An 86,481-nucleotide genomic window follows, 5' to 3' on the forward strand; every position below is an offset into this window, starting at 1 on the left:
ATGGGGTGATAAAAAGGCGAAGTCAGGTTCCTTTATGAACAATTTGCAGCCCAAAAGATGAATTTTAAACATGCTCTCAGGAGAAAAAGACCGACGTTTGTTCTGAACAAGCTATATTTTTTCGCAAATGTTTTCGATTCATTCTTTGCGCCGCCAAAGTGCGCTTCCAAAACGAATAATTAAACAAGCCCTGCTGCGGCGTATACCTGCTTTCGCTGGGGCTACCTTTCTGTTTTTCACTTCATGCCTCACAAACATGCCTGCCACCTTACCTGCCTTCGATACCCAGGGCCATCGCGGGGCCCGCGGGCTGATGCCTGAAAACACTATTCCGGCAATGCTGACCGCGTTAGACCTCGGCGTTACCACGCTTGAAATGGACGCGCACATCAGCAAAGACGGTCAGGTCTTGCTCTCCCACGACCCTCTTCTGAATCCAGAGCACGAGCTGCTGCCCGACGGCGGCGAGATTCCGGCCGCTGAGGCCCGGGAGCATGTGCTGTATGCCATGGATTACACGGAAATCAAGGGGTATGATGTGGGCTCAAAACGGTATAGCCGCTTCCCGCAACAGCAACTGCTGCCCGCCTACAAACCGCTGCTCTCGGAGGTGATGGATACGGTACAGTCCTATATAAAACAGCACCAAGCGCCACAGGTGTTCTACAACATCGAAACAAAGTCCTCGCCCGAGACAGACAATGTATTCCATCCCACGCCAGAGATTTTCGTGCAACGCCTGATGGAGGTAGTGGAACGCAAAGCGCTGATCCCCTGGGTCATTATCCAGTCGTTTGACGTGCGTACGTTGCAGGTAGTGCACCGGCTGTACCCACAGGTGAAAACGGCCCTGCTCGTTGAAAACGCTGACAGCTTTGCGCAGAACCTGCAACGGCTGGGCTTTACCCCAACGATCTACAGCCCTGCGCATACCCTGGTTACCTCAGACATGGTTGCGGAGGCCCACAAACGTAACATCAAAGTTATACCCTGGACGGTAAATGAGCTGGCAGAAATGCGCCGTCTCAGGCAACTTGGCGTCGATGGCATCATCTCGGACTATCCGAATTTATTCCGAAAACTATGATTTAAAATATATATTTTTGATATTTATTCCGGTTAGGCGGTATAAGCGCGCTTTCTAAGTCCCCTGAAATCGCCCCAGCGCTGAAAGATTCTGTATCGAAAGGCATTTTAAATGAGCTACTAACCGTGACTATCAGGAATATAAAGATAAAGCCACTACCTATCATGACACAACAAGAAGCAGATATCGAAAAGACATACCATACATTTGTTGCACGCATCGTGGAGACCAATGCTGTGTGGGGACTGACAAAAGACGAAACATGGGCCACCTCCAGCTCCGCCGCTTTCGAAGACACCGAAGTTATCCTCTTCTGGTCGCAACGGGAGGGTGCCGCCGCCTGCGCCGCCGATGAGTGGGAATCATATCTGCCCGAGAGCATTACGCTGGTGGAGTTTCTGGAAAACTGGTGTGTGGGCATGTATGGCGACGCCCTCTTGCTTGGGGCCGACTGGGACACCGACCTAAGCGGCAAAGAAGCAGAGCCACTGGCTGTGGCCCTGGATGTGCTGAATGCGCTGAAAGCCAAAGGCACCACGCTTGATTTTACCCAATACGACAGCCAGGAGGAGTTTGAAGAGCAAGTGATAGAAGCCCTGGGAGGTGACGAGAACGCGGCGCAAGCCTGATTTCAGGATAGCCAAAAACCTGGTTCTTAGTACTCGACCAATTTAATTACCAGATGTAGCGTTTGTTTTTATAGGATTAGAAACGGCTTTTATGCCTCATTTCTAATACTTAATTTCTAATTTTTAATTTGGCGAAGAACTAACATTATATATCACTGAAGGGCGGCAGCGCTCTGCTTTTTTATACCTATATACCACGTGACACAAAAATCAATTTTACTGATTGCCACCGCTTTTGGGGCTTTAACGGTTGCCATCGGTGCATTCGGGGCGCATGCCCTCGGCCCCATGCTTCGGGAAACAAACCGGGTCGATACGTTTGAGACGGCCGTGAAATACCAGATGTACCACACGCTTGCTTTGCTGGCTGTGGGCCTGCTGCTGTTCCGTGTGGAGCAGCCCGCGCTTCAGGTGGCCGCCTGGTGCTTTTTCATTGGCATCCTTATATTCTCAGGCTCGCTCTACACGCTTTGCCTGACCGGTATCACCTGGCTTGGAGCCATCACGCCGCTTGGTGGAGCCGCTTTTATCGTGGGTTGGGGGGCGCTGTTTTACGCGGTCCTCAAAGCACTGTAACTTCCAGCGCTGCCGGTTACAGTATATCTTCTGGCGATTGTAAAGATTCTCGATATATACTTGCTCATACGCAATGCTCTCTTTTGTTCCTCTTTTTAGTTTGTCCCCCTTGAGGGTAGGGGCCCTCGAAGAAGAAGGGGGTTAGGGGGATGACACACCCTGCGGACAATCATCTGTGAGTTATTTTAGAAGCTGTATCTTATCAAGTAAGAGCTGGATAGATTCTTCCGGCCGCCTCTCATCCCCCAACTCTCAAGGGAAACTTTTACGAACGGCGTTGCGCTTTTGCGTTACGTCATATATAAAAGAAAAGGCCCGCTCTGCAGAGCGGGCCTTTTCTTTTATATATCGAGTGCGCCTTATTTACTACTGCTTGGCGGCACTAGCCGTAGACTTCTCTTTAATGTTCGTCAGGATGTATACATACTTCGCGCCATCGGCGGCGTTAGAATGGATCGTGATGGCTTTCTTTTGCTGGCCCATCTTACCGGCGCTGTTAAACTTCGCGGTTACAAAACCGGTTTTACCGGGCATTACCGGCTCTTTCGTCCAGTTCGGGGTAGTACAGCCGCAGGTAACGTCTACACGCTCAATCACGAGCGGCTGGGTACCTGTGTTGGTAAACTTGAAGGTGTGCTCCACCACATCCCCTTGCGTGATATCCCCGAAGCTGTGCTCAGTTTCTTCCAAAGTGAGGGCCGGGCCGTTTTTTGCCTGCTCCTGCGGAGCTGTCGCCTTTGCCTTGGGTTGTTCCTGCGCCATGGCGCCGCCAGCTACTAAAGCCGCAAAAGCGAAAGAGAGAAGTACTTTTTTCATCTTTATTGAGAGTTAAGGTTAATGCGAAAGCTTAGTGACTGACTTTCACCTAAAACGATGCAAAATAATATTTTATTTTGTTAGTTAACTAATAACTGCTGGTTAAAGTTCAGCAGAAAAAGTTCTTCGGAAGACCGGGTTAGGGCCGTATAGAGCCAGCGGGCAAACTCCTCGTTCACCATGTCCTCTTTCAGAAAACCCTGGTCCACGAACACCGCCTTCCACTGGCCACCCTGTGCCTTGTGGCATGTAAGCGCGTAGGCGAACTTCACCTGCAGGGCATTGAGGTATGGGTTCTTCTTCAGCTCTTTGGTGCGTTCGCGCTTGGTCTTGATGTCCATGTAATCCCCCAGCACGCTTTCATACAGCTTGCGGTTCTGGTCGGCGGGCAGGGCCGGTGTGTCGGTGTAGAGAGTGTCGAGCATGATCTTCACCTCTTCCTCCTGCGCATCCGGATAGTCCACGAAGCGGATGCGCACATCGGCAAAGCGGAAGCCATACATATCGTCGTAACGGATAATCTTGGTTACCTCCACAAAATCGCCGTTGGCCATGAAGCCGATCTCGGACTCTTTGGGAAGCCAGAAGTAGTTGTTGCGCACCACCATCAGGTAATCGCCCACGCCCAGCTCGTCTTCAGCAAAGAAGAGGCGCCGCCGCACGTGCTGGTTATACAGGTTGGCCGACTTGTTGGAGCGGCAGATGATGATGGTGTTCTCCACCCCGAACTTGTCGTAGGCGTAGCGCAGGCCGTCCTCCAGTTTCTCGCCCGTCATCCGGAAGATGTCGCGCCATCCCTTGGTCACGAGCTTAATGTCGAGGGGCACCTGCTTCATCTGGTCCCGGAGCCGCGTGGCGTTCATCAGGATGCCCGAAGCCTCCGCCTGGCGCATCACCTGGCGCAGTTCCATCTCCTGCACGTTGCACCAGAAGTTCTGCTTCAGGTAGTCTGCGTTCAGCGAGGGGCTGAGCGCCTGCCCTACCGGCGGCAGCTGCGCAGTGTCCCCGATCAGCAACAGCTTGTTGTTTTTCTTATCAAACACAAAACTCAGCAGATCCTCCAGCAGCCCCTTGTCGCCAAAGCCGCTCTCGTCAGAGATCATCGAGGACTCATCAATGATGTACAGGGTGTTGTCGGCTTTGTTTGGCTGGCGCGTGAAAGACAAGCCTTCGGAAAAGGGATTGGCCGTGGGGCGGTATATCTTTTTATGGATGGTATGCGCCGGCTTGCCGCTGTAACTGGCCATCACCTTGGCCGCCCGTCCGGTGGGCGCGAGCTGCACATACTTGTAGCCAAACGTGTTCAGGATCTTGACGAGGGAGGACACCACGGTGGTTTTGCCCGTTCCGGCATAGCCTTTCAACAAAAACACCTGCCGCTCCTCCTTCTTATCCAGTATAAACTCCTCGAGCTTGGTGAAAAGCTTGGCCTGGTCGTCGGTAGGTTCAAAAGGAAAGTTGTTTCGGAGGGCTTCTAAGGGACGCATAATCGTTTAACCTGAAATAATCGCGCGGCCCGGACAGGGGCCTGTCGCCATACCACCCGCTACACCGGTATAAGGCGGTTCTGGGCTTCCGGCAACCTGCGCATAAGGCCGCTTGGGCATTAGGTAAAGGTACTGCGGCAAAAACTGACGCGCAAAAAAAAGCCTTACACTTTGGTAAGGCTTTTCGCTTTTTTAACAACTGTATATGGTATAAGAACTAAGCTCTTTTAACATTAACAGCGTTTAGTCCTTTTCTTCCTTCCTGAAGTTCGTACGTAACTTCGTCGTTTTCTCTGATCTCGTCAACAAGACCGCTCACGTGTACGAAATACTCTTGTCCTGAATTTTCATCTTTAATGAAACCAAATCCCTTCGTCTCATTAAAGAACTTTACTACTCCTTTGTTCATGATTAATTTTTATTTTCCCTAAAAGTACACAAAAACATAATACGTTGCTCAACAATTTTAAATTATATATCAAATTAGCCAAAATAAATCAGATTTAACCGATAAAAGCTTCAAGATGCATAATTTATTATTGGTTTTATACACTACGCTGAATATCCATTGGGGTTATGGTAGCCATCGTAGTTGAGGCTTTGGCAATCAGCAAAGGTGGGTTATCGCCCTTCAGGGCGTATATTTCGGCTTCACAAAAATTTAATTTCCGGCCGGGCTTGATCACGTAGCCTTTCGCAAGCAGCTTCTCCCCCACCCCCGGGTGAAAGTAAGACACCTTGAGCTCCGCCGTCACGACATGGTGGTCTTTGGGCACCAGGCTCACGGCGGCAAAGCCCGCCACGATGTCGGCCAGCGTCGCGATGACGCCGCCATGGGTGAAGCCCTTGTGCTGTAGGTGCAGCGCACCCAAGTTTAATTCGCCTTCTATCCTGCCAACTTCTATCTTTGTTATCTCAAAGCCGATGAGTTTCATAAACCCCTGGTGCTCCAGCTTCTCGCGTATGTCCTGCTCAAAGTCAGGATTTAAAGTTTTGATCATGCGGTAAATGTACCGCCTTAAACACATTTCGCAAAATATGCCACATGTAAACCCTAATGCCGCTGCCTATTCCAATCAAATGCGTGTCCGCGTGTGCGGCATCTGTGTGCAAAACGACAAACTGCTGCTGGTGCGCCACGGTCAGACAGTGGGCAATACAGCGTTTTGGGCACCACCCGGCGGCGGGCTGCACTACGGCGAAACCCTGCAGGAGTGCCTGAAGCGGGAGATGCTGGAAGAGACCGGGCTAGAAGTGCAGGTGGAGCGCTTCCTGTTCGTCAATGAGTTTCTGGAGCCGCCGTTCCACGCGGTGGAGTTCTTCTTTGAGGTGCGCGCAACCGGCGGCACCCTGCAAACCGGCACCGACCCCGAGGCTACTGCCGACGGGCAGCTACTGGAGCATGTTAAGTGGATGACGGTAAAGGAACTGCAGGCCGTCCCCAACAACGACAAGCACCGTTGCCTGCAGTTGCTGCTGTCTTTCGACGACCTGCTGGGCCTGAAGCATTATTTTATAGGGTAGCAGCTGCTTTGCGGCCATCTGGCATATTTTTTTTATACTTGCATGGCTGCGCCTACGGCTAATAGCGGCATTCCTTAAAACGTACATCAGCTTGAACACCATCAACACGCATTACCGGCTTTCCTATAAAATAGAGGACGAGGCTTTCGCCCTGTCGCAGGCGTCTTACTGTAACCTATACATCTCGCTCACGCAGCGGTCTATTCGGTTCGCAGTGGCCGACACCGTTCGGAACAAGTTTGTCGTGCTGGAGGATTACGAGCTGATCACGGTCTTCACGCCCCTCCAGATGGCAGAACAGCTCCGGCTGATCGCGGCGGAGAACCCGCTGCTGCAGGAGCAGCAGTGGAACGTGGTTCGGGTGGCGTTCAGCAACCAGCACTTTACCCTGGTGCCCTCCACCCTATATGACCCCGCGCACCAGCAAGACTACCTGCGCCTGCACAGCGAGCTGCATGAGCTAAAGGACGTGGTGCGCTCCTACCGCCACAGCGAGTTGGAGGCCGTTAATATTTTTGCCGTGGATGCGCACGCATACCAGGCCCTGGAGGATATCTTTGGGCGGCGACAGCTGCAGGTGGTGCACCAGACAAGTGCCCTCATCAGCAGCATCCTGCACCACACCGACCGCGGCCCCGCCCGGCAGATGAGTATTTTTGTGGAGCGCAGCTATGTTACGATACTGGTGGTGAACCAGAGCGGGCTGGAGTTCTGCAACGTTTTCCAGTACCAGAGCCCGGAGGATTTCATATACTTCGTGATATTTGTGATGCAGGAGCAGAAGCTGAACCCGGAACAGGAAACGCTGTCGGTATGGGGCGACATCACGCACGATTCTTCCCTGTTCCATATCCTGAAAAAGTATGTGCGGCACATCAAGCTGGGCAAAAAACCCGCAGACGTGGAGTACAGCTACAAGTTTCACGACCTGTTTGAGCATCGCTACTTCGAACTCTACAGCCTGCACCTGTGTGCGTAATTTTAATTTTGATTGAATGAATAATTGAATCGCTGAATAATTTAACCTTCTATACTTATTATGGCCTTAAACACGCAGTCATTCAAATTCTAACTTCACGCACTCTGTTATTCAAAATCTAGTTATTCAAAAATAAATATGAAAAAAATCGCCTTGTTTCCCGGCTCCTTCGACCCTTTCACAAACGGACACTATGATGTCGTTTTGCGCGGAGCCAAGCTCTTCGACGAGGTGATTATCGGAATCGGGAACAACAGCAGCAAGCAGCGCTACATCCCCATTGATCGGATGTTTGAAGTCATGACGCGCCTGTTTGAAAACGAGCCCACCATACATGTTCAGACGTTTAAGGGGCTTACGGCGGAGTTTGCCCGTCAGGTTGGGGCACAGTACCTCCTGCGCGGACTGCGCAACACCACTGACTTTGAGTACGAGAACACGATCGCACAGGCCAACCGGCAGGTGAACAACGACCTGGAAAGCGTTTTCCTGATCACCTCACCGCAGCTGGCTGCCATCAGCTCCTCCATCATTCGCGAGATTCACCGCTTTGGGGGCAACGTGGACCAGTTTATACCTTTCCAGTTTTCAGAGATTGCAGATAGTGCCGGACAATAAAGGAGATGGAGGTATAGGCCTTGGGCAGCACCCCGCTCACCTCTTCGGGCGTCATCCAGCGCACCTCCTCGATAAACTCCTCGGCCTGCGGCTTGATCAGGCTGTCGTCGGTGCAGTTCATCACATACCAACTCGTCTTTTTCAGGATCTTCTTGCCTTTGTAGGCATAGGAGTGCCAGGTCTTGGGTAGCTTCTCCACCACCTCCACCTGAATATTGCACTCCTCCTCTACCTCGCGCAGGGCTCCCTGCTGGGTTTTCTCTTTTCTGTTCAGCTTGCCTTTGGGCAGGTCCCACACGCCAAGCCGGTAGATCATCAGGATTTTTCCGTCCTTCAGCACAAGCCCGCCGGCGGCCTTCACAATTTTAAACTGGTCTTTGAGGTGCGCGATCAGCTTTTTCTTTTTGTTGGTCACCAGCGTAAGCGAGCGGAGCTTTTTCAGCTTCTTCACCTCCATCAGCCGGACGATCCGGTCGATGAGCAGGGCGTCTGCGTCCTTGATCAGCACGTCGCCCACCAGGTCTTTGGAAGTGAAGTGATCAGAGGCCTTCAGGATGAGATCGTGCTCATGCTTGTACACCTTTTCTGAGGCTTTTTTCAGAATAAGGGGAATATCGTTGATAAAAACATTCATGCGCTTAGGGGCTCCTGATAAAACAGAAATTTTACAAATCAATAAATAAATCGCCTGAAACAAAATAAGCTGCCTGAAAAAGGAAGAATATTTATGTAAATTCGGCCATGGATTCAACAAACATTGCACACCAGGTAGCCTCTTTCCTACTGGAAACGGAGGCCGTGAAACTAAGGCCAAAACAGCCCTTTAAATGGAGCAGCGGCTGGAATTCGCCCATTTACTGCGACAACCGCGTGACGCTGTCATTCCCATACATACGCAGTTATATCAAACAACAGTTGGCCGAAATGATAAAGCGCCAGTACCCGGACGCGGACGCCATTGCGGGAGTAGCCACGGCGGGCATCGCGCAGGGCGCCCTGGTGGCCGACCTGCTGGAGATGCCCTTCCTGTATGTGCGCCCCGAGCCAAAGAAGCACGGCATGGGAAACCAGATTGAAGGCAGGCTGCTGGAGGGCCAGAAAGTGGTGCTCGTGGAAGACCTTGTCTCGACGGGGGGCAGCTCGCTGAAGGCAGCCGAGGCGGTGAAAGCCGCGGGCGCCGAGGTGATCGGAATGGCCGCCATCTTTACCTATGGCTTCGCCGTGGCCGACCAAAACTTCGCCGATGCCGGTATCGCCCTGCATTGCCTTAGCGACTACAGTGCCTTGCTGGATGCCGCACTTGCCAATGGGTATATATCCGCCGAAGCGGTGGAAGCGCTTGCCCAATGGCGGGAGTCGCCGGCAACGTGGGGGGTATAAATTAAATTATTCCGATATAAATTATTTATCTTTTACTGAAGTGGTGGCTTCATAAAATTATATTTGGCGAAGGTGCGGCCAATTGAAAACAATGTGTAGCTTTGTTCTGTATCACACAGGCACTTGCAATGGATTTAAGTTCTTCTACCCTCTTCTGGACAGCTTATTCAACTTGTAACATTTTGGCTATGGTAGGGCTTATCGCCTGCCTCGAGAAGCCATTGTTTGCACGATTATTATACTCCCTGTGTTTTGGCGCAGGCTGTATGCTGCAAGTGTACGTGGCTTTCTTCAGACCGGAAATCTACCAGAACTTCGCTGAATATTCGCTAATCCCGATTTACAAAACGTTTATACTTGAGTGGATGCCCCGGCATACCCCTGAATTTATACTTGCAGTAGCCACACTGCAGTTGTGGGTGGGCCTGAGCATTTGGGGAAAGGGCTGGTTTTTCAAGGGTGGCGTGCTGGCGGGCATCGTGCTGCTGGTGCTGCTGCTGCCCCTGGGGCTGGGTGGTGCGTTCCCGGCCACGCTCAACATGGCCCTCGGCTTGCGGATACTGATGAAACGGGAGGCAGGCAGTTACCTCTGGCCCGTTATCTCGAAAGAGTATAGCAAAACAAAAAGCTACGCAATGCGGTAAAACAGCTGAAGCATCCTGAAGATGCCTTTTCTTTGAATTTAATAAACCACTACACCTGCCACAGGCCATGCATACGTATGGCCTGTGGCTTTTCCATACCTATATATAGCCAGCCATGAAGATAGGCCTTCTCTCCGACACCCACGCATACCTCGACGATCAGATCCTGCGCCTGCTTTCGGACAGGGACGAGATATGGCATGCCGGCGATTTCGGCACCGCCGCAGTATCGGAGCGGCTGCAAGAGGTGGCGCCGCTGCGGGGCGTGTACGGCAACATCGACGGGCAGGACGTGCGGCAGCTGCACCCCAAGGTGCTCCGCTTCGACGCGAACGGACTGGACGTGCTGATGACGCACATCGGCGGCTACCCCGGCAAGTACCACCCCGACGTGCGCGACATTATCAAGGCCAACCCGCCGCGCCTCTTCATCACGGGCCACTCGCATATACTCAAGGTGATGACAGACAAAAAGCTCCATAACCTGCTGCACATCAACCCAGGGGCGGCGGGCAAGCACGGCTTTCATAAAGTGCGGACAATGGTGCGCTTTGCCGTGGAGGAGGGTCGGGTGCGCGACCTTCAGGTGATCGAGCTTGGCAAGCGGGCATAAAAAAAGTGTGCCTGCCGCAGCAAACACACTTTGAAGTCTTTTCAGTAAGCCGCCGCCATTTGCTGGAATAGCAGCGGCAGGCAGATGGGCTTACATACCCCTAAAAAGAACTACTCGGCAGAAGCCTCCTCTGGCTGGGCAGCAGTTTCAGCTGGCTTGTTTTTCGGTGCTTCGCCAAACTGAGCTCTCAACTCATCCATGTCAACGTTCTTAATAACAGGCGTTAACAGCAGTTGCTTAATACGCGCTACTCTGTTATTTGCTCTTGCCTTATTCTTACGGTCTTTTCTTTTTAATCTAGTAACTCCCATCGTTGCAATATTTAATTTGAACGGCAAAAGTAAGTTTTTAATTTTACAAAGTAAAGTATTTCGGAAATCTAATTGATATGCAACTAACAGACCTGCGCTCTGACACCGTTACCAAACCAACCCCGGCCATGCGCCAGGCCATGTTCAGTGCCGAAGTGGGCGACGACGTGTATGGCGAAGACGCCAGCGTAAACGCCCTGGAGGCAAAAACCGCCGCCATGTTCGGGATGGAGGCGGGCCTCTTCTGCCCGTCCGGCACCATGACCAACCAGATCGCCATCAAGGTGCACACGCAGCCCCTCACCGAGGTCATCTGCGACATCACGGCGCATATCTACCAGTATGAGGGCGGCGGCATCCCGTTCAACTCGGGGGCCTCGATGGCGCTGGTGTATGGTGAGCGCGGCAAGATGACGCCGCAGCAGGTAGAGGCTCACATCCGCCCGCTCGACAACGTGCACTTCCCGGAGACGAGCCTGGTGGCCCTGGAGAACACCTGCAACAAGGGAGGCGGCACCTATTATACCATAGCCGAGATTGCGGCCATCGCGGAGGTGTGCCAGCGGCACGGCCTAGTGCTGCACCTCGACGGGGCCCGCGTGTTTAATGCCCTGGCCGCCTCCGGCGACAGTGCCCTGGACTACGGCTCATATTTCGACAGTATCTCCGTGTGTCTCTCCAAAGGCCTGGGGGCTCCCGTGGGCTCGGTGCTGCTGGGTAGTGCTGCCTTTATTAAAAGAGCGCGGCGGGTGCGCAAAGTGCTCGGCGGGGGCATGCGGCAGGCGGGCTATCTCGCGGCGGCCTGCAGCTACGCCCTCGACCATCATGTGGCCCGATTGCCGGAGGACCACCGCAAGGCGAAGGCCATCGAAGCCAGTCTGCTGCAACGCGATTATATAGCAAGTGTGTTGCCCGTTGAGACGAATATCGTCATCTTCAAGCTCAACGACAGGTATACCGACAAAGCCTTTGTGGACGCACTGGCTGGCAAAGGGATACTCGCCTCGAGCTTTGGCCCGCAAATGATTCGTTTTGTAACGCACCTGGATATAACGGATACCATGCTGGATCATCTCCTGCAAACCCTGCAGGCCCTGGACCATACGCCGGTCCTTTCGGCCTAAATAACAAATAAGTTCAAGTTCTGGCGCGGGCGCTCCACCCGCGCTATTTTTTTGCCCCTCCCTTTTTCATACCCCATTCCCGATCATTTTTACTCTATTTTATCTTACCACCCCCTTCATTTTAATACCCATCCAATAAAATTCTAAAAATATTTTTTAGGATAGACATATTTTTTTCAACGCAGCCATATCCACTAAATCTGCAGCTGCTCTGCAGCATAATAATAAAAGAGCGGTATAAAATCAGCGTCTGGCAGAGAAGCTTCCGCTATACCTCCTCTATCCATAAAAGGGCCTTCCCTGCTATTTTTCGGCGATTGACAGGCTTTTCCGTCTGTATAGCCTTCTCAGATCTTCAAAAATCCCAATGAATAATCATTTGGCAACAAAAACTATTTTAAGCAGCCATACTCACAATACTAGAGGCTATACTTTGATAATATTATAAAATTTAAGTTATACCCCCTTGACACGAAGGGGTATATTCCATACTTTAGATAAAAATTAGCAAACACCCCTAGTAAAAACATACCCTAACCTAACTATTAATTGTATGAAGAAAATTGAAGCCATCATCAGAACATCCAAATTTGAGGATGTGTATGAAGCCCTCACCGAGATCGGGATTGCTTTTATGACCACCTACGATGTGAAAGGGTTCGGTTTAGAGCATAGCTCCTCGCAAGTATACCGGGGCGCCACCTATAATGTCGGGTTTATACCCCGGACAAAAATTGAGATGACCGTGACCGAAGACCATGTGGATGCCGTGGTTGAAACCATCCTGAAAGTAGCCAACACGGGCAAAGTGGGAGACGGCAAAATATTCATCATGGATGTAGAGTCCGTTATCCGCATCCGCACCGGGGACGTTGGCGAACTCGCCCTGTAGCACCCCGACCACATTTACTCAGTCAAATCAAAAAACACAAACAATTTCAACCTTAACATTAAAGCCATGTCACAAGAATTATTTGTCACGAACAACGTCTGGATGATGGTCTCCATCTTCCTGGTTTTCGTCATGCACCTCGGGTTTGCCACTCTCGAGTCAGGTCTGGCCAGATCCAAGAACACGGTAAACGTGCTTTTCAAGAACAGTATGATCCCGGCCATCGGCCTGATCACCTACGCGCTCTGGGGGTTCTCGATGATGTACCCGGGCGAGAGCTTTGCCGGCGGATTTTTCGGCTTCTCCAACTTTGGCATTCCCTTGCCAGAGGGCGGCGAGACCTCCGCTTACAACGAGGGCTATACCTTCTGGACCGATTTCCTGTTCCAGGGCATGTTTGCCGCCACTGCCGCCACCATCGTGTCGGGTGCCGTGGCCGAGCGCATCAAGCTGTCGTCGTTCATTATCTTCTCCATCCTGTTTGTAGGTATCTGCTACCCTATCGTGGGCATGTGGAAATGGGGGGGTGGCTTCCTGAACACGCTTTCAGTACCGTTCTATGACTTTGCGGGCTCTACCATTGTACACTCTGTGGGCGGCTGGGGAGCGCTGGCGGGCATCATGCTGCTGGGGCCACGAATCGGCAAGTACATGGACGGCAAGATCAAGCCAATCCCGGGGCACAGCATTCCGCTGGCTACGATAGGGGTGTTTATTCTATGGTTAGGCTGGTTCGGCTTTAATGGCGGCTCCGTGCTGTCAGCCGATCCGGGAGCTGTGTCACGGGTATTGGTCATGACGAGCCTTGCAGCCGCTGCGGGTGCCATCGGCGGATGCCTCTTGTCGCTGGTTATGTTTAAGGCAAGCGATATCACGATGGTGCTGAACGGTATACTGGCGGGCCTGGTGGGTATAACTGCCGGTGCTGACCAGATGGGCGTGACGGATTCGATCATCATCGGGTTTATCGCCGGCGCGCTGGTGGTGATGGCTGTCGCCTTCTTCGACCGTATTCGCCTCGACGACCCGGTGGGTGCACTGTCGGTACACCTGGTGTGCGGCCTTTGGGGCACGCTGGCCGTGGGCCTCTTCGGGAGCCTGGCCGGTTTAGACCAGCTCGTGAGCCAGCTGATCGGCATTGTGGCCATCGGCGTGTTCAGCTTCTCCTTCGCCTTTGTGGTATGGTATGTCCTGAAGCTTACGACGGGAATCCGGGTGAGTGCCAGAGAGGAAATCGAAGGCCTTGACATCCACGAACACAAGATGCACGCCTACCCAGACTTTAACGGAACAGGCTTTGAGATGAGCCTGGATGAGAAAGAAATGATACTGGCTGCCCATGCGCGCAGCCAGAAAGGGGCCGCAAAACCAGTGGCGGCGGAATAACAATCCATCCCTTAACCTTGATGACATGGCTGTGAAACAGGTGGTAATGCGGTCAGGCATTACCACCGTTTTACAAGCGCAAAGCAAGCCGGCGGCGAACTGTCTCTCTGCTTCTGTGTCCTTCGTCAAAACCCCACCTAACCCTATATAATCAGCCACCGCTTCGCAAACGGCAATTTGAGAAGCAGCTTGGTGGCGGGTATGGGTGGATACACTACTTCTTCAAAATAGTATCAACGAAAAAAACCACAATCATGAAAAGACTTTTATCACTCGCCGCAGCAATGCTCTTCGCAGGAGCAAATATAGCCAATGCCCAGGAAATGGCAACCGTGGAAGAGACCAAAGGCTCGCTGTCCATCAGCGGCTACGTGGATGCCTATTACCAGTATAACCTGAACAAGCCAGAGTCGGGCCTGAACCAGGGGCGCATCTTCGACACCAAGCACAACAACTTCTCGCTTGGCCTGGTGCAAACCATGTTCACCTATACCAAGGGCCGCGCCACAGTGGTGGCCGACCTGACCTTCGGCCCGAACGCCGAGTTGGGCAACTTCGGAAACGAGGGAACGGCACGTGTGATCAAGCAGGCATTTCTGTCATACGCGCTCACCCCGAAGCTGAACTTCACCATCGGGCAGTACGGCACGCACATCGGGTATGAGTTGATCGACGCCCCCCTGAACTACAACTACAGCCTGTCGTACCTCTTCGGCAACGGCCCCTTTTACCACACCGGTGCCAAGCTGGATTACGCGGTGAACGACAAGCTGGGCCTGATGCTGGGCGTGGTGAACGGCTGGGACGGCCTCAGCGACTTCAACGACAAGAAGTCTGTAACGGCGCAGGCGCACTTAGCCCCAGTGCCCGGCTTTGACCTGTTCCTGAACTGGATTGGCGGCGATGAGTACAACACCCTGTCTAATTTCGGAGACAACAAGGGCTCTTATACCAGCCTGTACGACCTGACGACCTCCTACGCGTTGAACGATGCCCTGAAAGTGGGTATAAACGCCGCTTACGGAGCCTTTTACACCGGGTATGCTGAAACGGACGCTTCCAACCCCTGGTCTGATGACGCGAAATGGGGCGGTGCGGCTCTCTATCTGAACTACGCCGTTACCCCAACGGTTGGCCTGGGGATGCGCACCGAGTACTTCTCAGACCCGGAGGGCGTGCGTTACTTCGGCCCACTGCAAGTTGCCTCGCTCACGCTTACCGGCGACGTGAAAATGGCCAGCGGCAACCTGAACGTTAAACCTGAGATCCGCTTCGACAAATCGCAGGACGGGTTCTTCGAGAACTCCAGCGGTTCTTTCTCCAAAAAGAGCCAGACAACCATTGGGGCTGCCTTTATCTACTCTTTCAGCACAGAGTAATCCAGCATATATAACTACTTCCTCCTTTCTTTCTGTGCATACAAGCAGCCCCTTTAGTGAGCAGCCAGTCGCCCGGTTTACCGGGTACTGTGCTGCTCACTTCCTTTTTATACCCTCCCCACGCGCAGCCATGGGCCCGGAATGATGCGGCAAACCGGCTTCCCGCTTTCATTCCGTCGCAAACCCTGTTGCCTTCTTCCAAAAAAATCAGCTATTTGGCCTAAACTAACGCAAGGCCATGTTTCCTGATTTCATTTCTCCAGAAGTAGCCGCCGTACTGGGCAAAGACCCTATCCTGACGAGCATCATCCGGCAGGGCCAGCCCCTTCCCTCCTCCAAATCCGAAGACCTGTATTATAAGCTGCTGAGCGCGATCGTGTCGCAGCAGCTGAGCACCAAGGTAGCGGCCGTAATCTTTGCCCGTTTCAAGGCCCTGTTCCCCGATGAGTACCCGCACCCGCACCTGGTGCTGGAAACGCCTGACGAGGTGCTGCGCAGCGCGGGGCTGTCGTTTCAGAAGATAGGCTATGTGCGGAACGTGGCGGCTTTTGCCACGGAGGGCCAGATGTTGCACGCCACGATCGACGCCATGGAAAGCGAGGCCCTGATCCTGCACCTGACGCAAATCAAGGGCGTTGGCCGCTGGACCGTGGAGATGCTGCTGATGTTTGCACTGGAGCGGCCCGATGTGTTTCCGGTGGATGACCTGGGGATACAAAACGCCATGAAGCGCCACTATGGCTTAGAAACCGCCGGCAAGGCCCTGAAACTGCAGATGCAGGATATAGCCGAGAGCTGGCGTCCCTTCCGCACCATCGCCAGCAAGTACCTCTGGCAATCGCTGAATAATGTGCCAACGTGATGCTGCCGTATCAAGATTTATACTATATTTTGTTTTTAACACGCTTTCTAACGACTCCAGTAAATTGCCACACGCTTATACCCTGAATAATTACTTGTGTGTGTTTTGCAACCCATACAAGGTAATGACAAAGTATTGAAATGAAATTTGTAGTCCAAAACAATAAGGTAAGCTAAACTATAAATCAGTCACTTTCGGGCATCTGATTTTCTCATAAAGTGAATTATACCAAATACTGTAAATGCCAATATCTACCTGATATATGAAAACTGAGAAAGAAAAAATGCTCGCCGGGGAGTTGTACAACCCGCTCGACACACAGCTTGTAGACGAAAGGCTGCAAACACGGCTCCTGACCAAGCAACTGAACGACACCAGCGAGGACCAGGTAGAAGAAATTGCCCGCATTTTGCAAAAGCTAATCCCGAACGCAGGAGCCGGTTTATGGCTGCAGCCTCCTTTTTACTGCGACTATGGCACGAACATGCATGTGGGCGAGAAGGTGTTTTTCAACTTTAACTGCGTGGTGCTGGATGTGGCCCCGGTCACTATTGGCAGCCGAACGATGTTTGGGCCCAACGTGCAGGTTTATACCGCCACGCATCCGCTGAATCATATAGAGCGGAGCTCGGGGGTGGAGTACGCAAAACCGATCGCCATCGGCAAGGATGTATGGGTGGGCGGCAGCGTGGTGGTTTGCCCCGGCGTAACCATTGGCGACCGCAGTGTGATCGGCGCGGGCAGCGTCGTGACGAAAGACATTCCGGCCGACGTGTTTGCCGCCGGAAACCCCTGTAAAGTCATTCGGAGCTTGAAACAGGAAGAGTCAGCGTAAACCGGTATAGGTATGACCGCAGGCTTCGGCACGTTCCATACCCTGATTATACCTTACCGCACTTTGCCACGCTTCACCAGGTAGGCGTACAGCACTTTATCGAAGGGCTCATGGATATCCACGGGCACGAAGTCTATTTTATACTGGCCGCATTTCAGTTCCAGCTCGCGTTTATACCCCTCCACGGCGGCGCGATAATGTTCACGCACTTGCGAGGGTTGCAGCTTCAGCTCCTGCCCTGTCTCCACGTCCACGAACACGTATGGCCGCTCCGCAAAATCAAACTCCTCCTCTGTCTTGCGGTCCATCACATGAAAAAGCAGCACCTCGTGGTTCTGGTGCTTTAGGTGTTGCAGCGACGCAAAAACGCTTTCCAGGTCATCCTGCCTGCTCAGCATATCGCTGAAGATGATAACGAGCGAGCGCTTGGGTATCTGCTGGGCAATCTGGTGTATCACGCCCGCCACGTTCGTGTCCTGGGCAGTGGGCTTTTGCTCCAGTTGCTTTTGCAGCAGCAGCAGCAGGGTATGGAGGTGCGAGGCCGTGGAGCGAACCGGGGTCTGCAGTTCTATCTTATCGGAGAAGGTGACGAGCCCCACCGCGTCGCGCTGCTTGCGGAGCAGGGTAGCCAGGGCAGCCGCGCAAAGCGCCGAAAAAACCAGCTTCCCGTTTGTCTCGGTGGGGTAATACATTGAGGGCGACACGTCGAGCAGCATGTGGCAGCGCAGGTTCGTCTCCTCCTCATACCGCTTCACAAAAAGCTTGTCGGTGCGGGCAAACACTTTCCAGTCGATGTGGCGGGTGCTCTCGCCGCTGTTGTAGAGCCGGTGCTCCGAAAACTCCACCGAAAACCCGTGGTATGGCGACTGGTGCAACCCCGTGATGAACCCCTCTACGAGCTGCTTTGCCAGAAACTCCATGTTCTCAAACTTCTGGACGTCGGCGAGGGAAAGGGGCGTTTTCATGGGGCGGAGGGCTATTTGCGGGGAACCTTTGCTTCTGAAACGGCGGCAGGCTGCGCTTGTTGCCCCGTCTGCTCGTTTTTCACCTCCTTTAGCCGCACTGCCGCGCTCCCGCTCCGGATCATGCCGATCTCCTGGGCAGCTGCCCGCGACAGGTCGATGACGTTGTGGCGGTGGCGAGCCTTGCGGTCGTTGATGCGCACCACCACGCTCTTGCCGTTGTTGAGGTTGGTTACCAGCACTTTCGTGTCGAAAGGCAGGGTGGCGTGTGCTGCCGTATACAGCTTTTTGTCGTAGCGCTCGCCGCTGGCGGTGGCGTGCCCCTGCATGCGGTCTGCGTAAAAAGAGGCTCTCCCCTGGGCCGTGTAGGTGGCGCTGTTATGAAATAACGACAGGAGAAACAAGAGTACTATCGAACATATATTCACAGTGTTCAATTTGGTCCAACTGCAAATATAACGGGAAAAAATTTACTTAAATTTTAAATTCAGGGATTTTTATATATCAGATATATATGTTACTTTTAGATTCAGTAAGTTGAATTTAACGTTTATTACGGTGGAAGAGAACAACGAAAAAGCAGAAATTTATTCCCAGCGAGTAAGAGCCGGGAAAAGAACGTATTTCTTTGATGTGAAATCGACTCGCTCAAACGACTTTTACGTGACCATTACGGAAAGCAAGAGAAAGTTTAACGAGGATAATTTTTCTTACGAGAAACACAAGATTTTCCTGTACAAAGAAGACTTCGCGAAATTCATGGATGCGCTTCAGGGAACGATTGACCACGTTAAATCCGAGCTTTTGACAGAAGAGGCGCTGGCCTCGCTGGATACGCCTTACGAGGCCCCCGTTGCCGCCGAAACGGTTGAGGCAGCCCCAACTTACGACAACGAGCTGAAGTGGGAATAACACTCCCCTTCGCTTCCTGCAGTATACCCCAACCCATGGCCGCGCCATGGGTTTCTTCATTTTAGCCCTTCCCCCTCTCGCAGGGTCTGCACGGCAGCCAAATAATTCGTATATTTGCGCCCTGATTTAAAACACTATTCAACATGGGACTCAGATGCGGAATTGTCGGACTGCCGAATGTAGGCAAGTCTACGTTATTCAACGCTATTTCTAATGCCAAGGCAGAATCTGCCAACTATCCATTCTGTACGATTGAGCCAAACGTGGGCGTGATCACGGTGCCGGACGAGCGCCTGCAGATACTGGAGGAACTGGTGCACCCCGAGCGCGTGCTGCCCACCGTTATCGAGTTTGTGGACATTGCCGGGCTGGTGAAAGGGGCCAGCAAGGGCGAAGGGCTGGGCAACAAGTTCCTGGCCAACATCCGCGAGGTAGACGCCATCATCCATGTGGTGCGCTGTTTCGAGGACCCCAACATCGTGCACGTGGACGGCAAGGTGGACCCTGTAGCCGACAAAGAGATCATCGACACCGAGCTGCAGCTGAAAGACCTGGAGTCTGTGGACAAGAAAATCCAGAAGGTGATGCGCTCGGCTAAGTCCGGCGACGCGAAGGCCAAGAAAGAACTGGCGAGCCTGGAGAAGTACAAGGCCCATTTTGAGGCTGGCCTCAGCGCCCGCTCCCTGGACGCCACCGAAGAGGACAAAGAGGCCGTAGAGGACCTGAAGCTGCTCACAGACAAACCCGTGATTTATGCCGCCAACGTGGATGAGAACTCCATGAATGACGGCAACCAGTTTTCGGAGGCCCTCCGCGAGAACGTCAAGAACGAGAACGCCCAGGTGGTGCTCATCTCCGCTTCCATCGAGGCCCAGATTGCAGAGCTGACCGACCCCGAAGAGAAAGAGATGTTCCTGTCGGAGTACGGCCTGACCGAGTCTGGCCTGAACAAGCTGATTAAAGCCTCCTACAGCCTCCTGGACCTGATCACCTACTTCACCGCTGGCGTGAAAGAAGTGCGCGCCTGGACGATCGGGAAAGGCTGGAAAGCCCCTGCCGCCGCCGGTGTCATCCACTCTGACTTCGAGAAGGGTTTTATCCGCGCCGAGGTCATCAAACTGCCCGACTATCAGGAGTATAAGTCAGAGGCGAAGATAAAAGAAGCCGGCAAGATGTCGGTGGAAGGGAAAGACTACGTGGTGAAGGACGGCGACATCATGCACTTCCGTTTTAACGTGTAATCGCGACAGATTCTAGTGCTTCGCCAAATTAAGAATTAGAAATCAAGAATTAGAAATGAGGTATAAAAGCCGTTGCTATAGATATAAATACAAACGCTGCTTCTGGTAATTAAATTGGTAGAGGACTAAGTAATCATACCTCGCACAACATAAAAAAAGAGGCCGGTTTATACCGGCCTCTTTTTGTTAAGAGCATGTTTAAATTTAACTTCCAAAAGATGGCTATTAAACATGCTTAAAGGGGCAATTTGCCCGCTGCATACCAATGCCTTTTATTTCAGTGAGTAGATTACGGCCTGGTATGGGCTGAGTGAAAAACGGGTGCTTTTGTGCTCTGCCGTGCTCAGGTTGTTGATGACCACGTCATCGACCTTAACAGCGGCAGGAAGTTCTATGTCTGCTTTTTCTGAGGAGAAGTTCAGGAGCACCAGCATCTTCTGATCGCCGAGCGTGCGGGTATAGGCATATACCTGCTTGTGGTCGGGCAGCAGCAGTTTGTAGTCGCCGTATACCAAAACAGGGTTTTCCTGACGCACCTGGGTCATTTTCCGGAAGTGGTTCAGCACTGAGTTCGGGTCTTTGTCCTTAGCGGCCACGTTCACCTGCTTGTAGTTCTGGTTTACCGGCAGCCACGGGTTTCCGTTGGTGAAGCCGGCATGCTGCGACGCGTCCCATTGCATCGGGGTTCTGCCGTTGTCGCGTGATGCGAACTTTAAGTCTTTCAGATACGCGTTCACGTCTCCGCCCTCGTGCAGCACTTTCTTGTACCCGTTGATTGCCGCGATGTCCTGATACTGAGAAATGGAGTCAAAGCCGATGTTCGTCATCCCGAGTTCATCGCCATAATACACATAGGGCGTGCCGCGCATACTCAGGATAAAGGTGTTGAGCATTTTGGTGGACGGAGCCCTGAACTCAGGGGCATCGTTCCCATACCTGTTCACCAGGCGCGCCTGATCGTGGTTCGACAGGAAGATAGACAGCCAGCCATTTTCGGCAAAAGCGCTGTCCCACTTCGAGAAGACGGTTTTAAAGTGCGTGAGGCTATACCCCTCCCGTTTGGCAATATCCACGCCGTCGAAGGCATAGGCCATGTTCAGTTCGTTGCGGTCTTCGTCCACCAGTTTGTGGGCATCCTCAAAGTTGCGCCCCGCGCCTTCGGCCACGCTCATCACATCGTATTTGCTGAACACCTCCTCGTTCATCTCCTGGAGGTACTGGTGCAAATTGCCCTGCATGGCGTAATACTGGACAAAGTTTTTCTCGAAGCCCTTCGGGAAGGCGGGGAAAGTAGTGTCTTTGGCGGCAAACTGAAACGCGTCCAGCCTGAAGCCATCCACCCCTTTCTCGGCCCAGAACTTCATGATATCATACACTTCCTGCCGCACTTTGGGGTTTTCCCAGTTCAGGTCCGGCTGTTTCTGCGAAAAATAGTGCAGGTAGTAGGCATTGGTGAGGGAGTCATACTTCCAGGCATCGCCCTTCTCGTCGAAGAGGCTGTAGCGGTAGTTTGGCTTGCCTTTTTCGGCGGGCCACCAATGGTAATAGTCGCGGTATGGGCTCGTTCTTGAGCTTCTGGACTGCTTAAACCACGCGTGCTCGTCGCTGCTGTGGTTCACCACCATGTCCATCACCAGCTTAATATCGCGCTTGTGCATCTCCTCCAGCATCCTGTCGAAGTCCTGCATGGTGCCGAACTCCGGCATGATCGCCCGGTAATCGCTGATGTCGTAGCCGTTGTCGTCGTTTGGGGAAGCGTAAATTGGGTTGAGCCACACGGCAGTCACCCCCAGGCTTTTGATATAATCCAGCCGGGATATGATGCCTTCCAGGTCGCCGACGCCGTTTCCGTCGCTGTCCTGGAAGCTGCGCGGGTAAATCTGGTAAACAATAGCCTCCTTCCACCACTTCTTATCCGGCTGACCGGTCATATCGCTAATGGTTTCGGGCTGCTTTACGCTACAGCTTATGGCAAGCCACAGCAACACCAAAATTGGCAGTCTCTTCATACACGGGTCCAATGGTTCGCAAACAATTTTACGCCTTACAGGGCTCCTGCAAGTTAAACCACCGAGGCAGTGTATAAAAAACCATCCGGCAAAAAGTAAACGGTTTTTGTGGCAAACATCCCTCCAGCGCAAATTTAAAGGGCCTGGAGGCCTTGCTGTAGTAAACCGCTTTTACTGCTTTAGCTTAACTGTTTTGCCTGTTCTGGCGCTTTCTTTAGCCGCCTCCAGTATTTCCATCACCACCATGTTGTTCTCCAGGGCGGAGAGATCGTGTGGGGCCAGGGTAATCTTGTGCCTGACAACGGCTGCCAGCAACGCGAACGGATCGTCGTAGGGGGCGGGGCGCTCCGCCAGTTTCTCATGCTGCTCACTTTGCTTCTCGCTCAGCCGATAGCGGAGGTCGGTGCGGTTGTCGCTATAGACATAGCCCGTCCTGCCGTATACCTCCATGTCTTTTCTCGCGAAGGGCCAGTTCCAGGAGGCCTGAATGATGCCCTGCATTTTGGGATATTGCAACAGGATGGTGGCCTCGTCATCCACCTTCGGGTATAGCTCCGGCTTGTTGGTCTGCGTCACGGCCGTGACCGCAGTTGGCCGCTCCCCCTTTTTTAGCCACGTGATCAGGTTGGCACCGTAGCACCCAAAGTCCGTGAGGGCACCCGCGCCGTTTGCCACCGGGTCGGTCAGCCACGACAGGAACTCCTGATTCACGCCAATCTCAGCGGGGCCCTGGTGGCCATCATGCACCACGATTTTGCGCAGGTCGCCGATGGCTCCCTCCTGCACCATGGCATATGCCTTGTGGTTGGTGGCGTACCAGGTGGTTTCGTAATTGGTGAGCAGGAAGATGTTGTGCTTTTTCGCAAGCGCCTGCATCTTCCGGGCATGCTCGAGGCTCACGGCCAGCGGCTTTTCCACCATCACGTGGATGCCGCGCGGCGCACAAACCTGCACCACCTTCAGATGCTCGTAAATGGTGCCAAAGGCGGTCACCGCTTCCGGCTTGGCGGCAGCTATCATCTCCTCCATCGTGTCATATACCAGCGCCATCGAAAAGCCGTGCTGTGTGGCGTAGCGCTGAGCCAGTTCGCGGTTCGGCTCCACAATCCCCACAATTTTTATATCGCCTCTGTCGGGCCTGCCCAGTATCCAGTGCACGTGCGTGTGCGTGAGGCCCACCACGCCAACGCGAAGCGGCGCGTCCTGTGCGTAACTGTGCGCAGCCGGCATGAGCAGGAGGAGAAATGAAAGGAGGAGAAGGCTGAGGTATCTGGTCATGCGCTAATTGTTTTTGCTGCTATACACTAAATTGCGGGAAACCGCCGCTGCTATTTTCTGTTAAAGTACAGTTGCTCATACCCGATCAGGAGGTCGGCGCGGGTGCCGGGCGGGCGATAATACACCAGGATGTCATATATGTTGTCGGTTTCAAAGTGGCTGCCTTCAAAATAACTGGCATCCGGCGCGGCCGAAGTGCCAGTTATCAGGGCATAATAGTAGTTGTAGTAGCCTTGCTTCAGGAGCAGCCTGCCGGTATAGGCGCCCAGCTCCGGGTTATATGCCATGCGCGCGTTGGCGGGTTCCGACCAACCGGTCAGCTCGCCCTGCAGGTATACCTCCCCCGGCACTTTAACGTCGGCCTTCAGCTGAAAGTCTACCCAGGTATAATCCCCGTTCACGGCGCTGTTTCCATACTGTTTGTTGCCAAAAATGCGCATGCCGTTGATGTCCGGGGTTTGGGTATAGGCCTCTCCCTGACGGCTTTTGTCTGGGGCCAGGATCACCTCCACCGGGTTTGGCTGCAGGTTGATGCTTTGCACCCCGATGCCACGGTAGTTGAGGCTGCGGGTATCAAACGCCCGGAACTCGCTCAGGCCCTTGAACTGGTCCTTTGGCTCAAAAAACACATACTCCAGGCGGCGCTGCGCATCATGCACGTAGGTGGGCTTGCCGATGACCTTGGCATTGTCCCAGCGGTAGTTCTGCCGGATGATGGTTTTCACCTCCATGGCCGGGTTGATGATTTCGTAGTCGGGGTGCATGATGTTGAACTCGATGGGCTGGCGGGTCTCGCGTCCACCGGGTCCAAGCGGGGCTCCCAGTTTTGCAGCCACCACCACGGCGTCCTGGTATACCATCAGGCGGCGCGTGAGCAGGGTGTTCCCGCCTTCCTCCTGCACTTCCAGCAGGTAGTTGCCGCTGATGCGCACGCGGGGCACAGCAAAGCGGTAATGCACGTACGGGATGCGGGTGTTCACTGATATCTGCCCGTCTGTGACAATGAACTCGTTGAAATCATACAGGAACTGCGTGTCGTTCAGTGTAGAGGGAGTCCAGTTGGCGTTGCAGTGGCGGAGTTTTACCAGCAGGCGCTGTTGCCGGGCATTCAGGCGGTCGAATTCCAGCACGATGGGCCGCTCCTGGCTGAGAGGCGACACCGCGGGGTTCAGCACCTCATCCTCCAGGCTCGTAGCCAGGTAGGCCTGCACCGAGCGGATGCTCTCGTCATACACATAATCTTCGAAGCGCAGTTGCGGCGCTGCGGCCCCGGCGGTGCTCTGCCCCTGCTGTTCCAGTGGCACACACGCATATAGCCCAAAGGCAAGCAAGGCGATAATAAGGTAAGTAAGGGTGCGTTTATTCGTCATGCGAAAGATGGGGTTTGGCCGCAGCAGGCACTGCAGCACACTTTTTAGAAAGCGAAGATAGGAATTTTAAGACACTACCCGCTAGAGCCCCCCCGGAAATCTTGCCCTTCCGCTCTGTGCCGCAAACGGCAAGAGAAACAGCATCATTCGGGGGCTTATATACGTGTAGCAAGCCCGGGATTTAAAGTCCCTAAATGCTGGGTATTGGGTATGGTATACCTGATTAACGTAAACTCGGGATTATAACGGTTATTTCAAAGCTTGAAAATCCTTGTTGTCATAGCCTGCTTTGCGCTCCACGCCTGGGGTAGGGGCCCTTCTTAAGCTGGGGCGCGTTTTCCCGCTCGGCACTGTGTACATTTCCTGCCTAACGGCTGCCACTGACGTGGCACCGGAAATCTACAAATAGAGGGCCCCTACCCCCGGTACCTCTCGGAAAAACTGGGAATCATTTTGCCTTGTTCTGACAGCAGAATATCCTCAATGGCTAGAAACCTCATTTTGAAGTTATTTAAACTATAGTAATTCTTGAGTTCACGTTGATCAGTCTTCCAGCAGTTCTGTCTCAATCGCGATGCCCCCTGCCAGGGTTTTCTGCACCGGGCATTTGGCCGAAATCAGCTTCAACCGGGCTCGCTGCTCGACCGAGAGATCGCCCGTCAGCCGAAGGCGCTTGGTTACCTGACTTATCCTGGCCACATCGTCCTCGCAGCTTTCGCAGTCTTTGGCGTGCACGCGGCCATGTTGCAGGGTCACTTCAGCCCGCTCGAGGGGCCAGCCTTTGCGACGCGCATACATGTGCAGCGTGATGACGGTGCAGGCCCCAAGCGCGCTCATAATATAATCGTAGGGGTCGGGGCCCGCTTTGATGCCTGTCTCGATACTGGACTCATCCAGGACCATTGCCTTTCCGCCCGCCTGGATGTTGGCGATCATGGGGGCGCTGCTGTCTGCGCTCACGGTTACCGTTGCTGCCTGCTCGTTGCTGTTCATAAATGTGTCTGTTGATGGTGTAGTCCTTATAAGGGTGAAGGGGTATAAAAGTTCTGCCGAGAGGTATACATGGCAGCCAACGACTGAAACGATCGAAGGCCCCCTCCCTAATTGTGCCGCAGGGAGGGCTGCCAGGGCGGGGTGCTTGCCGATAAAAGGCATTTAACCCGCTCTGGCTTCTGAAATCTGGAATAAAACCCTATCTTGTATCGCTGTTTACACTGATTCTTACACCAGCGCTTTCCATACCCCATGCACACACAGCCTGAACAGCCAGAGCCTATTACCTGGCAGCACTTCGAGCAGACCGATATCCGCGTAGGCACAATCGTAGAGGCAAAGGATTTTCCGGAGGCGCGCCGCCCTGCTTATCAGCTTTTGGTGGACCTTGGCCCGATGGGAATGAAAAAGTCGAGCGCGCAGATCACGGAGCGGTATACCCCCGAGGAGCTGGTAGGCCTGCAGGTGCTCTGCGTAACCAACCTGGGGAAGAAGCAAATCGGCAGGTTCATGTCGGAGGTGCTGGTTACCGGGTTTGAAGACGAGAACGGTGCAATTGTGCTGGCGCAGCCCACTGCCCCGGTGCCCAACGGGGCCAAACTGAAGTAAACGCCCCTACCTTCGGGGGGAGAGACATAAACCGACCGCTCCACTTGTTGTTGCGTACACCCTAACACGGCGCAGAAAGATTTTTGCGCCAGTTTTGAGCCATTGTGCGCTCAAATTTCTAATTTTGAATCCATATAAAAGAAATAATGGAAGCTAGTACCACTTTTAAACAAGACCTGTTGCTGCGTGAGTACGGCCGCAACGTGCAGGACCTGGTCAACTACATCACAAGTGTGGAAGACCGCAGCGAGCGCACCCGCCTCTCCCAGTTACTCATTAACCTGATGGCCAAGCTGAACCCGCAGCTGCGCGACACCCAGGATTACCAGCAAAAGCTCTGGAACCACCTGTTTGTGATGTCGGGCTCTACGCTGGATGTGGACTCACCCTACCCGCTGAGCGCCATGGAGTACCTCAACGACAAGCCGCAGAAAATAGAGTATCCGCTGTCGACTCCCCGCTACAAGCACTATGGCAAAAATGTGGAGTTGCTGATTGAGCGCGCCACTGAGTTGCAGGACCCTACAGAGCGCGACGCCGCCATAGTATCGCTAGGCAAGCTGATGAAAACCCTGTACCGCTCTTATAACAAAGACAGTATTACCGATATCGTGATTCTGGACGATATCCGGCAGTTGTCCAAAGGCCAGCTCGACATGGACCTGGGGTATATCGAGCGCAACAACCTGTTTGAGTCGAACGTGAAGCCCCAGCAGGAAAATATGCAGAACCCGCGCAGCAACCAACCGCAGAACCGCGACCGCAGCAACGACAACAGGAACCGCAAGAACACGCGTCCTTCTACTAACCAGAGAAATAAATAACAATACATGGCTTCATTCGAAGTAATTGGCGGTAACAAGCTTAAAGGAGACATTCAACCGCAAGGCGCCAAAAACGAGGCGCTGCAGATACTGTGCGCGGTGTTGCTTACCGCTGAGCCCGTTACCGTGTCTAATGTGCCCGATATCCGGGACGTAAACAAACTTATTGAGCTGCTGCATGACATGGGCGTGTCGGTGGAGCGCACTGCCCCGGACACGTATGTTTTCCGGGCAGACGCCATTAACCTCGGCTACCTCGAAACAGAGAAATTTGTGGAGCAGGGCCGCGCTATACGGGGCTCTGTGATGATCGTGGGCCCGATGCTTGCCCGCTTCGGCCAGGCGAAGATGCCCAAGCCGGGTGGCGACAAGATTGGCCGCCGCCGCCTCGACACGCACTTTATCGCGTTTGAGAAGTTGGGCGCGCGCTTTGAGTACGACTCGCAAGAGAGCTTTTTTAACGTGACCACAGATGGCCTGAAAGGCGTCTACATGCTACTGGACGAAGCCTCCGTGACCGGCACCGCCAACATCCTGATGGCGGCTGTACTGGCCGAGGGACTCACCACCATCTACAACGCAGCCTGTGAGCCATACATCCAGCAGCTTTGCCGCATGCTCAACCGCATGGGGGCCAAAATCAGTGGTGTGGGTTCTAACCTGCTCACGATTGAAGGTGTGGACGAACTGCACGGCACCGAGCACCGCATGCTGCCCGACATGATCGAGATTGGCTCTTTCATCGGACTTGCCGGTATGACCGGCTCCGAGATCACGATCAAGAACTGCATGATCCCGGAGCTGGGCCTGATTCCGGAGACGTTCCAGCGGCTGGGCATCAAGATGGAGTTCCGTGGCGACGACATTTACATTCCGGAGCAGGACCATTACGAGATCGACACCTACATCGACGGCAGTATCCTGAACATCTCAGACCATACCTGGCCGGGCCTGACCCCAGACCTGTTGAGCGTGGCGCTGGTTACGGCTACCCAGGCCAAAGGCACTGTGCTGATCCATCAGAAAATGTTTGAGAGCCGCCTGTTCTTCGTCGACAAGCTGATTGACATGGGGGCCCAGATCATACTCTGCGATCCGCACCGCGCCACCATTATTGGCCAGAACAACCAGATTCCGTTGCGCGGCATCCGCATGACCTCCCCCGACATCCGGGCAGGCGTGGCACTGCTTATCGCCGCCATGTCGGCAGAGGGCCGCAGCATCATTGACAACGTGGAGCAGATAGACCGCGGCTACCAGAACATCGACGGCCGCCTCAACGCTATCGGCGCTCAGATCAGAAGGATATAAATCTATTCCCATAAAATGTAAAAAGGAGCACCCGCTAGTGGTGCTCCTTTTTTTTGCCGCAGGTATAAACACGTAGCGCACTCCCACAGAAGTGCGCTACTTGTTTATATCTGCTTTTCCTGTTGGGTTATTCCTCCCCCTCGCTCCTTCTGGAACCCTGGTATAACTCGTACTTCAGCAGGCGGCAGTCTATTGGTCCGTTAAATAGCGGGGTGCGGCGCGAGGTTTTCAGGCCCACGTTTTTGGCCGCCTCCAGATTTCCGGTGAGCACGAAGGCATCATACCCCTGGTAGCTGTTCTTGAGGGTGTCACCGATGTTTTTGTAAAGCAGGTTGATGTCGTCGGAGAGAATGCGCTCGTTGTAGGGCGGGTTCATCACCACAACACCCGGCTCGGGCAGCGCCTCCGTCTTGAAGAAATCGGCTTCCTCCACCCGGATCACATTCTCCAGCCCGGCATTTTCGATATTGGTGCGAGCCGCCTCCGCGTAATCAGGGTCAATGTCATACCCCTGGATGATGGCCTTCGGTTCAAAAGACGCTTTCGCCTCGGCAGTTTTCCAGATCATCTCAAAAAGCTTGGCATCATAGTCTTTCCACTTCTCGAAACCGTATGGGTCGCGGCGGTACAAGCCAGGCGCGATGTTCTGCGCCATCATGGCGGCCTCAATCAGCAGCGTGCCTGACCCGCACATCGGGTCGATGAAAGGTGATTTCCGGTCCCAGTTGGTCAGGCTGATGATGCCTGCGGCGAGCACTTCGTTCAGCGGGGCCACGTTGGTCTGGAGGCGATAACCGCGCCGGTGCAGGGAGTCGCCGGAAGAGTCGAGCGAGAGGGTAACCAGGTTTTCGTGCATGTGCAGGTTAAAGCGGATGTCGGCGTGCACCAGATCCACGGAAGGCCGGCGTCCCGTGTTTTTCCGGAACTGGTCCACGATGGCGTCTTTGGTGAGCTGCGCCACATACAGCGAATGCTCGAAGGTGGAGTGGCTGATGGCGGCGCTGATGGCAAAAGTCTGGTCCAGGTCCAGGTACTCCGACCAGTCTATTTTCTGCACCTGCTCATACAGATTTTTCTCGTCGCGCGCCTTAAAGGTTCGGAAAGGCTTAAGGATCCGGATGGCGGTGCGGCACCACAGGTTCGCCTCGTAAAGCTGGCGCAGGTTGCCCGAGCAGGTCACGGCGCGGTTGCCCACTTTGATGTACTCCATGTCCAGGGCACGGAGTTCTTCGGCCAGCGCCTCCTCCAGCCCTGCCAGCGTAGTGACGGTGATGTTAAAATTATCGGTATGTTTCGGTTTCTTCGCCATGGCTTTTCCTTCTTTCAGGCTGCAAAGATAGCCTTAAACCGCAGGAGTTCCGAACAGACCGCTTTTGATTGTGCCGCAGTGGTCAGGCAATTTTATTTATTTAACATAATTGTTCTACTAATGGCAATTGAAAGGGGTAGAATAAATCACCCCCTGGTAGGTATGGGTTACGGCATCCGCCATATTTGCTTAAATTGCGCTAAATTTATACCCATGACACTGCAGACCGATTTCCAACTCAAACAGTACAACACCTTTGGCATCGAGGCGAAAGCCAGATACTTCGCGCGCTTCGAAAGTGTGGGCGAACTGCAGCAGCTTTTGCAACTGCCCGAGGTGCAGCCGTTGGAAAAGCTCGTGTTGGGTGGTGGCAGCAACCTGCTTTTCACTAAAGACTTTGATGGCTTCGTGCTGCAAAACGGCATCAAAGGGATTGAAGTGCTGCGGGAAAATGAGGAAGAGGTATATATAAAAGCGGGCGGCGGCGAGACATGGCACGACTTTGTGCTGTATGCGCTGCAGCATAACTATGGCGGCGTCGAGAACCTGTCGCTGATCCCCGGCACGGTGGGCGCGGCCCCGCTCCAGAATATCGGGGCTTACGGCGTGGAGTTGAAGGACGTTTTTGAGGAGCTGGAGGCCGTGCATTTGCAGACCGGCCAGGTACATTCCTTCGACAATGCCACGTGCAAGTTCGGGTACCGTGAGAGCATCTTCAAAAACGACCTGAAAGGCCAGTACGTGGTGACTTCCGTTATCTTCCGCCTGTCCAAAACCCATACCCTGAACACCTCCTATGGCGCCATCAAAACAACGCTGGAGGAGATGCAGGTGCAGCACCCCAGCATCCAGGACGTGAGTGCCGCCGTGTGCCATATCCGGCAGAGCAAGCTCCCCGACCCGAAGCAGATAGGCAACGCCGGCAGTTTCTTCAAAAACCCGGAAATACCGCTGCAACTGTTCGAGCAACTGCGGCAACAGTTCCCGGGCATCCCCTCCTACCCCGTTTCTGAAACTACCGTGAAGGTGCCCGCAGGCTGGCTGATCGAACAGTGCGGCTGGAAAGGAAAGGTGATCGGCAATTACGGCGTGCACAAGAACCAGGCGCTGGTGCTGGTCAACTACGGCGGGGCAAAGGGCGAGCACGTGCGGCAACTGGCCTTCGACATCATTGCGTCCATCGAGGAGAAATTCGGCATCCGGCTGCACCCCGAGGTAAACATCCTTTAAAGCAGTGCGGCGGCATTTTGCCTGCGCTCACTTTTTGGCTGATAGGAATGCTGTGAAAGGGGTATGATTTTATTCTTGAAACCCATACCTGCACTTTCTCAATAACCGTATCAGAACTTTATTCCTACACCATAACTATTTTCAACTTAACATCTGATGATGAAAAACAGACTTTTCTCCTTGCTGTTCGCCCTGCTCTGCCTGACTGCCTTTGTTGGCTGCGATAAAAAAGACAGCGATAGCGTTTCGCCAAACGTGAGCCTGCTCACGAAGGGACAGTGGACGGGCAGCGCCATCTATATAGAAGGCGAAGACAAAACGGCTGAGATAAAAGAGCAGGCGTCCTTCGACTTCACCAAATATGCCACTTCTTTTGACAGAGAAGGCAACTACGAAGACTTTTATGAGGGCGACAGCGTTATGAAAGGTACCTGGGAATATGCAAACGACGAGCGGGTAATTGAGTTTGACAAGGCAACGGCTGATACATACACGGTCGTGATCTCCAAACTTGATGAAGACGAGTTTACTTACGTGCAGAACGGCGTAGAGTACCGGTTTAAGCGATAGCGATTCGCATTTTGGGTGCCTGGGGTTCAGGTGAACATTTTATAACCTTCTTCGCCCGCTTACGCTATATATGTCGTCTTACAACTTGACTGCTTATGAAACTAATATCTATTAAACCCCTGCTCATCGCCCTGTGCCTTCTCGTAACCCTGGCTTCCTGTGACAAGGAAAAGGATGAGGAGGTCGAGCCATCCCGCACGGAACTGCTGACGGCTAACAACTGGAAGGGCGACAGGATTCTGGTGGCGGGCACCGATGCCGCTAATTACCCGAATGCAGGCGACTTTGTTCCTGATCCAAAATCCCTTTCCATCACGTTCAAGACAGATGGCACCTATGCCGCTTCTTACGTGCAGAATGGGCAAACCATACCTGCCTCAGGCAACTGGGAATTTAGCAGCGACGAGCAGAGCATTACAGGCAACCTGTTTGGCATCTCTTCAGACGCTAAGATTGAAACCCTGACGGACACCAACCTGACCCTTTCCACTACTGTCGATGTGCCGGACTTTCCGCTGCCAGTGCCCGTGGAAATACGCCTGGTTCGCTAGATTAACCTTAATTTCCCAAACAGCAAAGGCTCCGATTATCGGGGCCTTTGCTGTTTCTAACGCTTTTTATACCCTATTTACGGGAATCCGCGCATTTAAAAGTGTGTGAGGTAGTGCAAAACAACTCTCACGTATCTCCTTCCTATAGCCCCATACCCCCGGCGACTGCAGCTAAACCACGCTGCGTGGGAAATCGCACCCAGCACCAGAAGAGTCCTTACCCCAAACGTTGCACGGAAAGCACATTACAGAGTTCAGGTTTGGAATGCCCCATCCGCCCACTTTATACCATTACATGTCAGGTATGCGCCAGCTGTCAGCAGGTATGATTTGCCTCCTAAACTGACGCTATACCTGCCATTCCCACCAAAAACCCAGCGTGCAATTTTGGATCACTTGTATAGCAATTATACATCCTCTTGAAATTTTAGCGTAAGTATTTTAGCATGAATAAAATATAGATTTCAAATATTGTGTATATTAACCTAATCTTCGGGTACGGTTACCCAATCTTATACCTTTCAACAAAATATTTCCATGAAAAGACTCTTACAATTTATCTTGGTATTAACTGTCGCCCTGAGCCTGGGCGCATGTAAAGGTGATGATGGTGCAGATGGTCCTCCGGGACCAACGGGAGCGCAAGGTCCGCAGGGCCCGCAGGGGCCAAAAGGGGATCCGGGCGAGACTGCAAAAGCGCGGGTGCTGGATTTCATTGTAGACTTCGAGCCTGACGATGATAATAACTATTCCTCAGGCATTGACTTTGGCGAGTATGAAGAGTTTGACCTGACTGTCTCCGACACGGACGTAGTGATGGCCTATGCCCTGGCAGGCGTTATGGACGACCCGGAGGACGCAAACAACAGTATTGCGCTGTGGAGCCCCATGCCCCAGACATTTACTGTACAGGGCGCAGGTACCGCTACGTATAACTATGCGTACTCCAGGCTGTTTCTGCTCTTATTTATCCAGACGCAGCTGAATCTGGCGGAATACCCGGGATTAACCGACGACCAGATTTTCAGGTTGGTGATCATTCCGGGGGAGGCCGTGAACGGAAGAACGTCCAAACCACCTGTTGCGCTTACCGATTACAAACAGGTAATCTCCTACTATAACCTGGATGACCGTAACGTTCAGAAGATCCAAGCGAAATAATGCAGATGCGTGAGCTGCCCTCGGTGGGCAGCTCACGCACTTCTTCTGCCTCGACTATAGTTCAGATGGCCTTGCGCAGCGGGTAGCAGCGTTACTTTATGCCAATTGTTTAGTCCCGCTTACACGGCCTGTATGGCTTGAAAGCTGCAGCGCCTGTGCGATTCGGTTTGCTTTGGCCTCTTCGGGCTTATTCTATACTTCTCCGCTGAAAGCAAATTTTACATGCTTTCAGGTATATCGGCAAGTATAAACATGTTATTCATTTTCTAATGAGCACAGCTACATCATTATGAATAATACATCATACCACAAAAGAGCCTGGTTCCCGACGTTGCTGTTGCTGATGGCCTTAGGCCCACCCCTATCTCTCCAACCTATTCAGGCCCGAAACATTTCGGCTATACAAATGCAGCAGGACGCCGTGACCGTGAGCGGCACCGTGACCTTACAGCCAGCGAGCGGCGCACGGGCAGAGGTTTCACCGGGCATAACTATACTCGAGAAAGGCACCACCAACGGAACGATGACCGACGCAAACGGTAGTTTCCGGATGCAGGTGCAGCCCGGTGCTGTGCTGGTTATTTCGATGGTTGGCTACATAACACAGAACGTAAATGTAACCGGCAGCAGCACCATCAACGTCACGTTAGAGGAAAGCAACACGTCGCTGCGCGAGGTGGTCGTGACGGGCTACCAAACCATCGACCGCAAAATGTTCACTGGCTCGGCGGCCTTGCTCACCGCCGACGACGCCAAACGGGAAGGCATCACGGACGTAAGCCGGATGCTGGAAGGCCGGGTGGCGGGCGTGTCGGTGCAGAACGTGTCCGGCACCTTTGGCGCAGCGCCGAAAATACGGGTGAGGGGCGCGACGTCCATTACCGGGGACAACAAACCGCTGTGGGTGGTGGATGGCATCATCCTGGAAGACGTGATCAATGTCTCAAACGAGCAGCTCTCCACCGGCGACCCTGCCACGCTGGTCGGCTCTTCTGTGGCGGGCCTCAACCCCGACGACATCGAGAGCTTCCAGATATTAAAGGATGCCTCGGCCACCGCGATGTACGGGGCCCGCGCCATGAACGGCGTGGTGGTGATCACGACCAAGAAAGGCCGCATCGGCAAGCCGCTGGTTTCCTATACCGGCAACTTCTCCTCCTACCTGAAGCCGGACTACAGCTCTTATGACATCATGAACTCCGCCGACCAGATGTCGGTATACCTGGAGCTGGAGCGCAAAGGCTGGCTGAATCACTCCGACGCCTCCAGAAGGCAGAACGGCGGCGTTTATACCCGGATGTATGACCTGATCAACACGTATGACCCGAATACCGGCACCTTTGCCCTGCAAAACACCCCGCAAGCCAGGGCTGCTTTTCTGGAGCGCTACGCCAGGGCCAACACCGACTGGTTTGACGTTCTTTTCAAGAACTCTTTCATGCAGGAACACTCGGTGAGCATCTCCTCCGGCACGGAAAAAACGCAGCTCTATTTCTCCACAAGCTTCCTGAAGGACGAGGGCTGGACCGTGGCCGATCAGGTGAAGCGCTTCACCGGGAACGCGCGGGCAAACTTCAACCTTTCCGAAAAGCTGTCTCTTGGCCTCATCACCCAGGGCTCTATTCGCGACCAGCAGGCCCCCGGCGTGGTGGGGCGCACCAGCAACGTGGTGACCGGGGAGTATAGCCGTGACTTCGACATCAACCCCTTCAACTATGCCCTGAACACCAGCCGCACCCTCACCCCCTACGACGAGAACGGCAACCGGGAGTATTTCCGGCGAAACTTCGCCCCTTTCAATATCCTGAACGAGCTGGAGAACAACTCGCTCGACCTCTCGGTGCTGGACCTGAAACTGCAGGCTGAGCTGGCCTACAAGCTGCTGGATAACCTGAACTACAAATTCTCCGGCGCGCTGCGCTACGTGAACACGAACCAGGAACACAAGGTGCGGGAAAACTCCAACATGGCCCAGGCATACCGGGCCGCCGACGACGCCACGGTGCAGCAGAACAACAAATTTCTGTACCGCGACCCGGACGACCCCGAGGCGCTACCGGTGACGGTGCTGCCCTTCGGCGGCTTTTACAACACCAACGACGACAACCTGGTGAGCTATTACTTCCGCAACACCCTGGACTGGGACAAGACCATCGGCGACCTTCACACCGTCCGGTTGTTCGCCTCGCAGGAACTGCGCTACGCCGACCGCCAGAACAAGTTCTTCAAGGGCTACGGCTACCAGTACGACAAGGGCGGTGTGCCCTTCATAGACCCGAACATCATCAAGCAGGGTGTGGAAGGCAACTTCAACTACTATGGCATGCGCATGAACTACGACCGTTTTCTGGCTTATATGGCAAATGGGGCCTATTCTTACAACGGGAAGTATAACCTGAACGGCACCGTGCGCTACGACGGCTCCAACCTGCTGGGCGAGTCGCGCACGGCCCGCTGGCTGCCCACCTGGAACGTGAGCGGCTCCTGGAACATCGACACCGAGCCTTTTATGGAGCAGCAGGACCTGGTGAACCGCCTGACCCTGCGCGCCACCTACGGCCTGACAGCCAGTATGGGCAACGCCACCAACTCCAGCCTGGTGTTGCAGAGCGGAAGCACCAGGCGGCCTTACCTCTCCGAGGTGGAAGCGATGATCTTTATCGCGAGCCTCGAGAACTCGGAACTAACCTGGGAAAAACAGTATGAGACAAATGTTGGCTTGGATGCCGGGTTGCTCAACGAGCGGATTCAGCTGACGGTAGATGTCTATAAACGGAACGCCTTCGACCTCATCGGCCAGCTCCGGACGTCGGGTATAGGAGGCGAGGGTTTGAAAGTGGCAAATTATGCCGACATGAAATCGCATGGGTTGGAAGTGTCGCTGACCGGTGGTATCGTGGAGAATACGGACTGGAGCCTAAAATCGCAGTTTACCTTTGGGTATAACAAGGGCGAGATTACGAACCTACGCAACAGCCCTGATATCTGGTCGCTGGTGAAGCCCGAAGGCGGCCCAAAAGAAGGATTCCCATACCGCGGCCTGTTTTCCATCCGCTTCGAAGGCCTCGACCCGCAAGACGGGTCTCCCCTGTTTATCGACGAGAACGGAGAGCGCGCCGGCAACGTGTACCTGCAAAGCGAAGAGACTGAGCAACTCAAATACGAGGGCCCCGTGGACCCGATCGTGACAGGCGGCTGGTTTAACACCCTGCGGTATAAAGGCTTCTCCCTCTCCGGATTGGTGACCTACAGCGCCGGAAACAAAATCAGGCTTAACCCCACTTTCAAAACCAGCTACACCGACCTGGATGCTACACCGTATGATTTTTTGAATAGATGGATCCTGCCGGGGGATGAAGAGAACACCACCATACCCTCCATCCTGGACCGCATCGCTGCAGCGCAGATCGTGGGCACCTACCCCTACAACAATTACAATTATTCCACTGCCCGCGTGGTGGATGGCGATTTTGTACGGCTAAAGCAGGTTTCGCTTACCTATGCCCTCCCGTCTCAGCGGGTGGCGTCGTTTGGCTTATCTAACCTTTCGGTAAGCGTGGTAGCGAACAATCTCTGGCTCATCTACGCCGACGACCGGCTGAACGGGCAGGATCCGGAGTTTTTCAGCTCAGGTGGGGTAGCCATGCCTATTCCCCGCCAGTTTACACTTTCACTTAAAGCCGGCTTTTAACCGCAAAGCTCTGCACGATGAAAAAGACCACGATCTATACCCTCCTGTGCTGCGCCGCCCTCTCCGGCTGCGAAGATTACCTGGCGCATCCGGTAGACCAGCGCACGCAGCTAAACACAGTAGAAAAAGTAGGTGAACTGCTAACGACTGCTTACCCCCAGGCGGATTACGCCACCTTCACCGAGGCCATGTCCGACCTGGCCCTCGACAAAGGGTTCGGTCAGGTGGTGGAGGATGAGGTGAACCAGAGTCCATACCTCTTCCAGGAAGTCCGGGATAAAGAGCAGGGCTCTCCTCAGTACTACTGGAACGCGTGCTATGCCGCGATTGCGGCGGCAAACCAGGCTCTGGAAGCCATCCGGAACGCCCCGAACCCAACCGATTACAATGCCCAGCGCGGAGAGGCCCTGGTGGCCAGAGCCTACGCGCACTTTATGCTTGTCACGCTGTTTTCGAAGGTATACGACCCGGCCACCGCTGCCTCAGACCCCGGCATCCCGTACGTAACCGTTCCGGAACGCGTGGTTTTGGACCAATACGAGCGAAAGACAGTGGCCTATGTGTATGAGCAGATAGAAAAGGACCTGAACGAGGGCCTGCCCTTGATAAAAAACAGCGCCTACCGGTCTCCAAAATATCATTTCAACACCGCCGCGGCGCAGGCCTTTGCCGCCCGGTTCTATCTGTTTAAAAAAGATTACCAACAGGTGGTATCGCATGCCAACCAGGTGTTTCCGGGAGGCGACATCGGCCCCAACCTTAGGCCCTGGGTGAGCGTGTACAGCAATCTGTCTTTTCTGGAAGGGGAAGCCATTTATACACAGGCAACCCAGAGCGCCAACCTACTGCTGGTAGAGGCACCATCCTCCTGGGCGCGTTATTATTTAAGGTACCGCTTTGGCCTGACGTTTCCCGTCGCTAATTACCTGTTTTTCAGCAACAACGTAACAGGGGCCAGTTGGGCGTATACACTTTTGTCGGTCGGAGAGAACAATATCTTTGTGCCTAAGTTCAGGGAGCATTTCGTGCGCGAAGACATAAACGCCGATATCGGGATCCCTTATACCATCCTGCCCCTGTTCACAGCCGAGGAGGCTCTTTTTAACCGGGCAGAGGCAAACCTGGAGTTGGGCAATTTGGAGGCGGCCCGAGCAGACCTGGAGCTCTTTGCCAGTGCCCGGATAGAGAATTACAACGCCCGGACGCACAGCATCACAAACACAAAACTCCGTAACTTCTATGGCACCAACAGCGTGAAAGCGGGCTTGCTGGCGGCTCTGCTCGATTTTAAAGCCGCGGAGTTCGTACACGAGGGTATGCGCTGGTTCGATATTCTGCGGCACGGCATCACGGTGGTGCACCCAACTGTGGGCGGGGAGGTGGTGGAAGTGCCCCCCGGGGATTTGCGCCGGGTACTGCAAATTCCGCAGGAGGCCACACTGGCAGGCATTGAGCTGAACCCTCGTTAACTTTTAACTCCCAGACTCATGAGATTAACAATTATACCTTTTCTGCTGCTCCTCTTAAGCGTAGGCTTGCTGGCTTCGTGCTCGAAGGATGAAGACAACCCGGACACCCCGCTTCCGGGCCTGGGCGGTGAGACGTGGGCCGAGGGGCCTACCGACACATGGCTCTTTCAAAACTTTGTGGTGCCGTATAACATTGAGGTAAAGTACCGCTTCGACCGGTATGAGGTTGCCCTGAACAAAACCCTGGCGCCCGTGCGGGAGGACAAGGTCATACCGGTGATGGAAACCATCAGGCAGACCTGGATTAACCCCTATACCCTCGTGGCCGGGGAGAATTTCATCAAGACGTATGCACCCAAGCAGTTTGTGCTGGTGGGCAGCGCACAGTATAACACCGACGGCACCATCGTGCTCGGAACCGCGGAAGGAGGCCGTAAGGTAATCCTGTTCGTGATCAACGATTTCGACAAGAAAAACAAGCCGGAGGTAAAGCAGATGCTCCATACCATCCACCACGAGTTTGGCCACATCCTGCACCAGACCATCATGTACCCCGCGGAGTTCAAGACCATCACAACCGATTACACGGCCACCTGGTATCTGTCGTCGCTGCAAGAGGCCCGGTCGAAAGGCTACATTACAGAATACGCCCGTAATAACCCGGACGATGACTTTGTGGAGATGATCTCTATCATGCTGATCGAGGGGAAAGCGGGTTTCGATGCTATTGTGGCCAGCGCCCCGCCTGCGGCGCAGCAGTTTTTGCGGCAAAAAGAGCAGCTAGTGGTCCGCTATTATAAAGAGGCCTGGAACATTGATTTTTATACCCTACAGTCTAACGCGCAGGCGGCCATCAATGCACTTTAAGGCAAGCCATACCCTGCATTTTGAGGAGAAGATCTCATGAAGAAACTGTTATACATAAGCTGGGTGATGGTCCTGTTGCTGGCTGCGTGCTCGAAAGACAAGAACGACCCGGCACCGGGCGAGCGGCCAGACGAACGGCTAAGCGCAACGCTCGACGCGTACAAAGCGCAGTTGGTGGGGGCCGAAAACGGCTGGAAAGCTGTGTTATACCCTGAGGGAGGGGCAGGCTACAGCTTTCTGCTCAACTTTACAGCAGATGACCGCGTCAGGATGCTCAGCGATATTGACGCCGGCACCGCAGAGACTTCTCTGGTCAGCACATACCGCCTGAAGGCGCTTCAAAAGCCCGCCCTGCTCTTCGACACCTACTCCTACCTCCACATCCTGGCCGACCCGGACGAGACAAAAAGCGGTGGCGTGAGAGGCGAGGGGAAATTCTCGGATTTCGAGTTTTCTTTCGACTCCGTGACGCCAGACAGCATCACCCTGATAGGCACGCAAAAGGGCAGCAAACTGGTGCTGGTCAGGGCCTCGGCGGCCGACGCGGCCAACTACATCCCCCGGATTGCAGAACACGTGAGTGCCCTGGAGAACATCAACGCGTTTACGACTTACTTCAGGCGCCTGGACCTAGGCGGCAGATCCTATGACATCTCCATACGCACCGACATCCGTTTTATAACTTTTTCCTATATGGAGGGCGGCGTGATGCAGACGTTCACGACCAGTTACTATTTCAGTGAGGATGGGCTGGTATTGCTAGAGCCTTTTACAGACGCGGGGTTTACCATCACGGCCCTGAATGCGCTACAGTATGACGCCGCGAACCGGGAGATTGACTTGCAGGTGAACGGTGCCGCAGCAACCATCCGCGGCACTACCAGACCAGCTTCCATCGACCCGCAAGCTGCCAGAAACTTTTACAACAATCCGCCGAACGGGGTATACTGGCTAACGCTGGGCTTTACCGTGGAAGGTGTGGAAGATGCGCTCAGGTTGCGGGACCTTCCGGACTTTCAGTTACTGGTATACTGGCCACGGTACGGCACATCCAACGGCACAACCTACGACCTGATGGGCTTTGTGTTCGGCAACAGCATTATGTATGGGCCCGCGGCCGTGCCGTCCTTCACCAGCGACGGCAGAATCGTGTACAGGCTCCTGGGCACGCTTGGGGAAATACCGGAAGACCATGCACCCAAAGTGGAGGCTTTTACGCAACAATGGACAATCCCGGAAGGGTATTTTGTGATACAGACAGGTGCTGACAGCTATGACCTGGTGAGCGCCAAAGACGCCAAAACCTGGATTAGCTTTTAGGGAAGCACAGCGCTTGGAACAGAAAAGGCTCCTAATTAAGGGAGCCTTTTCTGTTCCAAGCGCTGTGTTGTTTCTTTACTTGAGCACTGCCATGGTAGCGCCATCCCCGCCCCGCTCTGAGGCTTCGTTTCCAAGGCTGGCAACTTCGGGTATGGAGTACAGGTAATCGCGCACTACCTGCCGCAGCACGCCGTTTCCGCGCCCGTGGATGATCTTGATCTCGGGGATGCCCAGCATAATCGCCTCGTCTGTGAAGTTCATGAGTTTGGTCAGGGCGTTCTCCGCGTACTCCCCCCTTATATCGAGCGTGCTCCCGAAATCGGCCATGCGCTGGGTGATGTTCATGCCGCGGGTATAGCCCTCGGCCGATTCGCCAGCCTTCTCCTTTTTCTGCTTCGTAGCCACCTGGCCCTCGATGCGCTCCAGGTTGTCCACTTTTACGATAGTCTTCAGGCCACCGAAGAGCACCTCCGCAGTTTTCCCTTTGATGCCCACCACCTGTCCGACAGAATCCTGGCCGATCAGCGCCACATTGTCGCCGGGTTTGATAGCGCCGTTGGCAATGCGCTTGTGTGCGGCGCGCGGTTCCTCCTTGCGCACCTCGGTGGCAAAGCTTTCCAGTTCCTGGCGGGCCTGCTTCGTCTCTTCCTTGGCGGCCTGGCTCTGCTTTATCTGCTGAATGGTAGACTCGATTTTCTGATTCGCGTCTTTGAGCAGCAGCTTCGCCTTGCCTTTGGCCTCGCGCATGATGTCCTGCTTGCTGTCTTCGAGGTAGTTTTTCAGGTCCTGGTAATCCTTCACGTTGCGCTTCAGCTTCAGCTCCAGACTGGAGGCCTCGCGCAGCTTCTTCTCCAGTTCCTGCTTCTCGGTCTCCAGTTCCTCCAGCAGGCGGTCGTACCGGATCTTATCTTTACCAACCAGGCTGCTGGCCTTGTCCACGATGTGCTTGGGCAGCCCGATCTTTCGCGCAATCTCGATGGCGAAGGACGAACCCGGCTTGCCGATCTCCAACTGATAGAGCGGCTGCAGGTTTTTGTGGTCATAGCGCATGGCACCATTCACGATGCCCGGGGTACGCTCCGCAAAGTTCTTCAGGTTGGTATAGTGCGTCGTGATCACGCCGTATACCTTGCTGTCGTTCAGGTTCTGCAGCACCGCCTCGGCAATCGCGCCGCCCAGCACAGGCTCCGTTCCCGTGCCGAACTCATCAATCAGCACAAGGCTCTTTTTATCAGCCACCGTCACGAATTTCTTCATGTTGGTGAGGTGCGAGCTATAGGTACTCAAATCGTTCTCAATCGACTGTTCATCCCCGATGTCGATAAAGATATCGTGGAAGATACCTGCCTCCGAGCCATCCTCTGTCGGGATGAGCATGCCGCACTGCAGCATGTACTGCACCAGGCCCACCGTTTTCAGGCTCACGGATTTACCCCCGGCATTCGGGCCTGAGATGAGCAGGATGCGCTGCTCCTGTGTCAGTTCCAGATTCATGGGCACGATAGACTTGCCCAACTGCTTGTGCGCCAGATATAAAAGCGGGTGCACCGCCTGCGTCCACTTGATCAGGGGGTATTTGTGCAGCGTTGGCATGGTGGCCTCCACGCGGCGTGCAAAAACAGCCTTGGCACGTATAAAATCCAGAAGACCGAGGTATTGGTAGGCTTTGCGCAATTCCGGTATATGGTTGCGCAGCGTGTTGGTCAGGCTCACCAGAATCCGGATCAGCTCCCGATGGTAGGCGTTGCTGAGGTCCTTGATGTCGTTGTTGAGCTCAAAAATAGACTCCGGCTCAATGTACACCGTCTGCCCGGTGCTCGACTCGTCATGGATCAGGCCCTTTACGCGGCGCTTGTGCTCTGCCAGTACCGGTATAACCAGGCGCCCTCCCCGGATAGTCGGCTCCACGTCGGAGGGCGTCCAGCCTTCGTTTTTGGCGTGCCTGATGATGCTTTGGATCTGCTTGCGCAAAATGGACTGCTGCGCGATCAGGTCGCGCTTGAGGCGCTGCAGCTCAGGGGTGGCATCGTCGCGCACAGCACCGGCATCGTCCACCACCTTGTCCAGGGCCTCGATCAGTTCCCGCTCCACGGTAACGTTTGCGCCCAGCGCCTTCAGCGCCTCGTACGTCCCCTCCTCGGCAGAAGAGATGAAACGGAGCGAGTCGCGGATCGTGCGCAACGACATTTTTATCTCGAAGAAATCCTGCACATCCAGGTAGGTGCCCTGTATGGTCGCGCGGTCTAGGTAGGCCGTCACGTCGAAATAGTGCTGCAGCGGAATCTCCGCGTCAGACTCTAGCAGCTGTTTAAATTCTTTTGTCTGTTCCAGCAGTCGCTGCACCAGGTCGTGCCGGTTCAGGAATGCCATGCGGGCTACAAAATGGCGGCCATGCGGACTGAGGCAAAGCTCCGAAAGCATGTCGCGCACCTGTGCAAACCCAATTTTTATTTCAAAATTTTCTGGGTAGATCAACGGTTATCTTTTAATTTATCGCAAAATTAGCAATATCTATAACAAGTAAGCAGGGGTGTTTTGTTCGTTTTGCCGCCACAGGAATACCAGCGCGGTTTACGCACTGTTTGATACCCAGGCACACCTGACATCTTGATAGAATAAACTTTAACTGATACGCACCAAGATGGTTTTAGACTCCCTCGCCAATGCTGCGCGCTACCAGGGCATGCACCCGCTTTTCGCGCAGGCTTTCACGTTTTTGCAGGAGGCTGACCTGGCTTCCCTGCCAACCGGTATACATGAGCTCAAGGGCCGCGAACTGTTCGCGATCCTGTCGGATGCGACGGGTATAAGCAAGCAGGAGGCAACGCTCGAAGTGCACCGCAAGTACATCGACATTCAGTTTGTAGTATCCGGCACCGACCACATGGGCTGGAAAAGCCTTGCCTTCTGCGCCGATCCAAGCGACCCATACCATGAAGCGCGTGACGCCGCATTCTTCCCCGACAGGACCGACAATTGGTTTGATGTGCCAGCAGGCTATTTCACCATCTTCTACCCCGACGACGCCCACGCCGCCATGGTAACGCAGGAAAAAGTGCGGAAGGTGGTGCTGAAAATTGCCGTGGAACAGGTATAAAACGCTCACTGGCGGATAGGGCTTATGTCAAGCAGCCTGAACGCAATGCACCACTTTATACCGAAACCGGCTCATGCGCCTCATACATCAAACCGATACCATACCATACCTTGCAAAGCAAAGCCAGCACTCCGAACCAATATGTCGCCCAATTGCCTGAAGACCGGGCACACGCCATCAGCAAATTACGCGAGGTTATCCAGGAACATATCCCGGATGGGTTTGTCGAAACCATGAGCTATGGTATGATCGGCTACGTCGTTCCGCATGCTGTTTACCCCAACGGGTATCACTGCGACCCGAAACTGCCCTTGCCCTTTATGAGCATTGCCTCCCAGAAAAACTTCATTGCCGTTTACCATATGGGCCTTTATGCCGACAAAAGCCTATTGGAATGGTTTACAGAAGCCTATACCCGGCATTGCACTACCAAGCTGGACATGGGCAAAAGCTGTATCCGCTTCAAAAAACCGGAAGCCGTACCCTATATTCTCATTGGGGAGTTAGCTGGAAAGATAACCGCTGAAGAATGGATCGGGATGTATGAGGCGGGACTAAAGCGGTAGCAGCCGCTGTGGCCCTGACTAAATGATAAGCGCTTGCATAGCCTACCTGGCTAAAATGCTTAAAACTTCTCCTCCACTCCCAGCCCAAACAAGGCATAATCGTACTTTACGGGGTCTTCCGGATCGAACGCGCGGAGGTGTGCGGTAAGCTCTTCCGCCGTTTCCCAGTCCATCCCTTTGCGCGTAATCAGGCCGAGGCGGCGGGCCACCCGCTCCACATGCACATCGCAGGGGCAAATCAAGTCGGCCATGGGCAGGGAGTCCCAAAGGCCGAAGTCTACGCCTCCGTCATCTTTGCGCACCATCCAGCGCAGGTACATGTTCAGCCGCTTGCAGGCAGACTTACGGGCTGGCGTGGCAATATGCTTGCGGGTGCGCTGCGGCGCGTCCTCCAGACTGAACACCAGCTCATGGAAATGGGTCAGGCGTACTTTCTGGGTCAGTATACCGTCCCCCGGCCCCGTGAAGGCCGTTTCGAGGCTCTCATGTTGCCGGTAGTACTCCTGAAAAAAATGCAGCAGGTACAGCAAATCCGTATCGTTGAAAGTGCGGTGCTTGAAGCCCAGAAAGCGGGGAAGGTCCTGCTCCCGATGGTGTAGCACAAAGTCGTGCGGGGCGTTGTCCATCAGGTCCATCAGGCGCAGGCAGTTGTTGATGATCGTCTTGCGCTGCCCCCAGGCCAGTATGGCCGCAAAAAAACCGCTGATTTCGATGTCCTGCTTTTTGGTGAAGCGGTGTGGTATAGACACCGGGTCGTTTGGGATGAAAGCGGGTTGGTTATACTGTGCCACCCTGTCGTCGAGCAGGGTTTCAACGGTGGCCAGGGTATACTGCGTCATAAAAAAAAGCAGCCTGCTTGCACATGCTGCCATAAAGGGTTTTTACAAAGTTAAAGTCAGCCAAAAAGGCGAACATGGGTTCGCGCGTTCCGGTTGTAGTATAAAGCATGTATAAATTTCATTTTTGGAAGCGAAATTTATACATGCGCTTAATAATTCGCCTCGATGGCAGGCACATCCACTAACAGGAACCTGCCCTCCGCGGAGCCGTGCAACCGGATGGCAGTCTGGTCGGCAATGCGCACCTGATCACCGGTATCCACTTCCATGTTGTTGACGAGCATGCTCCCTGAAACCACATACACCAGGGTCTGGCGTAGTTTGAAAGTCTTAAAGTCGATCTCCTCACCCTGCGACAGATGCCCGTAGTATACCGAGGAATTCGAGTTCAGGTAGGCCACGTTCTCCAGAACCTTCTGCCCTGTTACCAGTGGCACCAGCTTATCCTTCTCGTCCAGGAAATCGAGCGACATGTGCTCGTAGGACGGGGCAAGACCGCGCTTGTTGGGCAGGAACCACAATTGGAAAAGCTCAAGCGGTACCTCTCCCTCATTTGTCTCAGAAACCGTAATGCCCATACCGGATGTGATGCGCTGCACGCTTCCCGCCTTCAGTGTCATCTCGTTCCCGAGGTTGTCTTTGTGGGTGAGCTGCCCCGCCGTCACGATCTGGATGATTTCCATCTCGGCATGCGGATGGGACGGAAAACCGGCGTTCGGTTTGATGGTATCCTGGTTTAACACGCGCAGTGGCCCGAACGCTATATTGTTAGGGCTGTAATAATCGGCAAACGAGAAAAGGTAGTACGACTTCAGCCAGTCTCCTACTTCAGCATAATGGCGCTCGGCGGCGGTTATTAGTTTCATCATAGTGCGTGTGTCTTTTAGATCTTTAGGTGTATGGTGCAGCTACAAAACCTGCAACCCTGCTAGGCTTTACGCATATTGTTATTTCTAGTTAGCCAAAGCGGCGAGAGCAGCGAGGCATGCACAAAATAAGCCCGGCTATGCTCCCAAGGGCACAACCGGGCTTATTCTGAATTTTATATGAAGAAGCTGAAGCCCCTACTCTACTTTTTTCAGCTTTTGCACTTCTTTCTGCAGATCCAGCACGATGGAAGAGAGTTTGTTCAGCGACAAATCCGCAATCGGGAAGGTGGAGCTGATGTATGATTTTGCCTCCCATATCTCCACCACGTCCTGCACATGCACCTCATACGGCGAGTACACGGGGTTGTCGGAGTGGAGGTGAAGCACCGCGGTGTCTTTTATCTTGTTAAAAATACGCTTGAAAACGACGCCTTCTTTCTGGCTGACGATGATGCAGGGCGTCCCGTCTTTTATCTGGTTCCAGTCTTCGACATAGCGCCCCACGATCACGGTGCCCGAGGCAATAGGCAACATCGAGTCGCCGCTTATCTCGAAAGCCCGGTAAGTGCCCCCGGTCCCGAGCATGGGCAAGCGGAAGCGTGGCAACTCCTCCATAAATTCAGGGTCGGCATACCCGTTCAGGTATCCGGCGCTGGCTTTGTAAGGCACCAGTTCTATGTTCTCTTTTTCGTTCTCATCCACGGTGATGGCCAGCACCCGCAGGTTGCCGCCAGACGTTTTGGCCGTGCCCGCGCCTGATTTGGGGTTCACGCCGTCTTTAGTAAAGTCGTTTGTGATGAGCTCATCCAGCGAGACCTCGAAAAGCTTCGCCACATTGATCAGGGTGCTGAGCTTAGGCTCTGCCCTGCCCTCTTCGTACGCCCCCACAAGTGAGCGCTTTATGTCCAACTTCTCCGCCAGTTGCGCCTGGGTATACCCGGCGCTTTTGCGCAGATGCCTTATGTTTGATGTCACTACTTGCATACCAGCCCAAGCTAAGGTTTAAAATACAGATGCGGCTACTTCACCACACGCTTGTAAAAATACTAAAACATTCGCAGTCATACTAATATTTTTAGCAGTTTTTACTAAAAATCACCAAAATTGGATTTAATTTTTCCAACATTTTATTTAAATGTCTAACATCAATTTTAATTTTGTTGTAATAATGCAACATTATACTAAAACTACACCAGGCAAATATTAGGACATACGCTTTGTATTGCCCTATATTTACGAAGTGAAATATGCTATACCTGTTAGATATATACAATTGGTATTACGATCATGCTTTTCACACAGGTATAACATAATTTATATCAGTACTAAAAAGTTTTTGGTGCGCTTAGGCTAAACCAAATAAGTTAACATTACCTGAACACCGCAACAACCCTAATGAGCCAGGCCAGATATGCGCTATTGCACGCCAAAAAAGTGCGAACAGCGCCTTAACGAATATCACGGGCTGCTTCTGAACAGAACTTCATTCTTTACACACTTATATTATTACTTTGGCTATGTTTTTAACAAGCACCCTCAGAAAATCAGTGGCGAGTATTGCCCTCACCTCCTTTCTCGCGCTGTCTGCAGGCTGCCAGAAAGAAGGCCTCCTGGAAAGCCAGTTTGCCCCGCAAACGGCGGCAGAAAACAGCCTTAACGGGCAGTTGATTGATGGGCAGTACATCGTCGTTTTCAAGAACAACAGCACCGGCGCGTTTACGGGCAGCAACGAACAGGGCCTGACTGCCAGCCGCACAGACGCCGCCAAAATGCGCCAGCATGTTTTTGAGGCAGCCGGAGTGGAACGCACGGATGTAAGCCAGATTTACGAAGGGATTGTGAATGGCTTTGCCGCACGACTCTCAAAAGCACAACTGGCAGCACTGCGCACAAACACAGACATCGCCTACATAGAGCAAGACCGGTATATCGCGCTGGGCGGTATCTCTACTACCCTTTTTGCAAAAGGCGGCTCCAAGGGCGATAAAAACCTAAATGGGAACGGCAAAGGGAAAAACGAACCACTCCCATCAGAGCCAGCACCTACTGAGCCTGCTCCAGCTGATCCAGCTCCAGCTGATCCAGCTCCAGCTGATCCAGCTCCAGCTGATCCAGCCCCAACTCCAACTGAGCCAGCACCAATGCCAACTGAGCCGGCACCGGCCCCAACAGCGCCAACCCCTGCTCCGGGGTATACCACCGTCACGCCGATGACCGGGGAAGTCCTCTCCTGGACGGTGGAGCGTGTTGGCTTCGGCGATGGCACCGGGAAAACCATCTGGATCATCGACTCCGGTATAGACACCGACCACCCGGACCTGAATGTTGACCTGAACCGCTGCGCTTCATTTATATATAACATGCCTTCCGTTGAAGACGGCTTTGGCCACGGCACGAACGTAGCAGGTATCATCGCAGCCAAAAACAACGGCTCCGGCATGCTTGGGGTAGCCTCTAACGCCACCATCGTGGCCCTGCGGGTGTTCGACGACGCGGGCTCCGGCTCTATCTCCAGAGCGATTTCTGCCGTGAACCATGCCAGCAACTACGCCAAGCCCGGCGACGTGGTGAACATGAGCCTTGGAGGCGGTATTTCCAACACCCTAGACAATGCTGTGATCACGGCGGCCGGAAAAGGCATCCTGTTCGCCATTGCGGCAGGCAATAGCGCCCTGGACTGCAAAGACACTTCCCCCGCACGTGTAGATGCCGCTGGCGTTTATACCGTGTCTGGTATGGATGTGAACAACATGCTTGTCTCCTCCTCTAACTTCGGCCCGGCCGTAGACTTCTCGGCTCCTGGCGCAAACGTAACGGTAACTACCATAGGCGGCGGTACTGCCGGCGGCTACGGCGGCACGTCTATGGCGGCCCCACACGTGGCAGGCATCCTGCTGCTTCGTGGCACCGTGTTCACCCAGGGGTATATCTCCGGAGACAAAGACGGCATACCGGACCCGATTGCGTCTGTGCAATAGCACTGTGGTATTCTCTATAAACAGGAAAGGCTGCCCGATCGGGCAGCCTTTCCTGTTTATAGAGATTTGTACGGAGATTGAGGCTAAGGCGCAGCATCACCGCGTGTTTTCTTTTTTATACACCGCCACCGAGAGCCGTATTTTATAGTACTCGTGCTTCTCTTTCAGTTCCTCAAACAGGTCTTTCAGTTTGGCGTCAGCCCCGAGCTTTGCGATAGCCACCGCAATGGCCTTGTACTCGGCCCTGGTCAGGAACTTGCCCAACTCTACCGCGTAGCCCTGCTCATAGAGCGTGGCCAGGTGCGAGTAAATCGTCACCGGGTTCAGGTTACGGTTTGCCGCGATCTGCTCGATGCCATACCCCTGCTGCAGCATCTCGAAAGTGGCCAGGTGTGTGGCGCCCTTCAATTTGCTGCCCTTCGCCTGCTCCTCGTTTATAAAGTCGATGATGGCAGTGATGAAGGTATCGCCGAAGCGCTCATACTTCTGCGCCCCCACCCCGGATATGGCCAGCATGGAAATACGGTTGGTGGGTCGTTCGGCGGCCATCTCCTGCAGCGTACTGTCGGTAAAGACCACGTAAGGCGGCACCCCAGACTCGTCTGCAAGCCGCTTGCGCGTGGCGCGGAGCCGCTCAAAGAGCGCGTCCTTGATCAGCTCGCGCTTCGGTCTGGCTTTCACGGCTGCTTCCTCAGGCTGCTTCACATCATCGAATTTCACGAGCTGCACCTTCCTGTTCTCAAACAGCACCTCCCGGCTTTGGTCCGTGAGTTTAAGGGTATACCCCTGGTCATAGGCCATCTCCACCAGCCCGCCGTTCAGCATCTGGTGGAGGTAGCGGTGCCAGTCCAGGGTGTTCACGTCGCGGCCTGCGCCGTAGGTCTTTATCTTATCAAAGCCGGCTTGCAGCACCTGGCTGTTGCGGGCGCCCCGCAGCACGTCTACCAGCAGGCCCATGTTGGCCCGTTCCTGGGTGCGGGCGATGGCCGAAAGCGCCTTCTGCACCAGCAGTGTCCCGTCGAAGGTAGTGGGCGGGTTCCGGCAGATGTCGCAGTTGCCGCAATCCTTTTGCATGGTCTCCCCGAAATACTGCAGCAGGATGCGGCGGCGGCAGGCGGCAGCTTCGGCAAACTGCTGCATCCGCTCGAGCTTCACGAGTTGCAGCTCGGTCTGCTTTTTGTCGCCCTCGTTGTCCTGCAGCATGTTGCGCATGTTCATCACATCCGCGAAAGAGTAAAACAGCAAGGCGTCGGCCTTGGCCCCGTCCCGGCCTGCGCGGCCGATCTCCTGGTAATAGCCCTCTATGTTTTTAGGGAGGTTGTAGTGGATCACCCAGCGCACATTGGATTTGTCGATGCCCATACCGAAGGCCACGGTGGCGCACACAATCTGCACGTCGTCTTTCAGGAAAGCCTCCTGCGCCCTGGCCCGCAACGGCGCCGACATGCCAGCGTGGTAAAAAGTGGCGTTAAACCCGTTTTGCTTCAGCTTGTTGGCCAGCGACTCGGTGGCTTTGCGGCTGAGGCAATATATAATGCCGGGCTGCTTTGGCCGGCTGCTGATAAAGTCCGTGATTTTGTTGAACCTGTCACGGCCCGGTTTCACCGTCAGGTTGATGTTGGGCCTGTCGAAGGAGGCCACAAAGACCTGCGGGTCATGGAGCTGCAGTTGCCCCTGTATGTCTTTCTGGGTGAGCTTGTCGGCGGTGGCGGTGAGGGCCACCACGGGGATATGCGGAAACTGCTGCTTGAGGGCTTTCAGCTGGGTATACTCCGGCCTGAAGTCGTGTCCCCAAGCCGAGATGCAGTGCGCCTCGTCCACGGCAAACAGCGACACGTTAATGCGACTCAGGAACGACATGAAGCCGGACGAGAGCAGTTTTTCCGGGGAGACATACAGCAGTTTCAGCTTCTCGCCGAGGCAGTCGTTCTCGATCTGATACTGCTGCTCCGCCGTTTGCGAGCTGTTGATGTAGGCGGCCGGGATGCCGTTGGCAAGCAGGGCCTCCACCTGGTCCTTCATCAGGGCGATTAGCGGCGAGATGACCACGCAGATGCCGGGAAGCACCACCGCCGGCACCTGATAGCACACGGATTTTCCGCCTCCGGTGGGCATCAGCACCACCACGTCCTTTTGGTGCAGCAGCCTGTCGATGATCTGCTCCTGCATCGGCCGGAACTGCTCGTATCCGAAATATAGTTTCAGGGCTTCGCGCGCCTCTCTTATTGTTGCCATACCTTTTTCTCCTGCAGTCTGCACACCTGCTTTTTCGCCAGCTTCCATATACAAAGGTAGCCATAATTTTCAGCTTCTGCAGGCTCCAACGGTATCCGGATGATAACCATGTGCCCCGGCACGCGTATCCTAAAGGCATTAACAGACACACAAAATACTTAAACTATGAAATCCGAAATAACAAACAATTTAGAGCATGTACTAGTAAAATGCATCACTGCCTGCGAAACCTGCGCGACCCTCTGCCTGCAGGAAGATGATGTGAAGATGATGGTGCGCTGCATCATGATCGACCGCGACTGCGCCGATATTTGTGCGCTGACCTCCCGCTTCGTGGCCCGCAACTCCGAGCACGCCAAGCATGTGATGAAAGAGTGTATCGAGATCTGCCGCATTTGCGAAAAAGAATGTCGCCAGCATGAGGCCGAGCATTGCCAGAAGTGCGCTGACGCCTGCAAAGAGTGCGCCGACGCCTGCGAGGAATGGATGGCCAAGAAGTAAGCAGCGCTTACAACACACCGGTATAAAAGCGAAGGGGGCGACAGAAATCTGTCGCCCCCTTCGCTTTTATGTATGCGCGCCGCCTTAAAAAATCATGTCGAGCACCGCAGTGATGACAGAAAGCACGAGGCTGAAAAGCAGCGCCGCGAAGAAGCCGCTGGTGTCAAAGCCTGCGATAAGAGAGTCCGCCAACAGGATGATGAGGGCATTGATCACCAGCAGAAAGAGGCCAAGCGTGACAATGGTAACCGGTATGGTCAGGATCACGAGCACTGGTTTTACCACCGCGTTCAACACTGCCAGCACCAGGGCCAGTATAATCGCAGTCATAAAGCCGTCAATCGAAACACCAGGCAATATATACGCCGACAACATGGCGGCCGCACCTGTCATAAGGAGTTTGAGTATAAATCCCATAGATGAATATTTATTTATATAGCTTTTACTGTGTATAGTATGAGGCATACTTACGCAAAGCGCTGCATAAAGATAGGGCAAAATATGCGTGGCGCGGTATAGGGGAAACGCTCAAAATAAACCCCGCTGCTTAAAAAAAGCAGCGGGGTTTATACTTCACTGACCGTCAGTTGCTTAAAACTGCGCCTCCAGTCTTTTCTGCGAGGCGGCCATGAGGTTGCAAAGTTTCAGGAGCACACGGGCACCCACGTTTCCGTTCCACTCGCTGTCGCCGGGCGCCACTTCGCACAGGTCGAATCCAATGATCTCGCGGCCCGACTTTACCAGTTGCTTGATCAGGAACATGGCCTGCTCAAACTCCAGCCCACCGGGCACCGGGGTGCCGGTGGCAGGGCACAGCTTCGGGTCCAGCCCGTCGATGTCGAAGCTGATGTATACCTTCTGAGGCAGCTGGGCGATGATTTTCTTGCACTCTTTCTTCCAGCTGTCGCCGCCATACATGTTCTCTTTAAGCACCGCGTCATAAAAGATCGTGACACGTCCGTTGGATTGCTCGGCCAGCTCGGCCTCCGCCTGGCAAATATCCCGGATACCCACCTGCACCAGCTTCTTCACCTGTGGCAGTTTAAGGGCGTTGTACATGATGGAGGCGTGGGAAAACGCAAAGCCTTCGTAGGCCTCGCGCAAATCGGCGTGTGCGTCTATCTGCAGGATACCGTATTCCTCATGCTTGTCGGCCAGCGCGTGCATCAGACCGAGCGGGGTGCTGTGGTCGCCGCCCAGCACGCCAACCAGTTTGCCCTGCTCCAGGTAGTTCAGTGCTTTTTGCTTCAGCCACTGCAGGAACTCCTGCCCCTTTTGGGTTACCTCTGCTGGCAGGTTTTCAAACTGTGCAGTATCCTCCTCGGGGCTTCCGGCCTCCAGCCATTTGATGTAGGCCTCGGCCTTGTCGCGCAGCATGTTGCTCGTCGCTGCCCACTCCTCCGAAATCTCCTCCATCGCGATGCCCAGTTTCCAGGCGTCTTTGATGTGTGGCTCGTAAAGGTCCAGCTGCGGGGAGGCGTCTTTCACGGCCTGTGGGCCCTGTGCTGTTCCGGCGCTGTAAGAAACGGTCACTTCCCAGGGTGTGGGAATGATTACGACCTCCGACTCATCGATGGTAAAAGGCAAACCAAATAGGCCACCGCTGCTGTCCCCGACTCCGTTTGGGTCGAAGCTGGCAATCTTCTGCTCTTTGCTATTCATCTCTTGATTTTGCAGTATATACTTAGCGTGCGTTTTCAGTTCCGCTGGCAAGCAGGCCTTTCACGAAATTCGGAAGGGCAAAGGCCGCCGCATGGATTTCTTCATTATAATACTTCAGGCCTTCGCGCTGTGCGAACTTCTCAGCCGCCTCCCGGTCGAAACGCAACGGATGCGAGTTGCCTTTTGAGGAATAGGAAAAGCTCCAGGTGCCCGTAGGGTATGTCGGGATGGCCGCCAGGTAGCAATGCACGTTCTGCTGCCCGAAAATCTGCTTGTAGGTGTCGTATATCTCCACAAACACGCCGCTGTTAAAGCGCGGCGACTCCGACTGTGTCACCATCACGCCATCCGGGGTAAGGCAGCGGTGTACCTGGCTGTAGAACTCGGCGGTGAACAGGCCCTCACCCGGCCCAACAGGGTCGGCAGAGTCCACGATGATCAGGTCGTAGCGGCTGTCCTCGCATTCGTTGATGTACTTGATGCCGTCTTCCACCAGCAGGTTCAGGCGGGGGTTGCCAAAAGCTACGGCCGTTTCGGGCAGGTGCAGCTTGCAGGCCTCAATCACCAGTGCGTCGATCTCGACCAGCGTTACTTCCTCCAGCTGCCCGTGGCGCAGCAGTTCGCGCACCGTACCGCCGTCGCCGCCTCCGATTACGAGCGCGCGCCTGGCTTTGGTATGGCTGAACATGGGCACATGCGTGATCATCTCGTGGTACACGTACTCATCCTTCTGCGTGCACATCACCATACCGTCCAGGGTCAGCATGTTGCCATAAGCCAGCGTCTCGAACACCTCTACGCGCTGGTAGGGCGAGTCTTTTTTGTAAAGCTGGTTCCCGCTGTGCTTCAGGGAAAGGGCGATATTCTCGTCGCGTTCCGTAAACCACACATCGCGCGTGATGGTGCCTACCTCCTCGTCTGGCTTCGGCGACACGTCGCGCAACGACTCGAGGTTGAACTCATTCCGCTTCAGCAGGCTCAGCTGGCCCCGGCGCAGCTCCATCGACGAGCCGTGCCCGGCCTCAAAAGCCTCTTTCAGGTAGTTATAGGATACCCACGGGTCGACCGAGTCGCCGCAGGTAAACAGGTCTACGGCCGCGTAACCGTACTCCGGCCAGGTATGAATCGCCAGGTGGCTCTCCTGTATCACCACTACCCCGGATACACCGTAGGGCGAAAAGTGGTGAAAGGTGCTGTTGATCACCGTGGCCCCGGCTGTTTCGGCAGCGGCGACCATGCTGTTCTCTATATGCACAACATCGTTCATCAGCTCCGGCGAGCAATCATAAAACTCTACTAAAATGTGTCTACCTAAAGCGTTCATCAATGGGTATGAAAGGTTAAAATTTAAAAAGAAGGTAAAAAAACGAAATCCGCGGCTATAATCAAAAGCCTGGGCGCAATACAAGGGTATACTGCTTTGCTTGCCAATGTGTTAATATTTATACCTGCCAGCCAGTTGGCGCTGGTTCCGCCTGGGCGAATTATGCCGCTGGCAGCTCCTGCCGCACTATTTCCGGCACCTTATACTCCCCCGCCAGATCCTCAAAAACATCGAAGGCGGTAAACTCTTTGAGAAGGTTGAAGCGGGCCACGTGGCAGATCAGGAACAGCTCCGTCTTCGTGAAACTGGCCTTGGTGACGAAGCTGTAGTACTCGCCCTCATCACCGGTCTCGGAGCGGTAGCGCTGGATGCGTTTGAACAGCACGCTGAGGTTTTTGAGGTATGGGTTGAGGCTGGTCTGGTAAAAGGAAGAGTGGTAGGTGAACTTGAACGCGGGAATATAGCGGTAATATCAAGATTTGGGGCTCCTTCATTTCATAGCCTGCTTTGCGCTCCACGCCTGGGGTAGGGGCCCTTCTTCAGCTGGGGCGCGTTTTCCGGCTCTGTGCCGTGTCTCTTTGCTCGCTGCGCAATGCCTCTCTCCATTCGGCACCGTTTCGACTTTGGCATGTATGACGGGGGCTTGCTGGGGCTGTGCGAACGGAGCGGAACGCTATTCTTTTTCCGTCAGGTTGTTGTGGCCCAGCTCAAACGAGCGGATAATGCCCAGTATCTTTAATAGTGTGTTGGTGTCGAAAAAAAGCAACAGCGGCAACTCCACGCTCTTGGAGTTGTGCGTAAACCGGGTAACGACCGTGAACACAAGCGGTTGGAAAAGAGGGTGTTGCACCAGTATCCCTTTCAGGGAATCGGCAATGTGGCTTTTGGGGGCTTTGGGAGGAGAACCGTAGATGCTGGACTTGAGGATGTTGGCCAGCTGCGTAACGAGCGCCCCCGTGATGATGTTGCTGATCTCCAGCAGCAGCGACTCCTGCATGACCGACAGTTCCCCGCGCTGCACATCCAGCATGCTCAGGCATATTTCGGAGAGGCGCACAATGTGCTCGTCGGAGAAAAGCATGAGGGTTGCCCCGTTGAAGTCGCCTTTGATGTCGGATTGGATGATCGTGTGCGTGCCCTCGTACTTTGAAACCAGCAGCAACAGGTCTTTAACCTCAATCAGCGTGATGTCCGGCACTTTCAGCAGTACCTTGTCCTTAGCGATGGAGGCAAAGGAGTCTGCGGCCCGGGCAAGCCCGATGTTCAGGATCTCCTTGATTATGTCCCGTTCAAGCTCCGTAATATGAGGTTCAGTCGTCATCTTTTTGGCGTTTGTGTTAGTCGCATCCGTCTCCATTTTACTGCCTTCTGTTCATGAAATACCGCGTGGTGGCAGGCACATCCAGCACCAAGCATACTTTGCCGGTGCCTAACAGGGTCACCCCCCCGTAGAGGTCGATCCGATCCAGCGGCTTGCTCATGGGCTTCACCACGATATCCTGCTGCCTGTACAGTTTATCTACAATCAATCCGAGCTTCCGGTTGTTGTAGGCTACCACCACAATGTTTTGCACCTGCCCCTTCAGGCGGTCCTTGTCGCCGAGCCGCATGTCTGCCTCATCGGCGTTCAGGAGCTCGTGCAGGTATACCACCGTTACGTTTTCGCCCTTCAGGTTGGCGATCATCACTTCCCCTATCTCATGGATCTCATCCTTGTCCAGGGCAACCACCTGCTGGGTATGAATCAGTGGGATGGCATAGAAAATCTCATCCACCTCAAAGAGCAGCGCCCCTTTCACGGCGATAGAGGTGGGCAGCAGCATCGTGAAAGTGGTGCCCCGCCCCTTCTCAGAGTCCACTGTCAGGCGGCCCCCAATCGAGTCAATGGCGTTTTTCACGACATCCAGCCCCACTCCGCGCCCAGAGAACTCTGTTACTTCCCTGGCGGTGGAGAAGCCGGGCTCAAACAGGAAAGACAGTACTTCCGCATCCGTCAGCCCCTTGGCCACGTCGGCCGTTACCAGCTGCCTTTCCACGGCGGTCCGCTTTATCTGCTTAAAGTCCATGCCGCTGCCATCGTCTGTCAGCTCGATCAATACATTCTCCCGGTCGCTTTGTGCACTCATGCGCAGCTTCCCGGCGCGTGGCTTTCCTTTCCGTTCTCTTTCCGCGGGCAGCTCCAGGCCATGCGTCACGGCGTTGCGCACCAGGTGCAGCAGCGAGTCCGTCATGATTTGCAGGATATTCCGGTCAATCTGGATATCCTGCCCCGACAGGGTCAGGTCAACTTCTTTTTTCTCGGCGGTGGCGATGTCGCGCACAATGCGCGGAAATTTGTTGAACAGCGACCCTATGTTTACCAGCCGCGCATCCATCACACTGTACTGCAGGTCCTCCGTGATGCGGTACAGGTGCGAGCTCACTGCCTTCAACTCGTTGCTACCCAACTCCTTGCTGAGCGACAGGATGCGGTCACGGTCGATCATCAGCTCCCCCACCAGGTTCATTAGGTGGTCCAGCTTCTTAATCTGAATGTATACCAGTTCGGAGAGCGACAGGTTTTTGGAACTGCTGTACTTTTGCACCTTTGCCAGCTCGATCGTGCTCTCAGAGAGGTTCTCCACAATGATGTCGAGGTTGCGCAGCAGCACCGGGTCCGGCTCTTTCTCCTCGTCTTTGTCGATGGCCGAGATCAGCTCGCCCAGCAGGTCAATGCCATCGAAGAGCACTGTTACCACCTCATCGCTGAATGAAAGCTCCTTGCTGCGGACCAGGCTAAAGGCCGTTTCCAGCTTATGCGACACATCCGAGATATGGAGGTAGCCGATGGCCTTGGAGTTTGCCTTCAGGTTGTGGAGCAGGCGAAACACCTCTGCCAGCGTGCGCTCATCGTCCGGCTGCTTCTCCAGAGTGCTGATGTGCCTGTTCAGCGCATCATAGTACTCCAGGGCTTCGGCAATGAATATTTCTTTGTACTCCTGTTCTCTTGATTTCATGCTACGCTGTCCGTTGCGCTGATCTGTTGCTTGCCAGCCACATACCTGTTCAGGAAATGCGCTATATCTGCCAGGGGCAGCACTTTATCAATATGTCCGCTCTCGATGGCGGATTTGGCCATTCCATATATCGTGGAGGATTCCTCGTCCTGCGCGAGCGTCAGTCCGCCTTTGCCCTGTATATGGGCGGCCCCCTCGGTGCCATCCTTGCCCATACCCGTCAGGATCACGCCGATCTGGTGTGGTACTGCGCTCTCGCTTACTGATTTCATGAGCAGGTCCACCGACGGCAGGTCATAGGTAGCTGTTTCTTCGCTTGAGAAGGCAATACTGAGCATGGACTTGTTGCCCATTGTGGAGCGCACCACCATGTTGCGCCCACCAGGTGCCACGATGACCTGCCTCTTTTTCAGCATCAGCCCTTCGTAGCCCTCCTGTACCTCCAGTCCGGTATGGTCCTGCAGCCGCTGCGCATACGTGTTCGTGAAGCTCTGTGGCAGGTGCAGCGCTACCAGCACGGTGGCCTCCAGATCGGTGGCCAATTGCGCAATGACTTTCTCTATGGCCTGGGTGCCGCCTGTGGAGGCCCCGATCACGACAATCGTGTCTGTCGTATTCTGGCGTTTGCCCTGCCGTGATTTTAGCGGAAGCTCATGTATAACCTGCTGCCACAGGCGCTGACGGTGCTCTCCCTCCGCAGGGTCATACGCGCGCACAGCGAGTATCTTCTCCACGATCTCCGCAGCCATACCCCTATAGTTTATATAGTGGCCTTTGCCCGGTTTAATAACCACTCCATACACGCCCAGCTCTATGGCCTGTTGCATCAGCTCCAACGTAAGCTGCTCTTGCAGTACCAGCAGCAGCACAAATGCTGGCTGCTCGCTGAAGATCCGCTTTAGTGTGAGCAGTTGCGCATTGCCTGGCAGGTCATGGTCCAGCAGCACGACATCGGCCCGCTCTCGCTGCAGTTGCAGCAGCAGGTCATCGCTGGTGGCGGCTTTGCCCGCCACCAGCAAGCCGGGCGCATCCCGGATGATGTCCTCCAGCACCGATCGGGCGTATGTGCCTTCCTCGGCCACCATGACCTTTAACTCCTTTTCTTCTTCTCCCTGCACTCTCATTCTCAGCACGAAACGCTATGCGTACAACACATGGCGGCGCTTTTATTTAGCTTCTTCTGATAATACCTGGCTGACAACCTCCAGCACTTTTTCCTCTGAGAACGGCTTCACGATGTAAGCCTTGGCCCCATATTCCATGGCCTCATTCACGATGACCTCCTGGCCTACGGCGCTCACAATTATCACTTTCATGTCCGGCTGGTCTGCCTTTATGCCTTTGAGCACGTCCAGCCCGGTGTTGTCCGGAAGGATCACGTCAAGCGTTATCAGGTCCGGGGTGGTTTCCTTGGCCAGCTCGAGGGCAGTCTGACCATTGGGGGCCTCTCCTACTACTTCGTAACCCGCGTCTGTCAGCATGTTCTTCAACATGGTGCGCATGTAGAAAGAATCATCTACGATCAATATTCTTTTCATACTTTTATAAAGTAGCGTTTATGTATAATTTGCTCTATTCAGTCAACTCACTAATCTCATCCTGGGTCAGTATCTTGTACATGTCCAGCACCACAATCAGGCGGTCGCTCGTTTTGGCCAGGCCTTCAATAAAGTTTTCATTGATGTTCACGGCCTGCAGCAATGCAGGTGCCCTGTCGATCTTAGACACCGCCAGGTTCAGGGATTGTGGCATCTCTTTCACTGCTACCCCTATGCTGTAATCTCTGGCCTCGATCACGAGGGTATACGTGATGTTGGGGTTACTGTCCTCCGTCAATGGAGCGGGTTTGATGTGGAACCGGTCTTCCAGGTCCATGATCGCGATGATGTCACCGCGTATGTTCGCCACCCCTTTCACAAAATGGGGCGTCCGGGGCATGCGGGTGATCGCCGGGGTAACGGTCACTTCCTTCACCTGCTCAATCCGGATGGCGTAACTCTCCACGCCCAGCTTGAACACGATGAGGTGGATCATTTGCTCGCTTTCCTGCTGCCCCTCGGCTTGCGGCCTTTCCTGCGGGGATGCCGCGCCGCCAGACATTGATGCCGGTGTTTTGCCGGTACCCAGGCCAGGCGCGGCCGCAGTGTTGTCTGTCTTGGTTTGCTTCGCCATTATCTTAAGTTGCCCTCTGCCCCGTTGCTGTTATACCATTTCGAGCTGGTGGCCAGGCGGCTGTTGCCTGTGCTCACCTTCTCCGTCACCGGAGAAAGCAGGCGGCGGCTCACCCCGTTGTTGAACACCAGATTCCCGTCTACCAGCTTAAAGGCAGAGATACTTATTTGCAGCTCTGCCGCGATCTTGTTCAGGTTTTGCGACGAGGAGGTGAGTTCCTGCATCGAGCCGGACAGTTGCTTGGCGGTGCTGGCCACCTGCTGCGTGCCCGAGGCTGTTTGCTCGGCAATCGCCACCACTTCCTCCACGTATTTCACCACATCCCCGATAGAGGATTTCTGGATTTCCGTCGCCGTCAGGATGTCCTGGGCCGTGCGCAGGGTCTCTCCGCTGGAGGCGGCAATGTTTTTAAAGGCCCCGGACGCCTCGAAAGTGGCGTTCTTCCCTTTCAGCACGCGTCCCTCCATGGTCGAGATGGCCGTAGCGGCGGAGGCGGTGTCCTTCTTCACGTCATCCACCAGGGTGGCAATCTCACTGGCAGACTTGCGGGACCCTTCCGCCAGCTTCCTGATTTCCTCGGCTACCACCGCGAAACCGCGCCCGGCATCGCCGGCGCGCGCCGCCTCAATGGCCGCGTTCAGGGCCAGCAGGTTTGTTTGCGCGGCAATGTCTGTGATCACCCCCAGGGATTTGGAGATCTCCTGTGAGCGCGTGCTGAGCACTTCGATGGTCTTAGCCGTGAGCACGGCTGAACTGGAGATCTCTTCCATGTTCTTCACCACTTCCGCCACCGTTTTGAGTCCGGTCTGGGAGCTTTCCTCACCCAGCAAGGCCGATTTGTTCACCACTTCCGCACGGTTGGCCGTGTCTTTGGTGGTTTTCATGATTTCTTCGATCAGCTTAAAGGCCTGATCCGTTTTAAGGGCCTGGTTCTGGGCGCCCTCTGCCATTTGCTGCATGGCCAGGGCCACGTCCAGTGTCACCTTGTTCATCTCCAGCCCTTTGCCCGCCATCTCCTCAGACGACGTTCCTACCACCAGCGACGAGTCGTTGATCTCTCCCAACAGGGCGTTTAGGTTGTCGACGGCCAGGTTCAGCGCGTTGGCCATGTCCATGATGTCGCCGGCTGTCTGCACGGCCACTTTCTGCGTCAGGTCGCCTTCAGATATGGCCCGCACTACCCGCGACACGTCCAGCATCGGCGTCACAATGGACTCCAGCAGGTCGTTCACGGTATCCACCAGCTCTTTCCAGCTTCCGCCCACGCCCTGCAGGGTTGCGCGCTCGGTCAGTTTGCCTTCCACGCCGGCCACTCTTGCCACGCGGCTCACTTCCCCGGCCAGGCGGTTCAGGTCCACCACCATGGTGTTGATGGTGTCGGCCAGTTCGGCCACCTCGCCTTTCGCCTCCAGCGTCAGCTTTTGGGTCAGGTCACCTTTCGACACGGCGGTTACCACTTTCACGATGCCCCGCACCTGGATGGTCAGGTTGCTGGCCATGGTATTCACGTTGTCGGTCAGGTCTTTCCATACCCCCGCCACGTTCGGCACGTTGGCCTGGCCGCCCAGTTTTCCTTCCGTGCCCACTTCCAGGGCCACACGCGTTACCTCCCCGGCAAAAATATTCAGGGAGTCAACCATGCGGTTGATGTTTTCCTTCAGCTCGGCCATCTCGCCCTTCACGTCCACCGACACCTTCTGGGTCAGGTCGCCCTTTGCCACGGCCGTGGACACTTTGGCGATGTCGCGCACCTGGCTGGTCAGGTTAGAGGCCATGGTGTTCACGTTGTCGGTCAGCTCCTTCCAGGTGCCGCGCACTTTCGGCACGTTGGCCTGGCCGCCCAGCTTGCCCTCGGTGCCCACCTCGCGGGCCACGCGGGTCACCTCGTCGGCGAACACGTTGAGCGAGTCCACCATCTGGTTCAGGTTTTCCTTCAGGTCCAGTATTTCGCCGCGGGCCTCTACCAGCACTTTCTGGGTCAGGTCGCCCTTGGCCACGGCTGTCGCCACTTTGGCGATGTCACGTACCTGGCTGGTCAGGTTGTTCGCCATCAGGTTCACGTTGTCAGTCAGGTCTTTCCAGGTGCCGCCTACGTTTGGCACGTTGGCCTGGCCTCCCAGCTTGCCCTCGGTGCCCACCTCACGGGCCACGCGGGTTACCTCGTCACCGAATATATTCAGGGAGTCCACCATTTGGTTGATGTTCTCCTTCAACTCACCTAATTCTCCCTTCACGTCCACCGACACCTTCTGGGTCAGGTCGCCCTTGGCCACGGCCGTGGACACGTTGGCGATGTCGCGCACCTGACTGGTCAGGTTGCTGGCCATGGTGTTCACGTTCTCGGTCAGGTCTTTCCATACCCCTGCCACGTTCGGCACATCGGCCTGGCCTCCCAGTTTGCCTTCGGTTCCTACCTCGCGGGCCACGCGGGTAACCTCCCCGGCGAATACGTTGAGCGAGTCCACCATCTGGTTCAGGTTCACTTTCAGCTCGGCCAGTTCGCCTTTCACGTTCACGGTTATTTTCTGGCTCAGGTCGCCCTTGGCCACGGCCGTGGACACGTTGGCGATGTCGCGCACTTGGCTGGTCAGGTTGCTGGCCATGGAGTTTACGTTCTCGGTCAGGTCTTTCCAGATACCCGCCACGTTTGGCACGTTGGCCTGGCCGCCCAGTATACCCTCGGTGCCCACCTCGCGGGCCACGCGGGTTACCTCCGCGCCGAACACGTTGAGACGGTCCACCATTTCGTTGAGGATGTCCTTCAACTCCCCAAGCTCACCTTTCACGTCCACCGACACCTTCTGGGTCAGGTCGCCTTTGGCAACGGCGGTAGCCACGTTGGCGATGTCGCGCACCTGGGCGGTCAGGTTGCCTGCCATCAGGTTCACGTTCTCGGTCAGGTCTTTCCAGGTTCCTTCTACCCTCGGCACATTGGCCTGGCCGCCAAGCTTTCCTTCGGTGCCCACCTCGCGGGCCACACGGGTTACCTCTCCGGCGAACACGTTGAGCGAGTCCACCATCTGGTTGATAATATCTTTCAGGTCGGCGATTTCGCCTCTTACATTTACCGTTACTTTCTGGGTCAGGTCGCCCTTGGCCACCGCCGTGGACACGTTGGCGATGTCGCGCACCTGGCTGGTCAGGTTGGAGGCCATGGAGTTCACGTTGTCGGTCAGGTCTTTCCATACCCCGCCCACGTTCGGCACTTTTGCCTGGCCGCCGAGCTTGCCCTCGGTGCCCACCTCGCGGGCCACGCGCGTTACCTCGTCAGCGAAAATGTTCAGCGAGTCCACCATCTGGTTCATGTTGTCCTTCAGCTGGGCAAATTCCCCCCGCACATCCACCGACACTTTTTGCGTCAGGTTACCTTTCGCCACCGCTGTGGCTACGTTAGAAATGTCGCGCACCTGAGCGGTCAGGTTACTGGCCATCACGTTCACGTTGTCGGTCAGGTCTTTCCAGATGCCCGCCACGTTCGGCACGGAGGCCTGGCCGCCGAGCTTACCCTCGGTGCCCACTTCCAGGGCCACGCGCGTTACCTCCCCGGCAAACAGGTTCAGGTTGTCGATGGTGCGGTTAATGGTCTCGGCCATCACCTTGAAGTCGCCGGACACCGGTATCTGGAATGTCTCATCGAGGTTACCCCGCGAGATGTTCTTCAGTACCTTGCCCACTTCCAACACCGGCACCGCGATGGAATCCACGAGGCCGTTGATGTTGTTAATCATGTCTTTCCAGAAACCTGAGGCATTATCGGCAGAGGCACGCGCTTTCAGGTTCCCTTCCACCCCGGCCACTTTGGAGATGCGCGATACCTCGCCCCCTACCCCGCCGATCATCTCCACCATGGAGTTATAGGCTTCTGCGATCTCGGCAAAAAGGTCATCGTTTTGCTTGGTCAGGCGCACCGAAATATCCCCTTTCTTAAACGCGTCCAGGGCATAGAGCACCTTGTTCAGCTGCTCGCTGATGTATTCCGGGTTGGTGGCAAGCTGCTCCAGCTTGGCCGGGCTTCCGTTATCTCGCTTCAGGGTGTTTGGCTTGGCATCGCTCTTGAAGGCTGGGGCCGCGGCAGGCTTGCCGCCCGCCTGTGGTTTGGCAGGCGCGTCTGCTATGGCCGTGGTTTTTGGCGCGCCACCGTTTCCTTTTGCTTTTGGTGCGGGCTTGTTCTCTTCTCTGGCTTCCACGTCACTGATGAGCTTTTCTTTGCTCAACTTCAAGTTTTTTCCTAAGGCCATATTTCGTTTGGTTGGGATGGTCGCTCGAACCGCTACAGCGTGCCTGGCGCATGGTTACCTTGTCCGGGTATAGCGCAAGCCTTCGAGTGGGTGCAATTTAATTAAAAAAGATGATGAATGAAATCGGGCTTTTTACTCCTGCCCATCGGGCTCTCCAAGGTATTCGGCGGCCAGCGCCCTGTAGTCTTTCGCCCCGTTAGAGGAGGCGTCGTAATCGAGGATGCTCCTGCCAAAGGACGGGGCTTCTGCCAGCTTCACGTTCAGGCGTATCTGGCTGTCGAATATCTTTTCCGTCACGTTCTCGCGCAGGTATTCCAGCACTTCCTGGCTCAGTTTCCGGCGCATGTCAAACATCACCACCACTATGCCCTTTATCCGGAGGCCAGGGTTGAAGGCTTTGCGCACTTTCTCCACCGTGTTCATGATCTGATCGAGCCCCTGAAGGGTTAGCACTTCCATTTGGAGGGGAATCAGCACCTCCTGCGCCGCCGTGAGGGCGTTGAGGGTAAGCACTGAGAGTGAGGGTGGGCAGTCGATGAGGATATAGTCGAACCCTTTGGCCTCTGCCAGGATGCGCTTCAGGAACTTCTCCCGCTCCGGCTGTGTCACCAGCGAGATCTCGACATCAACCAGCTCGTTAGAGCCCGGCACCAGCCAGAGGTCGTCTTTGGGGATGATGACGTCTTTGATGCTTTTGCCCCCCAGCAGCACATCGGCGAGCGTGGCTTCGGGCTGGGTCACAGCCAGCGAGTAAGACAGGTTGCTTTGCGGGTCCAGGTCAAGGAGAAGCACCTTTTTGCCGCGTTTGCTCAGGGCGCTGCCCAGGTTTATGGTGGTCGTTGTTTTGCCTGTGCCGCCTTTCTGGTTAATAACGGCCACTACCTTTGTTTTTGCCATGGAGATTAAGGTTATCGGGGCACGGGCGGCCAATGCAACGCAGGCCATACCCCCTCAACCATCAAAGTTACCTATTAAATTTGTCTAATGCGGCACTATAACTGGCGGCTGTGCAGCCACCGCTACCTGACATGCTCCATGTTATGGCGCAGCAATACCCCCGTCTGTACATGGATGCCTTCCCATGTTTCCAGCGTCAAGGTGATGGCCAGCACGTTGCCCGGCTCCATATACCCGATCTGCTGGCCGGTCAGGTCGCGCGCCAGTTTCGTGATGCCCGGGTTATGGCCCACCAGCAGCACCTGCTTCGCCTCGTCCGGCAAGTGGCCCAGCACGTGCAGCAGTTCCGCCTCGCGCGCGTTGTACAGTTCGGGCAGGTAGGCAATCCTCTCTGTATCAAAGTACAGCCGGCTGGCGAGCGAGCGGGCCGTGGCGCTGGCTCGGGTGGCCGGGCTGGAGAGTAGGCTGTCAATTTTCACGAAATTTTCGCGCAGCCATTTGCCGGTCTGGTTTGCCTGGTGCAGGCCATGCGGCGTAAGCTCCCGCTCAAAGTCCGGCTGTAGCGGATAGGGCTCATACGTCTCTGCGTGGCGGCAAATAAGTAAAGTTCGTTGCATATAGAGTAAAAGCTAACCGTGACGATTTAGAAGGCGGAATATAAATAAAGTTCCGCTTTTTAGCGACTTGTTAAACCTATGTTACATGAATGAGGTTGTAATTGTTGAAAAAAAAGCCTGAACTTTGGGCAAACTTGGCCCAACTCGCCTGCAAACTGAAAGCATGATAAAAAACTTAGTTATAGTAGAGTCGCCCGCGAAGGCAAAGACAATCGAAGGGTACCTCGGGAAAGATTTTGTGGTGAAGTCCAGTTTCGGCCACGTGCGGGACCTGCCTAAAGACAATAACGCCATCGACGTGGCCCATGGCTTTAAGCCCACCTACGTGGTGAGCAGCGACAAGCGGGAGGTAGTGGCGCAGTTGCGCAAGTTGGCCAAGGAGGCAGACATTGTTTGGCTGGCATCGGATGATGACCGTGAGGGAGAGGCTATTTCGTGGCATCTGACGGAGGCCCTGAACCTGAATGTGGAAAAAACGCGCCGCATCGTGTTCCGCGAGATCACCAAGAGCGCCATCCTTAATGCCATCAGCACCCCGCGCGGCATCGACATGGACCTCGTGAACGCGCAGCAGGCGCGCCGCATCCTCGACCGTCTGGTTGGCTTTGAGTTGTCGCCGGTGCTATGGAAAAAGATTAAGACAGGGCTTTCGGCCGGTCGCGTGCAGTCTGTGGCGGTGCGTTTAGTGGTGGAGCGCGAGCGCGAGATCGAACGCCACAAGGCAGAGGCGTCTTTCCGCATCACGGCTAGCTTCGATGTGCAGGGCAAAACCCTGGAGGCTGAGTTGCCCGCTAAGTTTAAAACCGAGGCCGAGGCGCAGGCTTTCCTGCAGGCGTGCGTCGGCGCTGATTATACTATTGAGAACCTGGAGAAAAAGCCGCTGAAGCGCAGCCCGGCCCCTCCCTTTACCACCTCTACCCTACAGCAGGAGGCCAGCCGCAAGCTGTACTTCTCGGTGGCGCAGACCATGACCGTGGCACAGCGCCTGTATGAGGCGGGTAAGATTTCCTATATGCGTACCGACTCCCTGAACCTCTCGCAAGAGGCCATACAGGGTGCCACCAACGAAATCAACCGCTCTTTTGGCGAGCAGTTTGTGAAAGTGCGCCACTTCAAAACCAAGTCTGCCGGGGCGCAGGAGGCACACGAGGCCATCCGCCCGACCGACTTCTCGCAGATGGTGGCCAGCTCCGACCGAAACGAGCAGCGCCTTTACGAGCTGATCTGGAAGCGCGCCATTGCCTCGCAGATGGCAGATGCGCAGATCGAGAAAACCACGGTTACCATCGGCATCTCCACGCAGCCGAGCCAGAAACTGCAGGCCACCGGCGAGGTGATCAAGTTTGAGGGATTCCTTAAAGTATACATAGAGTCGAAAGACGATGAGGACGAGGATAGCGCCAACGATGATGTGAAAGGCATGCTGCCGCCGCTTAACGTGGGGCAAGGTATAAACCTGCGCCAGATGCTGGCCACGCAGCGCTTCACCCGTCCGGCTGCCCGCTACACTGAGGCAAGCCTGGTGAAGAAGCTGGAGGAAATGGGCATCGGCCGTCCGTCTACGTATGCCCCAACCATCTCTACCGTGCAGAAGCGCGGGTATGTGGAGAAGGACAACCGCGACGGCAAGGAACGTAAGTACCAGGTGCTCACGCTGAAAGACGATACCATCAACACGCAAACCAAAACCGAGATCACGGGCGCGGAGAAGGCCAAGCTCTTCCCGACGGATACGGCCATGGTGGTGAACGACTTCCTGGTGGAGCACTTCCCGAACGTGATCGACTATTCCTTCACGGCGCGCGTGGAGGCGGAGTTTGACGAGATTGCGCAGGGCCTGAAAGAGTGGGAATTCATGCTGGACCAGTTCTACCAGAAGTTCCACCAGCGCATCGAGTCGAGCGAGAGCATCAACCGGGCCGATGTGTCTGGTGCCCGCGAGCTGGGCACGGACCCTGCCACCGGCAAAACCATACTGGCCAAGCTCGGACGGTATGGCCCTTACGTGCAGTTGGGCGAGGAGAATGAGGAGACGGGCGAGAAGCCGGTATACGCCAGCCTGCGCAAAGGACAGTTCATCGAGAGCCTGGCGCTCGAAGACGCCCTGGAGCTCTTTAAGCTGCCGCGCATTGTGGGCTCTCTCGAAGACAAGGACATGACTGCCGCCATCGGGCGCTTTGGCCCCTACATCCGCCACAACAGCAAGTTCTACTCCCTGCCTAAAACGCTTGATCCGCTGCAGGTTACTGCAGAAGAAGCCGTCGCCCTGATTGAGGCTAAGCGCAAAGCGGATGCTGAGAAACTGATCAAATCTTTTGACGAAAACCCGGACATCCAGGTGCTGAACGGCAGGTATGGCCCCTACATTGTGGCGGGCAAGAAGAATGTGAAGATCCCGAAGGGCAAAGAGCCGAGCGAGCTGACCCTTGAAGAATGCATTGCCCTGGCCGACGCCACGCCGGAGAAGAAAGGCCGCGGTGGTTTCAAGAAAAAAGCGGATGCCGAGACGCCAGCCAAGAAGAAACCTGCCGCCAAAGCAAAAACCGCTACCGCCAAGAAGAAAGCTCCGGCCAAAAAGGCTGCGCCTAAAGCTACTGCCGCAAAAGCAGCTCCGAAGAAAAAAGCCTAGTTTGCAGCTACTTTACATAGTATAAAAGCCACTTCCTGACGGGAGTGGCTTTTGTGTTTTTAAGAGTGACTGTTGCTCCTTACAGTATGGTATATATCATCCACGATGTTATCTGCTTACATTAATTGATAATAGTCGTGTGTAAACGGCAGTCGGGGCTATCGGCTGAAGGCAGAAGTTTAAATATCACTACCTGCTATACTTCTTTTTTAGTAGTAAACTTCATGCTTCTTTTCCAGCCAATCTGCTCTGGTCATCTCAAATTCAATTTCCTTATCACCGTGTAGGCCAGTTTCCTTCCAACCTTTTTTTCGATAAAACTTTTCCGCCCGCGTGTTAGGTAATGTGCCTAGCCATACATTTTCTTTCCCGGTACCAAAATACCAATCAAGCATCAATTCGTGCAGTTGGTGCCCAAACCCTCTGCCTTCAAATTCGGGCCTCAAAAACAAAGCCCATATGTTGTTGTCTTTCAAATCTGCAATTGCAAATCCTACTATTAAGCCGTCAATTTCACAAACCCAGCCCTTCCCTCTTTTGGTTAGAAACTCTTCGCAGTCAGCGTCTGTCACCCGCTCAGGGTTTGAGAGAGTATTTTCTTTTACCGAATGCCGGACAATTTGTATTTGCCTGATGTCGCTGATGGTAGCTTCCCGGAGTTGCATATTTATTGCACTGTAACCAACATGCTGATAAAGCAGCTGAAAAGGCATCAGCCGCAGCACAGGCGTTATACCTTGTTCTTACTTCTTCGCTCTTTTATTGACTTCGATTCCGATAAATGCAGGCAAATAATTTGGGGTGCATCCTTTCGCTACCATTTCATCTTTATATAACCCTGATTTCTCTCCAATCCTAATGCAACGGCTTCGATGGCTTTCGTCATAGATTCCAATCCAGGCCGCAGTAAAATTCATGGCCCACTGAACTCCTGGTGCTTCTTTGCCAATATCGGTCTCTATTTTTGAAAGTAATTCAGGTGTATTCTCCGGTGGTGTTTGTCCCGTCCATCTCAACCTAGCTTGGTAATACCAATAGGTGCGTCTTTGAAGCGTTGAAGAACTGTTTTCCCAAGACTGAATCAGTGCTATTGTTTTCTTATCTTTAGTAAGCTGATTTGCCATAAGCCACTCCATTAAATGGTTCTTCTCATCAAATGTGTGTGTTTGCATTTCTCTGTCCAGCTTATTAATAAGCTCTTGAGAAAGCAATTTCTTATCCATGATTAAGATCGCTAGCAGCCTTGAGGAATATGCTCCGGTTGACCAGAGTTCCATTGCAAGTTCATGGTCGTTCTTAATTTCTTTAGCGCTTTTTTTCAAGTCTCCCAACTTGGCAGATCCAGCATTTATCCGAGAATGTATTTTTTGTGCTCTTGAGCTTAGGTTCATGGGTATGACTTTTTATTACACACAACGGTTGGTACATGAAGCATGGAGGCATATAGCCGAACATGATTTATGTGCTGGGTTAGGCAAAGTGGTTCTTTACATCTTCTTTTCTCAAAAACCGAATCAGCAGAAGGATTGGTACAGACCACAGTAAAGCACCTAAAAGTTGCTCTAAACCAAATTCTCCCTTGTCAAAAGGATTATAGGGAGCAATGAAAACTGCCTGATACCAAAAATTAATCAGGTAAAGTACAGCGAAAGCTTGGGCTAAAATTCTTGCCCAATTTTTATAGTACATGATAAATATTCCTGCAACTAAAAAACCTAAGCCTAAAGCTACAGATATCACAGCAATCGGTTTAGCATAAGAAAGCATTTGACCTTCGTAGGATAAATCTTCAACTTTACTTATTCCTTCAGCTATAAAGTCAATTACATAAACCAATCCTATAAGGCTGGTGATTATTGTAAGAGAAGATAGTACAATAAGAACTATTCCTACTACTCTTATTGACTTCTGCTTGTCTTTCATACTTTGCTATTTTGCCTAACGGACTTGGCCATAAGGCGGCGTAGCTGGCTTATGGGTGTGGTTAGCCATTGTAATTTTACTTAATAAAGTTACTATTGATTCCACCCAATAATGGTTGGATGGCTTTTAGGTTTTCTGGCCAATTATCATCCCAAGGGTATACCCCACTTACTGTAGGATAAACACATTGCAGTACAGGAAAATCATTGCTTTCATAAAACCTGCTTGCCTGACCAAAGTATTCATCATAGTATTTTGCTTCTACGTCCAGCATTAGGCATTTAAAATCATCTAATATATCAGAGTAAAATTGTCCACCCTTGTACGCTTTACCTTCTTTGATGTCAAAGGCGATATTGTTGATTAGGATATGAGCTAATTCTCTTTTGAGACCAATCATTATGATTTCTGGATGCTGATAATTGTGAAACAGTCCTACTGAGTATGAAAAGTTAGGACCTCTTTCATCTTCTAAAACATGTATAACATGCAACCCATGCTCTTCAATGTCTGAAAGCTGTTTTTCATACCCTGTCTTCTCTTTATTCATGTTTTTATAATTACATATACTGGCTAACTATCTCAAAAGCGTGAACATACGGTTATTTGCACTATGTGCGGAGGTAGCCTCAGCTACTATATGCTCTTTCTGCATCATTTTTTCTATACCCCAACACCAGCCGTGTGTAAACCTTACTCCCAAGTCAAGATAAGGAAGTATTGGCGAATACCTTTCGCCTACTGCCAGTATTATTCCATAAGGACGGCATCTTTTCTGCTGCTACTTTTGGCTATACCTTCGGCGGGCTTCCTGGATCTCGCTGAGGTTACCGGTGGCCCAGTCTGCCAGTTGCAGCAACTGCACCAGCAGGCTTTGGCCCAGGTCTGTTAGCCGGTACTCCACCCGCGGGGGAATGTCGGGGTAAACAGTGCGGCTCACCAGGCCATCTTCCTCCAGCGAGCGCAGCGTAACGGTTAGCATGCGCTGCGAAATGCCGGAAATCATGTTTTTAAGCTCGTTGAAGCGCAAGCACTCCTCCTGCCCCAGCTTTAGAATGGCATACATGGACCACTTATCCCCGAACCGCGCCAGGATGTCCTTTACCGGGGAGCAGGCTTCTGCCTCAGGTATGTTATTCAGCGCAGCTACTGTTTTTTTCTGCGGATCAATACTTTGATTATAGCTATAGTTCCTCCCATATTCCTTACAAAGCTACTTGACAAGCCATAAAGTAAGCAATAGTTTTGAGTTACTAAAAGTAACCTAGTACCAAAAAAATACTGCAAATTTACCTGTTCTTTCGCCATGAATACTATTTTAGAAGCGCTGAAGTGGCGCTATGCCTCCAAAAGAATGAATGGAAAAGACGGGAACCTCACCTCGTAGGGACAGGTCGCGACCTGTCCGAATCGTTCCCAAACCCAGCAGTCAGCTACAGGATTTGAGAGTAGGCTGGATGGAATTTCAGATACACATTAACTCATGTGCTGGATTGCATTTTCTTGGCTAATGCGCAACAGTATAAACTTGTCTTACTTTACCGCCAGCAGTTTTTTCACATCGGTGGTATAGCAGGCGGAGGTGTATTCTTCACGCAGCATCCAGACGGCATCCTTTTTCCCCTGTACCGCATACGTCAACGTATGGTGCCCAAAGCGCTGGCGCAGCGTGTCCAGGGTATGCATCAACTGGCTTTCTTTCTCCGTGCCCGGCTTATCAAACAAGTCCAGCTGCACCTCCGAGGCGGGCACCAGGTCGTTCAGTATGATGCCTACTTTTACATAGCGCTTGCCGGGCCGGAACATCTGCCGGAGCAGGTGCAGGGCATGGCGCAACAGTTCCAATTCGTTGTGTGACGGGCGGGGCAAAGGCATGCTGCGGCTGTTGTAGTATGCCTGCTCGGTAGCGGAAAAGCGGTTGGTCATCAGAAACACGGTAAGGCTGGAGGCGCAGCTGCTTTGTTTGCGCAGCTTGGTGGCACAGCGCACGGTATGGGTCGAGAGGGCCTCTTCGATATCCTTGAGGACGGTGAGCGGCCTGCCGAAAGAGCGCGAGGTGCAGATGTTCTTTTTGTCCGGCGTTTCCAGCTCCAAGTCCTGGCAGGCCTTGCCCCGGAGCTCCAGCAGGGTGCGCAGCCCGGTCACGGCCATGTGCTTTTTCACCCACCCTTCCGGCATCTGGCGTAGGTCCCAGGCGGTGTGTACCTCCAACTGCTGCAGCCTTTTCGCGTGCTGGCGGCCGATGCCCCATACATCCCCGATCTCCGTCCGGCGCAGCGCCTTCTCGATGTCTGCTTCCGCCTCCAGCGCGAGCACACCCTGCGCCCCCGCTATTTTCTTGGCCAGCTTGTTGGCCACTTTTGCCAGCGTCTTGGTAGGCGCCGCCCCCACCGACACGGGGATGCCCGTCCACTGCAGCACCGTCTGCCTGATGCGCTGCCCATACCCCTCCACCTCCTCCGGCGGCAGGTGGCTCAGGTCCAGGAAGCACTCGTCGATGGAGTATACCTCCAGGCTCGGGGTGAACTGCGCCAGCGTGCTGACCACCCGCCGCGACATGTCGCCGTAGAGCTCGTAATTGGAGCTGAACACCTCCACCCGCTCCCGCTTCCTCAGCTCTTTCATCTGGAAGAAGGGCGTGCCCATCTTAATGCCCAGGGCCTTGGCCTCGTTGGACCGGGCAATCACGCAGCCGTCGTTGTTGCTGAGCACCACCACGGGTACCCCCTCCAGCTCCGGACGAAAAACCCGCTCGCAGGACACGTAAAAGCTGTTGCAGTCTACCAGAGCAAAACGCGTAGTCGTGGCCATACCTATACCTTCTTCACGATGCCTACCACAATCCCCCAGATACGGCCCATGTCGGGCTGCGTGATCCGGATGCTCTCGTAGTTTGGGTTCTCTGGCTCCAGGTAAGCGCCGTCCGGCTTCAGCATCAGGCGCTTGATGGTGAACTCACCGGCCACAAACGCCAGCACGATGCGGCCGCTCACCGGCTTCAGCGAGCGGTCGATCACCACCAGGTCGCCGGGCTCGATGTGCGCCCCGATCATGGAGTCGCCCTCTACCCGCGCCAGGAACGTAGAGGTTGGGTTTTGGGTAATATATGCGTTTAGGTCAATCGGCTCGGCGTGGTAGTCGGCGGCGGGACTCGGGAACCCCGCCCGTATCGCCGACGAGAACAACGACAGGTGCTGCGCCGCCATGTCCTGCAGTAGCAGCACGTCTGGCTGAATGTCAATAAATGTAACTTCTGCTTCCATAGCGCTAGTTTACGAATAATATTAGCAAAAGCTATATATTTTACTAATTATTTTAGCATTAGCTATAGCCTCGGCCCTGTCGGTTGCTTAAAACGTGGTATAAAAGCAATATCGAAAGGGTATTGCGTATTGAAGCATTTTCGTGCAGCATTGCTACAAACTGCCATACCCCATCAGGTGCGACCCACTCATACTTCCCAACAGCTTCCCTTCTCCTGACTGCTATGCTAGAAAAGCAAGGTGCTGCCGCTACTATCTGGTTAGACTCATTGTGTGGCACAAGCGGACGCTTGCGCCATATACATATAATTGAGAGGGTCTATGAGCGAGTGTCTTGGGTGTTACTAAATTGATATGGTATAAAAGCATTTTTCAAGAAATTTTGTGGAAAGAACAATCAAAGTTATGCGACTAAAGGTGTTTCTTAATTCTTCGATTTCCTCTATTGGTTCCTTTAACATTAAAGGGTGACATTAAACCAGCTTCTCGGGTTTATATCAACTTAAGGAGATGTTAAGTCATCCCAATCTTTTCGCACCAATGTTTGCACACAAATACAAATATCTACATATTTGCATATTGTTAAATATTCAAACCCCCTATCTTAATTTTATGAACAAACTTAAGTTTTTACCCCTCCTGTTTCTCTCTTTTCTGTTGTTATCTCTAACAAGCTGTGATAAGGACGACGACAAGGATCCAAGTCGGACAAGCTTATTGACTGCTAAAAAATGGCAGGGAAGCCGTCTCTTTGTGGATGGCGATGATTGGACAAGCTTAACCGATATGGATGAAACATTCTTCACCTTTAACAAGAATGGCTCATACCTCTTCAGTTTTGATGGCGACACAGACAACGGCACTTGGGAGTTTGCGTCAGATGAGCAAAAGCTCGTGATGGACAAGGGCACTGATGATGAGCACACGGTTGACATTCTGAAACTGACTGCCACAAGCCTGAACATAGAGTGGCAAGAAGAAGACCTGGACACCGGAGAGAAATACAAGGTTGAGATGCGTTTGGTACACGACTAAACCTCTTTCAACAAAACGTCAAAAAAGCAGCGGCATCTTAACTGAAGTCGTTGCTTTTTTAGTTTCATGCTTGCGTATTCTAGCCACTGTATACTAACTGGCAAAGCCGAGGCTATAACCTGTCATCTAAAAAAAATCTAGTAGCCCCAAAATGCACTGTTGTATAAATACAACTACCTACCTTCTTTATCATCTAACATAAACTCAGTATAGTACAAAAAACACTTTACTTAAAATGTTATATAACTGATACATATATCTAATTATTAGTTTAGTTTTGCACAACTAAGTTAAGCATCCCATTTATACTATAATTAAATTAGTTTAAATCTGACTTAGGATATACTCTCTACTTTCCCAAAGCTTTCAATTTTAACAGTCAATTTATAGTCAAACTTTTACAATCAACTTTTTCATGAAAATCAATTCTGCATCCTCTCCACAAGAGAGGGCCAGCATGCGGTATGCCTTTTTCAAACTTCATTTTGAAGAGGCTTCCTCCTTCTGGCACTTCCTTCAAAAGCCACTAAAATCGCTTCGCCACTATAGCACGGCGACTCTAGCTGATAGCACACAATTCAGCCGCTTCTTTTCATTAGTTGCTACCGCTCAACAGCGTGAAATTTCTAAACCTTACACATCTACATTTTAGGGTATGAAGAAAGCAATATTAACAATTGTGCTTGCGCTACTATGGGTGGCACCTGCACTGGCTATGCAAATCTTTCTCAAGACGTTAACGGGCAAAACCATTACCCTTGATGTGGAGGCCTCCGATATCATCGAGAACCTTAAAGCTAAAATTCAGGAGAAAGAGGGCATAGTACCGGAGCGGCAGGTGTTGCTTTTCGAGGGGAAGGAACTTGAAGACGGACGCACCCTTTCTGACTATAATATCCAGAAAGAGTCGACGCTTCTTTTAGTGATCTATGATGCAAGAATAATTTCCGCCTATGCCGGAACAGGTGCATTTGGCTCCACAGGAGACGGCGGGGTCGCCAAAGATGCAACACTGAAGGCTCCAACTGGCCTTGCCTTCGACATAGATGGCAACTTGTACATTGCAGAAAGTTCTGGCAACCGTATACGCCGCGTGTCCACCGACGGTATCATCACCACCTATGCCGGAACGGGCGCGTCTAGCTCCACGGGCGACGGCGAGGCCGCCAAAAATGCAACACTGAAGGCTCCAACTGGCCTTGCCTTCGACAAAGACGGCAACCTGTACATCGCAGAGAGAGGTGGCAACCGTGTACGCCGCGTGTCCACCGACGGCATCATCACCACCGTAGCCGGAACGGGCGCGTTCAGTTCCACGGGAGACGGCGAGGACGCTAAAGATGCAACACTGAAGGATCCATACGGCCTTGCCTTCGACATAGACGGCAACCTGTACATCGCAGAAAGTTCTGGCAACCGTGTACGCCGCGTGTCCACCGGCGGCATCATAACCACTTATGCCGGAACCGGGGCGTCTAGCTCCACAGGCGACGGCGCGGCCGCCAAAAATGCAACCTTGAGGGATCCAACCGGCCTTGCCTTCGACAAAGACGGCAACCTGTACATCGCAGAGAGAGGTGACAACCGTGTACGCCGCGTGTCCACCGACGGCATCATCACCACCGTAGCCGGAACGGGCGCATTCAGCTCCACGGGGGACGGCGAGGCCGCTAAAGATGCAACCTTGAAGGCTCCAACTGGCCTTTCCTTCGACAAAGACGGCAACCTGTACATCGCAGAAAACATGAGCTATCGTGTACGCCGCGTGGCCACCGACGGTACCATCACCGCCTATGCCGGAACGGGCACATTCGGATCCACTGGAGACGGCGGGGACGCCAAAAATGCAACAATGATGCGTCCCTTTGGTCTTGCCATCGACAAAAGCGGCAACCTGTACATTGGAGAAGAAACTGGCCATCGTGTGCGTAAAGTCTCTTGGGGTACCCTTCCATCTAACAATAACAACCTTTCAGCCCTAACCCTGTCTTCAGGCACGCTGAGCCCAACCTTCGCCGCAGGCACTACCTCCTATACTGCTTCAGTTCCGAACAGCACCACATCAGTAACGGTTACGCCTACCGTTGCCGATGCCAAGGCGACTGTAAAAGTGAATGGCACGGCTGTTACAAGCGGAAACGCTTCGGGAGCAATCGCACTAAATGTTGGTAGCAATACCATCACCGTGAATGTTACGGCAGAAGATGAAAGCACTAAAGCCTATACGCTAACAGTTAACCGCGCGGCTCCTCCTTTCACTGCAAGCATAACAGCACAAACGAATGTCAGCTGTAATGGGGGTAGCAATGGATCAGCAACGGTAACGCCCTCACAAGGAACCGCGCCACATACCTATTCCTGGTCGCCTTCCGGTGGTACCTCAGCAACTGCTACAGGGTTAGCTGCCGGCGTCTATACTGTTACCGTTAGGGATGCCAATGCACTAACCACAACTGCAAACGCAACCATCACCCAGCCGACCGCGCTGACGACAACTGCCAGCCAGGCAAATGTTTCCTGCAACGGTGGCGCTGATGGCTCAGCCACGGTAAACGTTACGGGAGGTACCGCGCCTTATACTTATAGCTGGTCAAACGAAGCGACTACAGCAAGCATCACAGCATTAACTGCCGGAGCTTATTCAGTTACCGTCACGGACGCCAATGGCTGCTCTGCCAACAGAAGTTTCACCATCACCCAGCCGGATGCGCTGCAGGTCAGCGTTGCCAAAACGGATGCGACCACCAGCGGGGGCCGCGGCGCAGCGACGGCCTCAGTGTCCGGCGGCATGTCCCCGTATACCTACCTTTGGTCAAATGGTGCGATAACAGCCACGATGAGCGGGCTTCAGCAAGGCACCTACACAGTCTACATCACCGACGCCAATGACTGCACGGCGCAGCGGCAGGTAACCATCGCACTGCAAGACGACACGGCCCCCGCCGCGCCTGTCGTGGTTGCTCCCGTTCATAATTCCATCACCAACAATAGCAAATTAGCCATTTCAGGCACAGCCGAGGCTGCAAGCCAGGTAGATTTATACCTGAACGGGGAGTTGATAAAGCTAACAGCTAACTCAGAAGGTGAGTGGTCTTATTCACCAGAGGTAGCGCTGGCGGACGGACCGCACCAGGTATACGCCAAGGCAACCGATGCGGCAGAAAACGTAAGCGAGCAAAGCACGACGGTAAACTTCACCATCGACACTGTCGCCCCTGCTGTTCCGGCTATCACGGCCATCTCAGAGGATAAAGGTGTTGAGAACAACGATGCAATCACATCAGACAACGCGCTGATTCTTTCCGGTACAGCCGAGGCTGAGGCGATGGTTGCCATCACAAAGGCGGGCACCGGCATCATCGGAAATGTGAAAACTGACAACGAAGGGAGATGGCGCTTCAGCCATGAGGGTACCGCCCTGCCGGAAGGCAACCATACGTTCAGTGCCAAGGCAACCGATGCCGCCGGCAACACCAGCGATGCCAGCGCGGCCTACAACGTAACCGTAGACCAGACTGCGCCAACGCTAGTTGTTTCTACTTCTGCAACAGGCCCGGTAAACGCTGCTTTCGAAATCAAGGTAGCAGCCAGCGAGGCAGTTTATACCTTAACGGCTACATCATTTACAGTTGTAAATGGTGCTGTATCAGGCCTTACGAAAGATGGCCTGACGTACACAGCCACTGTAACGCCAGCAAGCGACGGTGAAGTAAAAGTAAGCCTAGCTGAAGAGCTGGTGATGGACCTGGCCGGCAACATGAACACGGCGTCAAACATACTTGCACGGATGTATGATGCCACTGCCCCTGCCGGTTATACCGTAGTATTCGACGCAGCGCGTGTGGACGTGACCAACGCGTCAAGCACGTCGGTGAGCGTAACGGGTGCAGAGGTTGGCACCACCTACGCCTATACTATCCAGAGCAGCAACGGAGGCACCCCAGTTACCGGAACAGGCACAGTTAGCGCAGTAGCCTTCAGCCTGCAAAACCTTGACCTGACCGGCCTCAACGATGGCACGCTGACAATCACCCTGCACCTGACGGATGCCGCCACCAACCAGGGTGCTGCGGCTACGGCAGAGGTCATCAAAATCACGCGTACGATTGCTTCCGTAACAACGCCTGCCACAATTCAGGTGCCGATCAGAACCACGTTCGAGAACATCGGCCTGCCTGCGCAGGTGGAAGTGACCTACAGTACCGGTGAGAAAGCGAACATCGCGGTAACCTGGCTGCAGGGCAACTACAACGGCCTGGTGGACGGACTTTATACCTTGACAGGCGAGTTGACGCTGGCCCCGATGACCACCAACATCGACGGCCACAAGGCAAGCATCACCGTGGAAGTACAGCCAAACAAGGCGCCAACGGCGATTGCCCTGAGCAAGAACACCTTCAGGCCAAACACGACTGTTGCTGACGTGATCGGCGAGTTCGCCACCACTGACGCTGACGACCCGGCCGCGCCGCTCTTCGCAGGGCACGTGTACACGCTGGTAAGCGGCCAGGGCGATGCCGACAACAGCCTGTTCGAGATTCAGGGCAATGAACTGCACCTGAAATCGAACTACGGCCTGTCTGGCCAGGCGAGCTTCACGATCCGCGTACGCAGCACAGACCCCTACAATAACTCTATCGAGAGCGTGTTCACGCTGCAAAAAACAGCCTACGAGGTTGCCGAAGAGGACGTGAAGGTAGTGAACGCCTTCTCCCCTAACGGCGACGGCTTCAACGACAACTGGACGATTCCTGAGCTGCGCTTCTACAACAGCGTCTACATCCAGGTGTTTGACCGCTCGGGTGTGCGCGTATTCGAGACGACTGACCCTGAGACCGGCTGGAATGGCCGTGCCGCTAACGGTCAGGTGCTGAAAGGGCCTTACCTGTACATCGTGGAGGTGAAGGATATCAACTGGGTGAAAAGAGGTGTCGTGACAATCCTTAGCAAGTAATTAAGATGAAAAAAATAGTATTATCCATAGCATTCGTACTTTCTGTTCTGGGCCTGCAAGCTCAGAACAGAAAGCATGTGGCCAACTTCTCGCTGTTTCAGCAGTACTTTAACCCGTCGCTGACGGGGTATGAGGGCTCCATGCTTAAAACCTATTACCGTAACCAGTGGACCGGCTACGAAGATGCCCCCAAGACCATCTTCGCCTCTGCCGAGCTGGACCTGGCCGACATCAGGGAGTGGAAAAGCAGCAACCGCTTGAAAACCGCAGACCAAGAGGCTTACAGCCGCCAGGCGGGTGGTGCCCATGCCTTCGGGCTGGCGGTGCTGCGCGATGAGTTCGGCCCGTTCTCCGAAACGCAGGTGCAGCTTAGCTACGGTGCCCGCGTGCGCCTGTCTGAAAAGCTGGCCCTGCGTTGGGGTGCGGCCGCGACCTATAGCGCCAACCGCCTGAACGGGAACCAACTAACCGTAGACCAGGAGACGGACCCGATGTACCAGGACCATGTAGGCTCCAGGGCGAAAGCCAGCAAAGCCGACGTGAACCTTGGCCTGACACTCACCTCCGACAACTTCTATGTGGGCTACGCCATGCAGGATGTGTTGGCCGGCAAGGGTATAACCGGCGGCGACGACTACCTGGACGGCACTTATACCCGCCAGCACGTGGCGCAGGCAGGCTACCGCACCGCCCTGACCGAGCAGTTCGGACTGGTGACCAACGCTGTGTACCGGTATGATAAATACCTGGACGAAACAGTGGAAGCGCAGCTGAAGGGGGTTTTCGCCAATACGTTCTGGGCCAGCGCGGGCTACCGCAAAGACCTGGCTTACACTTTTGGCGCAGGCGCAAGGCTTGGCCAGCTCAAGGTAGGGTACGTGTACGAAATGCAGGTTCAGGATGCCAAAAGCATCAGCCAGAGCGCCAACGAGGTTACCCTGACCTATAACCTGCTCCCGGTGAAGTATCCGAAGTATGGCAAGAAAGTAACCATGTGGTAATCTAAAGCAACAATGAAGAAAGTAATTTATACTATGGCACTGTTTCTGGCGGCTTCGGCCGCACAGGCGCAGGCGCCCATCAAGCATACCCAGGAAGCGTTTGCCGACGTGACTATGCTCGGCGATGACCTTTTGTTATACACTAAAAAAGAGAGCCAGGGCCAGTACCTCTACCGCGAGGCAAAAGGCAAGCAAGCCATAAAGGACACACAGTTGAATGCCGGCACCATCAATGCCGTAGTGGGCAACAACCCCGCTACCGGAGAACTGTACGTGTACCAGCAGCGCGGCCGCCGCGACAAGCACATCGCGGTTTACAAGTATGAGAACGGTGATTTTACCAAGACTGACGAGCTGGAGGTGCCCCGCTTCCGCAACAACTCCGAGAACCTGGGCATGTTCCTGACCGAGGACAGAAACCAGCTGATCATCTCCGGAGAGCTGTCTAAGTCAGAAGGCTATGACGACCTGTACCTGAGCCAGCGCCAGGACGGCAAGTGGGGCAAGCCGGTGAAGATGAGCGGCAGCGTAAACAGCCGCCAGGCCGAGTTCGCCCCATACCTTACCGCTGACTCACTGTTCTTTTCGCGCAAGCAGGGCAATGCCGCCTATGTGTACGCCGTGCCGATGAAAGACGGGCAGCCAGTCGGTGAGCCCATGAAGCTGGAAGGCGCCGTGAACGAGCAGGACGCCTTCAATGCCTACTACAAAAAGGCAGGCGAGCGCGAACTTTGGGTATCCTCCAGAGCCGGCGATTACTTTGCTTACCTGAACGAGCCTGCCCCTGCGAAGGAAGAAGTGGTAGTTGCTGAGCAGGTGGAAGCCGCTCCGGCCAAACCTGCCGCCCCAACAGCTCAGAATTTATACTTTGGCTTTAACGAAGTATATATGGGCACAGCGGCAGAGCAGCAACTCAAGGCTTTCCTGGAGGTGCAGCAGCCGGGTGCCAGCCTAAGCGTAAAGGGTTTCTCCGATGCCAAAGGGCCGGCTAAAGGCCGCCAGAAGGTAAGCAGCCAGCGTGCCGCGTTTGTGCAGTGGTACATCCTCAATAAATTCGGGGAGAAAAACTTCACTGTTAAAACCAGCCACCAGGTGCTGGACACGGTGACCGAGGAAGGTCGCCGCGTGGAGCTACAGGTTAAATAACATACCCCTTTAGCCGACCTACAGAAAAGCCCTTGCCATTTGGCGAGGGCTTTTCTGTTTCTATCCCATCGCACGCCTTATCTCCCTACCGCTACACAGCAGGTATGAGCAGCGAAGAATGGCTGGGTAGCTTTGAAAGTTGAGATCACCATATCAAGAAGGGATATCATACCGAACATGCCAACTCCGCCCCGTTGGCCGCGATAACTTAAGCAGCAGAGCGGGGGTATAAAAAGTGATTGAACGTAAACTCGATAAATCAAGCGTCTGTTTTAAACTCGAAGCCCATTGTTTCATAGCTTATTTTCCGCTCCACGCCCGCTGGGGCGCGTTTTCCCGCTCGGCACTGTGTACATTTCCTGCCTAACGGCTGCCACTGACGTGGCACCGGAAATCTACAAATAGAGGGCCCCTACCCCCGGCGCCTCCCGGAAAAACTGGGAATCATTTTGCCTTGTTCTGACAGTAGAATATCCGCAATGGCTTGAAGCTTCATTTTAAAGTTATTTTAAACTACTGTAAATCCTGAGTTCACTTTAATTCAGCAAGCTAAAGCGAGGAAACATGAAAAAGAAACTGGTGGTTTTGACGGGGGCTGGCATCAGCGCAGAGAGCGGTATCGCCACGTTCCGGGATGCGGACGGGCTTTGGGAAGGGTATGACGTGATGGAGGTGGCCTCGCCGCAAGGCTGGCGCAAAAACCCAGACCTGGTGCTCGACTTTTATAACCAGCGCCGGAAAAACGCGCACAGCGCGCAGCCCAATACCGGGCACCTGGCCCTCGCCGACCTGGAGCGGGAGTTTGACGTGCGCATTATCACCCAGAACGTGGACGACCTGCACGAGCGCGCCGGAAGCAGCCACGTGCTGCACCTGCACGGCAAGCTGTTTGAGAGTCGCAGCACCCTCGACCCGTCGCTGGTATACCCCCTGGAGGGATGGGAACTGAAGAAAGGCGACAAATGCGCACGCGGCTCGCAGCTACGCCCCAACATTGTGTGGTTCGGGGAGCCTGTGGTGCTGATGGAGCAGGCCATGGAAGAGACCATGCAGGCCGACCTGTTCCTGGTGGTGGGCACCTCGCTGGTGGTATACCCCGCCGCGGGCCTCGTGGATTTTGTGCCGGACAGTGTGCCTGTTTTTGTGGTAGACCCGAATTTGCCCGACATGCGCCTGCACCCCAACCTGCACCCCAACCTGCACCGCTACGAAGAGAAAGCCAGCACCGGTATGCAGAAAGTGGCCCGCCTGCTGCGCGAAAAACACCTGTAAAACCGCCTGCATCTCTGAAGCTTCACCCTCTTATACCGCAGGGTCGTTTCTTTCTAGCTAAACCACAAGCCAGTCTACCTGACATTCTATAACTATCGTTCTGTAACGAAACCTGATTGAGTAGTCCCCTCTTCTACCAAAGTCCTTTCAGGATGACATAAAAAAAGCGAAAGAAACGCCACAGCTCTCTCTACCTGCAGCTACATTATCACAGGGTTATACCTGCTTTTATACCCATATCACTTCCAAAGCTATACCCCTAAGACGTCCGTCAACTTAAAAACAACGTGAACTCAAGAATTACTATAGTTTAAATAACTCCAAAATGAAGCTTCAAGCCATTGCGGATATTCTACTGTCAGAACAAGGCAAAATGATTCCCAGTTTTTCCGAGAGGCGCCGGGGGTAGGGGCCCTCTATTTGTAGATTTCCGGTGCCACGTCAGTGGCAGCCGTTAGGCAGGAAATGTACACAGCGCCGAGCGGGAAAACGCGCCCCAGCGGGCGTGGAGCGCAAAGTAGGCTATGAAACAAGGAGTTTCGAGTTTAAAACAGACGCTTGATTTATCGAGTTTACGTTAAAACACCTTATTAACATACCCTCCCTGCTTTTGAAAAATATTACGCCATCCATAAAAATAAATGCCTAAAACATAATTTAGGTCAATCTAAATTTATAATTTGCCGTTGTTAAATAAATAATAAATACGGTATAAATTCATAATTTAGATATGGTACCTAAAATTTTACTTCTTTTTTGTTTCCTCAGCACTTCCGCTTTTGCCCAAACAGGCAGTATCAGCGGCAGAGTAACAGCCGGCACAGAAACCGTGACGTATGCCACCGTAATGCTTAAAGACACCCCCTGGGGCACGCCCACCAATGAGCAGGGCAGGTATAAACTGGATAAAATTCCGGCAGGCAGGTATGAGTTGCTGGTTTCGGCCATTGGCTTTAAGCAGGTGCTACGCACCGTGCAAGTAGCAGCTGGCACCGACACAAACCTGGACATCAGCATTTCGGCCTCCAACTCTACCCTGAACGAGGTGGTGGTGACCGGCACGCGTACCGAGCGCCGCCGACTGGAAAGCCCGGTGGCCGTGAACGTGCTTGACAGCAGGATTTTCAGCCTTACGCAGTCCAACACGCTCTCGGAGGGACTCTGCTTTCAGCCGGGCCTGCGCATGGAAACCGACTGCCAGACCTGCAACTACACGCAGTTGCGCATGAACGGCCTTGGAGGCTCTTACTCCCAGATCCTTATTAACAGCCGCCCGGTGTTTACCTCCCTGATGAGTTTGTATGGCCTGGAGCAGATACCGGCCAACATGGTGGATCGTGTGGAGGTTGTGCGCGGCGGCGGATCAGTGCTTTACGGCTCCAGCGCCATTGCGGGTACTGTGAACATCATCACCAAAGAGCCGCAGGAAAGCACCTATACCCTCTCCTCCACGTCGTCCGTAATTGACGGCAAGGCCTGGGACCACTTTCTGAATGCCAACGTGAACACCGTGAACGAGGCGGGCAACGCAGGGCTTTCCTTCTTCGCCTCGCACCGCGACAAAGAGGCCTACGACGCCAACGGTGACGGCTTTTCGGAGCTGGCAGAGCTTAAAAACAACTCCTTCGGCTTCAACTCCTTTTTCAAACCAACCAAGCAAGACAAGATCGATGTGAACGCCTGGAGCATTCAGGAGGAGCGCCACGGCGGCAACAAGCTCGACAAACCCGCTGACCAGTCGGATCAGGCCGAGTACCGCCTGCAAAACAACCTGGTGGCAGGCGCTAACTGGGACCACCGCTCCCTGGATGGAAAATCCTCCTACAGCGTGTATGGCTCCGCGCAGAACACGAAACGCACCCACTATACCGGCATCGACCAGGCAGACGGTTGGGGCGAGACGAAGAACCATACCCTGCAGGGCGGCTTCCAGTATAACTACTCCTTCCACGACTTTCTGGGGGGCAGCAACACCTTTACGGCAGGCGCCGAGCACCAGTATGATTATACTTTTGATGAAATTGAGGCCTACAACTACCTGATCGACCAGAAAACAAACCTGACGGGCATTTTCCTGCAAAGCGACTGGGATGTGAGTTCGGCCATCACGATCCTGTCGGGGGTGCGGGCCAACAAGCACAACAACGTGGATGGCCTGACGCTGACGCCACGCCTGAGCGCGGTATACAAGTTGGGCAATACCACGCAGTTCCGCGCCTCGTATGCCCGTGGCTTTAAAGCGCCCCAGGCCTTCGAGACCGATTTGCACATTGCCTTTGCGGGCGGCGGCATCTCCCTGATTCAGGTGGACCCAAACCTGCGCGAGGAAACCTCCAACAGCTTTAACGCCTCCATGGATTTTAACAAGGCCAGCGAGGAGATGATCTATGGCTTCACGCTGGATGGTTTTTATACCCGCCTCAACAGTGCTTTTGTGCTGGAGGAGATCGGCACCGACGACAACGGAAACCAACGCCTGCTGCGCAAAAACGGCAGCAACTCCACCGTGAAGGGCGTGACACTGGAAGGCCGCTTCAACTACAGCCAGAAGTTTCAGTTGGAGACGGGCCTTACGCTGCAGGAGTCGCTCTATGATGAGCCGGTAGCATGGTCTGCGGAAATTGCGGGCACCCGGCAGTACCTGCGCACGCCTAACACCTATGGCTACTACGTGCTCACGCTGCTGCCGCAAAGCCGCTTTAACGCCTCTTTCTCGGGCGTGCTGACCGGCCCGATGCAAGTGCCGCATTTTGGCGGGGCTCCCGGCGTAACCGAGGATCAGCTTTTTACCTCACCTACCTTTATGGAGAACAACCTGAAGCTGGCTTACCGCTTCACTATCAAGAGCATCGGCAAAGACCTGCAGCTGAGCACCGGCGTGCAAAACATCCTCAACGCCTATCAAAGCGACTTCGACACCGGCCGCTACCGCGACAGCAACTACGTGTATGGCCCGGCAAGACCGCGCACGTTCTTCTTCGGCCTGAAATTCGGGTTGATGTAAGACACCACTTAGCAGGAGATAATCCTGGCTTCTTTACAGTTGTAAGGCTCCAATTATATCGCGCGCATTGCGCAGCGCTTTAGCAAAAGAACCGGGTGATACCGGTTCTTTTGCTTTTGTTGGTTTTGTTAAGTATATAGTGGGACAGATATAATCTCCTGCCAAAGTCGCCTGTCTTAAATGGAGAGATATAATAAAAATGCACGGGGTCTTAAAAACGATAGCTAATTCGCACATAGTGCTCATAACCGTATGTGCACGATTTTGAAATAGCTATGGTTAATTGAAAAATAAATATCAGTCGTAGTTAAACCCTATGAATTTCACTCACTTTCTCAGTTTGCTCTTTGTTCCAATAGGAGTACTGTATGATACCTCGATTGAGTTAGACCACGAAGCGCACTTTGTTAGTTGAATTAAGCTGCCATCTGATACAGGTTAGCT

General features: G+C 53.9%; 77 protein-coding genes. 40 read left to right on the forward strand and 37 right to left on the reverse strand.

Going from position 1 to position 86,481, the window contains the following annotated elements; all coding sequences use genetic code 11:
- Positions 1-256 precede the first annotated feature (256 nt).
- The 3 genes from MKJ04_RS17265 to MKJ04_RS17275 all read left to right on the forward strand — a co-directional run bounded on the left by MKJ04_RS17265 (position 257) and on the right by MKJ04_RS17275 (position 2,292).
- Positions 257-1,087: a glycerophosphodiester phosphodiesterase family protein gene (locus MKJ04_RS17265; RefSeq protein ID WP_241642912.1), complete on the forward strand. Its 831-nt coding sequence runs from the start codon at positions 257-259 to the stop codon at positions 1,085-1,087.
- A gap of 164 nt (positions 1,088-1,251) precedes the next feature.
- The gene (locus tag MKJ04_RS17270; RefSeq protein WP_241642913.1) at positions 1,252-1,716 is read left to right on the forward strand and encodes a DUF2750 domain-containing protein; all 465 of its coding nucleotides are present in this window, start codon (positions 1,252-1,254) and stop codon (positions 1,714-1,716) included.
- A 198-nt stretch (positions 1,717-1,914) separates the two neighbouring features.
- Positions 1,915-2,292, forward strand: a complete 378-nt coding sequence (locus tag MKJ04_RS17275) for a DUF423 domain-containing protein (RefSeq protein ID WP_241642914.1) — start codon at positions 1,915-1,917, stop codon at positions 2,290-2,292.
- Between the two features lie 366 nt (positions 2,293-2,658).
- Here the strand turns inward: MKJ04_RS17275 and MKJ04_RS17280 are convergent, their stop codons facing one another.
- The 4 genes from MKJ04_RS17280 to MKJ04_RS17295 form a co-directional block, all read right to left on the reverse strand.
- Entirely contained in the window at positions 2,659-3,108 is a 450-nt protein-coding gene (locus tag MKJ04_RS17280; RefSeq protein WP_241642915.1) for a DUF1573 domain-containing protein, read from the reverse strand.
- Between the two features lie 80 nt (positions 3,109-3,188).
- Positions 3,189-4,595: an ATP-dependent RecD-like DNA helicase gene (locus MKJ04_RS17285; protein ID WP_241642916.1), complete on the reverse strand. Its 1,407-nt coding sequence runs from the start codon at positions 4,593-4,595 to the stop codon at positions 3,189-3,191.
- Positions 4,596-4,812: 217 nt separating this feature from the next.
- Positions 4,813-5,004: a cold-shock protein gene (locus MKJ04_RS17290; RefSeq protein WP_241642917.1), complete on the reverse strand. Its 192-nt coding sequence runs from the start codon at positions 5,002-5,004 to the stop codon at positions 4,813-4,815.
- A 136-nt stretch (positions 5,005-5,140) separates the two neighbouring features.
- Positions 5,141-5,596 (reverse strand): PaaI family thioesterase, encoded by a 456-nt coding sequence (locus MKJ04_RS17295; protein ID WP_241642918.1) that lies wholly within the window; start codon positions 5,594-5,596, stop codon positions 5,141-5,143.
- A 37-nt stretch (positions 5,597-5,633) separates the two neighbouring features.
- Between MKJ04_RS17295 and MKJ04_RS17300 the strand changes: the two genes are divergently transcribed.
- The 3 genes from MKJ04_RS17300 to coaD all read left to right on the forward strand — a co-directional run bounded on the left by MKJ04_RS17300 (position 5,634) and on the right by coaD (position 7,716).
- A complete protein-coding gene (locus tag MKJ04_RS17300; RefSeq protein WP_241642919.1) occupies positions 5,634-6,119 on the forward strand; it encodes an NUDIX domain-containing protein in 486 nt (161 codons plus the stop codon).
- A gap of 91 nt (positions 6,120-6,210) precedes the next feature.
- On the forward strand, positions 6,211-7,098 hold the full coding sequence (locus MKJ04_RS17305) for a DUF3822 family protein (RefSeq protein WP_241642920.1): 888 nt from the start codon (positions 6,211-6,213) through the stop codon (positions 7,096-7,098).
- Between the two features lie 138 nt (positions 7,099-7,236).
- Positions 7,237-7,716, forward strand: a complete 480-nt coding sequence (gene coaD / locus MKJ04_RS17310; RefSeq protein ID WP_241642921.1) for a pantetheine-phosphate adenylyltransferase — start codon at positions 7,237-7,239, stop codon at positions 7,714-7,716.
- Here coaD and MKJ04_RS17315 read toward each other — a convergent pair.
- Positions 7,670-8,350 (reverse strand): NUDIX hydrolase, encoded by a 681-nt coding sequence (locus tag MKJ04_RS17315; protein WP_241642922.1) that lies wholly within the window; start codon positions 8,348-8,350, stop codon positions 7,670-7,672. The two genes, coaD and MKJ04_RS17315, sit on opposite strands and share 47 nt — an antisense overlap.
- A 107-nt stretch (positions 8,351-8,457) precedes the next feature.
- Between MKJ04_RS17315 and pyrE the strand changes: the two genes are divergently transcribed.
- From pyrE to MKJ04_RS17330, 3 genes are all read left to right on the forward strand, one after another.
- Positions 8,458-9,096, forward strand: a complete 639-nt coding sequence (gene pyrE, locus MKJ04_RS17320; RefSeq protein ID WP_245402689.1) for an orotate phosphoribosyltransferase — start codon at positions 8,458-8,460, stop codon at positions 9,094-9,096.
- Positions 9,097-9,362: 266 nt separating this feature from the next.
- Positions 9,363-9,740, forward strand: a complete 378-nt coding sequence (locus MKJ04_RS17325) for a hypothetical protein (RefSeq protein ID WP_241642923.1) — start codon at positions 9,363-9,365, stop codon at positions 9,738-9,740.
- 115 nt (positions 9,741-9,855) lie between these two features.
- Positions 9,856-10,353, forward strand: a complete 498-nt coding sequence (locus MKJ04_RS17330; RefSeq protein WP_241642924.1) for a metallophosphoesterase family protein — start codon at positions 9,856-9,858, stop codon at positions 10,351-10,353.
- A 110-nt stretch (positions 10,354-10,463) separates the two neighbouring features.
- Here MKJ04_RS17330 and MKJ04_RS17335 read toward each other — a convergent pair whose 3' ends face one another.
- Positions 10,464-10,691, reverse strand: a complete 228-nt coding sequence (locus MKJ04_RS17335) for a hypothetical protein (protein WP_241642988.1) — start codon at positions 10,689-10,691, stop codon at positions 10,464-10,466.
- Between the two features lie 50 nt (positions 10,692-10,741).
- Here MKJ04_RS17335 and MKJ04_RS17340 point away from each other — a divergent pair, with 50 nt between their 5' ends.
- The 6 genes from MKJ04_RS17340 to MKJ04_RS17365 all read left to right on the forward strand — a co-directional run bounded on the left by MKJ04_RS17340 (position 10,742) and on the right by MKJ04_RS17365 (position 17,142).
- The gene (locus MKJ04_RS17340) at positions 10,742-11,788 is read left to right on the forward strand and encodes a threonine aldolase family protein (protein WP_241642925.1); all 1,047 of its coding nucleotides are present in this window, start codon (positions 10,742-10,744) and stop codon (positions 11,786-11,788) included.
- Between the two features lie 553 nt (positions 11,789-12,341).
- The gene (locus MKJ04_RS17345; protein WP_241642926.1) at positions 12,342-12,680 is read left to right on the forward strand and encodes a P-II family nitrogen regulator; all 339 of its coding nucleotides are present in this window, start codon (positions 12,342-12,344) and stop codon (positions 12,678-12,680) included.
- Positions 12,681-12,746: 66 nt separating this feature from the next.
- Positions 12,747-14,066: an ammonium transporter gene (locus MKJ04_RS17350; protein ID WP_241642927.1), complete on the forward strand. Its 1,320-nt coding sequence runs from the start codon at positions 12,747-12,749 to the stop codon at positions 14,064-14,066.
- A gap of 254 nt (positions 14,067-14,320) precedes the next feature.
- A complete protein-coding gene (locus tag MKJ04_RS17355; RefSeq protein ID WP_241642928.1) occupies positions 14,321-15,445 on the forward strand; it encodes a porin in 1,125 nt (374 codons plus the stop codon).
- A gap of 238 nt (positions 15,446-15,683) precedes the next feature.
- Complete coding sequence (locus MKJ04_RS17360; RefSeq protein ID WP_241642929.1) at positions 15,684-16,307, forward strand: DNA-3-methyladenine glycosylase family protein; 624 nt, start codon at positions 15,684-15,686, stop codon at positions 16,305-16,307.
- A 262-nt stretch (positions 16,308-16,569) separates the two neighbouring features.
- A complete protein-coding gene (locus MKJ04_RS17365; RefSeq protein WP_241642930.1) occupies positions 16,570-17,142 on the forward strand; it encodes a sugar O-acetyltransferase in 573 nt (190 codons plus the stop codon).
- Between the two features lie 53 nt (positions 17,143-17,195).
- Here MKJ04_RS17365 and MKJ04_RS17370 read toward each other — a convergent pair whose 3' ends face one another.
- Together MKJ04_RS17370 and MKJ04_RS17375 are read right to left on the reverse strand one after the other, a co-directional pair.
- On the reverse strand, positions 17,196-18,107 hold the full coding sequence (locus tag MKJ04_RS17370) for a DUF58 domain-containing protein (protein WP_241642931.1): 912 nt from the start codon (positions 18,105-18,107) through the stop codon (positions 17,196-17,198).
- Positions 18,108-18,118: 11 nt separating this feature from the next.
- Complete coding sequence (locus tag MKJ04_RS17375; RefSeq protein WP_241642932.1) at positions 18,119-18,532, reverse strand: septal ring lytic transglycosylase RlpA family protein; 414 nt, start codon at positions 18,530-18,532, stop codon at positions 18,119-18,121.
- A 130-nt stretch (positions 18,533-18,662) separates the two neighbouring features.
- Here MKJ04_RS17375 and MKJ04_RS17380 point away from each other — a divergent pair, with 130 nt between their 5' ends.
- Together MKJ04_RS17380 and ychF are read left to right on the forward strand one after the other, a co-directional pair.
- Positions 18,663-19,016, forward strand: coding sequence for a DUF3276 family protein (locus MKJ04_RS17380; protein ID WP_241642986.1), 354 nt, complete (start codon positions 18,663-18,665; stop codon positions 19,014-19,016).
- A 143-nt stretch (positions 19,017-19,159) separates the two neighbouring features.
- Positions 19,160-20,257: a redox-regulated ATPase YchF gene (gene ychF, locus MKJ04_RS17385; protein ID WP_241642933.1), complete on the forward strand. Its 1,098-nt coding sequence runs from the start codon at positions 19,160-19,162 to the stop codon at positions 20,255-20,257.
- Between the two features lie 272 nt (positions 20,258-20,529).
- Here ychF and MKJ04_RS17390 read toward each other — a convergent pair whose 3' ends face one another.
- From MKJ04_RS17390 to MKJ04_RS17405, 4 genes are all read right to left on the reverse strand, one after another.
- On the reverse strand, positions 20,530-22,266 hold the full coding sequence (locus MKJ04_RS17390; RefSeq protein WP_241642934.1) for a glycoside hydrolase family 13 protein: 1,737 nt from the start codon (positions 22,264-22,266) through the stop codon (positions 20,530-20,532).
- Positions 22,267-22,437: 171 nt separating this feature from the next.
- Positions 22,438-23,544 carry a Gfo/Idh/MocA family protein gene (locus tag MKJ04_RS17395; RefSeq protein ID WP_241642935.1) on the reverse strand — a complete coding sequence of 369 codons (1,107 nt, stop codon included), beginning with the start codon at positions 23,542-23,544 and terminating at the stop codon, positions 22,438-22,440.
- A gap of 50 nt (positions 23,545-23,594) precedes the next feature.
- Positions 23,595-24,914, reverse strand: coding sequence for a DUF5103 domain-containing protein (locus MKJ04_RS17400; RefSeq protein ID WP_241642936.1), 1,320 nt, complete (start codon positions 24,912-24,914; stop codon positions 23,595-23,597).
- A 543-nt stretch (positions 24,915-25,457) separates the two neighbouring features.
- Positions 25,458-25,907, reverse strand: coding sequence for an OsmC family protein (locus MKJ04_RS17405; RefSeq protein WP_241642937.1), 450 nt, complete (start codon positions 25,905-25,907; stop codon positions 25,458-25,460).
- A 252-nt stretch (positions 25,908-26,159) separates the two neighbouring features.
- On the opposite strand from MKJ04_RS17405, the gene MKJ04_RS17410 reads away from it, so the two are divergent.
- From MKJ04_RS17410 to murA, 3 genes are all read left to right on the forward strand, one after another.
- On the forward strand, positions 26,160-26,516 hold the full coding sequence (locus tag MKJ04_RS17410) for a tRNA-binding protein (RefSeq protein ID WP_241642938.1): 357 nt from the start codon (positions 26,160-26,162) through the stop codon (positions 26,514-26,516).
- Between the two features lie 146 nt (positions 26,517-26,662).
- Complete coding sequence (locus MKJ04_RS17415; protein WP_241642939.1) at positions 26,663-27,340, forward strand: DUF4290 domain-containing protein; 678 nt, start codon at positions 26,663-26,665, stop codon at positions 27,338-27,340.
- Positions 27,341-27,346: 6 nt separating this feature from the next.
- On the forward strand, positions 27,347-28,651 hold the full coding sequence (murA, locus tag MKJ04_RS17420; protein WP_241642940.1) for a UDP-N-acetylglucosamine 1-carboxyvinyltransferase: 1,305 nt from the start codon (positions 27,347-27,349) through the stop codon (positions 28,649-28,651).
- A 127-nt stretch (positions 28,652-28,778) separates the two neighbouring features.
- Here murA and MKJ04_RS17425 read toward each other — a convergent pair whose 3' ends face one another.
- Complete coding sequence (locus MKJ04_RS17425) at positions 28,779-29,960, reverse strand: class I SAM-dependent RNA methyltransferase (protein WP_241642941.1); 1,182 nt, start codon at positions 29,958-29,960, stop codon at positions 28,779-28,781.
- 213 nt (positions 29,961-30,173) lie between these two features.
- Between MKJ04_RS17425 and murB the strand changes: the two genes are divergently transcribed.
- From murB to MKJ04_RS17465, 8 genes are all read left to right on the forward strand, one after another.
- Positions 30,174-31,190, forward strand: a complete 1,017-nt coding sequence (murB, locus tag MKJ04_RS17430) for a UDP-N-acetylmuramate dehydrogenase (RefSeq protein WP_241642942.1) — start codon at positions 30,174-30,176, stop codon at positions 31,188-31,190.
- A 159-nt stretch (positions 31,191-31,349) separates the two neighbouring features.
- Complete coding sequence (locus MKJ04_RS17435) at positions 31,350-31,760, forward strand: hypothetical protein (protein WP_241642943.1); 411 nt, start codon at positions 31,350-31,352, stop codon at positions 31,758-31,760.
- 95 nt (positions 31,761-31,855) lie between these two features.
- A complete protein-coding gene (locus MKJ04_RS17440) occupies positions 31,856-32,311 on the forward strand; it encodes a hypothetical protein (protein ID WP_241642944.1) in 456 nt (151 codons plus the stop codon).
- Between the two features lie 537 nt (positions 32,312-32,848).
- Positions 32,849-33,472 (forward strand): collagen-like protein, encoded by a 624-nt coding sequence (locus tag MKJ04_RS17445; RefSeq protein ID WP_241642945.1) that lies wholly within the window; start codon positions 32,849-32,851, stop codon positions 33,470-33,472.
- Positions 33,473-33,761: 289 nt separating this feature from the next.
- Positions 33,762-37,163, forward strand: a complete 3,402-nt coding sequence (locus MKJ04_RS17450) for a SusC/RagA family TonB-linked outer membrane protein (protein ID WP_241642946.1) — start codon at positions 33,762-33,764, stop codon at positions 37,161-37,163.
- 17 nt (positions 37,164-37,180) lie between these two features.
- Positions 37,181-38,632: a RagB/SusD family nutrient uptake outer membrane protein gene (locus MKJ04_RS17455; RefSeq protein ID WP_241642947.1), complete on the forward strand. Its 1,452-nt coding sequence runs from the start codon at positions 37,181-37,183 to the stop codon at positions 38,630-38,632.
- 18 nt (positions 38,633-38,650) lie between these two features.
- Positions 38,651-39,499, forward strand: a complete 849-nt coding sequence (locus tag MKJ04_RS17460) for a putative zinc-binding metallopeptidase (RefSeq protein ID WP_241642948.1) — start codon at positions 38,651-38,653, stop codon at positions 39,497-39,499.
- A 36-nt stretch (positions 39,500-39,535) separates the two neighbouring features.
- Positions 39,536-40,819: a DUF4302 domain-containing protein gene (locus tag MKJ04_RS17465; RefSeq protein WP_241642949.1), complete on the forward strand. Its 1,284-nt coding sequence runs from the start codon at positions 39,536-39,538 to the stop codon at positions 40,817-40,819.
- Positions 40,820-40,894: 75 nt separating this feature from the next.
- On the opposite strand, the gene MKJ04_RS17470 is transcribed toward MKJ04_RS17465, so the two are convergent.
- Positions 40,895-43,294: an endonuclease MutS2 gene (locus MKJ04_RS17470; protein ID WP_241642950.1), complete on the reverse strand. Its 2,400-nt coding sequence runs from the start codon at positions 43,292-43,294 to the stop codon at positions 40,895-40,897.
- Between the two features lie 166 nt (positions 43,295-43,460).
- Here MKJ04_RS17470 and MKJ04_RS17475 point away from each other — a divergent pair, with 166 nt between their 5' ends.
- Together MKJ04_RS17475 and MKJ04_RS17480 are read left to right on the forward strand one after the other, a co-directional pair.
- Positions 43,461-43,916, forward strand: a complete 456-nt coding sequence (locus MKJ04_RS17475) for a YhcH/YjgK/YiaL family protein (protein WP_241642951.1) — start codon at positions 43,461-43,463, stop codon at positions 43,914-43,916.
- A gap of 110 nt (positions 43,917-44,026) precedes the next feature.
- Positions 44,027-44,482, forward strand: a complete 456-nt coding sequence (locus MKJ04_RS17480) for a DUF1801 domain-containing protein (RefSeq protein ID WP_241642952.1) — start codon at positions 44,027-44,029, stop codon at positions 44,480-44,482.
- A gap of 59 nt (positions 44,483-44,541) precedes the next feature.
- On the opposite strand, the gene MKJ04_RS17485 is transcribed toward MKJ04_RS17480, so the two are convergent.
- The 3 genes from MKJ04_RS17485 to MKJ04_RS17495 form a co-directional block, all read right to left on the reverse strand.
- Positions 44,542-45,354 carry a TIGR02757 family protein gene (locus MKJ04_RS17485; RefSeq protein WP_410896833.1) on the reverse strand — a complete coding sequence of 271 codons (813 nt, stop codon included), beginning with the start codon at positions 45,352-45,354 and terminating at the stop codon, positions 44,542-44,544.
- Positions 45,355-45,470: 116 nt separating this feature from the next.
- Complete coding sequence (locus tag MKJ04_RS17490; RefSeq protein ID WP_241642953.1) at positions 45,471-46,190, reverse strand: pirin family protein; 720 nt, start codon at positions 46,188-46,190, stop codon at positions 45,471-45,473.
- Positions 46,191-46,385: 195 nt separating this feature from the next.
- Complete coding sequence (locus MKJ04_RS17495) at positions 46,386-47,174, reverse strand: XRE family transcriptional regulator (RefSeq protein WP_241642954.1); 789 nt, start codon at positions 47,172-47,174, stop codon at positions 46,386-46,388.
- A gap of 533 nt (positions 47,175-47,707) precedes the next feature.
- On the opposite strand from MKJ04_RS17495, the gene MKJ04_RS17500 reads away from it, so the two are divergent.
- Complete coding sequence (locus MKJ04_RS17500; protein WP_241642955.1) at positions 47,708-49,168, forward strand: S8 family serine peptidase; 1,461 nt, start codon at positions 47,708-47,710, stop codon at positions 49,166-49,168.
- Between the two features lie 96 nt (positions 49,169-49,264).
- Here MKJ04_RS17500 and recQ read toward each other — a convergent pair whose 3' ends face one another.
- Entirely contained in the window at positions 49,265-51,403 is a 2,139-nt protein-coding gene (recQ, locus tag MKJ04_RS17505; RefSeq protein ID WP_241642956.1) for a DNA helicase RecQ, read from the reverse strand.
- A 165-nt stretch (positions 51,404-51,568) separates the two neighbouring features.
- On the opposite strand from recQ, the gene MKJ04_RS17510 reads away from it, so the two are divergent.
- Positions 51,569-51,904 carry a four-helix bundle copper-binding protein gene (locus tag MKJ04_RS17510; RefSeq protein WP_241642957.1) on the forward strand — a complete coding sequence of 112 codons (336 nt, stop codon included), beginning with the start codon at positions 51,569-51,571 and terminating at the stop codon, positions 51,902-51,904.
- An 84-nt stretch (positions 51,905-51,988) separates the two neighbouring features.
- Here MKJ04_RS17510 and MKJ04_RS17515 read toward each other — a convergent pair whose 3' ends face one another.
- From MKJ04_RS17515 to MKJ04_RS17570, 12 genes are all read right to left on the reverse strand, one after another.
- Complete coding sequence (locus MKJ04_RS17515) at positions 51,989-52,321, reverse strand: phage holin family protein (protein WP_241642958.1); 333 nt, start codon at positions 52,319-52,321, stop codon at positions 51,989-51,991.
- A 174-nt stretch (positions 52,322-52,495) separates the two neighbouring features.
- A complete protein-coding gene (locus tag MKJ04_RS17520; protein WP_241642959.1) occupies positions 52,496-53,566 on the reverse strand; it encodes an agmatinase family protein in 1,071 nt (356 codons plus the stop codon).
- Between the two features lie 22 nt (positions 53,567-53,588).
- Positions 53,589-54,890 carry a polyamine aminopropyltransferase gene (gene speE / locus MKJ04_RS17525; protein WP_241642960.1) on the reverse strand — a complete coding sequence of 434 codons (1,302 nt, stop codon included), beginning with the start codon at positions 54,888-54,890 and terminating at the stop codon, positions 53,589-53,591.
- Between the two features lie 160 nt (positions 54,891-55,050).
- Positions 55,051-55,350, reverse strand: a complete 300-nt coding sequence (locus tag MKJ04_RS17530; RefSeq protein WP_317246727.1) for a putative phage abortive infection protein — start codon at positions 55,348-55,350, stop codon at positions 55,051-55,053.
- Positions 55,351-55,563: 213 nt separating this feature from the next.
- Complete coding sequence (locus MKJ04_RS17535; protein ID WP_241642962.1) at positions 55,564-56,211, reverse strand: chemotaxis protein CheC; 648 nt, start codon at positions 56,209-56,211, stop codon at positions 55,564-55,566.
- Positions 56,212-56,248: 37 nt separating this feature from the next.
- On the reverse strand, positions 56,249-57,886 hold the full coding sequence (locus tag MKJ04_RS17540; RefSeq protein WP_241642963.1) for a chemotaxis protein CheA: 1,638 nt from the start codon (positions 57,884-57,886) through the stop codon (positions 56,249-56,251).
- Positions 57,883-59,010: a chemotaxis protein CheB gene (locus MKJ04_RS17545; protein WP_241642964.1), complete on the reverse strand. Its 1,128-nt coding sequence runs from the start codon at positions 59,008-59,010 to the stop codon at positions 57,883-57,885. The genes MKJ04_RS17540 and MKJ04_RS17545 overlap by 4 nt, the downstream gene beginning before the upstream one ends.
- A 42-nt stretch (positions 59,011-59,052) precedes the next feature.
- The gene (locus tag MKJ04_RS17550; RefSeq protein ID WP_241642965.1) at positions 59,053-59,424 is read right to left on the reverse strand and encodes a response regulator; all 372 of its coding nucleotides are present in this window, start codon (positions 59,422-59,424) and stop codon (positions 59,053-59,055) included.
- Between the two features lie 34 nt (positions 59,425-59,458).
- Complete coding sequence (locus MKJ04_RS17555; RefSeq protein WP_241642966.1) at positions 59,459-60,058, reverse strand: chemotaxis protein CheW; 600 nt, start codon at positions 60,056-60,058, stop codon at positions 59,459-59,461.
- Positions 60,058-64,296, reverse strand: coding sequence for a HAMP domain-containing protein (locus tag MKJ04_RS17560; protein WP_241642967.1), 4,239 nt, complete (start codon positions 64,294-64,296; stop codon positions 60,058-60,060). The genes MKJ04_RS17555 and MKJ04_RS17560 overlap by 1 nt, the downstream gene beginning before the upstream one ends.
- A 132-nt stretch (positions 64,297-64,428) precedes the next feature.
- Positions 64,429-65,193 carry a ParA family protein gene (locus MKJ04_RS17565; RefSeq protein ID WP_241642968.1) on the reverse strand — a complete coding sequence of 255 codons (765 nt, stop codon included), beginning with the start codon at positions 65,191-65,193 and terminating at the stop codon, positions 64,429-64,431.
- Between the two features lie 122 nt (positions 65,194-65,315).
- Positions 65,316-65,810, reverse strand: a complete 495-nt coding sequence (locus MKJ04_RS17570) for a SixA phosphatase family protein (protein WP_241642969.1) — start codon at positions 65,808-65,810, stop codon at positions 65,316-65,318.
- A 163-nt stretch (positions 65,811-65,973) separates the two neighbouring features.
- Between MKJ04_RS17570 and topA the strand changes: the two genes are divergently transcribed.
- Complete coding sequence (gene topA, locus MKJ04_RS17575) at positions 65,974-68,439, forward strand: type I DNA topoisomerase (RefSeq protein WP_241642970.1); 2,466 nt, start codon at positions 65,974-65,976, stop codon at positions 68,437-68,439.
- Between the two features lie 209 nt (positions 68,440-68,648).
- Here topA and MKJ04_RS17580 read toward each other — a convergent pair whose 3' ends face one another.
- The 7 genes from MKJ04_RS17580 to MKJ04_RS17610 all read right to left on the reverse strand — a co-directional run bounded on the left by MKJ04_RS17580 (position 68,649) and on the right by MKJ04_RS17610 (position 73,625).
- Positions 68,649-69,152, reverse strand: a complete 504-nt coding sequence (locus MKJ04_RS17580) for a GNAT family N-acetyltransferase (RefSeq protein WP_241642971.1) — start codon at positions 69,150-69,152, stop codon at positions 68,649-68,651.
- A 30-nt stretch (positions 69,153-69,182) separates the two neighbouring features.
- On the reverse strand, positions 69,183-69,830 hold the full coding sequence (locus MKJ04_RS17585; protein WP_241642972.1) for a DNA alkylation repair protein: 648 nt from the start codon (positions 69,828-69,830) through the stop codon (positions 69,183-69,185).
- A gap of 79 nt (positions 69,831-69,909) precedes the next feature.
- On the reverse strand, positions 69,910-70,362 hold the full coding sequence (locus MKJ04_RS17590; RefSeq protein ID WP_241642973.1) for a hypothetical protein: 453 nt from the start codon (positions 70,360-70,362) through the stop codon (positions 69,910-69,912).
- Positions 70,363-70,438: 76 nt separating this feature from the next.
- Positions 70,439-70,912 (reverse strand): DUF4262 domain-containing protein, encoded by a 474-nt coding sequence (locus tag MKJ04_RS17595; protein ID WP_241642974.1) that lies wholly within the window; start codon positions 70,910-70,912, stop codon positions 70,439-70,441.
- A gap of 231 nt (positions 70,913-71,143) precedes the next feature.
- Positions 71,144-71,533: a helix-turn-helix domain-containing protein gene (locus tag MKJ04_RS17600; protein WP_317246728.1), complete on the reverse strand. Its 390-nt coding sequence runs from the start codon at positions 71,531-71,533 to the stop codon at positions 71,144-71,146.
- Positions 71,534-71,895: 362 nt separating this feature from the next.
- Positions 71,896-73,173: a Y-family DNA polymerase gene (locus MKJ04_RS17605; RefSeq protein WP_241642976.1), complete on the reverse strand. Its 1,278-nt coding sequence runs from the start codon at positions 73,171-73,173 to the stop codon at positions 71,896-71,898.
- A 2-nt stretch (positions 73,174-73,175) separates the two neighbouring features.
- Positions 73,176-73,625 (reverse strand): LexA family protein, encoded by a 450-nt coding sequence (locus MKJ04_RS17610; protein ID WP_241642977.1) that lies wholly within the window; start codon positions 73,623-73,625, stop codon positions 73,176-73,178.
- Positions 73,626-74,411: 786 nt separating this feature from the next.
- Between MKJ04_RS17610 and MKJ04_RS17615 the strand changes: the two genes are divergently transcribed.
- The 7 genes from MKJ04_RS17615 (at position 74,412) to MKJ04_RS17645 (ending at position 86,037) form a co-directional block, all read left to right on the forward strand.
- The gene (locus tag MKJ04_RS17615) at positions 74,412-74,660 is read left to right on the forward strand and encodes a hypothetical protein (protein WP_241642978.1); all 249 of its coding nucleotides are present in this window, start codon (positions 74,412-74,414) and stop codon (positions 74,658-74,660) included.
- A 415-nt stretch (positions 74,661-75,075) separates the two neighbouring features.
- Positions 75,076-75,312: a hypothetical protein gene (locus tag MKJ04_RS17620; RefSeq protein ID WP_241642979.1), complete on the forward strand. Its 237-nt coding sequence runs from the start codon at positions 75,076-75,078 to the stop codon at positions 75,310-75,312.
- 3 nt (positions 75,313-75,315) lie between these two features.
- On the forward strand, positions 75,316-79,614 hold the full coding sequence (locus tag MKJ04_RS17625) for an Ig-like domain-containing protein (protein WP_241642980.1): 4,299 nt from the start codon (positions 75,316-75,318) through the stop codon (positions 79,612-79,614).
- 5 nt (positions 79,615-79,619) lie between these two features.
- Positions 79,620-80,615 carry a PorP/SprF family type IX secretion system membrane protein gene (locus MKJ04_RS17630; RefSeq protein ID WP_241642981.1) on the forward strand — a complete coding sequence of 332 codons (996 nt, stop codon included), beginning with the start codon at positions 79,620-79,622 and terminating at the stop codon, positions 80,613-80,615.
- 33 nt (positions 80,616-80,648) lie between these two features.
- Positions 80,649-81,761, forward strand: a complete 1,113-nt coding sequence (locus MKJ04_RS17635; protein WP_241642982.1) for a hypothetical protein — start codon at positions 80,649-80,651, stop codon at positions 81,759-81,761.
- A gap of 564 nt (positions 81,762-82,325) precedes the next feature.
- Complete coding sequence (locus MKJ04_RS17640) at positions 82,326-83,033, forward strand: SIR2 family NAD-dependent protein deacylase (protein ID WP_241642983.1); 708 nt, start codon at positions 82,326-82,328, stop codon at positions 83,031-83,033.
- A gap of 730 nt (positions 83,034-83,763) precedes the next feature.
- Complete coding sequence (locus tag MKJ04_RS17645; protein WP_241642984.1) at positions 83,764-86,037, forward strand: TonB-dependent receptor; 2,274 nt, start codon at positions 83,764-83,766, stop codon at positions 86,035-86,037.
- Positions 86,038-86,481 lie beyond the last annotated feature (444 nt).

Origin of the sequence: Pontibacter sp. E15-1, from assembly GCF_022601975.1 — a bacterium.
Lineage (GTDB): Bacteria > Bacteroidota > Bacteroidia > Cytophagales > Hymenobacteraceae > Pontibacter.

Excerpts from the sequence above, each read along its gene's own strand:
- ychF (WP_241642933.1), top strand. The coding sequence starts at position 19,160 with ATGGGACTCAGATGCGGAATTGTCGGACTGCCGAATGTAGGCAAGTCT.
- MKJ04_RS17630 (WP_241642981.1), top strand. The coding sequence starts at position 79,620 with ATGAAAAAAATAGTATTATCCATAGCATTCGTACTTTCTGTTCTGGGC.
- MKJ04_RS17590 (WP_241642973.1), bottom strand. The coding sequence starts at position 70,362 with ATGAAAGACAAGCAGAAGTCAATAAGAGTAGTAGGAATAGTTCTTATT.
- MKJ04_RS17340 (WP_241642925.1), top strand. The coding sequence starts at position 10,742 with ATGCAACTAACAGACCTGCGCTCTGACACCGTTACCAAACCAACCCCG.
- MKJ04_RS17550 (WP_241642965.1), bottom strand. The coding sequence starts at position 59,424 with ATGAAAAGAATATTGATCGTAGATGATTCTTTCTACATGCGCACCATG.
- MKJ04_RS17390 (WP_241642934.1), bottom strand. The coding sequence starts at position 22,266 with ATGAAGAGACTGCCAATTTTGGTGTTGCTGTGGCTTGCCATAAGCTGT.
- topA (WP_241642970.1), top strand. The coding sequence starts at position 65,974 with ATGATAAAAAACTTAGTTATAGTAGAGTCGCCCGCGAAGGCAAAGACA.
- MKJ04_RS17425 (WP_241642941.1), bottom strand. The coding sequence starts at position 29,960 with ATGGCGAAGAAACCGAAACATACCGATAATTTTAACATCACCGTCACT.
- MKJ04_RS17465 (WP_241642949.1), top strand. The coding sequence starts at position 39,536 with ATGAAGAAACTGTTATACATAAGCTGGGTGATGGTCCTGTTGCTGGCT.
- MKJ04_RS17520 (WP_241642959.1), bottom strand. The coding sequence starts at position 53,566 with ATGAATAGCAAAGAGCAGAAGATTGCCAGCTTCGACCCAAACGGAGTC.
- MKJ04_RS17500 (WP_241642955.1), top strand. The coding sequence starts at position 47,708 with ATGTTTTTAACAAGCACCCTCAGAAAATCAGTGGCGAGTATTGCCCTC.
- speE (WP_241642960.1), bottom strand. The coding sequence starts at position 54,890 with ATGAACGCTTTAGGTAGACACATTTTAGTAGAGTTTTATGATTGCTCG.
- MKJ04_RS17295 (WP_241642918.1), bottom strand. The coding sequence starts at position 5,596 with ATGATCAAAACTTTAAATCCTGACTTTGAGCAGGACATACGCGAGAAG.
- MKJ04_RS17475 (WP_241642951.1), top strand. The coding sequence starts at position 43,461 with ATGGTTTTAGACTCCCTCGCCAATGCTGCGCGCTACCAGGGCATGCAC.
- MKJ04_RS17485 (WP_410896833.1), bottom strand. The coding sequence starts at position 45,354 with ATGGCAGCATGTGCAAGCAGGCTGCTTTTTTTTATGACGCAGTATACC.
- murA (WP_241642940.1), top strand. The coding sequence starts at position 27,347 with ATGGCTTCATTCGAAGTAATTGGCGGTAACAAGCTTAAAGGAGACATT.
- MKJ04_RS17280 (WP_241642915.1), bottom strand. The coding sequence starts at position 3,108 with ATGAAAAAAGTACTTCTCTCTTTCGCTTTTGCGGCTTTAGTAGCTGGC.
- MKJ04_RS17515 (WP_241642958.1), bottom strand. The coding sequence starts at position 52,321 with ATGGGATTTATACTCAAACTCCTTATGACAGGTGCGGCCGCCATGTTG.
- MKJ04_RS17540 (WP_241642963.1), bottom strand. The coding sequence starts at position 57,886 with ATGAAATCAAGAGAACAGGAGTACAAAGAAATATTCATTGCCGAAGCC.
- MKJ04_RS17325 (WP_241642923.1), top strand. The coding sequence starts at position 9,363 with ATGCTGCAAGTGTACGTGGCTTTCTTCAGACCGGAAATCTACCAGAAC.
- MKJ04_RS17510 (WP_241642957.1), top strand. The coding sequence starts at position 51,569 with ATGAAATCCGAAATAACAAACAATTTAGAGCATGTACTAGTAAAATGC.
- MKJ04_RS17300 (WP_241642919.1), top strand. The coding sequence starts at position 5,634 with ATGCCACATGTAAACCCTAATGCCGCTGCCTATTCCAATCAAATGCGT.
- MKJ04_RS17395 (WP_241642935.1), bottom strand. The coding sequence starts at position 23,544 with ATGACCAGATACCTCAGCCTTCTCCTCCTTTCATTTCTCCTCCTGCTC.
- MKJ04_RS17360 (WP_241642929.1), top strand. The coding sequence starts at position 15,684 with ATGTTTCCTGATTTCATTTCTCCAGAAGTAGCCGCCGTACTGGGCAAA.
- MKJ04_RS17265 (WP_241642912.1), top strand. The coding sequence starts at position 257 with ATGCCTGCCACCTTACCTGCCTTCGATACCCAGGGCCATCGCGGGGCC.
- MKJ04_RS17640 (WP_241642983.1), top strand. The coding sequence starts at position 82,326 with ATGAAAAAGAAACTGGTGGTTTTGACGGGGGCTGGCATCAGCGCAGAG.
- MKJ04_RS17580 (WP_241642971.1), bottom strand. The coding sequence starts at position 69,152 with ATGCCTTTTCAGCTGCTTTATCAGCATGTTGGTTACAGTGCAATAAAT.
- MKJ04_RS17410 (WP_241642938.1), top strand. The coding sequence starts at position 26,160 with ATGCACACACAGCCTGAACAGCCAGAGCCTATTACCTGGCAGCACTTC.
- MKJ04_RS17455 (WP_241642947.1), top strand. The coding sequence starts at position 37,181 with ATGAAAAAGACCACGATCTATACCCTCCTGTGCTGCGCCGCCCTCTCC.
- MKJ04_RS17315 (WP_241642922.1), bottom strand. The coding sequence starts at position 8,350 with ATGAATGTTTTTATCAACGATATTCCCCTTATTCTGAAAAAAGCCTCA.
- MKJ04_RS17635 (WP_241642982.1), top strand. The coding sequence starts at position 80,649 with ATGGCACTGTTTCTGGCGGCTTCGGCCGCACAGGCGCAGGCGCCCATC.
- MKJ04_RS17585 (WP_241642972.1), bottom strand. The coding sequence starts at position 69,830 with ATGAACCTAAGCTCAAGAGCACAAAAAATACATTCTCGGATAAATGCT.
- MKJ04_RS17625 (WP_241642980.1), top strand. The coding sequence starts at position 75,316 with ATGAAGAAAGCAATATTAACAATTGTGCTTGCGCTACTATGGGTGGCA.
- MKJ04_RS17400 (WP_241642936.1), bottom strand. The coding sequence starts at position 24,914 with ATGACGAATAAACGCACCCTTACTTACCTTATTATCGCCTTGCTTGCC.
- recQ (WP_241642956.1), bottom strand. The coding sequence starts at position 51,403 with ATGGCAACAATAAGAGAGGCGCGCGAAGCCCTGAAACTATATTTCGGA.
- MKJ04_RS17270 (WP_241642913.1), top strand. The coding sequence starts at position 1,252 with ATGACACAACAAGAAGCAGATATCGAAAAGACATACCATACATTTGTT.
- MKJ04_RS17490 (WP_241642953.1), bottom strand. The coding sequence starts at position 46,190 with ATGATGAAACTAATAACCGCCGCCGAGCGCCATTATGCTGAAGTAGGA.
- MKJ04_RS17440 (WP_241642944.1), top strand. The coding sequence starts at position 31,856 with ATGAAACTAATATCTATTAAACCCCTGCTCATCGCCCTGTGCCTTCTC.
- MKJ04_RS17555 (WP_241642966.1), bottom strand. The coding sequence starts at position 60,058 with ATGGCGAAGCAAACCAAGACAGACAACACTGCGGCCGCGCCTGGCCTG.
- MKJ04_RS17355 (WP_241642928.1), top strand. The coding sequence starts at position 14,321 with ATGAAAAGACTTTTATCACTCGCCGCAGCAATGCTCTTCGCAGGAGCA.
- MKJ04_RS17435 (WP_241642943.1), top strand. The coding sequence starts at position 31,350 with ATGAAAAACAGACTTTTCTCCTTGCTGTTCGCCCTGCTCTGCCTGACT.
- MKJ04_RS17405 (WP_241642937.1), bottom strand. The coding sequence starts at position 25,907 with ATGAACAGCAACGAGCAGGCAGCAACGGTAACCGTGAGCGCAGACAGC.
- MKJ04_RS17560 (WP_241642967.1), bottom strand. The coding sequence starts at position 64,296 with ATGGCCTTAGGAAAAAACTTGAAGTTGAGCAAAGAAAAGCTCATCAGT.
- MKJ04_RS17365 (WP_241642930.1), top strand. The coding sequence starts at position 16,570 with ATGAAAACTGAGAAAGAAAAAATGCTCGCCGGGGAGTTGTACAACCCG.
- murB (WP_241642942.1), top strand. The coding sequence starts at position 30,174 with ATGACACTGCAGACCGATTTCCAACTCAAACAGTACAACACCTTTGGC.
- coaD (WP_241642921.1), top strand. The coding sequence starts at position 7,237 with ATGAAAAAAATCGCCTTGTTTCCCGGCTCCTTCGACCCTTTCACAAAC.
- MKJ04_RS17450 (WP_241642946.1), top strand. The coding sequence starts at position 33,762 with ATGAATAATACATCATACCACAAAAGAGCCTGGTTCCCGACGTTGCTG.
- MKJ04_RS17615 (WP_241642978.1), top strand. The coding sequence starts at position 74,412 with ATGGATGAAACATTCTTCACCTTTAACAAGAATGGCTCATACCTCTTC.
- MKJ04_RS17445 (WP_241642945.1), top strand. The coding sequence starts at position 32,849 with ATGAAAAGACTCTTACAATTTATCTTGGTATTAACTGTCGCCCTGAGC.
- MKJ04_RS17565 (WP_241642968.1), bottom strand. The coding sequence starts at position 65,193 with ATGGCAAAAACAAAGGTAGTGGCCGTTATTAACCAGAAAGGCGGCACA.
- MKJ04_RS17605 (WP_241642976.1), bottom strand. The coding sequence starts at position 73,173 with ATGGCCACGACTACGCGTTTTGCTCTGGTAGACTGCAACAGCTTTTAC.
- MKJ04_RS17495 (WP_241642954.1), bottom strand. The coding sequence starts at position 47,174 with ATGCAAGTAGTGACATCAAACATAAGGCATCTGCGCAAAAGCGCCGGG.
- MKJ04_RS17345 (WP_241642926.1), top strand. The coding sequence starts at position 12,342 with ATGAAGAAAATTGAAGCCATCATCAGAACATCCAAATTTGAGGATGTG.
- MKJ04_RS17610 (WP_241642977.1), bottom strand. The coding sequence starts at position 73,625 with ATGGAAGCAGAAGTTACATTTATTGACATTCAGCCAGACGTGCTGCTA.
- MKJ04_RS17645 (WP_241642984.1), top strand. The coding sequence starts at position 83,764 with ATGGTACCTAAAATTTTACTTCTTTTTTGTTTCCTCAGCACTTCCGCT.
- pyrE (WP_245402689.1), top strand. The coding sequence starts at position 8,458 with ATGGATTCAACAAACATTGCACACCAGGTAGCCTCTTTCCTACTGGAA.
- MKJ04_RS17460 (WP_241642948.1), top strand. The coding sequence starts at position 38,651 with ATGAGATTAACAATTATACCTTTTCTGCTGCTCCTCTTAAGCGTAGGC.
- MKJ04_RS17570 (WP_241642969.1), bottom strand. The coding sequence starts at position 65,810 with ATGCAACGAACTTTACTTATTTGCCGCCACGCAGAGACGTATGAGCCC.
- MKJ04_RS17370 (WP_241642931.1), bottom strand. The coding sequence starts at position 18,107 with ATGAAAACGCCCCTTTCCCTCGCCGACGTCCAGAAGTTTGAGAACATG.
- MKJ04_RS17545 (WP_241642964.1), bottom strand. The coding sequence starts at position 59,010 with ATGAGAGTGCAGGGAGAAGAAGAAAAGGAGTTAAAGGTCATGGTGGCC.
- MKJ04_RS17415 (WP_241642939.1), top strand. The coding sequence starts at position 26,663 with ATGGAAGCTAGTACCACTTTTAAACAAGACCTGTTGCTGCGTGAGTAC.
- MKJ04_RS17350 (WP_241642927.1), top strand. The coding sequence starts at position 12,747 with ATGTCACAAGAATTATTTGTCACGAACAACGTCTGGATGATGGTCTCC.
- MKJ04_RS17285 (WP_241642916.1), bottom strand. The coding sequence starts at position 4,595 with ATGCGTCCCTTAGAAGCCCTCCGAAACAACTTTCCTTTTGAACCTACC.
- MKJ04_RS17535 (WP_241642962.1), bottom strand. The coding sequence starts at position 56,211 with ATGACGACTGAACCTCATATTACGGAGCTTGAACGGGACATAATCAAG.
- MKJ04_RS17290 (WP_241642917.1), bottom strand. The coding sequence starts at position 5,004 with ATGAACAAAGGAGTAGTAAAGTTCTTTAATGAGACGAAGGGATTTGGT.
- MKJ04_RS17595 (WP_241642974.1), bottom strand. The coding sequence starts at position 70,912 with ATGAATAAAGAGAAGACAGGGTATGAAAAACAGCTTTCAGACATTGAA.
- MKJ04_RS17330 (WP_241642924.1), top strand. The coding sequence starts at position 9,856 with ATGAAGATAGGCCTTCTCTCCGACACCCACGCATACCTCGACGATCAG.
- MKJ04_RS17620 (WP_241642979.1), top strand. The coding sequence starts at position 75,076 with ATGAAAATCAATTCTGCATCCTCTCCACAAGAGAGGGCCAGCATGCGG.